Raw genomic sequence first — 108792 nt, forward strand, 5'->3', positions numbered from 1 at the left:
GTCCGCGCCCCAGCCGCGGTACTCCGCGACGTCGCCCGGACCGGCCACGCCCGACTCCGCCACGCGCACACGGTCGGCCGGGATCTGTGGGCCGAGCTCCTTGAACACGGTCCGGTCGACCTCCAACGTCGTGAGGTCACGAGCGTTGATCCCCAGCACCTGCGCGCCACAAGCGACCGCGCGCTCCAGCTCACCGGCCGTGTGCGATTCCACGAGCGGCGTCAGGCCCAGCTCCACCGCGAGGCCGTACAGGTCGTCGAGCAGCGAACCCTCCAGCGAGACGACCATCAGCAACGCCAGATCCGCCCCGAACGCCCGCGCCTCCCACAGCTGGTACGGCTCCACGATGAAGTCCTTGCGCAGCACCGAAACGTCCACCCGCGCCCGCACGGCTTCGAGGTCCGCCAGCGACCCGCCGAACCGGCGACGCTCCGTCAGCACACTGATGGCCGCCGCCCCGCCCTGCTCGTACTGGCCCGCGAGCGCGGCCGGGTCGGTGATGTCGGCGAGCGCGCCCTTGCTCGGGCTCTTGCGCTTCACCTCGGCGATGATCGACACGCCGGGCGAGCGGAACGCCGGCAGCGGATCCCGCGTCGGCGGCAGATCTCGGACGCGCGCCTGCAGGTCGGCCAGCGACGTCGATCGCTTGCGGTCCTCCAGATCCTCGCGGACACCCTCGAGAATCCCGTCCAGCACGCTCATACCCAACTCCTCCACCGACGACCGGCCAACCACCATCGTCGGTCCACCCGGGACAGAAGGCACGCGGGAGTGCGCGCGATCACTGCGTGACGTACCGCCCAGGGCACACAGCGTGGCCGAACAGGCGCCTACCGCACCACCGTGTCACCCAAAAGAAGCCCGAAATGCCCGTTACGGCCAGAACTTGCGCCAGCCGTCCGCTTCCAACGTCGACGGTTCCACGCCCGCGTCCCGCGCCGCTTCCTCAGCCGCCCGGATGTCACTCGCGAACTGCTTCGCGACGGCCCGCAGCTCACCCTCCGGGTCAGTGCCCGCCCGGCGCGCCGTGGCGGCCGTTCGGAACAGCTGCGAGGCCGGGTCCGAGCCGGCCGGGAACAGGTCCAGCGGAATCCCCGCCCGCCCGCTGCGTTGCCCGAGCTTGGCGGCCAACGCGATGGCGGGCTGGCCGAGCGCGATACCGTCCACAATGGAGCGACGCTGCTTCTCCGCCTGCTTGAGCTCTTCCCATTTCAGGTTCTGCTGGTCGACCGTGGCCACCGTCGCCGCGTCGGTGAACACGTGCGGGTGCCGCCCGACGAGCTTCGCCGTCAACGCCCGCGCAACGTCGTCGATCGTGAACGGATCCTCGGCGTCCTCCGCGGCCACGCGGGCGTGGAAGAGCACCTGCAGGAGGACGTCGCCGAGCTCTTCGCGCAGGGCCTCGCGGTCGTTCTCCTCGATGGCGTCGAGCAGCTCGTAGGTCTCCTCGACCAGGTACTGGCGGAGCGTTTCGTGCGTCTGCACCGCGTCCCACGGGCAGCCGCCGGGCGAGCGCAGGCGGTCCATGACCTCGGCGGCTTCCACCAGCGGCGCCACCGGGGCCTCGATCACGCGCGCACCCGCGGCCACCAGCGCGGCAGCTTCCGGCGATGACGACGAAGCCGTGATCAACACGAGGTCACCCGTTATTCCCGCCGGAACCGGTGTCACGCCGAACTGCACAGCGTCAACGTCCGAAGCCGCGTACACAGCGGCGCCACGCACCAAACCGACCGCTTCGGCCGGCACCGTCGCCCCGTGCGCGACGACGACAACCGACCCGCTCACTGCTGAGTTCACTGCTGAGCCGGAGCACTACCCCGGACCGGCAGCACGATGCCCTGGAAGCTGTTCGCGTTGGCCGCGAGGTCCATGCCGACCGGGTCCCACACGCCGTAGCGCGGGTTGATCTTGTAGTCCACGTCGTTCACGTACGGCTGCAGCAACCGCACCCCGATCGCCCCGATCTGGTCGGGCGTCGGCTGCTGGACCTGGTCAGTGGCCACCGGCTTGTCGGTAGCGCGCTGCCGCACGATGGCCGTGACCCACCACGTCGGCGCCGACGTCGGGTTCGGCTGGAATGCGATGGCCGTGTTCGCCGGAACGCCGAACAGCACCGTCGCGGCGTCCTCCGGCGACGAAAGCGCCGGCGCCTGCTGCCCGACGTTGCCCTGCGCGCCGCCCTGGATCTCGGTCTGGATGGCGTTGGGGTTGGCCGCGTACTCCTGGGCCTTCGCGATGGCCTGGCTCCGCGCGGTCGCCGCGTCGATGGCCGGCGCTTCGCTGTCGGACGTCGGCGCACCGATGCTCGTGTAGTCGAAGTTCACCGACAGCGTCGGCAGGTACTTCGCCGCGAGCTTCTGCTCCAAGTACTGGTCGGTGATCGCCTCGCGGTGGTCACGCACGCGCCAGACGAGCTGCGTCACGGCCGCGGGCTGGTCCTGCGCGAGGTTCTCCGGCAGCACTCCGGCCAGCGGATCGCCCTGCGACATCGCGGCGGAGATGGCGGCGTCGTCGGTAGACAGGCCTTCCTTCTGGGCGGCCTTGCGCACCACGGCGTGGAGCAGTTGCTGGCGCACGATCTCCCGGCCCACGAGGTCGAGTTTGTGCTGCGCGGCGAGCTGCTGCGCGTATGGCTGCTCCTGGACGGCCTTGTCCAGCAGGCCCTGCACCTGATCGATCGTGGTGACCTGGCCGTCGATGACGGCCGCGGCGCCCACCTGGCTGGGCCCGGCGCCGCACCCGGCGAGCAGCAGGCCACTGGCAACAACACCCACCAGCGCGCTTGACCGTTTTTTCGAGCCGAGGCGCCCCATGATCCGCATCACAAGCCATACCCTCTCACACCGCCGCCCCCGAAACGCAACACCATCGGGGTGCGCGAAGCGTTATTGTCGACAAATGGACTCGTGGTTGTCGATCGAGGTTCTCGACGGGGAGTTCGCAGCGCACAGCTGGCAACGCGCGCACGGCGACAACCTCACCGAAGCCGCCCTGACCCATGGCGCCGAACAGTGGACGTGGCACGTCCACCGCTGGGGCGTCACGCTCGAGATCGAGTTCGCCACGGAGGCACAACGCGACCGGTTCCGCGGCCTCCCCGCGGTGACGGCCGCCCTCGACGCCGTCCCCGACCCCGAACACGGGTTGTTGGTGTACTCCGGCCGCGGCGGCGGCTCGGGCTCACGCGTGCCGCGACATCCCCGGCCCTTGCCGATGGCCGACGCGGGCGCGGTGCCTACGCCGAAAGAGGAAGTCCGTTTACAGCTGGCAACAGGTGAGCCGCCGATGTTCCAGCTCAGTTCAAGCGGCTGAGAAGCTCCTGCCAGGCGACCGCGGGGACGGTGATGTGGCCGGCCTCGCGGTCCTTGGTGTCGCGAACGAGCACCTCGTGACCGGTCGCCACTTCTACGCAACCATCGCCGTTGCTGCTGTAGGTGCTCTTACGCCAGACGACGGCCATTCTGGTCTGCTCCCGGTGAGTAGAGCTGCGTCGCCAGGCTGGCGACCAGCTCCCTCGATTGTGCCTCACCGAGTGCAACTCTACGAAGGCGCTTCAGAACATCGCGGTAGGCGTTCGTTTCTTCGGGCTTCTCCAGGAAGAGCGAGGAAACCTCGCTGTCGAGGTAGGCGACCGGGCGATAGACATCCGAGTCCATCAGCTTGAAGTGACCGGCCAATGCGGGATGACCCCCGAGTTCGGACGGCACGATCCGGATAGAGAGGTTCGGTCGTACCGAGAGCTGGAGCAACTGGTGCAGCTGACCTGACATCACACTTCGATCCGCCCCGCCTACCGGCAACCGCAGAGCGAACTCATGGATAAAGAACTCGAATGCCGCAAGCGGTTGCTTCGACAAGGTGACTTGCCGAGACATTCGGGCGAAGACCCGCTCATCGACATCGTCCGGCCGCGGAACGTTTCCGGTCTCATTGATCAGCGCCCGTGCATAGGCAGCTGTCTGCAACAACCCCGGCACGATCACCGACTGGAACTCCGCGACCGCTGTGGCGCGCTCTTCGTGCCACACCAACGTTTTCACCTGCGCCGGCAGATTTGGGTAGGTCTCCAGGAACCCGGGCTCGTCGAGGTCGTCGCAGAGGGCGTAGACCTCGGCGGCCTCGTCACCGATCACGCCCATGAGCGTGAGCATCTTGACCACGTCGATGTACTTGCTGCCACGCCGCGCGTTGAACATGTTGGAGATGCGGGTGGGCGGCCAGTCCAACCGGCGCGCCATTTCCCGCACTCCCCAGTGGTGCTCTTCCATCAGCTCTCGCAGGCGGACACCGAGCTGGCGGCTGCGCACAGTCGAATAGCGGTCGTCCATGCGAGGAAGCGTACGGTCGAAACCGGTTCCACTCCAACGTTTCCGCTGGTAGTTCGCCCGAAGAGGCGTGGTGTCCCGAGCCCGGCACAGCGTCACACGGGCGCGGGGGTTTTCGTGAGCTGCGCCAGGAGCTTCGTGCACCACTCGAGCAGTTCGACATCGCGCAGTGTCGGCGCGCCCATGCGGCCGCCGGCCGGGCCTTCGGTGGGTTTGGGCACGGAGACGGTGTTGGTCACCGCCTTGTACAGCGCCTTGGGGTACAAGCGTTTCAGCCGCACCATTTGCGAATCGGCGAGTGGTAATGGCGCGAAGCGGATGGTGTTGCCCTGCACGGCAACCTCCGTGACGCCCGCCGCGCGGCAGGTGTGGCGGAAGGCAGCCACCGCAAGCAGACGGTTGACGGGGGCGGGCGGCAGGCCGTAACGGTCGATGAGTTCTTCGCGCACGGCGTCGAGGCCCGCGGTGTCGGGCGCGGCCGCGATTTTGCGGTAGGCCTCCAACCGCAACCGTTCGCCTTCGACGTAGTCGTGGGGGATGTGGGCGTCGATGGGGAGGTCGACGCGGACTTCGGCGAGTTCCTCCTCTTCGCTGGGCTCGGCGCCGGCGTGGCGGCGGAAGGCTTCGACAGCTTCGCCGACCAGGCGCACGTACAGGTCGAAGCCGACGCCCGCGATGTGGCCGGACTGTTCGGCGCCGAGGATGTTGCCCGCGCCGCGGATCTCCAAGTCCTTCATCGCGACGGCCATGCCCGCGCCGAGCTCGGTGTTCTGCGCGATGGTCGCGAGCCTGTCGTGCGCGGTCTCCGTCAACGGCGCTTCCGGCGGGTACAGGAAGTAGGCGTAGCCGCGTTCGCGGCCGCGGCCGACGCGTCCGCGCAGCTGGTGGAGCTGGGCCAATCCCAGTAGGTCGCCGCGTTCGACGATGAGGGTGTTGGCGTTGGAGATGTCCAGGCCGGTTTCGACGATCGTGGTGCAGACGAGCACGTCGTACTCGTTTTCCCAGAAGCCCTGGATGATCTTTTCGAGCTTGTCCTCGTTCATCTGGCCGTGGGCGGTCACGACGCGCGCTTCGGGCACCATCTCGCGGATGCGTTTGGCGGCCTTCTCGATGGAGGAGACGCGGTTGTGGACGTAGAAGACCTGGCCGTCGCGCAGGAGCTCGCGGCGGACGGCGGCGCCGACCTGCTTGTCGTCGTAGCCGCCGACATACGTCAGGATCGGGTGCCGGTCTTCCGGCGGGGTGAGGATGGTGGACATCTCGCGGATGCCGGCGAGCGACATCTCCAGCGTGCGCGGGATGGGGGTGGCCGACATCGTGAGCACGTCCACGTGGGTGCGCAGGGCCTTGATGTGTTCCTTGTGCTCCACGCCGAAGCGCTGCTCCTCGTCGACGATCACGAGGCCGAGATCCTTGTACCGGATGCCGGTCTGCAGCAGGCGGTGCGTGCCGATGACGATGTCGACCTCACCCTCGGCGAGCTGCTCCAGGACCTGGTCGGACTCGGCCTTGTGCGTGAACCGCGAAAGGCCCTTGATGGTGACCGGGAACGACTGCATGCGCTCGGTGAAGGTGTTCAGGTGCTGCTGTGCAAGCAGCGTGGTCGGCACGAGCACGGCGACCTGCTTGCCGTCCTGCACCGCCTTGAACGCGGCGCGCACGGCGATCTCGGTTTTGCCGTAGCCGACGTCGCCGCAGATCACGCGGTCCATGGGGACGCCGCGTTCCATGTCGGCCTTGACCTCGTCGATGGCGGCGAGCTGGTCGTTGGTCTCGGTGAACGGGAACGCGTCTTCGAGCTCGCCCTGCCACGGCGTGTCGGGGCCGAAGGGGTGGCCGGGCGCGGCCTGGCGGGCGGCGTAGAGCTGCACGAGCTCGGCCGCGATCTCCTTGACGGCCTTTTTGGCGCGCGCCTTGGTGTTCTTCCAGTCGGAGCCGCCGAGCTTGTTGAGCGTGGGCAGCTCGCCGCCGACGTAGCGGGAGACCTCGTCGAGCTGGTCGGTCGGCACGAACAGGCGGTCGCCCGGGTGGCCACGCTTGGAGCTCGCGTACTCCAGCAGCAGGTACTCGCGCGTGGCGCCGGCGACGGTGCGCTGCACCATCTCGACGAAGCGGCCGATGCCGTGCTGGTTGTGCACCACGTAGTCGCCGGCCTTCAGGGCCAGCGGGTCGACGGCGTTGCGCCGCCGCGACGGCATCTTGGCGTTGAGGTCCTTTGTGGACGTTCCGGCGTTGGCGCCGCGGCCCGTGAGGTCGGCTTCCGAGAGCACCACGAGGGCGCGCTCGGGTGAGACGAAGCCGTCGACAAGGGCTCCGCAGGTGACGGTGACGACGCCGGCTCGCGGGGCCTCGGTGATGCCTTCGCCGGCCAGCGCGGCCGGGACCTCGGCCGCGGTGAGCTGCTCGACGGCGCGGCTGGCCGTGCCGTGGCCCGCGACCACGAGCACGCCGGTGCCGCCGGCGGCCACGTGGGCGCGCAGGTCGGTCATCGCGCGGTCGAACTCGCCGCGGTAGGCGGGCGCGGCCTCGACGCCGACTCGGTAGACGTCGGGGTCTTCGCTGCTCAGCTGGGTGATCGTCCACCAGGCGCGCTTGGTGTCCTGCGCGTGCTCGGCGATCTCGGCCAGATCGCGGTAGGCCGAAGCGCCGAGGTCGATGGGTGCCTGCCCGCCCGCCGCGGCCGTGGTCCACGAGGCTTCGAGGAACTCCTGGCCGGTGCGCACGAGATCGTGGGCGCGGGCGCGGATCTTCTCCGGGTCGGCGAGCAGCACGTGACTGCCGCGCGGCAGGGCGTCGGTGAGCAGGGTGAGCTCGCCGGCGCACAGCACCGGAATGAGGGCTTCCATGCCTTCGACGGGGATGCCGTCGGCGAGCTTCGTGAGCATCTCGGCCAGCTGCGCGTCTGCCTCATACGTGACGGCGAGCTCGGCGGCCTTGGCCTTGACGTCGGCGGTGAGCAGCAACTCGCGGCACGGCGGCGCGGTGACGTGCTGGATCTCGCCCGGCAGGGAGCGCTGGTCGGAAACCGCGAACGCGCGGATCTCGCTGACCTCGTCGCCCCAGAACTCCACGCGCACGGGGTGCTGCGCGGTGGGCCCGAACAGGTCGAGGATGCCGCCGCGCACGGCGAACTCGCCGCGCTTCTCGACCATGTCCACGCGGGTGTAGGCGAGCTCGACCAGGCGCTCCAGCAGGCCTTCGAAGCTCTGCTCCTCGCCGACGACCAGGTCGACGGGGTCGAGCGAGCCGAGGCCGGGGGCCATGGGCTGGATCAGGCTGCGGACGGTGGAGACGACGACCTTGAGCTCGTCGTCGCCCGTGTGCAGGCGGTGCAGCACCTCGAGGCGGCGCCCGACGGTGTCGGCGCGCGGCGAGAGGCGCTCGTGGGGCAGCGTCTCCCACGAGGGGAAGTCGACGACCTTCTCGCGCCCGAGCAGGGCTTCGAGGGCGGCGGTGAGCTCGTCGGCCTCCCGGCCGGTGGCGGTCACGGCCAGCACGTGGCGGCCCGCGCCGCCTCTGGATTCGTCTTCGGCGAGCGCGGCGGCGACCAGCTGACGTGCGGTCACGGCGCCCTGCAGCTCGAGCAGCGGGGCGCCGGCGCGTTCGACGACCCCGCGCAGGGCGGGGTCGGGGAGGATGGCTTGGAGGAGTCCGGACAGTGGAGCGTCGGTCACGTCTTCCAGACTACGTCGGGGCACCGACAGTCCGGGGGCGACCTAGCGACGAGGGCGAGTTTCCAGCCGAGGTTGGTGGCGTCGCCGAGGCCGACGTTGAGGCCTTGGCCGCCGTGCCCAGCGCGATGGAGGCCTTCTCGTCAGCTCAGCCGGTGGATGATCGCCGCGGCGAAGTTCTTGCCGACCGTGAGCGGGTCGGGTCCCGGTGCGCCGGGACCGAAGCCGACCGCGGAGAGTCGGATCGACTGGCCCGGGCCGGTCATGACGAAGATCATGTAGCCGGTGTCCGGGCCGTGCGTGATCTGGCCCAGCAGCGCGCGGTGCCCCGCGATCGTGCTGACGGTGAGCTGCTGGACGCCCGGGTCCCGGGTCTTGTCGGTTGTCGGGTAGGCGGTCAAGGTGACCAGTGCGCCTGGTGCACCCCACTGGCAGGCATTGCCGCTCGGGTCGGGGACTTCCGCGCCGTCGATGACCACGTTCAACCGGACGGCGTCTTCGTGAGCCAGAGCCTGGCAGGGATGATCGGCCAGGCCGGCGATCGTCGGCTTCGCCGCGGCGGTCGAGGGGGTGGTCGGTGGTGCGGTCGGCTTTGGGGTCGGGTTTGCGGTCGGCTTTGTCGCCGATGACGCTGTTGGGCTCGTCTGCCGATCGGGCACGCCGCAGGCGACGACACCCATCAACACCAGCACGAGAGCCACCGTGAGCCGCTGCATGCGTCGCACCGTACGTCCGGCACTCGGGACCGGTCCCGGCAAAGGCGCCGCGCTGCTTACTGCTTGATGCAGCGTCGCGACGTTGGCTGATTCCGAGGATCACACTTTCGGGGCGGGGTGTTGCGTACTAGCCCGCACTCGTCGGGCGCCTTTCGTGTGCCGCTCGGTATCTGCCCCAGAACCCCTACAACCCCCACGACGCAGAGCCCACCCTCCCAAAGGCCACCCTGGATCCATTCTACCGGCGCACACCGACAAAACCGGCGGCCTGCGGGACCTTGTCCACAGCCGAGCGCAGTTGTGGACAACCGCGGACAACCACCGGGCAACGAGGGGACAGCCGCGGCGCAACGGGTTCGGCAGGGCGTCACAGGCCCGCGTGAAAAGCGTTGCGCCGCAGGGGGTTCGTCGCGGAGGGGCGGATAGTCAAGGCCGGCTGGGGTGGCCGGCCGCCGCGCGGCGAACCCCGAGGAGAGGGTGCGGCTTAGCCTGCGGTGACGGCGCGGCGGTTGATGTTACGGGTGGTGTCGCGGTTCCAGTCGGGGTCTCCGGTGATCTTCATGGCTTTCCTTTCGTGTCAACGGATCCCCCGGGTGGGGATCCATTCACGACACGGATGGAAGGCGCTCGGGGGTTCAGTGTTGCGGAAAATTGGTCGGCAAGAGTCCGGACAGCAGGTGCAGCTGGTCGGCCACTACATCGGCGTCCAGGGCGGCGATGCGGATCAGAATGTGGTCTGCACCAGCGAGTTCGTACTCGCGCAAGCCGGCCGCGACGGTCTCGACCGGGCCCGTGAGCATCGTCTGGATGGTGCCGATCACGGACAGCGGGCGGCCGTACGTGGCTTGGCAGTAGGTGTCCAGCGACTGGCGGCCGCGGGCGGGGTCGTCGGCGATGAAGGCCGTCGCGAAGAGCGCCGGGGTGATGGGGCGGTCGGAGAGGGAGCGGATGGTGGTGAGGCCGCGGGCGTAGTCGGCGGGGTCGGGCGGGTAGGGCAGCCAGCCGTCGTAGAGGTCGGCCGTGCGGCGGAGGGCGGACGGCGTCGCGCCGGCGAGCCACAGCGGGGGGCCGCCGGGGCGGGAGGGCGCGGGGACGTCGGGGAGCCAGTCGTGGTGGAGGACCTTGCCGTGGAACGAGCGGGGCGTGCCGGTCCAAAGGTCGCGCCAGAGGCGGGCGACGTCGTCGAGGTGGGAGAAGCGCGTCTTGAACCGCACACCGACCAGGTCGAACTCCGGCTCGCTGAAGCCGGGGAACCCCGCGCCGAGGCCGAGCACGAGGCGGCCGCCGGAGAGCTGGTCGAGGGTCGAGATCGTCAGGGCCGCTTGCACGGGCTGACGGAACGCGGGCAACAGCGCGGCGGTCCCCACCGTCACGCGCTCGGTGGCCTGCGCGACAGCGGTCAGCAAGGTGAGCGGCTCGGCCCGCGCGCGGACGAGCGAGTCGCCCGCCCAGACGGAGTCGAAGCCGAGGCGCTCGGCCTCGCGCGCGAGCTCGACGACGGCGGTGACGGGAAGCTGGGCCTGCCCGGCGGGCAGGAGAAGTCCGTAGTGCATGCGGTCGAGATTGTTCCGCCGCGCGTCCGGCGGCAATTCCCTTGAAGGAATGGCGCGGGTTCTGCTTGCCTGGCCCCATGGACCCGGCCTTCGCCACCGCGCTGCGCGACGCCCGCACCCGCCGCCGCCTCAGCCAGCTCGACCTGGCCCTGGCCGCCGGCACCACGCAGCGGCACGTGAGCTTCCTGGAACGTGGCCGTTCGGCTCCCGGCCGCGGCATGGTCGTCCGCGTGGCCGAAGCCCTCGGCCTGCCCCTGCGCGAACGCAACGCCCTGCTCCTGGCGGCCGGCTTCGCCCCGCGCTACGCCGAGACGCCACTGGACGACCCCCGGCTGGCCCCCGTCCTCGATTCCTTGACGGCCCTGCTCGACGGCCACCGCCCGTACCCGGCGCTGATCATCGACCGCTACGGCACCCTGGTCTCCGCGAACGACGCCTTTACTCTCCTGACGGAGGGCGTCTCGCCGGACCTGCTGGCGCCACCCGTGAACGTCCTGCGCCTCGCCCTCCACCCCGACGGCATGGCCCCGCGCATCCACAACTTCGCCGACTGGGCGCAACACGTGCTCGAACGCCCCCGCCAGGGTCTGCCGGATCCGAGTCAGGCCGAGTTGCTGGCGGAGCTGACGTCGTACCTACCCGCGCCTTCGCCGCCTTCGCCGGACCACCTCGGCTTCGCGGTCCCCCTGCAGCTGTCCACCTCCCTGGGCGACCTCCACCTGATCACCGCCATCACCCGCCTCACGACGGCCGTCGACGTGACGATCGCGGAGCTGAGCCTGGAGACGTTCCTGCCGGCGGACGCGAAAACGGCGGCTTTGCTTACGGCGCAACCCACCCCGCCAACTGCCCCGCCAGCAACTCCACCCCCGCCCACATGACCGCGGCACAAACACTCCCCACCACAAACCGCCGATAAGGCAGCCCAGCCGACCCGGCGACGCGGGGCACCAACGTCCGCACCCCCGCCAAACACCGGCCCAAAACCACCGCCGGCACGCCGAACCGCACGATCACCGACTCAGCCCGGTCCCAGCGCGCCGCGCCAACCCGGCGCCCCAGCCGCGAAGAGCGCAGCCGCGGGCCCAACATCCGCCCCTCCCAGTACGCGACCTGGTCGCCGAGAACAGCGGCACAAACGCACACCACCAATGCCATCCACCAGGACAAAGTCCCCCGCTGCACCAGGAAACCCATCAGCAGCAAAGTGGACAGTGTCGGCAGCACGATTCCCGGCAGCAGAGCCGTTTCCGCCGTGATCACCAAGGCACACACGACGTAGACGACCACCGCGGGTGCGTCAAGAAGCGGGTGCAGCAGAGCGTTCACGGGAAACCCCAGCGGAAACCGGCAAAGCGGCCCGATACACGTACGCCGGCGGCAAGTTCCGCCACACCACTGGAGTCCGCTCGACCACGAAGAAGCGGCTGCGCAGCAGGCGGGCGAAGCGGCGGGCCGGCGGTGTCCAGGCGGTGTGCGCGTAGGCGAACGTCGTGAAGCAGCCGCGCGGGGACAGGATCGAGCAGGTCGAGTCCAAAATCTCCTGCTGTCGCGAAGACGGCATGGCGGTCCAGGGCAGGCCGGAGATCACGACGTCCGGTGGGGCCAGCCCCAGGGAACCCACCGAGGAAGCCGTGCCGGACACCACCGAGACCGAGGGGAACCGCGAACGCAGCGAAGAGGCCAGCCGGGGATTGATCTCCACAGCCGTGAAGGACGCAGACGCCGGCAGCAACGCCAGCACCGCCGACGTGAACACCCCCGTCCCCGGCCCCAGCTCGACGACCGAAGACGCGCCCTCGAGACCCAGGCCTCGGGTCATGGCCGTGGCCAAGAACCCCGAACTCGCCGCGACAGCACCCGTCAGCATGGGGTGCCGGAAGAACTCCGTGGTGATCGACATGTTCCCGAAACTAGGGACGCCGGGTGTGGCCGCGGATCGGCCGATCGGGCCGCGTGGGTCGTCCCATCGGAGGAGGCGAGGCATACCGCGGAAGGACGCGGCGAGCGGCCGACGAGCGTTACGTTCGGAGACGTGCGAGCACTGGTGATGTGGGTACGCAGGCAGCGCTGGACGCTGGACCTGCCGCTATACGCCGTCTTCGTGCTGCTCGGGCCGAACATCGCGGCCGGCGACTGGTCCCTGCGCCTGGTGCCGCTGGCGTTCCTGCTGCCGTTGCTCGTGCGACGGCGGTGGCCGCGGACGACGGCGGTGCTGATCATCGCCGGGGTGGTGGCCGTCTACACGAACGAGGTGTGGGCGTTCGACCGCGGACGCAGTGAGCTGGCGATGGCGGTGGTGCTGTTCACGCTGGTCAAGAAGGGTGACCGCCGGTTCGCGGCGGTCATCGCGGCGGCCGTGCTGGGCCTCGACTGGATGTGGGGGGCCACGTGGGGCGTCGCCACGCAGTACCCCACGTTGACGATCGTCGGGGTGCTGCCGCTGCATATCGCGGCGTGGGCGCTCGGCGAGTTCTTCCGCGCGAAGGAGCAGCTGACCGACGAAGAACGGCTGCGCGCTGACCTCGCGGTGTCGGAGCGGCAGGCGCAGGCACGCGCGGCCGACGCGGAAGAGCGCACGCGCATCGCGCGCGAGCTGCACGACGTGCTCGCCCACAGCATGAGCGTGATCGTGCTCAACGCGGAGGGCGCGAAGCTCGCGCGGCACCAGGACCCGGACGCCGTGGACCGCACGCTCGACACCATCAGCCGCACCGGGCGCGGGGCGCTCGCGGAGCTGCGGCGGCTGCTCGAGGTGATGCACGCCGGCGAGCCCGCGCGCACGCCGCAGCCGACACTCGACGAGCTGCGCACTCTCGTGGAACAGTCCGGGCGCGACGTCGAGCTCGAGGTGACCGGTGATGCCACCGACCTGCCCACGGGCGCCGCGCTGCAGGCGTACCGGATCGTCCAGGAGGCGCTGACCAACATGCTCAAACACGCTCCCGTCGACGCGTCCGCCCGGGTGCGCGTGGAGTTCACGCGCACCGAAGTGCTGGTCGAGGTGACGAACACCGGGGGCCGCGAGCCCGTGGCGGCCGGGCTGCCGTCGTCGGGGCGCGGGCTGGCCGGGATGGCGCAGCGCGTGGAGCTCTACCGCGGCAAGCTCGAGACGGGCCCGCTGCCCGACGGCGGGTTCCGCGTGCTCGCGACGCTGCGGACAGGCGCGGCGCGATGACGTCCGTGCTGATCTGCGACGACCAGGAGCTGGTGCGCGTCGGGTTGCGGATGATCGTGGACAGCCAGCCGGACCTCGACGTCGTCGCGGAGGCGGGCGACGGCGAGGAGGCCGTGCGGATCGCCCGCGAACGACGACCTGACCTGGTGCTGATGGACGTGCGCATGCCGGTGCTCGACGGCGTCGCCGCGACCGAGCGCATCTGCGCCGCTCTGCCGGACGTGCGGGTGCTGGTGATCACGACGTTCGACCTCGACGAATACGCCTACTCGGCCCTGCGCGCCGGCGCGAGCGGGTTCCTGGTGAAGGACGCGCCGTCGGACGAGATGCTGGTGGCCATCCGCGGCGTGCTGCGCGGCGACGCGATGGTGTCGCCGTCGGTCACGCGGCGGCTGCTCGACCGCTACCTGGCCGGGCGGCCCGTCGAGTCGGCGGAGCTGGATTCGCTCACCGAGCGGGAGAAGGACGTGCTCGGACTGATCGCGCGCGGGCTGTCGAACGGCGAGATCGCGGGCAAGCTGTTCATCGGCGAGACGACGGTGAAGACCCACGTCGGGCGCGTCCTCGCCAAGCTGGGCCTGCGCGACCGGGTGCACGCGGTGGTGTTCGCGTACGAGTCGGGGCTGGTCCGGCCCGGCGATTGAGACGCGAACGTCGCATTTGTCGGGCATGCTGGGCGGTATGCGCCTGCCCGGAGTCGTGCTGCTCGCGTCAGTCGCGGTGCTTACTGCCGCCTGTTCGGGGGCGGCGAGTGCGCCGCCGCCGTTGACGAGCGCGCCTTCGGCGGCGTCCGCCACCGGGTTTCGCGTCGAGGAGGTGGCGGGCGGGCTCGAGCACGGGTGGGACGTCGGGTTCCTGCCGGACGGTTCACTGCTGGTGCCGCAGCGGCCGGGCAAGCTGGCGTTGATCCGGGGTGGGCGGACCACTGAGGTGCGCGCCGATTTCTCCGACGTCCTCGTGCAGGGTGAGGGCGGGCTGATGGGGATGGTGCTCGCGGCGGATTTCGCTTCGTCGCGGGAGTTCACGACGTGCCAGACGCATCAGGAGGGCGGCCGGGCAGTCGACGTCCGGCTGGTCACGTGGCGGCTCGCGCCCGATGGGGCCAGTGCGTCGAAGGTGCGGGACCTGCTGACGGGACTGCCGGTGAACCCCAGCGGCCGGCATTCCGGCTGCCGGCCGACGCTGGCTCCGGACGGCGCGCTGCTCGTCGGGACCGGGGACACGGCGCGGTCGACGATCGCGCAGGACCGGCACAGCCTGGGCGGGAAAGTGCTGCGGATCAACGCGAAGACCGGGGAAGCGTTGCCGGACAACCCTTTCTATGCTTCGACGGATCCGCGTGAGCGGCGGATTTACACCTACGGGCACCGCAACATCCAGGGCGTCGCGATCCGGCCCGGGACCGGGCAGGTGCTGACTTCCGAGCACGGGCCGACGTTCGACGACGAGGTGAACTTGATCCGGCGCGGCGCCAACTACGGATGGGATCCGTCGAAGGGCGGGACGGATTCTTCGTACGACGAGAGCGTGCCGATGACGGACCTCACGCGGTTCCCCGACGCGGTCCGTCCACTCTGGACTTCCGGGGAGATCACCGAGGCGACCTCCGGTGACGCGTTCCTGACCGGACCTCAGTGGGGTGCCAATGAAGGCGCGTTGGCCGTGGTGGCGTTGAAGGGGCAGAAACTGTTGCTACTGCACCTGGATGCCGCGGCGAATGTCACTTCGGTGACGCTGCCGCCGGAATTCGACGACCGGTTCGGGCGGTTGCGCGCCGTCCGTTCGTCGCCGGACGGTGCGCTTTACGTGACCACCTCGAACGGATCGGATGACAAATTGCTCCGCGTCACCCCGGGCACTTAAGAGCCCTGGTAGGCGCCGCCGTTGACGTGGACGACCTGACCCGTCACGTGGCCCGCGCCGGGACCGGCGAGGAACTCCACGACTTCCGCGATGTCTTCCGGACGGCCCTCTCGTTTGTTCATCGTGGTGGCGACCAGCCGGCCGCGGCGTTCGTCGGTGAGCTTGCCGTGGAAGAATTCCGTGTCCACGATCAGGCCGGGCGCGACCACGTTCGCGGTGATTCGCCGCGGCCCCAGAACCCTGGCGACATCCGAGTTCCACGCCTCGACGGCGGCCTTGGCCCAGCCGTACGAACCGGCGCCAGTGTGTGCGGAGATGGACCCGATGGTGATGATTCGGCCGTTGTCGGCGATACGGTCGCGCAAACCCGCCGTGACCAACGCGGCGGTGAAGACATTGGCGCGGAAATTGGCCGTCCAGGCGGTGTTCAGGGTGGCGAGGTCGATGTTGTCGTCGCGGAGGAAATCGGTGTTACCGCCGGCGTTGTTCACCAATACCTCAACGCGTTCCGGCAAGGCCGGCAAGGCCGCCTCGACGGCCTCGTGATCGCCGGCGTCGAACGCGACCGCCTTCGCACCGAGCAGCGCCGCGGCCTCGGCGAGCACGCTCTCGCGGCGGCCGGTGATCGTCACGCGGTCGCCGGCGCGCGCGAACGCCGCCGCGATGGCGTAGCCGATTCCCGTGCCACCGCCGGTGACCACTACTTCCCGGTTCATCACGAACATCCTTTCCCCAGTGGACGAACACAGACCGTACCGGGATCGGCCTAGGATCTGCCGTATGACTGAGATCGACCCCGCGTCGACGGCGCTCGTGCTCGTCGACTTCCAGGAGCGCATCGTCGCGATGCCGACGACGCCGTTCGCCGGGCCCGAGGCCGCCGCCAACGCCGTGCGCCTGCGCGACGCGTTTTCCGAAGCCGGCGCGCAGATCGTGATCATCCAGGCGATGCGCCCGGGCTCCGAGGGCGCGCCGGGCAGCGACGTGATCCCGGAGCTGAAGCCGCGCAACGGCGAAAAGCTCGTGGTCAAGGCCACGATCGGCGGCTTCTACAACACCGATCTCCACGCGCACCTGCGCGACGCGGGCGTGCGCACCGTCGTGTTCGGCGGCATCGCGACGGAGTTCGGCGTGGAGTCGACGCTACGCGCCGCCGCGGACCACGGGTACGCCGTGATCGCCGTGTCCGACGCGATGACGGGCCTTTCGGACGTGTCACACGAATCGTCCACCACGAAGATCTTCCCGCGGCTCGGCACGGTGCTCACCACGACCGAAACCCTAGCGGCGCTGGGATGATCGACAAACTCGCGTGGCTGCACGTGGTGGACGGCCGCGTGCTCGCGGCGGTGTCTTCGGGCAAGGACACGTGGTACCTGCCGGGCGGCAAGCGCGAGCCGGGCGAGTCGGACGCCGAGGCGCTGGTGCGGGAGATCGCGGAGGAGCTGACGGTCGCGCTGGACCCGTCGTCGCTCGCGCCCGCCGGCGTGTGGGAGGCGCAGGCGGACGGGCGCTCGGCGGGCACGGTGGTGCGGATGACCTGTTACACCGGCACGTTTTCCGGCACCTTGGCGGCTTCGAGCGAGATCGCCGCCTTCGATTGGCTGGGTTTCGAGGACCGTCCCCGGGTGTCCGCGGTGGTACAGCTCATCTTCGACGACCTGCACGCGCGCGGCGTGCTCTAGCTGTCGCCGAGCTGCTTCTGCATCGCCGCGGCCAGCGCGTTGAGCCCCGACAGCGGGCGCACCATGACGACGAGCTCGTCGATCTCGCCGGCTCCGTTGGTGCGCAAGAAGTCGCAGCCCTCCACTTCACGGTCGCCGACGCGCGCGGTGAAGACGAGGGCGTGGCCGTGGTCGTCTTTCAGTTCCCGCTGGTAGCCGAAGTCCTCGAACACCGCGAACGCCGCGCGCAGGATCGCCGCGACCTGCTCGCGCCCCTGGTAGGGCCGGTGCACGGCGGGACTGCGGAACACGGCGTCCTCGGCGAACAACGCGATGGCGGCGTCGAGGTCTTTGGTCTCGACGGCTTCCCGGAAAGTCTTCATCGGATGATCGTCAAGCACCGGCGCCGTTCGGACAAGTCCCCAGCTCAGCCCAGCAACCTCGGCTTGTGCTCCAAATGCGACAACCCGTTCCAAGCCAAGTTCACCAGATGCGCCGCCACCTCATCCCGCTTCGGCTTGCGCGCGTCCAGCCACCACTGGCCCGTCAACGCCACCATCCCCACCAAAGCCTGCGCGTACAGCGCCGACAGTTTCTCCTCGTACCCGCGCGCCGCGAATTGCTGGGCGAGGATGTGTTCGACCTGGCCCGCGATGTCGTTCAGCACGGTGGAGAAGGTGCCCGTGGAGCTGGCCACCGGGGAGTCGCGGACGAGGATGCGGAAGCCGTCGTGGGAGTCCTCGACGTAGCTGAGCAGGGCGATCGCCGCTTGTTCGAGCATGACGCGCGGGTGGCCGCCGTGGAGGGTGTTGACCATGCGGTCGAGCAGGAGCTGCGTTTCGCGGTCCACGACGACCGCGTAGATGCCTTCCTTGCCGCCGAAGTGTTCGTAGACGACGGGTTTCGAGACGTTCGCGCGGGAGGCGATCTCTTCCACCGAGGTGCCGTCGAAGCCCTTCTCCGCGAACAACGCGCGCGCGACGAGGAGCAGCTGTTGCCGGCGCTCGCTGCCCGTCATGCGGACGCGCGTCACCGGCGCCGCCGGTCGCGCACCGGTGACCGCTGCTTCGCGCTTCGCCCTTCGTCTCCCCGCCATGCGCAGCAGGGTAGCCGCAGCGTGTCACGCCATCGGAGTGAGCACCGTTCGTGAGAAGGCGCCGCCCGAAGCGGCGGAGTGCGCGACAGCCTTGTCGACCTCGGCCAATCCGAACCGCGTCACCCGCTCCGGTGCCAGGTCGAGCGCACCCGACGCGACAAGGCGGATGATCCCGACGTTGGCCGCGCGCGGGTACATCCATTGGCCCCGCACCGTCACCGAGTTCCGCATCAGCCACGGGTACGGCAGGGACAGATCCGCGCCACCGAGCATGCCGACACCGCCCATCAGCACCACGCGGCCGTGTTCGCGCACGGTTATCGCGGCGGCGCGGGCGACGGACGCCGGGGCCCGCGGCGGGAGCAGGTCGAGCACGAGGTCGACGGGACCGTTCGCGCCCATCGCGGCACGGTCCGTGTCGGCGTCGCCGCAGAGCTCGACCGGCCGCACGCGCGTGCCGAACCGGTCGGCCAGCAGGTCGAGCACCGCCCGGTTGCGGCCCGGCGCCACGACGCGGCCGGCACCCATCGCCAGGGCCACGGCCACCGCGCAGCTGCCCAGATTGCCGGTCGCGCCGCTGACCAGCACCGTCTCTCCGGCCGCGAGCCCGCCCGCGAGCAGGCCGCCATACGGGATCACGTGCACGCCCAGCGCCGCCCACCGCACGGGATCCACGTCGGCGGGCAGCGGATGGACGTTTTCAGTGGGCACGCGCATGAGCTCGGCGAACGCGCCGTCGTGGAAGTACCGCGACAGGCGCGCGCCGCCCTCTCCGCGGGAGCTCCAGCCCTGCAGCGTGATGTCGGGGGTGAGGGCATCGTCGCGGGCGCGAACGGTCGAATCGCACCACACGAGGTCACCCGGAGTCAGTTTGGTCGCGTCCGTCCCGACGCGTCGCACCCGCCCGATCCCCCCGATGCCGGGCACCACGGGCGGTTCGAGCGGATACCGCCGTTCACCGCTGAACACTTCGGCGGCGTACGGGGGCACGATCGTCGCGAGGACCTCGACGAGCACTTCGCCGTCCGGCGGATCGGGCACCTCGCCGACGACGAGCGGGGAACCGAAAGCGGTCAGGGTGGCTGCGCGCACGGGAAAGCCTTTCTGCTCAAGCACTTTCCCGAACGGTAGGACCACGCGAAGCCATGCCGGAAGCGAAGATCAGTCAACCCGGGTGTGCGTGATCCGCATGGTCCGGGCACGACACGAGCCGCCGGCGAAGACGCGGCGCGCTCAGGCGAACGCGGTGTTGCGTGCGTGGCCCTCCCAGGCCGTCAGATCGGCGCGCACCTGGTCGAGGTGGCCGCCGATGGCGTCGACGGCGTCCGCGCCGAGGGCCAAGCGCAGCGGGGTGTCCGGGGCGTCGAGCGCGGTGAGGATGGCGGCGGCGGCCTTGGCGGGGTCGCCGGCCTGCGTGCCGTCGGCGTCGACGACGAGGCGGCGCGTGGGGCCGACCGAATCGGCGTAGTCGTCGATCTCGCCGCTGCGGCTCGTGCTGCCCCACAGACCGGTGCGGAATGCGCCCGGCTCCACGATCAGCACCTTGATCCCCAGGCGGCCCACCTCGTCGGCGAGCCCCTCCGACAGCCCCTCCAACGCGAACTTCGTGCCGCTGTAGGCCGAGAAACCCGCGAACGACAGCTGCCCGCCCATGCTGCTCAGCTGCACGATCGCGCCGGAACGCCGCTCGCGCATGTGCGGCAGCGCGGCGCGCACGAGGGCCGCGGGGCCGAAGACGTGCACGTCGAACAGCGACCGCAGCTCCTCGTCGGTGGTCTCCTCGAACGCGCCGACGTGGCTGCGGCCGGCGTTGTTCACCAGCACGTCGAGCCGGCCGTGCCGAGCGATCACCGACGAGACAATGGCGTCGACCGCCGCGAGGTCCGTGACGTCGAGCGCCACCGCCTCCACCTGGTCCGGGTGCGCGGCGACGACGTCGGCCAGCGTTTCGGTGCGCCGCGCCGCCGCGACCACCACGTCGCCGGCCGCCACCGCGGCCTCGGTAAGCGCGCGGCCGAAGCCGCTGTTCGCGCCGGTGATCAGCCAAACCTTGTTCATGTCCTGAGCCCCTTTCGCTTCCACCGACTCTGGGCGAAATTCGCTCGCGGGTCCAAGACCTGCTGTGATAACCATTGGATATGGACGTGCACGGCCGCGATCTGCGGTACTTCGTCACGGCCGCCGAGGAGCTCCACTTCACGCGCGCGGCCGAGCGGCTCTACGTCTCCCAGCCCGCACTGAGCAAGCAGATCCGCATGCTCGAACGCCAGCTCGGGGCGCCATTGTTCGATCGCGACCGCCGCGAGGTCCGGTTGACGCCGGTGGGCGAGGCCTTGCTGCCGCACGCCCGCCGGGTGCTCGCGGAGTGGGACGCGGCGCACGACGCCGTCACGCAGGCGAAGGCCGAGCAACGCGGCACGCTCGTCGTCGGCATGAGCACGAGCCCCGGCCGCGGCGGCATGCTGCCCGCGATCCGGTCGAGGTTCACCGACGAGCACCCGAACGCCCGGCTCACGCTCCGCCAGGTCGGCTGGCACGACTCCACGGCGGGGCTCGCCGACGGCTCGACCGACGTCGCGTTCGTGTGGCTCCCGGTGCCGGGCGCCGAACGCTACAGCTGGGTCGTGGTCGCCGAGGAACCTCGTCTGGTCGCGATGTCCGCCGCCCACCCGCTCGCCGGGCAGTCCACAGTGGACTTCACCGACCTGCTCGACGAACCGTTCCTCGCCCTGCCCGCCGACGCCGGCCCGCTGCGCGACTACTGGCTCGCCCCGGAAGCCCGCGGCGGCCACGCCCCCGTGATCGGCGCCGAGATCAGCAGCGCGGACGAAACCTACGAGGCCCTCGTCGACGGCCGCGGCGTCTGCCTCATCGCCGCCGGCAACGCACCCCTGCTCACCCGCGGCGACGTCGTCGCCCTCCCGGTGCGCGGCGTGTCCCCCAGCCGCCTCGCGCTGGCGTGGCGCAAGGACGACACCCGGCCGCTGGTCCACGGGTACGCGCGCGCCGCCCGGCTGGCCACCCAACGCGATCCGGAGCGGTGAAACCCGGCCCGGTCGAACCAGCCCTCAAATAAAAGCGGACCACCGAAAACCGGTGGTCCGCTAAGAAAACAGAAAGACTCAGCCCTCGGAAGCGATCCTCGCCAGCCGCTGCGGAGTCGGCCAGCGCACGTCGTGCACCCAGCCGAACTTCTCGAACATCCAGATCAGGCGGGCCGACATGTCGATCTGGCCGCGCTTCACGCCGTGGCGGGCCGAGGTCGGGTCGGCGTGGTGCAGGTTGTGCCAGGACTCACCGAAGGAGAAGATCGCCAGCGGCCAGAAGTTGGCCGAGCGGTCACGCGCCGCGAAGGGGCGTTCGCCGATCATGTGGCAGATGGAGTTCACGGACCAGGTCACGTGGTGCAGCACGCAGATGCGCACGAGGCCGGCCCAGAAGAACGCGGTGAGCGCACCCCAGAACGACCACGAGATGAGGCCGCCCAGCAGCGCCGGCAGCGTCAGCGACAGGAGCGCCCAGAGCCAGAACAGGTCGTCGACCTTCCGGATGGCCGAGTCCTTCACCAGGTCGGGCGCGAAGCGGGCCTGGTTGCTCGTGTCACGCTCGAACAGCCAGCCCATGTGCGCGTGCCAGAAACCGCGGGCGATGGCGGCCGGCGAGGTGCCGAACATCCACGGCGAGTGCGGGTCGCCGTCGCGGTCGGAGAACGCGTGGTGACGACGGTGGTCGGCCACCCAGGTGATCACCGGGCCCTGCAAGGCGATGCTGCCGGCGATGGCCATCACCACACGCAGCCACGGCTTGGCCTTGAACGACCCGTGCGTGAAGTACCGGTGGTACGCGACGGTGATGCCCAGGCCGCTGACGCCGTAGAACACCACGAACAGCGCGACGTCGACCCAGGTCAGTCCCCAGCCCCACGCGAACGGGACGGCGACCAGCAGGGCCACCAGCGGCGCGAGCACGCCGAAGTACACGGACAGCTGCACGCCGATGCCGCGCTGACCTTCGATGATCGGCTTGGGGCCCTTCGGGGCCGGCGGCTCTCCAGCGGGCTGGGAACGGTCGAGGGTGGCCGTCATACAGTTCACTTCTTCCTACGAGCCCCTGCGAAGGGTGACCTAACCTACGATGCCGTAAGTTACGGTACAGGAGGTTTCGAGCCCTGGGGAGGCCCGAAATGTCTGTTCCGGTCCGGCGCGGTTCAACCCGTGAAGTACCCCGGGGGCGGGCGCTTCACCCTCCCGCCACCACTGTCGCCGATCATCGCTATCCTGACCAGGATCGATCCGCCGTAGTGTAATCGGCAGCACTTCAGATTTTGGTTCTGACAGTTCAGGTTCGAATCCTGGCGGCGGAGCAGGCGTGTGACCAACCCGAGGCGAGACAGCGAAGCGATGGGGGTGTGGGGCGGCTGAGCGATGGAGCGATCGACCCCGGAACCGCCCGGCGTCCGACTCTCGTCGAGATGTCCGACGCGTGGCTGGTCGGCCGCGCGCGTGAGCTGATCGCCGCCGTCCAGCGGCAGGAGTACGACAAGCAGCTCGAGATCGTCGAGATCATGGACGGGCTGCTCGAGGAAACCCTGCGCCGCGGCGAACCGACTCTGGTCGCGCAGCTGCTGCGCGCGTCGGCGTTCGCCCGCCTGGTCACGCGCGGGCTGGCCGCCGAAGCGGAGCCGCGGCTCGACGAGATGCTCGCCCACACCCGCCGCCACGGCCTGTCACTGCTGCGCGCCGACGCGCACGCGTTGCGCGGGCGCCGGCTGGTGCTGGCCGCGCAGGAAGATGCCGCGCTCACTGAGATCGCCCGCGCGCTCGCGATCCTCGACGACTCCACGATCCCCGACCGCCAGGTCGGCGTGCGCAACTGGAACCGCATGCAGTCGATGGCGCTCATCGACTGCTGGATCGTGCTCAACCAGCTGGGCGTGTACGAGGCGGCCGAAGAGGTCATCAGCCGCGCCCACCAGGCGATCCGCGAGAGCGCGAGCCCCCACGAGATCACGCTGCAACTGATGAACCGCGTGAAAATGCTGGTGGGCTGGGGCCTGCGCCTGGAGCGCATCGAGCAGTACGACGAGGCGGCGGAGAAGTTCCGCACCGCCGCGTCGATGGCGGTGGCGGCCGAGGGTCCGTTCGCCGAATCGCTGTTCCCGCGCAAGGCCGGCGTCTCGGCCGTGGACCAGGTGGGCGTGCTCGCTTCGGCGCTGGCGCTGCACAACCCGGCCGCGGAACACGTCGACCGCCTCAACCAGATGCGCCACGGCCACCACTTCCCGCACGAGCAGGAGATCGTCGCCATCGCGCTCGCGCGTTGCCTCGACCGAGCCGGGCGCCGCGAAGAAGCGCTCGACGTGCTGCGCGAGACGCGCAAGGCGATGTCCGAGGACATCTCCCAGCCGTCGATGCGCCTCAACATCGCCCGCGAGCTCGCGCGGCTCGACACCACGCCGGACTACGCGTCGGGCGCCAGCAAGTCGCTGATCGACTACGCGACCACACTCGAGGCCGAGATGTGGACGCTGCGCGAGTCGCAGATCGCCACGCTCAACGCGCGCCGCGAACACGAACGGCTGTCGGCCGAACACGGTGCGATCACGCAGCAAGCGCTGCAGGACCCGCTCACCGGCCTGCCCAACCGCCGCGCGCTCGACGAACGCCTGCGCGCGCTGGCGTCGTCGGCCGACGCGCAGCCGCTCGCCGTCGGGCTCGTGGACCTCGACGGGTTCAAGGGCGTCAACGACAAGCAGTCGCACGCCGAGGGAGACAACGTGCTCCGCGTCGTCGCGAGCACGCTGCGTGACGCCCTGCGCGGCGACGACGTTGTCGCGCGCTACGGCGGGGACGAGTTCATCGTCCTGCTGCCGGGCGCGCCCGCGTCGGCCGCGAAGATGGCGCTGGGGCGCGCGGTGAAGTCGGTGGCGGAGCTGCCGCACCACCTTTCGCACGGCGTCACCCTGTCCATCGGGCTGGTGTCGCTGCGGCCGCAGGAGCGGGCCGAGCAGGTGCTCGCGCGCGCGGACGCGGCGATGTACGAAGCAAAACGCGGTGGGGGCAACCAGGTCACCTCCGCGAATTCGATGGCGGGCGACGCCGGCGCGAGCTGGCCCGCGGAGAGCATCCCGGCCGACCCCTCGTGGGGCGCCGAGGAGCCCACGTAGGATCGTTGCCCGTCGGAACGAGCCGGTAAATCGTTGTTGGGAGTCTCGTTGAGCGGCCCGCTGAGCACGCTGATCCTCGCCGCGGGTGAGGGCACCCGCATGCGTTCGTCCACCCCGAAGGTGCTGCACCCGATCGCCGGGCGCCCCTTGGTGGAACACGCCGTCCGCGCCGCGGCCGGACTGAACCCCGAACACCTGGTGGTGGTGATCGGCCACGGCCGCGAAGCCGTCGGTGCCGAGCTGGCGCGCGTCGGCGAAGTGCTCGGCCGCGAGGTCACCACGGCCGTGCAGGCCGAGCAGAAAGGCACCGGCCACGCCGTGTCGTGCGCGCTGCACGAGCTGCCCGCCGGCCTCACCGGCACCGTGCTCGTGAGCTACGGCGACGTGCCGCTGCTCGACACCGAGACCCTCGCCGCGCTGCTGGCCGAGCACACCGGCTCGGGCAACGCGGTCACCGTGCTCACCGCCGTGGTCGAGAATCCGGCCGGCTACGGGCGGATCGTGCGCGACGACGCGGGCGTGGTCCAGTCGATCGTCGAGCACAAGGACGCGACGCCGGCGCAGCACGAGATCACGGAGATCAACTCGGGCGTCTACGCGTTCGACGCCGCGGTGCTCACCGACGGTCTCTCGCGGCTGTCGACGGACAACGCGCAGGGCGAGCTGTACCTCACCGACGTGCTGGGCATCGCCCACCACGACGGCAAGGGCGTCGGCGCGCTGGTGGTCGACGACCCGTGGGTCACCGAGGGCGTGAACGACCGCGTGCAGCTGGCGACGCTGGGCGCCGAGTACAACCGCCGGATCGTGCGCCGCTGGCAGCGCGAGGGCGTGACCGTGACCGACCCGAACACCACGTGGATCGAAGCGGACGTAACGCTCTCGCGCGATGTGCTGCTGGAGCCGAACACGCAGCTCAAGGGCACCACGTCGATCGGCGAAGGCTCCGTGGTCGGCCCGGACACGACGCTGACCTCGGTGACGGTCGGGGCCGGCGCGTCCGTGGTCCGCGTACACGCCGACCAGTCCGAGCTGGGCGACGGCGTGAACGTCGGCCCCTACACCTACCTGCGGCCCGGCACCAAGCTGGGCGCGAAGGGCAAGCTGGGCGCGTTCGTGGAGACGAAGAACGCGCAGATCGGCACCGGCACGAAGGTGCCGCACCTCACTTACGTGGGCGACGCGACCGTCGGCGACCACAGCAACATCGGCTGCTCCAGCGTCTTCGTGAACTACGACGGCGTGAACAAGCACCAGACCGTCGTGGGCTCCCACGTGCGACTCGGTGCGGACAACACACTCGTGGCGCCGGTGCGGATCGGTGACGGCGCTTACAGTGGAGCGGGTGCGGTGATCCGGGAGGACGTGCCGCCTGGTGCACTTGCGCTCTCGGCGGGGCCCCAGCGCAACGTCGAGGGCTGGGCGGTCCGGCGCAGGCCGGGCACGCCCGCGGCGGAGGCGGCGGAAGCCGCGCTCGCCGCGAGTGAGGACACCGCCGTGTCCGTGTCGGAAGCAGGAAACGACGGGGAGTCGCCAGCATGAGTCCGAAGCAAGGTACGCCGAAGAAGAATCTGATGCTCTTCTCCGGCCGGGCGCACCAGGAGCTCGCGGAAGAGGTCGCCAAGCACCTCAACGTGACCATCACCCCGCAGACCGCGCACACGTTCGCCAACGGTGAGCTGTTCGTGCGGTTCGAGGAGTCGGTGCGCGGTACGGACGCCTTCGTGATCCAGGCGCACACCACGCCCATCAACGAGTACGTGATGGAGCAGCTGATCATGGTGGACGCGCTCAAGCGCGCCTCCGCCAAGCGGATCACCGTGGTCATGCCGTTCTACCCGTACGCGCGGCAGGACAAGAAGCACAAGGGCCGCGAGCCGATCTCGGCCCGGCTCATCGCCGACCTGTTCAAGACCGCGGGCGCCGACCGGATCATGACGGTCGACCTGCACACCGCCCAGATCCAGGGCTTCTTCGACGGCCCGGTCGACCACCTGATGGCGCAGTCCGTCCTCGCGGACCACATCAAGGCGACTTACGGCGACGCCGACATCACGGTCGTTTCGCCCGACTCGGGCCGCGTGCGGCTGGCGGAGAAGTGGGCGCAGCAGCTGGGCGACCGGCCGATCGCGTTCATCCACAAGACGCGCGACCCGGACAAGCCGAACCAGGCCGTGGCCAACCGCGTGGTCGGCAAGGTGCAGGGCAAGCTCTGCGTGCTGATCGACGACATGATCGACACCGGTGGCACGATCGTGAAGGCCACGGAGGCTTTGATCGAGGAAGGTGCCGCCGACGTCGTCATCGCCACGACGCACGGGATCTTGTCGGACCCCGCGACCGAGCGGCTTTCGCAGTGCAAGGCGCGCGAGGTCATCGTGACGAACTCCCTGCCGATCCCCGACGAGAAGCGGTTCCCGGGGCTGACGGTGCTGTCGATCGCGCCGATGCTGGCGGAGGCGATTCAGCAGGTGTTCGAGGATGGCTCGGTGACTTCGTTGTTCGACGGGGCTGCCTGACAGTTTTGGGTTTTCCTTTTCGCCGTCGGTGGATTTCGATCCGCCGGCGGCGAAACTGTGTGTGCCGCGTGGCGTGGCGCGGCTAGGTTCGTGCGTCATGGGGAACTTCAAGTTCGGTGTCAGTCTGCGGACTGTCGATTCGTCGTTCGTCGGCTTGTGCCGGCGGGCCGAGGAGCTCGGGTACGACGCGATCAGCGTGCCCGACCACCTGGGCGCCGGCCGCCCCGCGCCGTTTCCCGCGCTGGTGGCCGCGGCGGCTGCCACTTCTCGACCGCGCGTGGGGACGTTGGTGTCGAACCTGCCGTTCTACAACGTGGCTTTGTTCGCGCGAGATGTGGCGAACACCTGGGTCCTGACCGGTGGGCGGTTGGAGCTGGGGCTGGGTTCGGGCCACATGAAGTCGGAGTTCGACGAGGCCGGGTTGCCGTGGCTGAAAGCTGCCGATCGGATCGCTTACCTGCGTGACGGCTTGGCCGAGCTGCGTTCTCGGCTCGGCGCGGATCTCCCGCCGCTGCTGATCGCGGGCAACAGCGACGGGGTGCTGTCGCTGGCGGCGTCTGATGCGGACATCGTGGGGTTCGCCGGTCTGCGCCAAGCCCCGGGTAAGCCGCCGGGGACGTTCGTGCTGGATCCGGCTTCGGCGATGGATGCGCGGGTGGCGTACTTCCGGTCACTCGCGGGAGGTCGGGAAATCGAGTACAACATGCTGGTCCAGCGGGTGGTCGTGACCGACGATCGCCGCGCCGCCGCCGCGGAATGGCAGGCGTTGACAGACCCGGAACCCGGCGTCGACGAGCTCCTCGAAGCTCCGCAGCTGTTGCTCGGGACGGTCGACGAAATCGTCACTCAGCTCGTCGAGCGCCGGGAACGGTACGGGTTTTCGTACATCACGGTTTTCGACTCGATGATGGAGACGCTGGCACCGGTGGTCGCTCGGTTGCGCGGCCGTTGACCACCGAGTGATCCACAACTCGATCATCCCCGTGCGCGGTTCTCCGTCACCCGGTCGACCAAGCCGTACACGAGGGCCTCGGCCGCGGTGAATCGCCGCTGCCGCTCGGCATCCGCGCGAACTCGCTCGACGGGTTGACCGCTGCCGGCCGCGATCAACCCCACGACTTCGCTGGTCCACTTGTCGAGCAGAGCGAGCCGCACCGGCGACGGATCCGGCTGGAGCTGAGGAAGGCTCAACGCGACCACGGCCTGCGGGATGGCGGACCGCTTGCCGGGCGTGCCACTCGACACGAGCAGCTGTGCCATGCCGGCGGCCAGCCCCATGGCGCAGGTGGCGACGTCCGGTTTGACGAGGTCCATCGTGTCGAGGATGGCCATGCCGGCCGTGACGGAGCCACCGGGCGAGTTGATGAAGAAGGTGATGTCGGCACTCGCGTCCGCATCCTCGAGGAGCAGCAGCTGCGCGGTAATCGTGTTGGCGATCGCGTCGTCGATCTCGGCGCTCAGGACGACGATGCGCTTTCGCAGCAGCTGTTCGGCGTGCGCACTGAGGTCAAGGCTGCGAGAGCCGGCCGGCTCTCGCTCGCTGTGGCCGGCGTGGTCTGCCGACGCCGGGTGCCGGCCGGAACCGGGGTGCCGAACCTCGGAGGGGCCCGAAACGTAGTGGGAGACAATGCCTCCCCCGGTCTCGTCGATGTCGCGGCGGCCGGGCTCTTCGCCGGTTCCGCCCGCCCTCTCGGCGGCGGCCGCTGATTCGGAAGCCAGCTCGTCACCCAGGTCCCGCTGCGCCCGCACGGCTCCGGTCGAGGGGCGGAGAATCCCGCGCAGCCGCCGTGCCACGTCATCGCGGCGCGTCACAGCCGGACCTCGCGCCGTCCAGAGCACGGCGGTTCGCGATCAGTGGCGTGACTTCCGAGTGGCTCAGTCATACGCGCGACGGTAACCATGCGCTTCGGGAGCGGTCCCGGGCAACGCAGCGGACGCGGTTTTCAGTCCCCGGCCACGCTTTCCGCCGCGGAACGCACGGCAGCCACCGCGTCGCCGGCGATCAACGTCAGGACGCGACCCAGCAGGCCCTCGGGGACGGCTTCGTCGTCGATGTCCCCTTCCACGGCCAGGCCGTTGCTCAGCGCCAGCAGGATCACCGCGAACTCTTCGGCCGGCAACGGCAAGGAGAAGCCGAACCCCGAAGCCAAGCGCTCCAACGCCGCCGCGATCGTCCGCCGGACAGCGCGGCGACGGTCGCGCAAGGCAAGTCTGCGGTCAGCGTCGTGGTGCGCCAGGGCGAAGAACTCCGCCAACAGCCGGTGCCACACCGCATCCGTGCGCATTTCGTGCATCAACACCGCCGCGACGTCCGCGAGGCCGGCCGCGCCGGTGCCGGCGGAGGCGAAGCTCTCGAGGCTGGCGGAAAGCCGGTGCGCCGCGTGCTCCTCCATCAACGCCAGCACCAGTTCGTCCTTCGACGCGAAGCTGGAGTAGACCGCCCCCTTCGTCAGACCGGCGGCGGCCGCGACCTCGGTCAGTTTCGAGGCCGCGATGCCCCGGTCGCCGAAGACCTGGAACGCCGCGTCGAGGATTCGGCGGCGCGTTTCAGCGCGCGTCGGCCGCGTGCGGCCCGGTGCGGGCATCGGGGTGAATCCTCCTGATCAAGGGCTTGACTTTCACGAAGCCAACTCAATACCTTCAGGTATCCAATACCGGGAGGTATTCGATGTCAAGCGCACAGCGGTACCTCGAGAACGGCACCTGGCACGAGCGCACGTTCGCCCAGCTCCACGAAGACGTCGCCCGCTCCCACGAGTCCAAAGTGGACGATCCTCTGGTCATCACCCTGCCGGAAGAACCTCTCCCCGCCGCCATCGAGAACGAACTGCCGCGTTCGCCCTCGAAACCGGGATCAATCCGGACAAACACACCTGGCACGCCGGCGAACGACTGCGCTCGGTCATCGCCCGTGACGTGGAGTCGGTGAACGCACGTTATTCTCCGCCCGAGCGAGTCCGGGACTTCGCGCTCGTACGCAAGCCGTTCTCCGTCGAGTCCGGTGAGCCGACCCCGGCCCTCGAGATCCGCAGGAACGTCGTCGCCGCGCTCTACCCCACCCCCTGAACCACCGGCAACGCCGCCGGTGACCGTGAGGAAGGACCCTTCTCCATGAGGAAACTGCGGACCAAAGCGGCCGTGCTGGCCGCCGTGGCGCTCGTGGCGGCCGCGTTCACCGCCGCGCCCGCGCAGGCGGCCGGCGGCAACAACGACCCGTCGTGCCGCCCGAGCGCGGCGCACCCCCGGCCCGTGGTCTTCCTCCACGGCCTGGGCGCCACCTACTACGAGGACCTCAACTTCCTGCAGTCGGCCGTCGCGGCCAAGGGCTACTGCGCCTTCAGCCAGACCTACGGCGCCTACCCGGGCTTCCCCGTGGTCGGCGGCCTGCGCCCGATCGCCGACTCGGCGGGCGAGATCAAGCAGTTCATCGGCCAGGTGCTCGCCGAGACCGGGGCGTCGCAAGTGGACATCGTGGGTCACTCCGAGGGCGGCTTCCAGTCCCTCTACGTCACGAAGACTCAGGGCATCGCGGACAAGATCGGCTCGGTCGTGTCCATCGCGCCGCCCACGCACGGGACCACGTTCGCCGGCCTCACCAAGCTCGCGTACCTGCTCGGGCAGGGCGAGCGCGACGCCGTCGGCAAGGCCCTGTCCACGCTCGGCTGCCCCGCCTGCGACGACCTGATCACCGACGGCGCCGCCGTGAAGAAGCTGACCACCGGTCCCATCGCACAGGCCGGCGTGAAGTACACCGTGATCACCTCGCGCTACGACGAGCTCGTGACCCCCACCGACACGTCGTTCGTGCGCGAGCCGGGTGTGGTGAACGAATACGTGCAGGACACGTGTCCGTTCGACCCGGTGGGCCACATCGGCGAGGCGTATGACCTCAACGTCTGGAACCTCGTCACGAACGCCCTCGACCCGGCCCACGCCACGAAGTTCTTCTGCACCGTCGGCTCCCCGGGCTGACCCGAGCCGGGGCCCCTCGGCTTCGAGGGTCCCCGTCCGCCGTCAGTACGCGACGGTGAACCGCGCCCGGCTGTGGCGCGGCTCGTCGATCTCGTCCACGAACGCGATCGCGAAGTCGTCACCGCCGATCTGCGAACGGCCCTCCTCGTCGGACAGCAGCACGTCGCCACCCACACGGAACGACCCCGTGCGCTCGCCGGCGTTCCACGCGCCGAACTCCGCGGCCGGGCTCACGTAGAACCACTCGACGTCGCCGGGCAGCTCGCGCAGGGCGGCCAGAACCTCGGCGTGGCTGCTCGCCTCGGGCTTGTACGCGTCCGGGAAGTCCGGCGTGTCCAGCAACCGCGGGCCACCCTCGGCCACGAGCAGCGAGGCCGCGCCGCCCACGAACGACAGCCGCGCACCGGCCGCGCGGGCCGCGTCGGCGAGCGTCGGCAACGCGTCGAGCAGCTTCTGCCCCTCGTCGTTCACCCGGCCCGGGGTCGCGATCACGATCACGTCGGCCCCCTTCGTCACGTCGGCGACGAACCCGGCGTCGTGCATCGAGCCCGTGCGGGCCTCGACCTCGGCGGGCAGGCCCTCGGCCTTGCGCGCCACCCCGACGACCGCATGCCCGCGCCGCAGCGCCTCGTCCGTGATCCGGCCACCGGCGTACCCCGTCGCGCCGAACACCACCAGCTTGCTCATCTTCCGCTCCTCCTGAGGACACCTCGACGACGTCGAGGGTACGAACGGAAGATCCACTACTTCAACGAAACCAACGCACCCCGCGGTAGGCGTGCAGGTCAGGCGCCGAGAAGGGCGAACGACTTCGCGAGCTCGGCCTTCACCGCGTTCGCGTCGAAGGGCACGTGCACCTCGCCGACGGCCGTCGGCTTCGCGAGCACCTGGTAGCTGGCGGTGCGGTTGGGCAGCGAGAACTTGACCGAGCACGACATCGTGATGGTCGCGTCGGCCGCCGCGTCACCCTGCGTGGTGCAGGTCTTCGAGCCGAGCGAATCGGCGCTGACGTCGATCGTGAGCGTCACGTGCACCACGGGCTTCGAGCCCGAGCTGTTGCCGACGACGCTGTTGGTCACGTCGACTGTGGCGGTGCACGAGCCGACGAAGTCCTTGCAGTCGAGGCGGTCGTTGGTGACCACCACGCTCGACTGCGCGAGCCCGTCGAACGGCTGTCCGAGCCCGCCGACCGTGTTGTCGAAGTCGGTGTGGAACTTCTTGAGCGCGTCGCCGGTCAGCGACTTCACCTGGAACCCGGTGCCGAGCTTCGGGCCGCCCAGCGGGTCGAGCAGCGCCGGCGCGAACGAGACCACGCGGAAGGGCTGCGCGGTGGTCACCTGCAGCGCGCCGAGGCCGCCGCCGAGCTGGTAGACCTCCGTGCCGTCCTCGAGCTTGCGCTTCACCGGGTCGGCCGTCTGGTTGAGACTCGACAACGATTTGACCAGCCCGGTCACGAGCTGGTCCGGGGCGAACCGCGCGCCGGGGTCCATCGGCAGCTCCGTACCGACGGTGTGCACCCAACCGGCACCGAACTGCGTGCTGTTTTCCTCGAGGCCGTGCGACTTCCAGTAGTCGGCGTCGGCGGAGAGGTAGAGATCGTCCGCGAGCTCGGTGACCTGCACCACGTGACCTTCGAACGGCAGCGCGCCGAACCCGTCACCATTGCGAGTGATGCGGAAACCGAGACCGATCGGCTTGCCCGACGCGTCCTTCACCGTGGTGTCGAGCTCCAGCGCGGGCGCCTTGCCCAGCGCGTCCAACGCGGCGTCCACGGCATCTCGCTGCTGCGCCAGCCGGTCGGCTATCTGCTGGTCAGCGGCGGAAACCCCCGCCGAACCCGTCACCGCGACCTGACAACCCGCCAGCACCCCACCCAGTAGTACGACCGCCGCGGCGATCCATCGAGCCCGCATTCTCGCCCCTCTTTTCCGCGGGGATCATCCCATGCCCGCGGCACGCGCCTGCACCACCGGAATCGAGTCGTCGCCCGCCGGCCGACCCAAGGTTTAGTCGTGCGGGGCCACCCACCGCAACCTCCTTGTCGAACGAGGGTTTACACTTCTCGAGTTGTCTCGGCGAGGCGGGAGCACCCTGTGGTGCCCAGCGTGATCGACGCGGCGGCTCGAGAAGCCCCGTGGAATGTGCACGCTTGGAAACTCGCCGCCGTATGCAGCCGATTTTGAACGCTGATTTGTGAACACCGCCCCGAGCAGAGATCGACGATCCCCGCCGCCACCTGCTGCACCGAATTGTGATTTGAAGGAGTGCTACACCGTGTCCGAGGTACGTCTTTCCGTCGAGCCGCGCACCGAGTTCGGCAAGGGCGCCGCGCGGCGCACCCGTCGCGCCGGCAAGATCCCCGCGGTCCTCTACGGGCACGGCTCGGACCCGCGGCACTTCGCGCTGCCGGCCCTCGAGTTCGCCCGCGTCGTCCGTGAGAACGGCAGCAACGCCGTGCTCACCCTCGACCTCGAGGGCTCCAGCGAGCTGGCGCTGACCAAGACCATCGTCGTGCACCCGCTGAAGAACTACATCGAGCACGTCGACCTGCTCGTGGTTCGCCGCGGCGAGAAGGTCACCGTCGACGTGCCGGTGGTCGTCACCGGCACCGCCGGCCCGGGTGGCCTGGTGAACCAGGACCTCGGCGTCGTGCAGATCGAGGTCGAGGCCCTGCACATCCCGGACCAGATCGAGGTCTCGGTCGAGGGTCTCGAGATCGGCACCCAGATCACCGCCGCGCAGCTCACGCTGCCGCAGGGCGCGAACCTGGTGACCGACGGCGAAGCGCTGGTCGTGGCCGTGAACGAGCCGCAGCGTGAAGAGACCGCCGGCGAAGAGGCCGCCACCGAAGGCGGCGAGGCTCCCGCCGGGGACGCCGAATAAACTCACTTCCGTGAGTGAAGACCTGCCTGGGGCCGGCGAGCTGATCGTGCTCGCCGGCCTCGGTAATCCCGGGCCCCAGTACGCCGGCAACCGCCACAACGTCGGCTTCATGGTGCTCGACGAGCTGGCCACCCGCATCGGGGGCAAGTTCAAGGCACACAAGAGCGGCGCCGAGGTGCTGGAGGGGCGGCTTTCGGGCCGTCGCGTGGTGCTGGTGAAGCCGCGTTCGTTCATGAACCTCTCCGGCGGGCCCGTGGTCGGCGCCGCGCGGTTCTTCAAGGTCGAGCCCTCGGGCGTCGTCGTGGTGCACGACGAGCTCGATGTGCCGTTCGGCGCGCTGAAGCTCAAGCTCGGCGGCGGCGACAACGGGCACAACGGCCTTCGTTCCATCACCAAGTCGCTCGGCACGCGTGAGTACTACCGCGTGCGCTTCGGCATCGGCCGCCCGCCGGGCCGCCAGGATCCCGCCGATTTCGTGCTGAAGGACTTCTCGACGGTCGAGCGCAAGGAGCTCCCGTTCGAGGTCTCCGTGGCCGCCGACGCCGCCGAGGCGCTCGTGGCCAAGGGGCTCACCACGGCCCAGAACGAGTTCCACGCAGGCTGATCAGCCGGTTGCTCTCTGTTAGTGATCATGAGTGGCGCTGCGTAGTTTTTCCTCACTCGATGGGCGGCTTATAGGGCCCTGATCGAGTCGTCCCGACGCGCTCGGGGTTCCCGGTGCCTCGGTGACCGGTTAGGACGGAATGCGGGAGTCCGCACACCGACCCTGAATCGGAGAATGTTTCATGTCGTTCACCGCCGAGGACCTCACCGAGGTCACCTTCGGTAACGCCCCGATCGGCCGCCGTGGCTATGCCAAACAGGAGGTCGACGAGTTCGTGCGGCGCATCGCGAAAACGATCGCCGAAGAGGACGACCTGACCGCGGCCGAAGTCCACCACGTCATGTTCAACAAGCCGCTCATCGGCAAGCGCGGCTACGACGAACGCGAAGTCGACCAGTTCCTGGACACCGTGGAGGAACAGCTGGCCGACCTGTCCGGCCGGCGCGCTCCCGCCGTGCCCGGCGCACGCGACGAACACGAGGCGACCGCCTCCCGGGCCCCGCGTCCGGAGGTGACGGAGAACGCCGAGTCCTTCCAGGACCGGTAGGTCTTTCCGGCCTTGACGACGTCGTTCCCCCGCGGCGCTTTCCCGGCCTGCGTTTGTCCTTCTTCCTGAAACAACCCCGCCCTCCGGACTTCCCAAGCCCCGAGAACACGGAACCGGCCCGCTCACTGTGGTGAGTGGGCCGGTTCCGTGTTCTGCCTACGTTGCCGGTCGAACCCGAGGTCAGTGGTCCGCGTTGTGCGCGATCTTGTCCGCGTACTGCACCGCAGTCGCCGCGCGCTTGACCTTGCCCGAGGGCGTCTTGGACAGGCTGCCGGCCGGCAGGACCACCACGGCGAACGGGCGCATGTCCACGGCATCACGGACGCGGGCGGCGACCTGCTTCGACAACGCGCGTTCGGCGTCCGCGTCGCCGGCCAGCTTGGACTCCACGACGACGGCGAAGCGTTCGCGGCGGCTGCCCGCGTCGAGGCGGACGGCGACGGCGTTGCCGGCGCGCACGCCCTCGACCGACGTGGCCGCGCGTTCGATGTCGGTGGGGTACAGGTTGCGGCCGCCCATGATGATGACGTCCTTGCGGCGGCCGCAGATCACGATCTGGCCGTCGATGAGGTAACCGAGGTCGCCCGTCTTCATCCAGCCGTCGGCGTCCTGGGTGTCGAGGGGGCCGTCGACGGTGAGGTAGCCCGGGGTGACGGCCGGGCCGCGGAGGCGGATTTCGCCGACTTCGCGGTCGCCCAGCAGCGAACCGTCCGCGGAGACGATGCTCGCCTCCAGGCCGTCCAGCGGACGGCCCAGCACGGCGAAGGAGCGCACCGCGTCCGTGCCGCGCCGCGAGTCGCCCTCAGGGACCGGGACGGCGCGGTCGTCCGCCTCCAGGGCGTCGGCCTCGACGACGTCCAGGGTGAGACCCGTGAACAGCGGCGCGAAAGACACCGCCAGAGTCGCCTCGGCCATGCCGTACGCCGGGAACACGCACTCGGCCGGCATCTTGAAGCGTGCGCCCGCGTCGACGAAGGTCTGGACGGCCGTCTCGTCGATCGGCTCGGCGCCGTTGAGTGCGATGCGGAGCTTGGACAGGTCGTAGGCGTTGTCGTCCTCGACGCGGGCCATGCGGCGGCCCACGATGGCGTACGCGAAGTTCGGCGCGGCCGTGGTGGTGCCGTTGTACTTGGAGATCAGCTCGGGCCAGATCAGCGGGCCGGTCAGGAACTCGACGGGCGTGATCTTCACCAGCTCCACGCCGAAGGTCATCGGCACGGTCAGGAAGCCGACCATGCCCATGTCGTGGAACGTCGGGAGCCACGACACCATCACGTCGACGTCGAAGTCGAACTCCGCGCGGTCGACCATGGCCTTGACGTTGGTGTAGAGGTTGCCGTAGGTGATGCGCACGGCCTTGGGGTCGGCCGTCGAACCGCTGGTGAGCTGCAGCAACGCGGTGGCGCCCTCGTCGGTGGGCACGACCTCGGCCAGCGGCTCGGCCTCGGCCAGCTCCGTGATCAGGCGGTGCTGGATACCCTTCTCGGCCAGCACGGGCGCGAGCTGGTCGAACGGCTCGCCCAGCACCACCAGCCCGGCGCCGATCATCCCCAGCACCTTGACCGTGTCCTCGGCCCACTCGGCGAGGTCCGTGCGCGCCGTCGGCTGGTGCAGCATCGTCACGCTGCCGCCGGCCAGCCACACGGCCTGCACGGTGGGCGCGATGAGCACCGGCGCCGCGGCCAGCACGGCCACCGCGCTCCCGGGCTTCAACCCGCCCGCGACCAACCCACCGGCAATCTTCTTGGCCTGGTCGTGGACCTCGGCCCACGTCCGGCGAACCGGCTCCTTGGGCTCGCCCGTGACCATGCCGCGCTGCTGACCCCGCCCCGTCGCCGTCTCGACGAGCGTGTCCACGAACCGACTCATGCGCGACAGATTACTGTCTTGTTGTCAACGCTCGCCTGCGGCGGCGTGAACAGCGTCGATCAAGCCGTCATTCGAGCGCTTCGGACGTCTCCAGCCACGTCGCCTCGACGTCTTCCTTCTCCGCGTGCACGCTCTTCAGCTCCGTGTTCAACGCGATGAGCTTGTCCGGGTCCGTGGCCGCCTCGAGCAGTGCCGCGTGCAGCTTCTCCTCGCGTTTGGCCAGCTGGTCGAGCTTGCGCTCCAGCCGGCCGAGCTCCTTCTGCGCGGCCCGGATCTCCGCGTTGCTGCGCTTGGCCTCGGCCTTCTCCGGAGCTGCCGACGCGCCGCGCCCCGGCGTCGCCGCCTGCAGCTTCGTGCGGCGGTTGAGGTACTCCTCGATGCCGCCGGGCAGGTTCGTCACGTGGCCGTCGCCGAACAGGGCCACGGTCGTGTCGCAGACGCGCTCGACGAGGTAGCGGTCGTGCGAGACCACGACCATCGTGCCGGGCCAGCCGTCGAGCAGGTCTTCGAGCTGCTGCAGGGTGTCGATGTCCAGGTCGTTGGTGGGCTCGTCGAGCAGCAGCACGTTGGGCTCGGCCATCAGCAGCCGGCACAGCTGCAGCCGGCGCCGCTCGCCACCCGACAGGTCACCGACGGGCGTCCACTGCCGTTCGGCCGGGAAGCCGAGCTTCTCGCCCAGCTGCGACGCCGTCATCTCCTGCTTGCCGAATACCACGCGCCCCGCCACCTGCTCGATCGCCTGCAGCACGCGCAGGTCGGCCGGCAGGTCGTCGAGCTCCTGGCGCAGGTGCGCGAGCGCGACCGTCTTGCCCTTGACCCGCCGCCCCGTCTCGGGAGTGACGTCGCCGCCCAGCAGCTTGAGCAGCGACGTCTTGCCGGACCCGTTCACGCCGACGAGACCCACGCGGTCACCCGGCCCGATCCGCCACGTCACGTGGTCCAGCAGCGTCCGGTCGCCGACGCTGAACGACACGTCTTCCAGCTCCAGCACCGTCTTGCCGAGGCGGCGCTTGGCGAACGCCATCAGCTCCACGGAGTCGCGCAGCGGCGGCACGTCGGCGATCAGCGCCTCGGCGGCTTCCACGCGGTAGCGCGGCTTCGACGAGCGCGCCTGCGGGCCGCGGCGCAGCCACGCCAGCTCCTTGCGCGCCAGGTTCTGCCGCTTCTCCTCGGCCGTCGCGGCCAGGCGCGCCCGCTCGGCGCGCGCGAAGATCCAGTCGGCGTAACCACCTTCGTACTGCTCGACGCGCCCTCCTGTGACCTCCCACGTGAGGCTCGCGATGGTGTCGAGGAACCACCGGTCGTGGGTCACGACCACCACGGCGATCCTGCGCGCCAGCAGGTGGTCGGCCAGCCAGCGGACACCTTCGACGTCCAGGTGGTTGGTGGGCTCGTCGAGCACCACGAGGTCGAGCTCGCCGGTCAGCGCCGCGGCCAGCGCGACGCGACGGCGTTCGCCACCGGAGAGGTTCGCGGTCGGGGTTTCGAGACCGATCGCCGTGATGCCGAGTCCGTCCACAATGGACCGGACGCGCGCGTCGGCGGCCCATTCGTGTTCCGCGCCATAGCGTTCGAGTACGACGTCGCCGACCGTGCTGCCCGAAGGCAGCTCGGTTCGCTGGGTGACGACGGCCATGCGCAGGTCACGAACATGGCTCACCCGGCCGGAATCCGGCTCGCTCAGACCCGCGAGCACCTCCAGCAGCGTGGTCTTGCCACCACCGTTGAGACCGACTACGCCGATGCGCTGTCCGGCGGCGACGCCGAGAGAAACGCTGTCCAGCAGCGGTTTCACCCCGTACGACTTGCTCACCGACTCCAGGTTGACCAGGTTGGCCATCCGATTCAGCCGATCCTTTCCACAATGGACAGATGTTCAGGCGTGCACACGCGGTGGCGTGCCACGGGGTGCGTCGTCGCCGCCGACCAGCCGGGCGCCAGGCACCGGGCCATGGGCGACGCGCACGGTTCGGCACACGCCGGCGCCGGACAGCTCGGCCGCCACCTCGACGGCGGCCTGCGCGTCGGCGCAGAGGAACGCGCACGTGGGCCCCGAGCCGGACACACACCCGGCCAGCGCACCCGCGTTCACGCCCGCGCGCAGCGTGCGGCGCAAGCCGGGACGCAGCGACACGGCGGCCGCCTGCAGGTCGTTGCCCAGCAGCAGCGCGAGCTGACGGGGGTCGCCCGACGCGAGGGCCTCGACGACCGGGGTGTGCGAGCCGATGCGCGGCGGGTTGCCTTCGGCGCGCAGGCGGTCGAGCTCGCCGAACACCTTCGGCGTCGACAGGCCTTCGGTGTCGAACGCGAGCACCCAGTGGAACGTGTGGCGCGACAGCACGGGCACGAGCTGCTCACCGCGGCCGGTGCCGAGCGCGGTGCCGCCGTAGAGTGCGAAAGGCACGTCGCTGCCGAGCTTGCCCGCGATGGCGGCCAGCTCGTCGCGCGTCACGTCGAGCTTCCACAGCGAGGCCAGGCCGACGAGCGTCGCCGCCGCGTCGGCGCTCCCGCCCGCCATACCGCCGGCGACGGGGATGCCCTTGCGCAGCACGATCCGCACCTTCAGGTCGTCTCCCTCGGCGCGGCCGGCGTAGGCGGAGAGCTCCTGGGCCGCGCGCCAGGCGAGGTTGGTGGCGTCGGTGGGCACCGACCCCTCCCCCTCGCCGAAGACCTCGAGCCCCGGGTCGTCGGTGGCCGCGACGGTCACCTCGTCCGTGAGCGACAACGCCTGGAAGACGGTGACCAAGTCGTGGTAGCCGTCCTCGCGCAGGTCACCGATGGCCAGGTGCAGGTTGACCTTGGCCGGGACCCGGACGGTGACTGGTGGTGGAACTACGGCGAGCACCCGTCAAGCCTACGTGGCCGGGCGCCTGGGCTCCCCACCAGGAGAAAACAGGCATCCTCAGGACGGCTGTCCCAACCTCTCGGACACGTCGACGCCAACCTTGGACCCCGGGACCCGCGCACCGCGCGAGGAAGGGCCCGTTGAAGGAATCGGAGTCCTTCAACGGGCCCTTCACGGCACCGACGGGGTCAGCTGGAATCAGGCGGCGACGCTCTGCGCGGCCCGCACGGCCGGCGTCACGTGAGCGCCGCGGTCGGCAATCCACGCCAGCGCCGCGTCGGCTCGCTCGCCGCGGACACCGATGCGGAAACGAGCGATCGGGGTGTCACCGATGCGCGTGAGTCCGCCGCCGATGGTGGCGACCTCCACGTCGAAGCGGCCGGCCGCCTCGGGCAGCAGGGCGCCGACGGACGCGAAGCCGATCAGCACGACGTCGGCGGACCGGTCGTACTTCGCGGCCTGCGCGCGGGCGGTCTCGATCGCCGGCAGCACCGCCTGCGCGGTCCAGCTGCCCGGCGAGGCGATGAGGTCGAGCACGTGACCGCGTTCGACGACCGCGCCGTCTTCGAGCACCGCGACGTCGTCGCAGACGCGGCGGACGACGCCGGCGTCCGGAGTGGTCAGCAGCACGGTGGTGCCCAGCTCGGCGCGCGCCCGGTCGAGCACGGCCAGCACGGCGCCGGCCTCCTCGGGGGCGATGCCGGCGGTGGGGTCGTCGGCGAGCAGCACGGCCGGGCCGGCGGCGAGTGCCCTGGCCACGGCGACGCGGCGCAGCTGGCCGGGCGTGAGGTCGGCCGGCTTCTGCGCGGCACGGGCGGTGAGGCCCACGAGGTCGAGCAGGTTGCCGACGCGGGTCTTGCGCTGCGGCCCGTCGATGCCGAGCTGCTCCAGCGGGGTGGCGATGTTGCCGGCGACGGTGCGCTCGGCGAGCAGCTCCGGCTTGGTGCCGACGACACCCAGCTGGCGGCGGACCTCACGCAGCCGGCGGCCGTCGAGCGCACCGGTGTTGAGGCCGTCGAGCCGCACGACACCGCGGTCCGGGCGCTCCTGCAGCGCGATGCAGCGGGCGAGCGTGGACTTGCCGGAGCCGGCGGGGCCCACCACGCCGAAGAGGGAACCGGCCTGCACGTCGACGCTCACATCACGCAGCGCGGCGACCGGATTTCCGTTGAGGGGAAAGGACTTGGACACGTTTTCGACAGTGATCACGAAGAGAGCTCCAGGCATGAGGCGCAGCACCGTTTCCGGGCGCGCCGGGCGTCACCGAATTACCGTCCTTTTCGGACGGTGCGCAGAATTGCGGAAGAAAGGATCAGGCGATGACTGTGGAGCGTCGACACGCACATACCGTGCGGCGACCTTCATCGACGACGCGCCGCCGGGTCAACAGGAGCGGGCGGGCTACCCTCTGCATCGGAAACAGCCTCCATCGGTCCTGGCTGTAGCACCTGCCCCATGGGGGGTGGTTGCTGCGACTTCGGCGAGCCAGGTCTCTCAGTCGCTCGGGATGGACGTTTCTGAGTAAAGCCGATCCCATTGGGTGAACGCAAGCGCGTTGGTGCAGATCACACGAGTGGTGGTGCCCGGATACCGGGACACCCGCAGCCACATCGTGGACCCCGAAAGCTCCGGCACCGAATTTCTTCCGCGCGGCGAATCCGGCGCCTATTCCACTGTGGACGCTGCCGATCCCTGGTGGAGCCGCGATTCCGGCACGGGAATCGCGGGGCAGCTCGCGCGTGGGTAAATGACGGTTCGGCGAGGTAGTTCGCCACGGCGAGACACTTCGTCTTCCCGGCCGGACGTCCACTCCCGTCCACGAGTCGAATCCGGACGTCCGTCACGCCCGTTTGTGATACGTGCGTATCGGATACAGTCGTACCACTACAGCGGAGGAGGACCGTGGCGCACCGGGTCGACCACGAGCAGCGCCGGCGCGAGATCGCCGGGGCGGTGTGGCGCATCGCGGCCGAACGCGGGCTCGACTCCGTGAGCATGCGCGAGGTGGCCGCCGAGGCAGGCGTGTCACTGCGGCTGGTGCAGTACTACTTCGAAACGAAGCACAACCTGCTCGTGTTGTCCCTGCGTTACCTCCATGAACGCGGCGAGCAGCGCACGCAGGCCCGCATCGCGGCACAGCTCGACCAGAGCGTGCGCGGCGTGGTCCGGACTCTGCTCACGGAGCTGCTCCCGCTGGACGCCGAGCGCGAACTGTCGCTACGCGTCCACCGCGCCTACTTCAGCCGCACCCACAGCGACCCGGCGCTGGCGAAGGTGTTCCTGCACGCCGAGACGCCGATCGAAGACCTGCTCACCAGCCTGTTGCGCCGCGTGGCGCTCCCGCCTGGCGTCCAGCCGCGGCACGAGGCCAACCTGCTGGTCGCGGGCTTCACCGGCCTGGGCCTCGACGTCCTGCACGGCCGCTTCACCCCGCCCGAAGTCCTCGCGACGCTGGACTACCACCTGCGCCGGATCTTTCAGGCTTGAGCCGCGAGCCGGACGAAGTCGTGCACGTCGAGCTGCTCGCCGCGCGTCTTCGGGTCGATTCCGGCCGCCACGAGGAGCTCGCCGGCGCGATCGGCCGAACCGGCCCAGCCGGCGAGGGCCGCGCGCAGCGTCTTGCGGCGTTGGGAGAACGCGGCGTCCACGACCGCGAACAGGCGTTGCCGCTCGACGCCCTCCATCGGAGTGCCGCGTTCGAAAGCCACGAGGGACGAGTCGACGTTCGGCACCGGCCAGAACACCGACCGCGGCACGGCGCCGACCTTGCGCGCCGGCCCGTACCAAGCGAGCTTCACGCTGGGCACGCCGTAGATGCGGCTGCCGGGACCGGCGGCCATGCGGTCGGCGACCTCCGTCTGCACCATCACCATCCCGCGCTGCAGCGAGGGAAGCTCGGCCAGCAGGTGCAGCACGACGGGGACCGCGACGTTGTACGGGAGGTTCGCGACCAGCGACACGGGTTCGGCCGGCAGATCAGCCGCGCTGATCCGCAACGCGTCGGCGCCGACCACGCTCAGCTGATCCGCGACGGAAGAAGCGCGTTCGGCGGCAGTGCGCGGAAGCCGCGCCGCCAGCTTCGGATCGATCTCGACGGCCACCACGCGGGCCCCGGCGTCGAGCAGGCCCAGCGTCAGCGACCCCAGCCCGGGTCCGACCTCGAGGACGACGTCGCCCGGCTGAACTCCGGCCAACTCGACGATGCGGCGAACCGTGTTGGGGTCGTGCACGAAGTTCTGGCCGAGCTTCTTCGTCGGCCGGACGTCGAGCTCGTCCGCCAGCCCGCGGATCTCGGCAGGCCCCAGCAGTTCAACCACCGGGGAAGCCTACCGAGCCTCGGGAACCGCCGAACTCAGGCCCGCTTGCCGCAGACCGGCCAGGCGCTGTAGCCACCGCGGGCGTCGCGGACCTTCTCGGCGATCGAGATCTGCTGGGCGCGCGAAGCCTGGTTCGGGTAGGACGCGTACGCGTCGCCGCCGTAGGCGTCCCAGGTGCGCTTGTCGAACTGGAGGCCGCCGTAGTAGCCGTTGCCGGTGTTGATGGACCAGTTGCCGCCGGCCTCGCACGCCGCGATGCGATCCCAGGCGGAACCGTCGCCGATCGCCGGGTCGGCGGGCTTCATCGAACCGACCTTGAGGATCTTCGGCTTGGCCTCGAGGAGGACCTTGACCGAGACCTGCTCGCGGGAGATCTCTTCGCCGTTCTTCTTGGTGACCTTGTAGGTCACCATCTTCTGGCCCGCGGTGCCCGGGTCCTCAACGGTGGTCTTGCCCAGCTCGAGCGTCGGGTCGTCGACCTTCTGCACGTCGGGGTCGATGGTCTCCTGCTGGTTGACCATCGAGACGCCCATGCGGCTGACGTGGACCTCGGCGCCGTCCTTGAGCGAGACGTTCAGGCCACCCTCGACCGCGTCATCCGGGCCGAGGCTCATCTTGAAGTCAGAGAGGAGCTCCTTGGTGGTCACCGCGTTGGTGGTGACCTGGCGCGGCGCGTTGGTGCCGTCGAAGAGCGTGACGTGCTTGAGGGTCTTGACCTGCACGGTCGAGCCCTCGAGCGGCAGCTCGCCGGTGCCCGGCATCGACGTCCAGGCGCCCTTGCCCATCATGTCGGCCATGCCGAGCTGGGTCATGGCCTCGCCGAGCGTGGTCGCGCGCACCCAGGACGGGCGGGACACACCGTCGACGACGAGGTTCAGCTGACGACCGCGCTCGAGCTTGATGACGCCGCCGTCACCGACCTCGGCCTGCGGCGAGGGCGAAAGCGAGTCGTGGGCGCCGACCGAAAGGCCGGCGTCTTCCAGGACCTCGCCGACGGTGTCGCCGTAGCTGTGGACGGTGACCTCGTGGCCGTCGACGTCGACGGTCACGCTCTTGTTCATCGCCAGCGCCGCGGCACCGCCGCCGCCGACGGCGATCAGGACCGACAGCACCGCACCCTTGAGGAAGCGGCGCTTCCAGACGCGGGTGGCCTCACGCAGGCCGTCCTCGACGGCGGCCTTCTTGGCCTCCGGAGAAGCGGTGCGGTCCTCGGCGAGCTCGTCCGGGAGGGCGAGCGGCGGGAGCATCGTGGTCTCGGCGTTGATCAGGCGGATCAGCTCGTCGACGTCGACGTCGATCTCGGCCATCATCGCGTCGGCGTCGGGCCCGAGGGCCGCGAGCACGTCCTGTTGGGTCACGTACAGCTCGTCGGAGAATCCAAGCTCTCCATAGGCGGTGTCGTCGAGCTCTCGCTCGAGCACGGCCACCGAACCGGCGGAAGAGAATAGGGTCTGCGCAGCACCACGGTTCTCGGTGCTATGGCGCGAGGCACCCTGCCTGCTACCAGTCACTGGGTCGTTCCCTTTCCCAGGACAGGACGTGTCACCACGACCTGTTCCTTCGTCGCGACGCGCCATTCGGCGCGCCTCTCAAGTCCGACACCCCCAGTCAGCGCCATCGTCACGGTCCCGAGTCGTACCAACCTCGGTGCCGCTTCCCCGACGTGCACTGACGTGACTGTGGGCGTATCAGCCAGATCCGCGTCTGCGGTTCCGACCGGCACGATCACGGGACAGTAACGGAGGTCGCCGGGTTGCGCAAACACCCCCCGGAGTGTCGTGACCTGTGTCACTCGTCAGTGTGGGCTAGTGCGTTCCCCGAACGTCGCAATCCGTTCAACCCGTTGTGACACTGGGCAATTGGTAGACGCGCTCGGCAGTGGTCCGGACCGCTTGGGCCACTTCGTGGACCGCTTCGCCCCTCAGCGCCGCGAGGTGCCGGATGGTATATGCGGTGCAGTAGGGCTCGTTCGGGCGCCCACGGAACGGGTGGGGGGTCAGGAACGGCGCGTCGGTCTCGGCGAGGTACTGCCCCGTCGGCGCGAGCCGGGCGGCCTCGTGGAGCCCGCGGGCGTTCTTGAAGGTGACGGTGCCGGCGAACGAGAGCACGTAGCCCTTGTCGAGGCAGCGACGCGCGATGTGCTCGTCGCCGGAGAAGCAGTGGAAGACGACGGTGTCCGGTGCGCCCTCTTCGTCCAGGATGCGCAGCACGTCCTCGTGGGCGTCGCGGTCGTGGATCATCAGCGTCTTGCCGAGGCGCTTGGCGAGGTCGATGTGCCAGCGGAACGCGTCCTGCTGGGCGTCGTGCGGCGAGTAGTCCCAGTAGTAGTCGAGGCCGGTCTCGCCGACGGCGACCACGCGCCCGGCCGACGCCAGACGCTCCACTTCGGACTTGTCGGCGTCGGAGAACTCCTTGGTACGCGTGGGATGGATCGCCACGGCGGCGAACACGCGCTCGTCCCACGTGGACGCGTCGACGGCCCAGCGCGCCGAGGCGAGGTCGTCGGCGACCGTGACGACGCGGGCCACGCCGGCACGTTCGGCGCGGTCGACCATGGCCGTCACGTCGGCGGCGGTCACCGCTCCGCAGGCGTCGAGGTGGGTGTGGGCATCCACGACCGCGGCGGGCAGGCGGTCGGGAATCGGCGGCAGTTCGCGCTTGTCTTCACCCATGCCGTGAATCTACTGCGCGGCGAAGCCGCTCCGTTGAGGGCGGTGGAGGGGAGGAAGGCGGAGTAGACGGCATGACGAAGGGCGCCCCGCGTGAGTCCTCGAGGCGCCCTTCACAGCGTCGACAGTGCTACTTGACGATCGGGGCCCAGTCGGGGCCGTCTTCGCCGAGCTTCGGGTCGAGCTTGGTGAACAGCGGCGTCGGCTTCTGCAGGGGACGGCCGACCTCGATCGGCCGGGACTCCCACTTGGCCTGCTCGCCCGCGTAGTCACCGGTGAGGATCGGGTTGATCCGGCCCGGGATGTCGAGGTCCTCGACCTCCTGCAGCTGCGGCTGCGCGGCCCACACGCCCGTGCCGCCGAGCGCCTCGTGGACCTTCTGCGCCGAGTGGGGCAGGAACGGCGTGAGCAGCGTGTTCGCATCGCTGACCACCTGCAGCGCGGTGTGCAGCACGCTGTCGCGGCGCGCGGGATCGTCCTTGAGCTTCCACGGCTCCTGGTCCGACAGGTACCGGTTGGCGGCCGTGACCACGCGCATCGCCTCCGACGCCGCCGCCTTGAAGCGCGAGCGGCCCAGGTGGGCGCCGGCGACGTCGAACGCCTTGCGCGACAGCGCCTTCAGCTCCTCGTCGGCGGCCGTGGGGGCGTCCGGACGCGGGATGGCGCCGACGTTCTTGTGCGCCATCGAGATCGAGCGGTTCACGAGGTTGCCCCACTCGTTGGCCAGCTCGAAGTTGGTGCGGCGGACGAACTCGTCCCACGTGAAGTCGGTGTCCTGCGTCTCCGGGCCCGCCACGGAGATGAAGTAGCGCAGCGCGTCGGGGCCGAACTCGCGCAGGAAGTCGTGCACGTAGATGACCGTGCCGCGCGAGGTGGAGAACTTCGAGCCGCTCATGGTGAGGAACTCGCTGGACACGATCTCGTCCGGCAGGTGCAGCTTGCCGTACTTGCCCGCCTGGCCGCCGTGGTCGCCCTCGCCGTTGTGGCCGAGCAGCAGCGCCGGCCAGATCTGGGCGTGGAAGGTGATGTTGTCCTTGCCCATGAAGTAATAGGAGCGCGCGTCGGCGTTGTTCCACCACTCCTGCCACGCGTCGGGGTTGCCGGTGCGCCGCGCCCACTCGACGCTGGCGGAGAAGTAGCCGATCACGGCGTCGAACCACACGTAGAAGCGCTTCATCGGCTGGTCGCGCCAGCCGTCGAGCGGGATCTTCACGCCCCAGTCGAGGTCGCGCGTGATCGGGCGCGGCCGCATGTCGTCGATGAGGTTCTTGGTGAAGTTGAGGACGTTCGGACGCCAGTCGTTCTTCGTCGACAGCCAGTCGCCGAGTGTCTTGGTGAACGCCGGCAGGTCGAGGAAGTAGTGCTCGGTCTCGACGAACTTCGGCGTCTCGCCGTTGATGCGCGAGTGCGGGTTGATGAGCTCGGCGGCGTCGAGCTGGTTGCCGCAGTTGTCGCACTGGTCGCCGCGCGCGAACTCGTAGCCGCAGATCGGGCAGGTGCCCTCGACGTAGCGGTCGGGCAGCGTGCGCCCGGTCGACGGGCTGATCGCGCCGCGAGTGGTCTTGGGGACCACGTACCCGTTGCGGTTGAGCGCGAGGAAGATCTGCTGCGTGACCTCGGCGTGGTTGCCGGTGGAGGTGCGCGTGAACAGGTCGTAGGAAAGCCCGAGGCCGCGCAGGTCCTCGTCGATCTGACGGGTGTACTTGTCGGCGGTCTGCTGCGGGGTGAGGCCCTCGTTGTCGGCCTGGACGGTGATCGGAGTGCCGTGTTCGTCGGTCCCGGACACCATGAGCACCCGGTTGCCGGCCATTCGCTGGTAGCGGGAGAAGACGTCGGACGGGACGCCGAATCCGGATACGTGGCCGATGTGGCGGGGGCCGTTGGCGTAGGGCCAGGCCACCGCTGTCAACACAGAGGTGCTCATACCTGTTTAGCCTACGGAAACCGTCCAAGGCGTTTGTGGGCGGTACGCGAAGGGAGAAGCGGTGTCGGCGACGCGTCTGCTCGTGCTCGGGGTCGTGCGCATGTTCGGCCGGGCGCACGGCTACCAGGTGCGCCGGGAGCTGCTCACGTGGTCGGCGGAGAAATGGGCGAACGTCCAGCCGGGTTCGATCTACCACGCGCTGAAGAAGATGGCGGCCGAGAACCTGCTGGAGAAAGTGGACGTCGAGCCGGGCGACTCGGGGCCCGACCGCGTCGCCTACCGGCTCACCGACGACGGCGAGCAGGAGTTCCAGCTGCTGCTGACCCGGGCGTTGTCCGATCCCGAGGTGGGTCATCCGGAGATGTCGGCGGGCATCGGGCTCATGCCCGCGCTGCCCCGCCAGCACGCGATCAGCCTGCTGCGGCAGCGGCTCGTGCACCTCGAAGGTGAGGAACGACGGGCGCGGCTGATGCTCGACGACCAGGCCGACTGGGGCCAGCCGGCGCACGTCGTGGAGCTGTTCCGGCTGTGGGCGGGCATCTCGGGGGCGAGCCACACGTGGCTGGAGAACCTGATCGAGCGCCTGGAGAAGGGCGAGTACGTGATGGCCGACGACGACGAACCGTTGTTCCGCAAGCCGTCGGAGTAATCAAGTTTGACTAGCGTTCGCGACTCCGGCACTGTGTGCTCGTCGATTAGTCAACTTTGACTAGTTGATCTCTGGGAGGAGAGGGGTTCTTCATGATCACGGCACGCGGCCTCGAGCGGCGGTTCCGCCGCAAGGGCCGGGGCGGGGGTGAAGTCCACGCCGTCAAGGGGGTCGACCTCGACGTGGAGGCCGGCGAGCTGGTGGGGTTCCTCGGCCCGAACGGGGCGGGCAAGACGACGACCCTGCGCATGCTCACCACGCTGCTGAAACCGTCGGCCGGGACGGCGACCGTCGGCGGGCACGACCTGCTCGCAGATCCGCTGGGGGTCAGGCGCAACATCGGCTACGTCGCGCAGGGCGGGGGCGCGTCGCCGGAGGTGCGCGTCGCCGAGGAGATCGAGCTGCAGGGCCGGCTCTACGGCATGTCGAAGGCCGACGCGATCGCGCGCGGCGCGGTGCTGAGCGAGCAGCTCGACCTCGCGGGGCTGGACCAGCGGCTCACGAAGACGCTGTCCGGGGGTCAGCGGCGCCGGCTCGACATCGTGCTCGGGCTCGTACACAACCCTGGCCTCGTGTTCCTCGACGAGCCCTCGACCGGGCTCGACCCGCAGAGCCGCGCGAACCTGTGGGACCACATCCGCCGGCTCCGCGCGGAGCACGGCGTGACGATCTTCCTGACCACGCACTACCTCGACGAGGCCGACGCTTTGGCCGACCGGCTGATCGTGATCGACGACGGCCGGATCGTCGCCGAGGGCACGCCCGATTCGCTGAAGTCCCGGGTTTCGGGCGACGGCGTGGTCATCGGCGTCGACCCTGCCGTGACGACGGAGGCCGCCGACGTCGCCCGGCAGCTGGCGGGCGCGCACGAGTTCGACGTGGCGGACGGGCTGATCCGCTTCCGCGTGCCGCGCGGCGACACGGCCATGCCGGAGCTGCTGCGCGCGCTCGACGCGAAGGGCATCGTGATGGAGTCCATGCAGGTCACGCGCCCGACACTCGACGACGTATTCCTCACGCTGACCGGCCGCACCCTGCGCGACGCCGAGCAGCCGAGTTCCCCGGAGGTGTCCGGTGTTGCTTGACACGTGGCTGATCTTCCGCCGCGACATGACCGCGGCGCTGCGCAATCCCGCGTGGCTGCTGATCGGGATCATGCAGCCGCTGCTGTACCTGTTCTTCTTCGGGCCGTTGCTCGTGAAGACGCTCAACGCGCAGGGGATATCCGACGTCGACGGCTGGATGGTGCTCACGCCCGCGCTCATCGCGCAGCTGGCGCTGTTCGGCAGCTCGTTCGTCGGGTTCTCACTGCTGGCCGACTACCGCTCCGGCGTGGTCGAGCGGCTGCGCGTCACCCCGGTGAGCCGCGCGGCGCTGCTGCTCGGGAAGGTGCTGGCCAACGCGTTGCAGGCGGTGGTGCAGTCGGTGCTGATCATCGTGCTCGCGTACCTGGTGTTCGACCTCGACGCGCCGGCGGGCGGGGTGCTGCTGAGCCTGCTGATCGTGTTCCTGCTGGCGCTGACGCTGGCTTCGTGCTCATACGCGCTGGCGCTCACGTTGAAGAGCGAGGAGTCGTTCCCCGCGCTGCTCAACGCGGTGCTCATGCCGCTGCTCCTGCTGTCCGGGATCCTCATCCCGATCACGGCGGGGCTGGCGCCGAAGTGGCTGTACACGATTTCGCAGATCAACCCGTTCCGGCATGTGGTGGACGTGGAGCGCAACAGCTTCCGCGGCGACTACTCCATGGACGCGCTGTTCACCGGCAGCGTGGTGGTGCTCGTGATGGCCGTGCTCGCGATCTGGTGGGGCACGCGCACGTTCCAGCGGGAAAACGCCTGATCAAAGCCGGGACACGCCGGGTCTTCGGCCGCGCCGCTTTCGGGCCGGGGACGTAAGGTGGCCTCTCACCCGTCGTGGGGCTGGCAGGGGCGCAGAGTGACCGAACCGGAGAGCGAGCGTGGGCTCACCCTCACCCATCGAGAGCAGGTGCTCGACTGGGCGTCGGTGCGTGCCGCCGACGTCCGCTTCGCGTCGGTGACGATCAGCGAGAACGTGAACTGGAGCGACCCCGGCGCCGAGCGCATGCTCGCGTCGGCCCAGTACGCGGGCATCCACACGGGCGCGCGGCACTACGCGCGGCCCGGCGCCGTGCACGACCAGGCCGACCACTTCGTGCGGACGGCCAGCAAGCTGGGGGCGTTCGCGCCGGGGTCTCTCGCGCCCGCCCTTGAGGTGGACGCTGTCAGCGTCGACGACCGGTTCGTGAAGTCGTGGATCAAGCACGTGCGGCACGCCGCCCGGATCCGGCGCGTGCTCGTGTACGCCGGCCACGACTGCTGGGCCCGCCGCCTGCACCCCGACCGCTGGGCCGACCCCGACGTGGTGCTGTGGCTGGTGCGGCACAACGGCATTCCCGGCCGGCCCGGCTGGTTCCACGCGCGGCTGGGGCTGCACCAGCACGCGTTCTCGGCGCTGCCGGGCGTGGCGGGACCGGTGGCGCAGGACGCTGTGGTCTATCCGTTCACGATGTCTGACGTGCTGCTCTGATCACGGTTTCGGCTTTTTGTCGGTGTTCGTTGGCAAGATGTGCGAGTGCGCTTCTTCCGGCAGCGGTTGACCACGGACGTGACACCTTCACGGGCCGTCGCGTTGTTGTCCGCTTCTGCCGCTTCCACCGGGCGCCCGCAGCCGGCGGCGTTGTGCGGGTCGTGGTTCGGGTCCTCGGCGGTGGTGGCGCCCTTTGTTTCGGTTTCCGCTCGGGCGTTTCCTGCCGGCTCTTTGGAGGTTGCCGCGCCCCCGGGGTGCGTCGGGGGCGGGTGGTTCGGGTACCTGTCGTACGACTCGGCTGACCCGTCGGGGCGGTCTTCGGGGGTGCCTGCTTCGGCGTGGGGGTGGGCGGATCACGTGCTGCGGTGGGATTCCTCGGGTGCGTGCTGGTTCGAGTCGCTGGCCGATGAGCCCGGGCCGTTGTTGTCCACTGTGGAGTCTGCGCTTTCCGGCGCTGGCTCTTTGTCGTGGACTGCTTCGCCGCTGGAGCGGCCTTCTGCCGCAACGCACGAGCAGGCCGTGAAATCGTGCGTCGCCTCTATCGAGGCTGGGGAGCTTTTTCAGGCGAACGTCTGCACGCGGTTCACGGGGACGTTCTCGGGATCTCCCGCCGCGTTGTTCTCGGAGGGAGTTTCTCGCCTGTCCCCTCGGCGCGCTGCTTTTGTCGCCGGCTCTTGGGGTTCGGTGGTGTCGCTGTCACCGGAGCTGTTCCTGTCGCGGCACGGCCGGCGGGTGCGTTCGACGCCGATCAAGGGCACGTTGCCGCGCCGTGGTTCCTTTGACGATGGAAACGCGGAGCTCCTGCGGCAGTCGGTGAAGGACATCGCCGAGAACGTGATGATCACCGACTTGGTGCGCAACGACCTCGGCCGGGTGTGCGCGGTCGGGAGCGTGGTGGTGCCTTCGCTGCTCAGGGTGGAGCCGGCGCCGGGGGTGTGGCATCTGGCGTCCACGGTGGAGGGTGTACTGGCCGAGGGCGTCTCGGATCCGGCTTTGCTGGACGCGACTTTCCCGCCGGGTTCGGTGACTGGTGCCCCGAAGATCCGTGCTCTGGATGAGATCGCTTCGCTGGAACCAGTTGCGCGCGGGGTTTACACGGGCGCGGTCGGGATGTTGTCCCCGGTGGCCGGCCTGGAGCTGAACGTCGCCATCCGCACTTTCGAGATCTCCGGCTCCCGGATTTCTTTGGGCGTCGGCGGCGGTATCACGGCGGATTCGGACAGCGCGGCGGAGTGGCAGGAGTGCCTCCACAAGGCTGCGCCTCTGGAAGTTCTCCTGGCCACTCCACCTGCGGTTTAGCCCAGCGGCCGCCTTTCGCTCTGCCCACTGGGCGGCGGCCCGGTCGTTCGTGCCGGCCTACCCGGCCGAGCGTCGTGTCGTTACTTGCGGGGATCCAGCAGGAGCTTGCCGACCGTGCCGCGGGAGCGGAGGGCTTCGTGGGCCGCGCGGGCGTCGGCGAGGGCGTACTCGCCGCCGGCGATGGCGCGGAGCTTGCCGTCCTGGATGAGGGTGAAGAGCTCGGTCAGGGCGGTGCCGAAGACGTTGCCGGGCAGGCGGAAGACGTGCGGCAGCCACATGCCGGTGACCGTGGTGCTGTGGCCGAGCACGTTGCGCAGCTCCACGGGCTTGGGCTGCTGGCGGCCGGCCATGCCGTAGAACGCGAGGCGGCCGAACGGGGCCAGCGCCGCGATGCTCTGGTCCGTCGTGGTGCCACCGACCATGTCGAGCACGATGTCGACGCGCTTGCCATTGTTGGCCTGCATGAGCGTCTCGGTCATGTTCTCGGCTCGGGAGTCGACCGCGACGTCGGCGCCGAGCTGTTTCGCGAGCTCGCGCTTCTCTTCGCTGCTGGCCGTCGCGATGACCCGCCCCGCACCCCACACCTTCGCGAGCTGCACCGCAATCGACCCGACCCCACCGGCCGCCGCGTGGACGACCACTGACTCGCCGGGCTGCAGGTGGGCGTTCTTGCGCAGCAGGATCCACGCGGTCGCGCCCTGGACCAGCATGGACAACGCGTTGAGATCGTCGACGCCCTCGGGCACCGCGAACGCCATCGCCTCCTCGGCGACGGCCTTCTCCGCGTACCCACCCCCACCGTTGAGCAGCGCGACGACCCGCTTCCCGTCCTGCGTCCGCCCGACCACCTCGCCCCCCGGCACGAGCGGCAGCTTGCTCGGCGCCAGGTACGAGTTCTCCGCCTGATGCGTATCCGCGTAGTTCACCCCGACGCGATCCACGTCGATCAGCACCTGCCCGGCTTGGGGCGTCGGCTCCGGCAGCTCGACCGGGGTCAGGACCTCGGGACCGCCGAACTCGGTCACCTGCACAGCACGCATGACTTCTTCTTTCGTCGTCGGGTGGTGAGACATTCTGCCAGATGTCTCACCCGTGCGACACTCCGTGGTAACGTCTCGCCCCATCGACACACCCTTCCCCTCCCGCCCGGACGCGGCTTCCGCGTTCGCCCTGGCGCGCTCGTGGTTCGCCGCGGGCCGCCGCGTCGACATGCGCGAACTGGCCGTGTCTTTGGGCGTCTCCCGCGCCACCCTCCACCGCTGGGTCGGCAGCCGCGACCACCTGCTGGCGGAGATCCTGTGGGCCGAGACTTCCCTGGTGTTCAACACCGTCACCTTCACCGGCCGCGGCGGGGCTGGAGTGGCGGACGCGATCGGTTCGTTCGTCTCGACGGTCAACTTGTCGCTGGCCTTCCGCACCTTCTTGCAGCGGGAACCGGAGCGAGCGTTGCGGTTACTCACAACGAAGGCGAGCGTGGTCCAGTCACGAACCATCGCTCAGCTCCTCGACCTCCTGACAACGGAAACCTCAGCGGGCCGGCTGGCTCCCCCGTTGCCCCTACCGGACCTCGCCTACGTCCTCGTCCGCCTGGGCGAATCCTTCATCTACACGGACGTCATCACCGGCGAAGAACCCGACGCAGAGAAGGCGCGGGCCGCGGTGTCCGCCCTACTCAGCTGACCGGCGGTCGACTTCGTCCTGCAGCAACGCCGTGAACGACGGCCACCCATAGGACGGCGCCTCTTCACCTTTGATGTACAGGACAACTTCCGAGCCGGCCGCGTGCGGGCCTCCGATGACGTAGAACTCGCGCTCCGAGTGCGTCCCGACCACAACGAGGTCATCGGCACGCGCGACCCGACTGCGAAGCGACGGGAACTCGTCAAGCGCTTCTCTCTTGATGCCGAGGATGTGCGGATAGAACAGATCGGTGTCCTCAAACAACAATCCGCCGGCTCGACGCCCCATGAGGGACAGGAACCTCCGCCACTCCCGCGGAAGCTCGGCGACGCTCTGATCGCACCTGACCTCTTCGACCTCGGCATCCGACAGGCCGACGACGCCCGCCTTCCCATACCGATCACGCAAGACGCGCGCCATCGCATCGACGCCGGTCAACGACCCCGCCCGCGGGTAACTCGGAACGAAGCGATCGCCCGCTCGACCGACCTCACTTCCGAGAAGCGACCACAGCGTCATAAAGGTCCTTTTTAGACACCCCGGCCCCCTCAGCCACCTCCGAAGCCACCGCCTTCAACCTCTCCCCAGCGGCGACCCGGGCGGACACCTCGGAAATCAGGTCCGAAACCGACACCTCGGGCGCCACAGCCCCCTCAAGCACCACCGTGATCTCACCCCGGACCCCATCAGCAGCCCACTCAGCCAACTCACCCAGAGTGCCCCGTTTGACCTCTTCGTACGTCTTGGTCAGCTCACGACAAACAGCAGCCCGCCGCGAAGCACCCAAAGCCGCGGCAGCGTCCGCCAACAAAGACCCCACCCGGTGCGGCGACTCGAAGAACACCACCGTCCGAGGCTCCGATGCCAAAGAGGCGAACCACCGGGAACGCTCCCCCGGCTTCCGCGGCGCGAAGCCCTCGAAGCAGAACCGGTCACAAGGCAACCCGGACAAAGCCAACGCCGTCGTCACCGCGGACGGGCCCGGCAGGCAGGTCACCGGGATGTCCGCATCGACGCAAGCCGCAACCAGGCGGAAGCCCGGGTCCGACACCGAGGGCATGCCGGCGTCCGTCACGAGCAGCACCGTCTCGCCGGAGTGCAAGGCCTCCAGCAAGCGAGGCAGCCGGGCGACCTCCACGTCCTCGTAGAAGGACACCACGCGCCCGGAAGGGGCGACGCCCAAGGCGGCAGCCAGTGAGCGCAGGCGGCGGGTGTCCTCGGCGGCGATGACGTCCGCCGAGGCCAGGGCGGAGACCAGGCGCGGCGAAGCGTCACCCGGGTCGCCAAGGGGGGTGGCGGCGAGCACGAGACGTCCCATGCCCGCCAGCCTAACGACACGACCATCACACCCGGGGTCGTAGTATCAGGCCCCGTGACCGCGCTGCTGACCCGTCCCGACGACGAGAGCGTGCGGCCGGACCCGGTCGACGCGCTGCGACCGCCGACCGACCGCGAGGCCACCCTGCTGGGCCGCGGCATGCCGACCGACCGCCTGCGCGGCTGGCTCGTCACGCTGATCCTCACGGTGATCGGCGGCGTCGTGCGCCTGCAGAACCTCGGGGTGCCCACCGATCACGGCACGCCGGTGTTCGACGAGAAGCACTACGTGCCCCAGGCGGCGCAGATGCTGCGCAACGGCGGGTACGAGGACAACGCCGGCTACGAGCTCATCGTGCACCCGCCGCTGGCGAAGGACTTCATCGCGATCGGCGAGTGGCTGTTCGGCTACAACGGCTGGGGCTGGCGCATCATGCCGGCGCTCGCGGGCACGCTGATCATCCTGCTCACCATCCGCATCGCGCGGCGGCTCACGCGCTCGACGCTGCTCGGCGGCATCGCGGGCGTCCTCGTGATCAGCGACGGCGTGCTGCACCTGCAGTCGCGCATGGGGATGCTCGACATCTTCATCGCGTTGTTCGTGGTGGCGGCGTTCGCGTGTGTGCTGTGCGACCGCGACCAGGTGCGGCAACGGCTGGCTGTCGCGGTGCGTGAGGGCTGGGTCAACGAGTCGGTGTGGGGGCCGAAGCTCGGGTTCCGCTGGTGGCGCTTCGCCGCGGGCCTGATGATCGGGCTGACGTTCGGCGTGAAGTGGTCGGCGCTGTACTACATCGCGGCGTTCGGCCTGCTCACGGTGTTCTTCGACGTCGCGGCGCGGCGCGCGGCGGGCGTCGAGCGGCCGTGGATGGGAACGATCCGGCGGGACGTCGCGCCGGCGTTGTGGGCGATCGTCGCGATCCCGCTGCTGATGTACTTGGCCGCGTTCTGGGCGTGGTTCGCCAGCGAGACGGCCACCGACCGGCACTACACCGAGATCAAGGACATCGCCCCCGGCCTGTTCGCCTGGGTGCCGCCCGCGTTGCGCTCGCTCGGCGACTACACGCTCAACGTCCTGCACTTCCACGAGACGCTGCTGACCCCCAAGGACAACCCGCACCCGTGGGAGTCGAAGCCGTGGACGTGGCCCATGGGCCTGCGGCCGATGCTCTACTACTACGACGGCGCCGTCACCGGCTGCGGCGAGTCGCGCTGCGTCGGCGCGACGATGCTGATCGGCACGCCCGCGATGTGGTGGCTCGCGCTGCCGATGCTCGGCTGGGGCCTGTGGCGCTGGATCTTCCGCGCCGACTGGCGCTACGCCGCCGTGCTCACCGCCTACTTCGCCGGCCTGCTGCCGTGGTTCACGAACATCGACCGGCAGATGTACTTCTTCTACGCCACGCCGATGGCGCCGTTCCTGGTGCTCGGCCTCGTGCTGGTGCTGGGCCAGATCCTCGGCGGCGCCCGGCGCGGGTTCGAGCGGCGGGGCACCGGTCTGCTCGTCGTGGCGCTTTACACGGGACTCGTGGTGGCGAACTTCGTGTGGCTGTGGCCGATCCTGAACGGGGTGCCGATCACGACCGCGCAATGGAACGCGGAGATGTGGTTGCCCTCCTGGCGATAACGGTTGTGGCGGTGAAGTAGGCGCCTGGCGGCACCCCGACGGCCCGCCGGAACGCCGCGACGAACGCACTCGCCGTCGCGTACCCCACCCGGTGTGCGACGGTCGTCATCGGCAGGCCTTCGGCGAGCAACGGCAGCGACGCCCGCAGCCGCGCCTGCGTGCGCCAGGTCCCGAACGTCATGCGGCAGTCGCGCACGAACGCGCGCGCCAGCGTCCGCTCGCTCGCCCCGACGGCGCGGCCCAGCTCGGCCAGCCCGCGGCGGTCGGCGGGGTCGGCGAGCACCATCGCCTCGACGTCACGCGCCCGCGGATCCTCCGGCGACGGCACCACGATCGGCGCGACGTCCACCGGCTCCAGCACGTCGAACACCACGGCCTCGGCGCGTTCGCGGGCCTCCGGCGCGGGGTTGCTCGTGAGGTACTCCAGCAGCTCACGCAGCAGCGGTCCCACCGCGACGATCCGCGGCTGCGCCCACGTGACGGGGCAGCGCTGTGGGTCCGCGTAGACGCCGCGCAGCTCCGCGTTGGCCACGGCCCCCGTCCGGTGCGGGACGCCGGCGGGCACCCACAGCGCCCGCGTGGGCGGCAGGACCCAATGCGCCTCGCCGATGCCGACCGCGACCACACCCTCGGCCGCCCAGACGAGCTGGTGCACCGGGTGCTCGTGCCACGGGTACCACGCGCCCGCGGGCAACCGCAGCTCGCCAAGAAGCATCGCCCCGGCGTGACCGTCCCACGACATGACTTGGCAGCCTATCGCCTATCGGTCACGCGTGGCGGTTTCTACCGTTTGAGGCATGCCCATGAACCTCATCCACCGCCGCCTCTGCTCCTCCGACAAGTGGGCGTCGATGATCGCCCAGGTGCTCCCACCGTGGCTCGCGCAGTACGACCTGGGCGACGACGTCCTCGAAATCGGCCCCGGCTTCGGCGCCACCACGCGCGTCCTGCTCGACGCGGTGCCTCGGCTGACTCTGCTGGAGATCGACCCGGCTTCTGCCGGGTTGCTGCGCGCCGAGTTCGGGTCGCGCGCTTCCGTGGTCGAAGGCAGCGGCGCGGACATGCCCTTCGACGCGGGGCGCTTTTCGGCCGTCGTGTGCTTCACGATGCTGCACCACGTGCCGACGTCGGCTTTGCAGGACTCGATCTTCGCGGAGTCGTTCCGGGTGTTGCGGGGCGGAGGTGTCTATTGCGGCACGGACAGCCAGCTGAGCTTCCGGTTCCGGCTGCTGCACCTGGGCGACACGATGAACGTCGTCGACGCTTCGACGCTGCCGGCGCGGCTGTCGTCAGCGGGGTTTGGGGCGGTGGACGTGCGGCACCGGCCAAGGGAACTGCTGGAGTTCTCGGGCGTGAAGCCTGGTCAGTAGCTGACGCGCCGCTGCCACCACGGCCATTCCGGCGGGGCCGTGGGATCGAGCACTGTCTTGCGGCGGAGCTCGTCGTCGGCCGGCTTGATGAGCGCACGCACGGCGGCCCTGCTTCGCCCCGGCAGGGCTCCTAGCGCCGCTTCCAACGTCCAGCGGATCAGGTTCTCACCGCAGGGACAGTCGTCCACTCGGTGGGCTTCGAGCCGCCGAGGGTTACGGGCGTGCCGTTGCAGGTTTCGGAGCGCTTCGCCGACATCGCCAGGCCCCAGCACCGTCGCCTCGACTCGGTGGACGTCAGCCAACGCCCATCGAGGCAGACCCGGGATACGCGAGAACTGGCGATGCGGACGAGGTCTGACAGGCAGCGTCGCGCGCACAGCGGCCGGCGATCTACGCGCCATGGCCCTTTCGGCAGGTTGTCATGCCTCGATCATCCCGCACGGCGCCAGCGAATTTCAGTGGTGCAGCCGCCGCGGGACAATCTGCGTGACCGGGCCGTCAGGAGACTTCCCGGCACGAGACAGCCACCCCTCGACCTCGCGGCGCACAGCGCTCAACGTCGGACGGCGGCGAGGTTCCGGATCGAGCGACGCACCCAAGATCCGCGCGTGCGCGGAGCGCACCGGCAGGCGCGAGACGGGGTCCGCGCGGGCGGCGGCCATCAGCGCGGCCATCGGCGTCTCGCGAGTGCCGCGCGGGGGCTGGCCGGTGAGGGCGTAGCTGATGGTGGCGGCGAGCTGCCACGCGTCGGACGCGGGGCTGGCCTGGGCGCCCATCGCCTGTTCCGGGGCGACGAAGTCGGGCGTGCCGATCATCATGCCGGTGGCCGTCATCTTGGAGTCGCCCTGGCTGCGGGCGATGCCGAAGTCGATGAGGTGCGCCAGGCCGGCCGGGTCGAGGACGATGTTGGACGGCTTGATGTCGCGGTGCAGCACGCCCTTCTCGTGCGCCGCGACGAGGGCGCCCGCCATCGTGGACCAGAGGCGGCCGGCGGCGACGTCGTCGAGCGGACCCTGCCCGTCGACGACTTCTGCGAGCGGGCGGCCTTCCAGGTACTCCATCACGAGTGCGAGGCCGTCGGGCTCCTCGACCAGGTCGTACACCTTCACGCAGTTCGGGTGGTTCACCACAGCCAGCGCCCGAGCCTCGCGCTGCATGCGCTCCTCGGTGTCGCGGTCCGGCGCGTGCGCGATCTTCAGCGCGACAGTGCGGTTGAGCTGTGTGTCGACGGCCTCCCAGACCGTGCCGAATCCACCGTGACCCAGGCGGCGGACACGGCGGTAACGACTACCGCCGGCACCGCGCGAGCCGGGCGGCAGCGGAACCGGGCCGGGTGCGGCGGCCAGTAACCCAGGCTCTGGCGCCGAAGCGAGCGCCGTGGCCGGATACGGCTTGTTGACGGGCGGAGGCGGGGGCGGCGGCAGCTGCGGACGAGGCGCGACCTGCGACACAGGCTGACGCTCCGGCGAAGGCAACGGCGCACGGTCCGGCTCCCGACGCGGCTCCGGCCGGTTGATCACCGACCACGGCGGCGGCCCGACCAGGCCGACGGGGATCAGGCCCAGCACGCTGAACGGCAGGAACCCGAGCCAGAAGTGCACAGCCACGTTGGCCGTCATCCCGACGCTCGCCACCGCCATCACCACGAACGGGATCCAGAAGAACCGCGACGGCCACTTCGGCCCGCGCCGGAACGCCGTGCGCGCCTGCAGCATCACGAACAGCAGCGAGCCCGCGGGCAGCACCGTGAACGCGAGCAGGTAGATCCCGAACGACAGCTTCAGGCCCTGGTTGTAGAACAGCGCCTCGTAGACGTTGCTGCCCCCGCCCAGGTACGTCTTCTGCACGCCGGCGAAGCAGTAGTCGGTGCTCAGCGACGCGGCTTCGGCGTGCGACAGGCCGCCGCTCCCGCCCCCGTTGATCGCGCGGAACGTCTCGGAGATGCCGTTGGACAGCAGCCACGGCAGCACCAACACGCTGACCACGCCGATCAACCCGAAGACGGTGAGCGTCGTCGCGTCGTAGCGGTTGCCCGTGCCCTTGCGGACGATGGCCACCACCAGCGCCCCCAGGGCGGGGAACAGCGCGACGAGCGCACCGGCTGTGGTCGTCGCCCAGACCCAGTCGCCCGGGCAGAACCCCGGCCCGAACAGGGTGTGGGCGAACGAGAGCAGCGCGCTCGCGAATCCGTTCACCGCCTGGTTCCCCTCACTCTCGGTGGTCATGTGGTACCGCCACGCGGCCGAACTCCGTGGTCCAGCTTAAGACGCACACCGCCTTCGCGGGGTTGCCGGGTCTATGGGTCGTGACCGTCGTGAAACCTGCGCGACACCCTCGCCGGGGCCATCATGAGTGACGGGTCCGGCCGACCGGATCGAGTGACGCTGTCGAGGGAGACACCGTGGGCGCTTATTCCGAGACCTACCGGCGCAGCCTGGACGATCCCGAGGGGTTCTGGCTGGACGCGGCGAGAGCGATCGACTGGACGAAGCCACCGACGAAAGCCCTGGACGCCTCACGGGAACCCTTCTACCGCTGGTTCCCCGACGGCGAGCTGAACACGGCGTACAACGCGCTCGACCGCCACGCCGACGGCGGCCGCGGCGGGCAGCCCGCGTTGATCTGGGACTCGCCGGTCACCGGGCAGAAGCGGCGCTACACCTATGCCGAGCTGCGCGACGAGGTGGCAGTGTTCGCGGGCGCGCTCAAGGCGCTCGGTGTGACGCGGGGCGACCGCGTGATCCTGTATCTGCCGATGATCCCCGAGGCGGTCGTCGCGATGCTGGCGTGCGCGCGGATCGGGGCGGTGCACTCGGTGGTGTTCGGCGGCTTCGCGCCGAAGGAGCTCGCGGCGCGCATCGAGGACGCGAAGCCCAAGCTCGTGCTCGCCGCGTCGTGCGGGATCGAGCCGACGCGGCTGGTCGAGTACAAGCCGATCATCGACGCGGCGCTGGAGCTGACCGAGCACCAGCCGGACCACGTCGTGGTGTTCCAGCGCGAGCAGGCGCCCGCGGAGCTGTCTGGAACGGACCTGGACTGGGTGGACCTCGTCGAGACCGCGCAGCCGGCCGATCCCGTGCCGGTGAAAGCCACGGACCCGCTCTACATCCTCTACACGTCCGGCACCACCGGGAAGCCGAAGGGTGTGGTGCGCGACGCGGGCGGCCACGCCGTCGCGCTGGCCTGGTCGATGGGCGCGGTCTATGACGTCCACGCGGGCGACACGTGGTGGACGGCGTCCGACGTCGGGTGGGTCGTCGGGCACTCCTACATCGTCTACGCGCCGCTGCTGATCGGGGCGACAACCGTCCTGTACGAGGGCAAACCCGTCGGAACTCCTGACGCCGGCGCGTTCTGGCGCGTGATCGCCGAGCACGGCGTGGAGGCGCTGTTCACAGCGCCGACGGCGTTGCGCGCGGTGAAGAAGATCGACCCGGGCGCGGCGGAGCTCAAGAAGTACGACCTGGCCAAGTTCCGCACGCTCTTCATGGCCGGCGAGCGCCTCGACCCCGAGACCTACCACTGGGCGAGCGACATCCTCGGCACGCCGGTGATCGACCACTGGTGGCAGACGGAAACGGGCTGGCCGATCGCCGCCAACCCGCGCGGCCTCGAGCCGATGCCCGTGAAGCCCGGGTCGGCGACGAAGCCCGTGCCAGGCTGGGACGTGCGCGTGCTCGACCAGGGCGGCGACGAGCTGCCCGCGGGCCGCGAAGGCGCGATCGTGATCAAGCTGCCGCTGCCGCCCGGCTCGCTGCCCACGCTGTGGGGCGACGACGAGCGTTACCGCGAGGCCTACCTGTCGCGCTTCCCCGGCTACTACCTCACCGGCGACTCCGGTTACCTCGACGAAGACGGCTACCTGTTCGTGATGGGCCGCACCGACGACGTGATCAACGTGGCCGGCCACCGCCTGTCGACAGGATCGATGGAGGCCGCGCTCGCGTCGCACCCGGCCGTGGCGGAGTGCGCGGTGATCGGGGTGGCCGACGAGCTCAAGGGGCAGGTGCCGCGCGGGTTCGTGGTGCTGAAGGCGGGCGTGGACGTCGACGAGGGCCAGCTGCACGACGAGCTCGTGGCCGTGGTGCGCCGCGATGTCGGGCCGGTGGCGGCGTTCCGTGACGTCGCCGTGGTCGAGGCGCTGCCGAAGACGCGTTCGGGGAAGATCCTGCGCAAGACCATGCGCGGGATCGCCAACGGACGCGAGGAGCCGGTGCCCTCGACGATCGAGGACCCGGCGGTGCTCGACGCCCTGCGGGCCGTGCTGCAGCGCTGACATTTCTCCAAGACGGGCGGCGGTGCGCGGGCGCATCGTCGTCGGTATGAACGACTACCTCCACGTGGTCCACAACGGCCCGGCCGACGCGCCGCCGCTGCTGCTCATCCACGGCTCGGGAGCCACGAGCGGCTCATGGAGCGAGGTGGTGCCGGCGTTGGCCGAGCGCCACCACGTCATCCGCGTCGACCTGCCCGGCTGCGGGCGGTCGACGCCACCACCGTCGTTCGCCGTGTCGCGGCAGGCGAGCCGGGTGGCGGCGGTGCTCGACGAGCTGGGGCTCGCCCGCGTCGTCGTCGCCGGGCATTCGAGCGGCGGCTACGTCGCCACCTCGCTCGCGGAACAGCGGCCTGACCTGGTGGGCTCACTCGCGTTGGTCAGCACCGGCCCGCGGCTCGACGCGCTCCTGCCGCAGCCGCTGATCCTGCGGCTGCTGCTGGCGCCGCCGTTCGGCCCGGTGCTGTGGCGAAGGCGTTCGGACGCGGTCATCCGACGTGGAATCGGGGCGACGATGGCCCGGCCCGTGGCCATCCCGGACGACATGGTCACCGAGCTTCGCGGGACCACCTATCGCGCGTTCCGGCAGGTGCTGCACCACAACGGCGCGTACCTCGCCGAGCGCGGCCTGCCCGAGCGGCTGGCGGCGCTCGACGTGCCGGCGCTGGTGGTGTTCGGCGCGGCGGACCCGCGGTGGGACCCGTCGTCGGCGCACGACTACGACGCCGTGGCGCGCGTCGAGTACCTGCCGGACGTCGGGCACGTGCCGCTTGTCGAGGAGCCCGCGAAGACCGGCGAGCTGCTGCTGGCCTTCGCGGCAACCCGCCTGTGACCCACGCCGTCTAGCGTGGTCACGTGCAGGCCTTCGACTGGACGGGCGTGGACATCGCGGTCCCGCCGCGACGGCTGCCGGGCATCCGCATGGCCGGGTTCCGGCAGGCGGTGCCGGCGCCCGTCGACATCACGATGGTGGCGCACCCGGCCGTCACGGTGCTCGTGGACCTGAGCGACGGCCTCGGCTACGAGGCTTTCGGACGGCGTGGGCGCGGCAGCGTCGTCGTCGGGCTGTGTCCCGGCGAGCTGCGGGCCGCCGGCCGGATCGGCGAGTGCTTGCAGATCCGGCTCGAACCGGCCGTGTCCGCGGCGGTGCTCGGGGACACGCTGAACGGGGCAGTCTCACTCGAGGACGTCTTGGGCCTCGACGCCGCGCGCTGGGAGGATCGGCTGCGCGCGGCGGCGTCGTGGGACGACCGGTTCGCACTCGCGGCCGAGCTGCTGAGGCGGCGGCTGGGGTCCCGCCGCGTCGATCCGGAGGTGGCCCAGAGCTGGCGGCAGACGTTGGCGGCCCGGGGGCTCGCGCGTGTCGAGGGGCTGGCGGACGAGGTCGGGTGGAGCCGCAAACGGCTGTGGGCGCGGTTCCGGACGCAGCTCGGCATCACGCCGAAACGCGCCGCGCGTCTGGTGCGGTTCGATCACGCGGCGCATCTGCTGGCGTCGGGGCGGGCACCTGCTGAGGTTGCCGCGGAGAGTGGGTTCGCCGACCAGTCGCACCTGCACCACGAGGTGAGGGCGTTTTCGGGACTGACGCCCGCGGCCGTCGCGGTGGCGCCGTGGCTGGCGATCGACGACGTCGCGTGGCCCGCCGCACCGAACCGTTCGCGATGGGCGTGACGGGGCAGGCAACCGGGTGCGGGAGGTCCGGGCGATCCTTTCGGCTGTTGTCCACGGCCTGCCTAGTGGTCTATACCTCTTAGGGTCTGTCTTCTCCCCGACCGGAGGTAGTCCGTGAGGAAGAGCTTGTCCAGAGCCGTGCTGGGGGCGACCGTGCTGAGCCTCGCGGCGCTCGGCCTGCCGGCGTCGGCGACGGCCGCGACCGCCGCGCCCGAACGCAGCGTCACCGACATCGTCCCGCTGCCCGTGCAGGCCAAGGCCGACCCGAAGGCGAACTTCACACTGTCCCCGCTGACCGTGATCCGCGCGGGCAAGGGCACGAACCAGGTGGCCGACTACCTACGCGGCCTGCTGCGCCCCGCCACCGGCTACCCGCTGCCGGTCGTGCCGGTGAACGCCGGCCTGCCCGCCATCTCGCTCGACCTGGGTCACGCCGACAGTCGCGTGGGCACCGAGGGTTACCAGCTGTCGGTGGCGAAATCGGGCGTGACACTGCAGGCCAACACCGCCGACGGCCTGTTCGAGGGTGTGCAGTCGCTGCGGCAGTTGCTGCCGTCGGCGATCGAGGCGAAGAGCGTGCAGTTCCGCAAGTGGACGATCGCGGGCGGCACCGTGCTCGACTACCCGCGCTTCGGCACGCGCGGCGCGATGCTCGACGTCGCGCGGCACTTCTTCAACCCGGCGCAGGTGAAGACGTACATCGACCAGCTGGCGCAGTACAAGATCAACACGCTGCACCTGCACCTGGCTGACGACCAGGGCTGGCGCATCGAGATCAAGAGCTGGCCACGCCTGGCGACCGAGGGCGGCAAGGGCGCCGCGGACGGCGACCCCGGCGGCTACTACACGCAGGCGCAGTACAAGGACATCGTCGCCTACGCGGCGTCGCGGCACATCTCGATCGTGCCGGAGATCGACATGCCCGGTCACACGAACGCGGCCCAGTCGGTGTACGCGGAGCTCAACTGCGACGGCGTCGCGGTCCCGCCGCGCACCGACACCGAGGTCGGCTACAGCTCGCTGTGCATCGACTCGCCGACGACGTACAAGTTCGTCGAGGACGTGATCCGCGAACTGGCGGCCATCACGCCCGGCAAGTACCTCGGCATCGGCGGCGACGAGGCGCACTCGACGTCCGACCCGGACTACAAAGCCTTCTACGCCAAGGTGAACCCGCTCGTCGCGAAGTACGGCAAGCTCATCACGGGCTGGCACGAGATCGCGAAGTCGGACCTGCCCGCCACGGCCATGCCGGAGTACTGGGACCAGGGCGGCGCGAACCCCGACCTCGCCGCGTTCGCCGCGCGCGGCGGCAAGGTGCTGATGGCGCCGTCGAACCACGCGTACCTCGACATGAAGTACACCGAGGACACGCCGCTGGGCCAGGACTGGGCCGGCCTCGTGGAGGTCAAGGACTCCTACGACTGGGATCCCGCGACGTTGGTGCCGGGCGTCGGCGAGAGCTCCGTTTCCGGCGTCGAGGCTCCACTGTGGACGGAGACCATCCGCACGAACGACAACATCGAGTACATGGCGTTCCCGCGCCTGCCGGGCCTGGCCGAGATCGGCTGGTCACAGCAGTCCGGACGCGACTGGGACACCTACCGCGTGCGGCTGGCGAAGCAGTCGCCGCGCTGGGTGGCGCAGGGGATCGACTTCTACCGCTCCCCGCAGGTGGACTGGAAGTAGTTGCATTACCGAAGGCCCCTTTCCTGGGTTTCTCAGGGAAGGGGCCCTTTCAGCCCGCGTTGCGCATCCGCCAGCGCTCCACCGACGAGCGGATACCGCCGGAGTACGACGGCGAAAGCGCAGGCGTCGCCAGGATCTTCTCCGCGCGCTGGACTCCCGCTTCCGCGATGCGCGGCTCGAGCTGCGCGAAATTGGCGAACGCGATCAGGTGCACCTCGGCCACGGTCGGCGCTTGGACGTCGGACTCGACCACGCGCACAGCCCCGGACGTCGGCACGCGGCCCGGCCGCAGCACGCGCAGGTACCAGCCGCACCGTCCGGAGTCGATCATTGCCGGCACGACATCCTTGCGTCCCGTCCGCATGGCCAGCTTGAAACACGGCTGCCGCGGCTGCGACACCTGCAGCCGCGCGTCGCCCCACTCCCAGACGTCGCCGATCCGCACGCGCGTCTCGTCCGCGCCGCTCACCGCGAGATTCTCCCCGAACGCCCCGAGCTCGACGTCGAACCCGTCAGCCGTCCACGCCGCGTAGTGCTGCGCGGGGTAGACGTAAACGGCTTTGTCGACCCCGCCGTGCACCCTCAGGTCGGCCTGCTCGTCGCCGTCGAGGTTCAGCCGCGTGAGCTCCAGCTCGGGCGCGGCCACGCGGTCCTTGACGATCGCGCTGAGCACCGGCCGCTCCCGCCGCCGCCCGAGCACGGCAGGCCGTCCGACGAAAACACCGGCGAGTTCGAGTGTGGTCACGTTCGCGAAGCTAGCACGCGGCCCGCCGCAGGTCAGGTGCTTTTGGCCGCCACTGAAGCCGGCCCGCGAGGCGTGCCGAGGCAGTGGTCGCAAACGCTTGCGCCGAGCGTCGCAGAACCTACCCGGCACGGTCGGCACACGACCTGGCGCGACTGGTGCGATCGGCAGAATTCGGTCGTTTTGGTGGCGACACGAGCCGATTGATCTTGATTCAGGGAGTTCTGCGGTGTGGTCTGGAGCACTACTGCACGCAGGCAGGAGGGTTCCGACGATGAGACTGTGGCCCCGGCGCCGCGCCTCCCGAGCTTCGCGGCGCGCCCGCGACGACATCGCAGCGCTGATGCCCTACGGTCCGTATTCCTCCGTGCGCGTCCGCGACGACGCCCTCGAGCCTGGCGCCGAAGGGCGGAACGTCGCGTATTGCTGCTTCACCGACCCCGACGAGGCAACGCGGTGCCACGCCGCGTGGCAGCAGCACGCTCCCGCTCTGACGAGCATGCTCCTCCACGACCGTCGCAGCGCTTTCGAGCCGGATGTCGAGGGCTCTTACCTCCACGCGGACGGAACACGGCACGTCGGGCTGCCGCCCGAGATCACCGCACTGATGACCGAGCTGGCCCCGCCGAGCGCCAAGGATCTGGCTGACCGCCACGCCCTCGAGGCCGAGCAGGTCCTCGAAGCGGTGCGAGCGGAGAAAGCCGCGTGGGAAGCGCGGCAGCCGAAGGAGGTCGTGCTGGCCGAAGCAGGCGACGACTCCCCGATCGCGCACCACGACAAGTTCATCAAGGCCACCCGGATGACCGCCGGCGGGCAGCCCGTCGATCGGGTGAAGTTCCACTTCGCCGAGTTCACCGGCGACGAGCCGGAACCAGCCATGCCCGAGCGCGGCGACACCGATGACGATCGGCGGCGCCTGGTCTGCGACGAGTTCGACGTGGCTCGCGCGCTGTGGGCGAAGGCGGTCTACCGGCGTGAGGCCACGCCGGTGCTGCGCGCCGCCGCGTCCGCCTGGCCCGAGGTCGCCGAGTCCTTCGCCCGGATCGGCCAGGCCTGGTCGGACCTCGACGACCCGCCACACGGCTGGGAAGTCGCGGTCAAGCGGCTGCTCGACGCCCATGACCACGCGCGGCCCATCGTGGAGAACTGGGAGCACCTCCACGCCCGAAAACTGGTCACCGTCGGCGCCGAGCTGACCTACAGCTGCGGTGAGCTGACCGAGCTTCGCAAACAGCTGAGCGTCGAGCTGGGTATCGACAACATCGAGGAGTGGCACATCGGCCGCGTCGAGGACGACACCGCTGATCCGCTCAACGCCGACATCCGGGACGGGGCGAGCGTGCAGCTCGAAAACCTCATCCAGCCCCAGCGCGACCGGCTCGCCCTGATCGCCGACGTCGCGGGTCGCCTGACGGCGTGAGCACAGCGGCATCCGCGGCCGCACCGGTCTGAACCGGTGGATTCAGGGGATCGGCGGTGGCCGTCTCACCGAAACCGTTTCCTCCCACGGGAAAGGACACCGGTTGTGGCCCGGACCCCGGCTTCTTCGCCGGATCCGGGCCACACCTGACCGCTCGGGCTCAGCCGTTCAGCGCCGCCGACTCCGCGTCGCTGAAAAGGCGCGACCTGATGAGGAAACGCACGCCCTCCGGCGCCTCCAGGGAGAACCCGCTGCCGCGGCCCGGGACTACGTCGATGGTGAGGTGCGTGTGCTTCCAGTACTCGAACTGCGGGCCCGACATCCAGACCGGCACGGCGTCGATGCCGTCGACGGCGATCGTGGAGGAACGCGAGTCCCTCACGGCGCAGATCCGGCAGGTCTCCCTCAACAGCACCGACCCGGACACGCTCTGGTCGTTCTGGGAAACCTCCTGTGGCGCGGACGACCTCGAGGTGCTCGACACCCTGTGCGCGGCCTTGGATCCGGCGGATCCCCGGCTGGCGGTGGCCCGGACGCACCGTTCGCGGCTGAGCTGAGCCTCGGCCTTGTTCCGGCGTTGCGTCAGGCTTTCGCCGTCTCCCGGATGGCCTCGTCGACGGAGCGGTGGACGGGCGGGTCGACGAACAGCTCACGCAGGAACAGCCCGTCGAGGTGCTCGATGGTGAGACCGGGCTGCTTGCCGGTGAGGCCGTTCACGCGACCGCCGAGGCGGAACATCGCCCGGACGACGCCGGCGGGCAACGTGCGGACCGAGCGAGGCTTTCCGGCGGCGCCGGCCATGCGGGTGAGCATGTCCGTCCAACGCAGGTTTTCCTCGACCACGGGGAGGTCCGCGCCCGAGCCGTCCTCGAGAGCGTCGACGGTCACGATGCCGACGCCCCGCGCACTCGTCGCCGCGCTGCCGCCCCGGGGCGCGAACAGCGGCGCCGACGACCGCACCCACTTCACCACCGGCACCGACCACTCCGGCACCCGCCCGGGCGCGACGCCGAACACGTACGGCACCTCGATGATCGCCACCGGCAGGTCCGGCCCGGCCGTCTCGCGGGCGAGCTTCGCCTGCTCGATCCGGCTGCGCACGTACGGGTGCTTCGCCGCCAGGCCCCACTCGGGGTGCACGCGGTCGAAGTACGTGTAGTACGACGCGAGCACCGCCGCCCTCGTGCACCCGACCTCGCGCGCCGCCTTCAGCAGCGCGACCACCGGCGCGACGTTGCCCGCGTGCAGCCGCGGCGCGACCGGTCCCTTGTCGACCCTCCGGTCGTCGCTGCCGCCGGCGAACACCACGCCGTCATGGCCGGCGAGGAGCTCGCGAAGGTCGTCCTCCGAGGCCGTCGTGACGTCGAGGACTCGGTCGACGCCTTCGCGGGGCGTGCGGGCCACCGTGGTCGCCTCGTGCCCGCGCAGCCTCAGCTGCTCCAGCACGTGGTGTCCCAGCAATCCGCTTCCACCCACCACCATGATTTTCATGGCGAAGATCATCGCGGACTGGCCCGCCATGGTCCAGCGGCCTTCACCCCACCCTCACGCCGGGCCGCGGCGGCAACGCCCGCAGCGCCCACACGGACACCAGCACCGCCACGACGAGCACCACCACGCCCTCGATCAACGCCGCGGCCGCCACCCCACCGGAACCGGGGAACGACGACAGGTCCAGCGCCGTCGCGAGCCGCACCATCGAGACCGCCGCCCCCAGTAACGCCAGCGCCAACGTCACCGGCCTGCCGTGCACCGGCGGCCAGAACAGCGGCACCAGCGCGAGCCCGTACCAAGCCACGCAGGACACCGCGGGCCAATCGAGCACCGAGGCTTGGTCCGGCCGCGTGGCACCCACCAGCATCACCAGCACCGCCGCCCCGAGCGCGACGGCCAACGCCACCAGCCACGACCGCGTGTCCCGCGCCGGCTCGTCCTCGTGGAACGCCGAGATCCCCAGCACCAGCCCGACCCCGAGCAACACGGCCACCCACTGGCTCACCACGAACGACGGCGCCCCGCCCACCGCCTCGACCGTCGTCCGCACCGCCGAGACAGCCGCGCTCGCGACCCCGACGAGCGCCGCCGCCCGCCCGGCCTGGAACCGTCCGAAGAGGACGAACAAAAACGCGACCAGCCACGGCCCCGCGAAGAAGTCGAACGCCGACGGCGCGGCCAGCACGAGCAGCCCACCCAGCACCGCCACCCGCACCCCGGCCCCGACGGCCAGCGACCGCTCGGGCGCACCGCCGCCCCCGAGCCTGAGCCGCAACGCCAGAGCCGCGACGCTCGCCACCTCGGCCAGCGCGGGCCGCCCGAACTCGGCGGCGTACTCGGCTTGGTCGAGGGTCGCGGGATCGCCTACTTCGCTTGCCGCGGACTGGTTTCCGCTCTCTAACCCAGCAGAAGCCCCGACATCTCCGGTACCCGACGTCGGCCCTGTGGCGCCCGCCAGCGTCACGTCTCCACCGGCTGTCTCTCGTGCCTCAGCAAGATCGTCCAGCGCGCTGCCCAGCCCAGCGTGATCGAAATCGACAGCGCCGTCGTTGACGATTTCTCCTGTCACAAAAGGGTTTCCAACCTCGACCCGCCCCAGCTCCCCCGCCAGGAAGGTCGCGACCATGTCCTCCTCCCAGCGCTCCCGGTACCACTGCGGCAACAGCCGCAGGACGGCTCGGTACCGTCTCTCCAGCTCCGTCACTTTCCCTCCCCAGCTACGAAGTTCACGCGTGTCTTGCCTGCCAGCCGCGCAGGCGGGCCGTTGCTGCCTCGGCGTTGGCGTGTTGGCGGGCGGCCTCGGTTGCGACCGCGTCGGCGCCTGAGCGGGTCAGGCGGTAGTAGCGGCGCAGCCTGCCCTGAAGGACCTCTTCGCGGTCGCGCTCCACGAGGCCCTCCGCGGTGAGGCGGTCGAGGGCGCCGTAGAGCGTGCCGACCTTGAGCTTCACACGCCCCTCCGACAGTTCCGCGACTTCGCCGACGATGCCGTAGCCGTGCCGCGGCTCGCCGACCAGCGCGGTGAGGATGAAGAAGACCTGCTCGGACATCGCCATGAACCCAATGTATCGCCGAGCGATATATTTCGGCAAAACCCATCCGGGTGAAACCCCGGAACCCCGAGAGGAAGTGAACCTCACGTAGACACCGTCTACTAGAGTTTGATAGACAGTGTCTACAAAGTGAACCACGGGTTACGGAGATCGACATGGGCTTTCAGAAATTCGTCGCCGTCGGCGACAGCTGCGCCGAGGGGCTCGACGATCCGTACCCGGACCACAGCCAGTACCGCGGCTGGGCGGACTTCGTCGCGGGCCGCCTCGCGCAGGACGAGCCCGATTTCCGCTACGCCAACCTCGCGGTGCGCGGCAGGCGCCTCGACCAGATCATCGTCGAGCAGTTGCCTGCCGCCGAGCGCCACGAGCCCGACCTGATCGCCCTGTTCGGCGGCGGCAACGACGTGATGAGCGGCGGCTGGAGCGCCCGCACCGTCGCGCGGCGCGTCGATGCCGCGATCCGCCGGTGCACGCACATCGCGCCCACGGTGGTCACCTTCACCTTGAGCGACATCGCCCACCGCATGCCCTTCGGCGCCCGTATGCACCCGCGCGTGACCGCCCTCAACGACGCCATCCGCGAAGCGTCCGTGAGCTACGGCGCCAAGCTCGTGGACTTGTGGCCCGACCACGCCGCCCACGACTCGCGCTACTTCGGCCCCGACCGCCTGCACCTGTCCGAAGCGGGCCACCTGCGGGTGGCCGGCCACGTCCTGAACCGCCTCCACGTCGGCCACGACGACGGCTGGCTCCAGCCGCTCCCCGGCTTCCCCGCGCGCCCGAGCCTGCGCGCGGACCTGCAGTGGTTCTGGCAGGAAGTCATGCCGGTCGCCATCACCCGCCTGCACAACCGCCTGATCGGCCGCTCGCCCGGCGACGGCTTTTTCCCCAAGCGCCCCGACCTGCTGCCCGTCGCGTTCTCCGAAGCGCAGATATGAGCGCCCGCCAGCGGCTGATCACCACCGCGGAGACCCTGCTCGCCGACGAAGGCGTGGATGCCGTGACGTTGCGGGGCATCGCGAAGGCAGCCGGCGTCTCCCACGGCGCGCCCCTGCGGCACTTCTCCGGCCGCGCCGAACTGCTGTCGGCCGTCGCGACGCTCGGCTTCGCGCAGCTGCTCGAACGCGGCGCGAAGCTGCCCGAAGGCAACCCGCGTGAACGTGTGACGGCCGCGTGCCACGCGTACGTGGCCTTCGCCCTGGCCAACCCCGCGATGTTCGAGCTGATGTTCCGCCGCGACCTCATCGACCCGGCCGAACCCGGGCTCGTGGCCGCGAGCAGCGCCGTCTTCGACTACTTCGCCGACCTCGTGCGCCTCGACCGCGAAGCCGCGCACGACGACCGGCTCAAGCCCGGCACCGACCCGCGGCTCGTCGCGGCTTCGCTGTGGGCCGCCCTGCACGGGCTCGCGCAGCTGTGGCTGTGGGGCGGCCTGGCCGGCGCCAGCTTCGCGCCGTCTCCGGAATCGGCCCTCGCGGTGACGCTCGACGCGTACCTGGGCTGACGCTCGGCGGGGAGCAGCTCCGTGGTCTCCCCGGCCCCGGGCGCTCCCCGCCGAGCAACGCCGAATGGGTGACCATTCGCGCCAGACGCTATCCGGACGAACCGCCCACGCGAATCCCTCTTCCGCCGCAGCCGGCGGTAAACCTTGGCGGTACGCGCCTCGCCGGCGTACCGCGCCGGTCGTAGCCGGCTGGGTTTCCACCGGTCAGGCCGGTAGCTTCGCCTCCGTGCCGGTGTACGGGGTGGGGGTGGTGCGCGGACTTCGCATGCACCCGCTACTGGCGGACAGCCTGCTCGCGGCCGCTGTCGCCGTGTTCCTGCTGGCGGGCGCGGCCGTGCGCGGCGGCGAGCTGGGCGACCGGCCGGGCGCGTTCGGATTGGTCCTCGCGGCCGTCGGTGCCGCGCCGCTGCTGGTCCGCCGCCGGTTCCCGATCGGCTCGCTGCTGGCCGTGACGGCGCTGATGGGCGCGTTCTACCTTTGCGGTTTCCGCGCGACACTCGGCCAGCCCGGCATCCTGATCGCCGCGTACACGGTGTGGGCGCGCTACCCGGCGAGCAAGGCGTGGCCGTCTTCGGCGCTCGCGATGGCCGCGTACGAGGCGACGATGATCGCCGGCGGCGCGTCGCACCCCGTCGGCGATTCGGTGATCGCCCTGCTGCAGGCGTCCGCGACCATCCTGATCGGACACTCCGTCCACGTCCGCGCCAACCGCCTGCGCGCCACCGCCGAACGCGCCGATCGGGCCGAACGCGAGATCGAACTGGAGGCGCAGCAGGCCGTCGCCGAGGAACGCATCCGCATCGCGCGCGAGCTGCACGACGTCGTCTCGCACCACCTTTCGGTGATTTCCGTCCAGGCCAATCTTGCGAAGTACGTCTTCGAAACCGCGCCGGACATGGCTCGTGGCGCGCTCGACACGATCACCGGCACCACCACCGAAGCCCTCGACGAGCTACGCCGCCTGCTCAGCGTGCTCCGGCCGCCGCGGTACGAACCCGGCGAGTACCGCCCGCAACCGGGGCTCGCGGACCTGCCGTCGCTCGTTGGGAGGCTGAGCGACGCCGGCCTCACGCTCGGACTGCGCGTCACCGGCACGCCGCGGCCGCTGCCGCCCGGCCAGCAGCTGTGCGCGTACCGCGTGGCGCAGGAGGCCCTCACCAACGTGCTCAAGCACGCCGCCGACGCCACCGCCGAGCTCACGCTGGACTACGGCGACGAGGGCCTGCGCCTGCTCGTCGTCGACTCCGGCGGCGGGCCGCCGCCGCGCGTAAACCACGCTGGTCACGGGCTGGTGGAAATGCGGGAACGCGCGCGTATGTACGGTGGCGTGATCGAGATCGGACCGCGCGAACCCGCGGGGTTCGCCATCGAGCTGACCCTGCCCTACCCGACCGCCGGGCGGACCACCGGAGAACCGTCGTGACCAGTGTGCTCGTGGTGGACGACCAGGATCTCGTCCGCGCGGGCTTCGTCGCGCTGCTCGGTGCGGTGCCCGGCATCGACGTGCTCGGCGAAGCGCGCGACGGGCTCGAAGCCGTGGACAAGGCGTTGCGGCTGAAGCCCGAAGTGATCCTGATGGACATCCGCCTGCCCGGGCTCGACGGCGTCACCGCCACGGGACGCATCCTCGCCGCGGCCGGGCCGGAGAAGCCGCGTGTGCTGATCCTGACCGTGTTCGACCTCGACGAGTACGTTTACGCGGCCCTGCGCGCGGGCGCGGCCGGGTTCCTGCTCAAGGACAGCCCGCCGGAGACGCTGATCGCCGGCATCGAGGCCGTCGCGCGCGGCGACATGCTGTTCGGGCCGACGATCACGCGTCGACTCGTGGAGGCGTTCACGCGCACGCCGCCGCCCGGCCGCCCGGAACCCAAGCTGAGGTGCCTGACCGAGCGCGAGCTGGAGGTGCTCCGGTTCGTCGGCACCGGCGCGACCAACGCGGACATCGCGACCGAGCTGCTGGTGAGCGAGGCGACCGTGAAGACGCACCTCAACCGGCTGATGACGAAGCTCGGCGTTTCGAGCCGCGCGCAGGCCGTGGTCGTGGCGTACGAGACGGGCATGGTGCGGCCGCGCGGCTGATCACCAGCCGGCGGGCAGCGCGAGTCCGAACTCCTTACGCAGCGCGGTTTTCGCGGCGTGCAGGCCGGCCATGCCGTGCACACCGGGGCCCGGCGGGGTCGCGCTGGAGCAGAGGTAGACGCCGCTCAACGGGGTCGTGTGGGGGTTCCAGCGGATGACCGGGCGGGCGAGCAGCTGCCGCAGCGTCACGGCGGCGCCGGAGATGTCGCCGCCGACGTAGTTCGCGTTGTAGTTCTCCAACTCGACCGCGGGAACCCCGCGTGCGGCCAGGATCGTGTCGCTGAACCCCGGGGCGAAGCGCTCGATGCGGCGGCGGACGACGACGGTGGCGTCGAGCGGATCGCCGTTGGGCACGTGCGCGTAGGCCCAGATCGGCTGCTTGTGCGGAAGTCCGCGCGAGGGATCGGCGGCCATCGGCTGGGCGAGCAGCACGTACGGCTCCTCGGCGCGCTGCCCGCCGGCCACGGTGTTCTCGCCGGCGCGGACCTGCGCGGCCGTCCCTCCGATGTGGACGGTCGCGGCCTTGGCCAGCTCCGGCTCGCGCCACGGGATCGGCTCCGACACGAGGAAGTCGACCTTCGCCGCACCCGGTCCGTAGCGCACGTTCTCGAGCGCACGACGGTAGCCGGGTGGCACGAAGGGACCCGCGAGTTCGAGCAGGCCACGCGGGCTGACGTCGAGCAGCACCGCGCGGGTTTTCGCGAACTCCCGCAGGTCCGTTACGCGGCTGGAGGTGTGGACGCGGCCGCCGTGCACCATGAAATCGGCGGCGAGCACATCGGTGAGCACCTGCGTGCCCCCGCGCGGGACCGGCCAGCCGCCCGCGTGCGCGAGGTGCCCGAGCAGCACGGCGGTGCCCCCGCCGGCCAACGACGGCAGCCGGCCCATCGGGTGCGCGGCGACGCCGGCGAGCAGCGCGGGGGCTTCGGGACCGCGGAACAGGACCTCGTCGATGCCGGTGCCGAGCGCGAGGATCCGCGGCGCGAGCAGGGCGGCGACGGAAGGCCGCGGTGGCCGTCTCAGGTCGCCGAGCAGCAGGTCGGTGATCTCGGCGGTGTGCTCGACGAGCGGTCCCATCAGGCGGCGCCAGCGCTCGCTGTCGGCGCCGAGGCGTGCGCAGGTGCGGTCGAGGTCCGCGTAGGCGAGGCCGGTGCGGCGCTCGTCGACGGGATGTCCGTACGCGACTTCAGGCCGGCACAGCTCGACGCCGTGCGCGGCGAGGTCGAAGCCCTGGAAGAACGGCGACGCGACGGCCATCGGGTGCACGGCCGAGCAGACGTCGTGGACCACGTCGGCGTCGAACAGCCGCGCCGACCGCGCGCCCCCGCCGAGCTCCGGCGCGGTTTCGTGCAGGTCGACCGCGAGACCGGCGCGGGCCAGCAGCACGGCGGCGGCCAGGCCGTTGGGGCCGGAGCCGACGACCACGGCGTCAGCGGGCGAATCCACTCACTGATCGTATCGACACGCGGGCACCCTGCCACGTGTCCGAACACCTGATCGAATATTGTCGTACCCCGCGCCTACCTTGGACCCCACGCCGGCCCGCCCGGGCCCGGCCCAGCAGGAGAGGGGGATCATGCCCGCCCACGACACGCAGCTGGAGCGCATCCGCAAGCTGCTCGCCAAGGCCGAAGACCCGGCGGTGACCGCGGAAGAAGCCGAGCTGTACAACACGAAGGCGGCCGAGCTGATCGCCCGGTACGGCATCGACAACGCGATGCTCGCCGCCGCCGGGCAGGGCTCGGACGACATCGCCGTGCTGAAGATCCCCATCGAAAACCCGTACAGCCGTGACAAGGCGAGCCTGCTCACGAACATCGCGTACCCGATGCGCTGCCGCACGTTGCTGCACCGCGTGGGCCAGGGTGTGGACGCGGTCACGGTGTTCGGCTTCAAGTCCGACCTCGGGCGCGTGGAGCTGCTGTTCACGAGCTTGTTGCTGCAGGCGAGCACCCAGCTCACGCGCGTGCGGCCCGACGACCGGGTGTTCCGCGAATCGCTCGCCGCGTACCGCCGCACCTGGCTGCACGGCTTCGCGCGCGCCGTCCACGATCGGCTGGTGCGGGCGGAGGACACGGCGGCGCGCGAGCATCCGGGTTCGGGCGGGCAGTCGGCCGAGCTGGTGGTGCGCGACCGGAACACGCTCGTGCAAAGTGCGTTCGACCGCGAGTACGGCGACTTGCGCGCGGCCGCGCCGCGCCGGCTCTCCGGTTCGGGGTACCGCGAAGGCCATCAGGCCGGCACGCGCGCGACGCTCGACCCGTCCGCGCTCGCCCGGCGCAGGCAGGCCCTGCCGGTGCGCTGATCAAATTCTGGGGCTGTCCCGAGGATTCGCGGTTTACCCTGCGAGCCATGAACGTTGCCGGTCACCTCGTCCCTCGTCCGGAGCCGCCCTCGGCTTCCGGCGGGAGAAGCGGTGCCTGGTCGTGAGCGGCGAGCCGGCCGTGCGCGTCGAGGACCTCGCGACGCGTCCGGATCTGCGCCGGCCCGCGCTGGAGCTGGGCGTGGTTGGCGGGGAGTTCCTGGCGCACGACGTGATCGGCGACCTCGCGGCGTCCGCAAGGCTGGCAGCGCGCTGGCCGGAGTTCTTCCTGGTGCTACTGGAAGACGACGTGCCGGTGGCCCGGGCGGCGGCGATCCCCGTGGCGTATCCGACGGATGAGCGCACCGAGTTGCCCGACCACGGGTGGGACGGTGCGCTGTTGTGGGCCGCGCAGGACGTGATGGACGACCGCGAGCCGACCACGCTGGTGGCGTTGGAGGTCAACGTCGCCGAGCGCGCGCGGGGCCAGGGCGTCGCGGCACTGGCGCTCACGGAGCTGAAGAACCGGGCCCGGCGCGCGGGGCTGTCGCGGCTTGTGGTGCCGGTGCGCCCGACAGGAAAAGCCGATCACGCCGTCGAGTCCATTGTGGACTACGTCGCCCGGCGAGACGAGCAGGGCCGGCCGGCGGACCCGTGGCTGCGCAACCACCAACGGCTGGGCGCGCGGCTGGTGAAGATCGCGCCGTTCGCGATGACCGTGATCGGCACGCTGGACCAGTGGGCGAAGTGGACCGGCGTGCGGCCCGGCGACGGCCTCACGACAGTGCCCGGTGGGATCGCGCCCGTGCTGGGGTCGGTGGCGCAAGACCTCGGTGTGTACGTGGAGCCGAACGTGTGGCTGGAGCACCCGCTCTGACCTGGGTTATCGTGGTGGCGTGTGCACTCGTCGGCAGGAGCTCGTGACGCCGATCTACGGCGACCACTCCTACCGGTGTGACTTCTACGGCTGACGACGTCTTCCGTCCCCGTTGGAACGTCACCACAACCGAAGAGGAACACAGTCATGCCCGAAACCCATCCCGCCACGGCCTGGGCTCTCAAGCACATGCCTCTCACCGCGCAGGCGGTCGCCGAACTGACCCCGGTGCTCGCCGGGAAGCGGCTGGCGATGTGCCTGCACGTCGAGCCGAAGACAGCCGCACTCGTCACGCTGCTCGTGCGCGCCGGTGTCGACGTGCGGCTCACCGGCTCGCCCGGCACCACCCACGACGACGTCGCCGACGCGCTCGGCGAGCTGGGCGTCGCCGTGTTCACCCGCCGCGGCGACGGCGAGGCCGAGCACGTCCGCAACATCGAGCGCGTGCTCGAGGTCGAGCCCGACCTCACACTGGACAACGGCGGTGACCTCACCGTTTCGCTTCTCGGCTCCGGCACGCCGGCGGGTTACCTCGGCGGCACCGAGGAGACCACGACCGGCGGAATCCGGCTGCGCGAAACAAAAGCACGGCTCGGCAAGCCCGTGGTCGTGATCAACGACTCGCGGCTGAAGCTCCTGGTGGAGAACGAGTTCGGCGTCGGGCAGAGCGTGGTGCAGGGCTTCCTCAACGCCACCAACCTCATGGTGCCGGGGACGCGGGCCGCGGTGCTCGGGTACGGCCCGTGTGGCAAGGGCGTCGCCGACACGTTGAGCCGGCTCGGCGCACGCGTTTCGGTCTGCGACACCGACCCGATGCGGGCGCTGGAGGCGATCCTCAACGGCCACCGCGTCGGCACCGCCACCGAGGTCGTGGCCGACGCGCAGCTGGTGTTCACCGCCACCGGCCACCCCGGTGTGCTGGGCGCGGCCGAGCTCGCGGCGTTGCGCGACGGCGCGGTGCTCGCCGGCGTCGGGCACTTCGCGTGGGAGATCGACCGGGCGGAGCTCGACGCGCGGACCGTCCGCACCGTCGAGTACGGCGCGCCTTCGCGACGCACGGGCCACGTCCTCGACGACGGCCGCGAGATCGTGCTGCTCGACCAGGGCCGGATGCTCAACCTCACGGCCGCCAACGGGAACTCCATCCAGGCCATGGACCTCGGCCTCACGCTGCAGGCCCGCAGCCTCGCCGCCGTCGCCGCGGGCGGGCTGGCCGACGAGGTGCAGCCCGTGCCCACGGACGTGGAGCACCGCATCGCAACCGACCTCGTGGCCGCATTGCGCTAGCTACTTCTCCAGGCCCGACGGCAGGAAACCGTGCTCGGACAGGTCGAACCAGTTGCCTTCCGGGTCGATCGCGCGGTACTCGGCGAACGGGCGGTCCCCGCCGCGCAGCACCGGTCGGGGCACGCCCGCTTCGGCGAGCTTCTCCGCGATCGGCGGGATTTCCGGGACCTGGAAACCGAAGTGGTTGAAGCCGGTGGCGACGTCGCCGTCGAGCTGCTGCTGGATCAGCGCCAGGTTGAGGTAGCCGTCGGTCACGAAGTGACTGCCGTCGGGGTCGGTGTGGAACAGCTCCATGCCGAACTGCTCGCAGTAGAACGCGGCCATGCGCTTCGCGTCCTGCACGACGAAGGCGAGGTGACGCAGGCGAGGGCGGGTCATGCGGTGGGTCCCTTCGGGATCATGTTGTGAAAGGCGGCGATCGTCGGTTCGCCGTCGTGGCGGACCACGGCTTGCGCGTGCGTCACGACGCCGGCGGGCCCGATCTCCGACGTCGCGTGGACGAGCGAAAGCTCTGGCGACAGCCGGCGGATCAACGTGACCTCGGCGGACAACGTGGTGCCGCGGTACGCCGTGGCGAACAGCTGCGCGTGGCCTGTCTCCACGGCTTCGCGACCGACGAGCGCTTCGCCGCGCACGTTGACGAAGTCGACGTCGGACGCGAAGACGGAAGCGAACTGCGTTGCGTCGCCGCGGGCCCAGCCGTCGGCCATGGTGCGCCAGAGCGCGCGAATCGACTCGTTCACGCCGTCACCATCCCTACGCGCAGCGGGAGCGATTCGCAGTCGCCGTTCCACGCGGCCAGCGAGTAGTAGAACTCGCCGTGCTGCCGTTCGAGGTAACACACGACGTTGAGCGGCCAGCCAGTGCCGCGGAAGACGTACGCGTCCATCGGCGTCGGGCGTTCGCTGAGCGGGCGGCCGCGTTCGCATTCAGGCCCGAGGCGATGCCAGTCCGGGTGCAGGTGGACGGACCCGAGCACGTCCAGACCACGCGCGTCGGCCTCGCGGGTGATGCGCAGCAGATCGACGGGATCCAGCCACCACGCGCGCACCGAATTCTCATACGCGGAGCCGAATTTCGGCACGATCGTGGTCGCGAACTCTTCACGTGCGCTCGGGTCGGTGACCCGCGCGTTGCGGCCGAACGCGAGGTCCGAGACGATCAGCGCGTCTTCTGCGAAGGCGCCGAGCAGCACGGCGAAACACGGTCTCGGTTCCTCGGGCGTGATGAACGCGTATTCGATGGCCGCGGCGTGGAGGAACCGCTGCAGCACTTCGTCGGAGAACAGCACGGGAAGCGTTGTTTTCCCGATGAGCGGAACGGGGACCAAAGATGTCACGCCGGGCACCGTAACCAGGCGCGATGCGGTGTGGCCATGATCATCACGGGATCGGCCCTATTGCATCCGGCGATAATGTTTTCCCCATGCGCCTGGAAATCCGGCACCTCGAACTCGTGGTCGCAATCGCCGAAGCCGGCAGCCTGCGCAGAGCCGCGGCCCGCCTGCACCTCACGCAGCCGGCGGTGACCACGCAGCTCAAACGGATCGAGCAGTTCCTCGGCGGGCCACTGTTCGTCCGTTCGGCCGAAGGCGTGCTGCCCACCCACACCGGCACCGAGCTGGTGCGCGACGCGCAAAAGGTGCTGCACAGCTTCGACGCCCTGCAACGCTCGGCGCGCCTCAACGCGCGACACGAAGCGGGCGCGCCCGTGCGCGTCGGCGGAATTCCGGCGCAGCAGTTCAGCCTGCTGGTGAACGCGTTGACGACCATGCTGCCCCGGCGCGACGTCACCAGCCGCACGATCCGCGAAACCACCGCGCTGACGGCATTACTGCGCTCGGGTGAGCTCGACGTCGCCGTGATGCGCGCGTTCCCCGGCTTCCCGCTGATCCCGCCCGACGGCGTCGAGTACCGCGTGCTGCTGCGGGAACCGTTTTTCATCGGCGTCGCGGACCACCACGCCTTGGCCGCGCGCGGCGAGGTCGCGCTGGCCGACCTGGCGGGCGAGAAGTGGGTGATGCCCGACCGTGACGACAGCGGGATGAACGAGTTCTTCGCCCGCACCTGCACGTCGGCCGGCTTCGACCAGCGCATCACGCACTTGACGAACGAGGCGCACGTCGCGTTCGCCCTCACCGCCGAGGGCCGCGCGATCTGCCTGCTCTACCCCATCGGCACCGACCGCACGGGCGTCTCGACGGTGTCGCTGACCGGCACCCCGCTCTACCGCGAGCTCGTCCTCGCGTGGCGCACCGACTCCCCGATCGCTTCACTGGTGGACGAGATGTGTGCCAAGATCGACGCCGGGTACCTCGCCCTGGTCGAGGACTCGCGGTTCTACCGGAAGTGGTGGCACGACGGCGGTTCCGCGTTCGCGCTGCCGCTGTGAAAATTGCCGCAGTGAAGTTGCCGCTGTGAAGTCGTCGCTGTGAAGGAGTCGCCATGCCGATCCGCGGTCTGAACCACGCCGTCCTCTGGGTCCGCGACGCCGCCCGCAGCAGCGCCTTCTACGTCGACGTCCTGGGTTTCCGCGCGGTGCACACCTCGGACCGCGCCGTCTTCCTCCAGGCCCCCGACTCCCACAACGACCACGACCTGGGCGTCTTCACCCTCCCGGACGCCACCGCGGCCCCTTCGGGTTCAGTCGGCCTCTACCACCTGGCGTGGGAAGTCCCCACCCTCGCGGACCTCCAGACCTACCTCGCCGCCCTCGCCACCGCGGGCGCCCTCGTCGGCTCCACCGACCACGGCACCACGAAAGCCCTCTACGCCAAGGACCCCGACGGCCTGGAGTTCGAGATCTGCTGGCTCGTGCCGCAGTCGCAGATCACCGACGCCGACCGCGCCCACAACGGCCCCCTGGACCTGGCCACGGACATCACTCGTTTCGGCGCTGACACGCCTGGCGAATCGGCCCGCATTCCTGCTTGAGGCTTGCCCAACTGTCCACTCAGGAAAGGCCCTGTCGCCGCCTCATCCGTGGATCCTCCGACGGATCCGCATACATTGGCGGACAACCACCCCAACGGCTTCCAGCCGCAGCTCGTAATGCCACGGCTCATCCCGATAGAACTGGCACAACCCATACCCCGCACCGTGCTCCGACAGCCACACCCGCGCCCCTGACGGACCGACGTCCACCGCACGCCCCGACACGTGGGCAGAAGTATCCGGAGTAGCCACCCATCGTGCCGCTTCCGCCGCCGAGCCATACCGCACCACGGCCTCCGCGAGCAGCCATTCCTGATACTCCGGCGACCGCCACCCACCGTTGACGAAGATCTCCCCACCCTCCGCAGCGGCATCGGTGGCGGCCCGACGCAACGCGGCGAGGATCGCCGGATCGAGATTAGGTTTGTCGGTTTCACAAAGGCCTCGACTGCGCCCCCTTTCACTCGGGGCGGGTCGCCCCACGCCACCGCCCCGTCACGACAAGGACCCCTGCGACGATGCAACCACGACCGCTGCACTCTGGAGCGTCCACAGACAGCCAGCCTCGTGCGGGCAACCTCCGCCACGACTTGGCAGCTTGGTCGATGTCAGCAATCGTCGGTACTGTCGCGGCGAAGTACGGATCCACAGCCCAGCCACAACGCATGCACGACGCCCCGGCTCGCACGACGCCTTCTTCCACAACCAGACCGACGCCGGCTCCATCCAGTTCGGCAGCGACAAACAAACCCTCATCGGGATCACAATCGGCTGCCACCTCATCGCCGCGACCAAGAACCTCGGCCACATCCCGCCAACGCCCACCTAACGCAACCACGCTGGGGGGTCCGGGGGGCGAAGCCCTCCCGGGCGGGGCCTGGGGGTTGCACCCCCAGAAAACACGCGGAACACAAAACGGCCCGCGCCCTCCGCGGGCGCGGGCCATCTATTGGGTGGAGCTGAGGGGAATCGAACCCCTGACCTTCTCGATGCGAACTATCAGCACGAAAGCCGTTGCTGGTCTTTGCCGAGGTCAGAGGGTCCTTGCTGGTCGATCGCGGACGCTGAGCGTCGGTGCGGTTGCTGTACTTCGTTGCTGTACAGCAGCCAACCAGCCGGGGGGAAGCAACGCGGGATCGGAAGCAGGCAGATGGGCGATCCGCACTGGTGACGACGGGTGCCCGGGGCAGGGATCGAGCCTGCGACACCCGCTTTTGTGGATCATGGTGGGCGATGTTCGGTGTTGGTGATCGATATGGGTCGCTGCCTGTACTGTTCGCAAAGGTAACCGAGCATCGCGGAGCAACTTTGGTGGTCGTCGGCCGTCGTTTGGCGAGGGTAAAGCGTGGGCAGGTGCGCGGCCCAGCGCACCGGGCTACAACCTGATCCCGCCTGTATGGGTCGTCGCACACTGATCGTTATCCTGCAACGGTGACATCTGGGGATGGAGTCGTGCCGTTCGAACAGCTCGCTGACGCTGACCTGATCGTCGATCAGGTGTACGACGGTGGGCAGAGCGGGACTATGGCCGATGACCCGCTTGCCCGCCTGCTGCCAGTGGGCAACCAGGGCGGGTTCCGTTACGCGGGTTCCCCGGCCAAGGGCACAGTGCGGCTTGGCGTCCTGTACACGACAGGCGGCGAGCCGGACTGGCCCGACACATTGGATCCTCAGACGGGACTCTTCACCTACTACGGTGACAACCGCAGCCCTGGTCACGAGCTTCACGACACGCGTCGCCGCGGCAACGTCCTGCTGCGGGATTCGTTCGACTGGAGCCACGAGTCAGCGGAGGCCCGCCGTCGCGTTCCGCCGTTCCTCCTGTTCGAGAAGTCTGCCCCTGGCCGACGGATCATGTTCCGCGGCTTGCTCGCGCCTGGCGGACCAGGCCTGTCTTCCGACGATGAGCTGCAGGCAATCTGGCGCAGCACCCGTGGGCAGCGGTTCCAGAACTATCGCGCTCGGTTCACCGTCCTCGACGTCTCCCGGATCGAGCGGCAGTGGATCATCGACGTGCTTGACGGACGCGCCACCGAGAGTCCCCACGTTCCTGCAGCTTGGGCAGCCTGGATCGACGGGCGGAAGTACTCGCCGATGCTTGCACCGTCGACGACGGTCGTCCGGACGCGGGCAGAGCAGACGCCGGCAGACCCGGCCGGGCTTGCAATCCTCGCTGAAATCCGCGAGGCGTTCCGCGGTCACGAACACGACTTCGAGTACTGCGCAGTCGAACTGTGGCGACTCATCGCACCTGCGACCGGCAGTTGCGAAGTCACACAGCGCAGCCGGGACGGAGGACGCGACGCCATTGGCGAGTACGTGATCGGCCCGTCTTCCGACCCAATCGCGATCGAGTTCGCGCTGGAAGCGAAGTGCTACAGCGACACCAACTCGGTCGGCGTCCGCGAGGTGTCGCGCCTGATCTCCAGGCTGCGGCACCGCCAGTTCGGCGTCTTCGTGACGACCTCGTACTTCCACTACCAGGCATACGGCGAGGTCCGCTCCGACGGACACCCGATCGCGCTGATCAGCGGACGAGACATCGTGGAGGCCCTTCGCGCGGCGGGCTACGCCGATCTGGCGTCGGTTCGGCGATGGCTCAAGCAATTTGGCCCAACGACGACAAGCGCACCTTGAACCGGCGTCCCCTTGAATCCTTCGCTCGCGCTGAGGTCAGGCCCGCTCGGCCGCGCGACGGGCCTGAACTGCAGAAACTTGGCCACCGTTGGTAGACCGGTCACCCACCTCGACGGTGCGATGTTGGACGAATGTCGCCCGCTCGAGTGAGGCGGCCAGTGCGCCGTACGTAACGCGATTGCGGCAGGCAGCGACTTTGATGAGCAGGTCTCACGCAATCTGAGACACCCCTGGCGCGAAAGGTTGGAGCTATGTCCGATGTTGAACCATCCGGCGAGCTGTCAGTTCCGGAGCCGTCGTGGGTCGACCGCGTACGAAAGCTGACGCTGGGAGCACTTGGCGCCATCCCCGTCGCTGGTTCCGCAGCGAGCGCAATTGTCGATATTGTTTGGCGGCCAGAAATTGAAAAGAGAACCGAAGAGTTTCTAAAGGCCCTCGTCGCAGAAATTGGCCTTCATGACAGCAGAATAGATGGCATTGAGAAATTGATAGTCCGCGATACGGCAATCTCTGCCGGAATTTCTGGAGCTCGCGCCGCCTCTCGCACGAGTGACCCCCAGAAGCTCCGCTACTTGGCGTCTGCCGTTACACGCGTGACGATCGACTCCTCGTGGGATGCCCAGGCCGACTTCGCAATGCTGCTGCTGCAGATAGCGGATGACCTGACTGTGACACACGTCCGCGTGCTAAGTTGGTTCAACTCAGCTGAGTGGCCAGGGATTCTTAAGGCAGTTCAGAATAAAGAAAAATCGATGGAGGATGCACTCCAAGAAGCATTTCCCGAAGATGACCCTCTGGCAATAAAGGGAATGATCGCTGACCTAGCGGCGAGAAGCCTGATCGTCATCCGTGGATCGTTCTTTGGATTGAGTACATTTAACCCGGAGTCGATAAGCGAGCTCGGGATCAAGTTCCTGGATTTCGTATCGGAACTGGACTCCTGACAAGTGGGTGGCCCCTTCGCCATCTCGTCGACCTGGCGCAGCCCGATCACGTCGTGTCAAGGGGGCACCTTCCTGCGGTCCGCAGCGTGCCGGCCGAGCTGCCCCTTGACGCGGCGTGATAGCCCTCCGGGAGGCCGGGGTGGCTTGACCCACTGCGACGTGGCCCGCCAACTACGGAGCCCCGTACTGACGCCTGACTCCGAAGAGCTGGGCAGCGTCGCCGCGCGGTGTCGCGCCGAGGCGAGCGGAGATGGCCGACCGCAGCACACGGGCAGACCGCAGCTGCACTGCCACATGTGAGCAGCTCGTGCGCCGGACCGTGCGGTTGCGGTGGCGGCAACGGTTGGGCCGTGCGCAAATCGGTGGCCTGCTCGGCACCCGCTTCCACCGTGCACTCGATACTGGTGTTTTGCCAGATCAACCGGCTTGCCCTATCGACCGCATCACCGGCGAGCCGCCGCGGCCACTACGAGCACGACCATCCCCGCTCACTGATCCATGTCGACTTCACCAAGTTCGGCAACATCCCCGACAGCGGCTGGCGCTAACGTCGGCAAGCAGCACGGCAAGCGCAACCGCACGCAGACCGCGCACCGCACCGGGCAACGCGACAGACATCGCGGCCCCAGAATGGGCACCGCCTACTCGTGGCTAGCGCAGTCATATGTTCAGCCCATTGAGCTCGATTTAAGATGAGCGTACGGTTAGTTCCCAAGATCGATTTACGAAACTATGCAGTTTTATGTGATCAAATTTCGGGCCGCCCACGTGCGCCACATGGATCAGTGTCGCGGTAGCCTTAGTGGCCGCTAACGAGAGGGGACCTGGGGTGAGCTACCGGAACAAGACTTACGTTGCGTTCGCAAGCGAGGACATCAAATACTACCGTCTCATGACTGCGTGGGAGGCTAACGAAAATATCGAATTCGACTTTTTTAATGCGCACGACCTCGCTCAGGCGCGCGACACTAGTCTGCCCGAAACAATTCGGCGCAGCCTACGACTTCGCCTTGCCAACACTAAACAGGTTGTCTTTCTTGGTAGCAGCAAAGGCAAGTCCAAAGCAGGTGACGGTGCGTCGTTCTTATTCTATGAAACTGAGGTAATCGCAAAGCTAGGTCTTCCAGTTGTCGTCGCAAATCTCGATGGAGACCGAACCATTGACCGCAACTTCATCCCGAATCGATTCTTGGACAGTGACTACTACACTGTTTCCGTATCGTTTTCGCCAAAAATTATTCAGCATGCTTTAGATCACTACGCGCCCAACTTCGCGGGTGCTAACAAGTCTGGTCCCCACTACTACAAGTCTGAAGTGTACGCGAAGCTTGGAATTTGACTAACGTGAGCATTGCTAGAGACTTCACCAAGCGACGCTTCTGGTCGCGGTTCTCAATTCAAACTCTTGCCTCAGTGGGCTTTTTTGCGATCTTTACCGGCGTAACGGATGCACTGTTCCCGGACGCACTTCCGCCTGTCGGAAAATTCCTCGCCGCCGCTGTTTCCGTGCTATCAATCGGCTATGGACTATTTCAATCGTGGCCACGCCCGGTTCAGCAGAGTTACAGTTCACCCAATACGGAAATCCACATTGTCGAAGGTGACCTCTTCGAGCAAGAAGGTAATGTCGTAGTCGGCATGACTAATACTTTCGACACCGAAATACCACATATTATTGACGAACGCGGCGTACAAGCCCAACTTCTAACACGAGTTTACCGCAATGACAGAGCTGCACTTGATCGCGCACTCGAAGCAGAACTAGATGCACATCCTGTAGTCCATCGATTCACCCCGGACGACCGCAAGCCCGGAAAACAGGATTCCTACTCCTTAGGCACGACGGTCACCGTCGCGCCGGCCATTCGAAAGCTGTACTTCTGCGTGGCTTACACTGAGATGAACAAGCGAAACGAAGCCCGAGGCAGCGTCGATGGCATTTGGCGAAGCCTCAATAACGTATGGGACGAGGTTCGCGCAAAAGGCAACGGCGACCCCCTTTCAATAGCCGTTATAGGTGGCGGCCAGGCGCGTATCTCCCAGTACTTCCCAGCCCAGGATTCCATACGATTTATCGCACTCTCATATATGTTCGCATCTCGAAAAGAGAAGGTCGCCAGTCGCTTGAACATCGTCGTTGAAAAGCGTGCGGTTCGCAATCTAGACATGCTCGAATTGCAAGCCTTCCTCAAGTCGCTAAGGCCGTCATGAGTACATCCATCCAAGTTCCCGAACTCAAACCATGCCCGTTCTGCGACTACTTGCGTGGAGCACGACCTTTCACCATCCTCACTAGGACGGCGCTAACAGCTACCCTGGTGACGAGAGAACAACGCGGCTTAGGTCATCTGCTAGTTATCCCTATTGAACATCGACAGACTCTTCTCGACATCAGATCGGACGAGGCTTCAGCCATAATGGCATCAGTTATCACTGCCGCACGAGCGATAACCGGCGCCTACCAGGCCGAAGGCATCGCCATATGGCAGAACAACGGAGTTCCCGCCCATCAGGCGATCCCACATGTCCACTTTCACATCGCAGGCACACTTCCCGATGGCGGCACGGAATGGGATGACGTCGAAGAGGCATCTCTTGCCGAGACAGAGGTAATCGCAGAAAAACTGCGACACTTCATGCAATAGTTCGTCATTCATTTGCCAATGATCAATTTCGATCGCTTCGCAGCTTTGACGAAACTAATCCGCCGCCGGGAATCTTGAATCAAAAAGGCAGCATCTCCGCCGCCCTGTCCGCGCGGCTCGTGGTGCTCGACCTCGCGCCGATGCACCTCGACGTACCCGAGCACCTCCCCCTTTATGGCCAGCTCGATCCGCCCGACTCGACCGGTGCCGTCGGCCGCCGCAGCGTCAGCTGCACCGGGAACGTGCGTGTATTTCCGCCGCCGCGCCCGTGAGGTTCCGGGCAGGCCCTCCCGCTCCGCCACATCAACAATATCGAACATATGATCGAATATAAGCACTGGCCGGGCGGGTTAAACACCCGCTGAGCAGCCTTCAGGCCACCCGCCCGTGCTTGGTGTTCGTTGACGCCGACGAGCCCTCCCCGCAAGTTACAGGGGAAGTGGCACAGTAAGTACAAGGCGAACCACGGAGCGGATGCGAGGAGACAGCGTGACCGACACTGCGCGAATTGGAGGATGGCTTCACGTGGCACAGTCTGTCGCGACTCCGCCTGATGGCTCCGATGCCGGCGAGGTGATCCGCTGGTACCGGCAGCAACACAACCTCACTCAGCAGGAAGCCGCTGACCTGCTGAGTACTACGCAGTCGTGGGTGTCCAAGGTCGAGAAGAGCAAGCTCGTTCCTGGCGTCGCCGAGCTGCGGTTGATCGCCAGCAAGCTGCACATTCCGCCGGAGCGCTTGGGTGTCCTACCCGACCGCTCGGCTGACGCCATCCCCAAGCCCGGACAGGTCAGCGAGGCCGGCGCGCCGCACGAGAGCCAAGAGCAATGGAAGTTCGTGCGACAAGAGTTGAATGCCAACCGTGCTGTGCTCGGTGACCTCGCCTCCGAGCTGTACCCCAAATCGCACGTCATCGCCGGCACGACCGTCCTCACACAGCCCGCTTGGCTGCCCTCCAGCCCGGTTGAGCTGACGGACGTGAAGTTGAACTGGCTCGCCGACTCGCCACCCAAGCCATCCATCACAGGCGGCATGGAGCAGACCAAGGGCGTTCGGCCGCTCGCCGCGGACGGTGAGCAGTTCAGGCTCTACTCTCGAGCCCTTCGAGACCTCGCACGGCCCAAGCTGTTGGACAACCGGGTCAGCTATCGCCTTCTCGACGTCGACTGGACGGGCGATCGAGGTCGATTCGGCTTCAACTACACGACCTATTTTGACGTGCTCGACGTGTGTGAACCGGCGGCGCACGAGTTTGCCGACGCCTGGCTTCGTGCGGGACGGAAGCGGCCCAGCCTTGCCCACCTACCGTTGCGCCGGCATATCGAGGACCCGTTCGACCTGCTGGCACGCCCGATGCTGCCCAGCATCAACACTCTGACCATCCGGCGCGACCCGATCGACGGGCACCGGATGTTCCTTCACCGCCGTGACGCCAAGGCCACGGCGGTCGCAGGTGGCATGTTTCACGTCATCCCCGCCGGCGTGTTCCAGCCGGCCGCCTTGGCGCCTGCGCACCAGTCGAACGACTTCTCGATGTGGCGCAACATCCAGCGCGAGTACTCCGAGGAATTCCTCGGCAACCCCGAGCACGATGGCAACTCTCTTGACCCGATCGACTACGACCAGGACGAACCGTTCCGCTCGTTCGCCGCTGCTCGCGCAGCCGGCGACTTCCGGGTCTTCGCCTGCGCAGTGGTGCTTGAACCGCTGACCCTTTGGGTGGAATTGCTGACCGTCGCCGTCATCGACGGCCCGGTGTTTGACCGGCTCTTCGCCAACATGGTCGCGGTCAACGAGGAAGGCGCTGTCGTCAGCACCGACGCGGCTCAGCCGACGGTCGGCATTCCCTTCAACACCGAAGCCCGGGAGCGGCTGAAGTCCGAACCGCTTTCGCCGATCTCGCGCGCTTGTATCGAGCTGGCCTGGCAGCACCGAAACACGTTGCTGGCAAGCTGAACACGTGCGCGTTCTCGTCACCGGCGCGGCCGGGTTCCTCGGACACGCCGTCGTCGCTGCCCTCGCCTACCGGGGGCACGAACCGGTGGCCTTCGTGCGCGACGCATCCACGGCGCCACGACAGGCAGCGGCGACGGCAGTCGGGAGCCTTGAGGACCCGGCAAGCCTCAGAGCCGCGGTCCACGGCGTCGACGGCGTGTGCCACCTCGCGGCCCGCGCGCGAGTGCGCGAGTCCCTAACCGATCCCGTGAGCTACTGGCGCACGAACGTCGGCGGCACGCTCAATTTGCTGGACGCTCTCACGGACCGAGAAACGCCGGCAAGTCTCGTCCTGGCGTCCACGGCGGCCGTCTACGGCACTCCAGAGACTCAGCCCATCAACGAGGATGCACCGATCGCTCCGACGAACCCGTACGGAGCGACCAAGGCGGCGGCCGACCTCGCAGCGGCAAACGTCGCGGCGACGGGACAGCTTGGAGCGATCAGCCTTCGCGCCTTCAACATCGCTGGCGCCGTTGACGGCTGCCACGATCGTGACCTCACCCGCTTGATCCCCAAGGTGCTCGCGGTCCAGGCCGGCCTCGCTGGTGAGTTGGGCCTCAACGGCGACGGGACGGCAGTCCGCGACTTCGTGCACGTGGCGGACATGGCCCACGCGTTCGTTCTCGCCGTCGAGGCATGCACCGCCGGCGAGTGGCGCGCCTACAACGTCGGCAGCGGCCGGGAGACGTCGATCAACGACGTTCTCACCGCGGCCGAGCAGGTCACCGGACGCCCCGTCCGGACCAAGCGGAATCCGCCAGCGAACGAACCGCGGGTGCTGCTCGCGGACAGTCGGCGCATCCGCGACGAGTTGGGTTGGCAAGCCTTGAACTCAGATTTGTTGCGGATTCTTTCGGATGGCTGGAACGCTCTGACCAGCACGTATGCCGCCCCGGAATAGTCCTTTACGGAATAGCGTGGACGCGACTGTAGATCGCCTACCAACGCAGCCATCTTTGCGGTGTTCTTAATGCATCACAGCGAACAAGAACACCGAGGAGAGATAGAGATGGCTAAGAACCCCTTCAGCCTCAAGACCGGCGGCGGGATCCTCAAGAAGGTGGCCGGGGTGGTGATCGTCCTCGCCGCACTCGCCCTGGTGATCAACCACCCGCACGACGCGGCAGGCATGGTCACCTCCGCCACCGACAAGGGCGGCGGCATCATCGACAGCGTCGCGAAGTTCTTCCGAGACTTGAGCAATGGCTAGCTGCGCGCCGCCCTGAGGTCATCGACGGACTTTCGGAGCGAGGCTACCTCGGCCTGTAGGTCTTTGACCTGCGCGGACAGCTCGGGCAAAGACGGCGCTGGCTCCACGGTGTCCGGGATGGAAGCAGCCACGAACGTGCCGACCGGCGCACGCGAGTTGACCCAGCCGCGCTCGCGCAGCAGTCCTAGAGCCTTTTGTAGCGTTGCGATCGCGACCTCGTACCGCTCGGCCAGGTCTCGCTGATTCGGCAGCTTCGCCCCCAACGCGTAGGTGCCGGATCGGATCTCCTCGGCGATCTTCTCGGCTACCTGCTCGAACGGCGCCTGAAGTCGGGGTTCTGCCTCCATAGCCGCCCATATTAGCGAGACAAACCACCATGGCCTAGTTCACTCGAACGGCCGATAGTAAGTACAGACTAGTACGTACTAGTTTGTAATGACTGACGATGAACGGAGACGAACAATGAGGAACGCACACCAGACCCGCCGCCAGGCCGAGATGGCCGCGGCTGACCTGGACTTCGACTACTTCGAGGACACGATCGGAGTGGCCGGCGACAGGCTCGCGGTGGACACCCTCGACGGCGTGACCGAGCTGGCCGACCTGTTCGCGGAGATCGCGGAAATCGACGCGGCGCTGGCCGAGCTGGATGGCCCGGTGGCGCCGGTAGTGCCGCTGTTCGAGCAGAACGTGATCGTCGGCGGCAAGGTCGCCCAGGGCAAGACCGCCGCGATGCTCGCCCTGCTCTTCGGTGAGGTGGCGTGATGGCTGACCGCCTGTTCCTCCCGGCCCAGTTCTCCCCGCTGGCAGCCACGATGCCGCCCGCGTCGGCAGCTCCGGCCACCCGGTGGGAATGGCTGGACCGCACACACAACGACTTGCGCCGGCTGTTCAGTGGCCCGCACGGGCTGGTGGCGATGCGGCTCGCCAAGGTGATCGGCCAGGCCCGCGGCGCCGCGCTCGACGAGATCAAGACCAGCACCAGCGCTTCGGCCGCCTGAGGCCTTCCGCGCACCTCGTTTGCGCACTTTTCCGCAATTTCCGAATTCCCGCACGGGGGCCGCCATGCCTTCTGCCGGTTCGGCCCGCTCGAAAGGACCGCTCATGACCAGCACCCTGACCGCCGCGATCTCGGGCCGCTTCCGCGACCTGGCGGACACCCTGACCCGCAACGCCACGATCCTGGCCACCGCCGGGCTGCCGGACACCGTCGTGTCGGTCCGGGCGGAGGTCTACCGCGACGTCGCGGCCCAGCTGCACCTGCTGGCCGAGGCCGAGAGCGGCGAGGGCAATCCGCTCGTCGTGGTGCAGACCGACACCGACGCCGCGATCGCGGTGGCCCGCCGCCTGGAGCAGCTGGCCGGCCAGCTGACCCGCAACGCCCGCCTGCTCACGACCCGCACCACCGACCCGGTGATGCACCGCCGCGCCCGGGTCTACCGCGACGTGGCCGCCACGGCCCGCCTGTGGGCCGAGGACGAAGCCGCCCACGCTGCGGCCCGCACGCGGCACACCAGCCGGCCGCCGCTCTCGACCGTGCTGGCGGGACCAAATCCGCTCACCGAGCAGGCCGCCACCCGGGCGCCGCGAGTGCGGCCGGCCTTCCTGGACGCCCTGGTCGACGCGATCGCCACGCGGCGGCGCCAGGGCTGGTCGGTGGCGCGGCTGACGCTGTGGCTGCGCACCACTCTGCGGGACCCGCAGACCGACGCGATCCACCCCTGTGCCGAGCGCAGTTTCGTCTCCTACGTCGCTGAGCTGCTCACCCAGACCCCCGCGGGCCGTGACCTGCGGGCTGCCTGAACCACCCCTGAAAACCCCTCCCGAAAGGATTTTCGATGTCGCTGATCGGTTCGATGACCGCGAAGCTCGCCGCCCGTCTCGACGACCGGGCCCCGGTGTTCTACGCCGCCGACATGGCCGCCTTCACCCAGCGGGACGGGGTCTGGCACGTGCTGGTGATCCAGCGCGGCTGGAACCCGAACAAGGGCAAGCTCGCCCTGCCCGGCGGGCACGTCGACCGCGACGAAACGTCCCGTGACGCGGCGGCGCGGGAGCTGGCCGAGGAAACCGGGATCCAGGTGCCGGAGGGTTCGTTCGTCGCCCAGGTCGGGGTGTTCGACGAACCGGGCCGCGACGCTCGCGGCCGGTACGTGTCGGTGGCCTACGGCGTGATCCTGAACGACGCCCCGGACCCCGTCGCCGCCGACGATGCCGCCGCGGCCGAGTGGATGCCGCTCCACATGGCCACCCGCGTCGCCGACAAGGGCGGCTTCGCGTTCGACCACCACCGCATCCTCGCCCGGGCGGTCCGCCTTTACCGCGAGCTGGAGCCGTCTTGGCCGCACGCCGACGAAGACGCCCGCTGAACCCCGATCCCCAGCACCCACACCGAAAGGACCACCACCCGATGAACGCGACCCTGATCACCCAGGCCAGCCGCAAGCTCGGATGCCGCGAGCTGCTCGCCGAAGCCGTCGTGCTGGCCGTGATCGACAAGAGCGACGCCGGCGAGACCGTCCCGGCCATCGTCGACTGGCTCGACTACACGCTCGGCGCGACCAACCCGGCCGCGAACCCCGAGTTCGTCGAGTGGGTGATCACGAACAAGTAGCCCGCCACCCCGACCCCGCAGGTACGTCCCCACCGTCCACACAGGAGAGAGGAACCCGCATGGCCAAGAAGGACCACAAGGTCACGATCTCGCGAGTCGGCCGTCCGAAGGAAACCCGGATGGTCACCGAGCAGGAAGCGAACACCCTGGAGACGCTGCCGTTCCGCGACCCGAAGGTCATCTCCGTCACGGTCACTCCCCCACGCTGAGCTCGCCCCGCCCGGCGGCCTATTCCGCCAAGAACACTCCGCCGGGCCGGGGTGACCCCCCTGCCATCACACGAATGCAGAACAGGAGAACCGTCTTGGTACGCAAGATCGTCCAAACCAAAATCGCCCAGCTGAAAGACGAGTGGGCCGCCTCCGGCGCCGAGGCCGACGCGCTGGTGCGCGACATGAAGAACTGGACCGGTACCGGTGTGTGGGTCTGGGGCGAGGACGCCCTGCCGTGCATGGTCAAGGGCTGCATCCGCGCCCCGAAACGCGACGGTCACTGCCGCAAGCACGTCAGGGAGGCGGCGGGATGCTGAACGTGTTCATGACCGCCCACCTGCTCGACCCCGTCAACCGGTGCGTGGTCGGGCCTGAGCTGCGGGTGTGTTTCCGCTACGACCCGGCCGACCCGTACGCGGTGCAGCTGAACGTCACCGACTCCGGCGGCCGGCGGATCCGGTGGCTGTTCAGCCGCGGCCTGCTCGCCGACGGCCTCGCCGGCGGCGCCGGTCACGGCGACGTCCGGATCACCGCCTTCGCCGACACCGTCGAGATCGTCCTGTCCTCCCCGGACGGCATGGCACGGCTGGAGTTCTCCCGTGCTGACCTCGAACGCGGCCTCGACGAGACCGAAACCCTCGTGCCCACCGGCACCGAAGCCGCCGCGTTCGACTGGGACCACGAGATCGCTCTGCTCGGCCGGGACGCCGCCTGACCCATCCCCACCCCAGGACTGCCGGGGCGATCCCGCCGACCTCGACGTCCGGGGTCGTCCCGGTGCACCGCCAGCAAGCCCGTCAACCACAACGAAGGGACATGCACCGATGAGCTACGGAGACTGGCAGAAGCGCGAGCTTCAGCGCTGGATCAAGGACGGCGACGACCTCGCCGCCAAGGCCCGCAAGCTCGGTTCTCACGGCAAGACGCTCGCGGCCCTGCGGAAGACCGCCGTGGCCGCCTTCGACCAGGAGGTCCTCCAGGGCAAGGACGGCGACTTCCGTTACGTCAAGGACCTCATCGTCACCTACCACAGCGCCGCCATCGACGAATGGAACGCCCTGCGCTGACGATCGACCCGCCTGAGCCGCAACCGGAAAACCCGACCACAGAAGGAGAACACATCATGCGACGCTCCCGCGAGGCTGACAACCGCAAGCGCATCGACCCCGCCCTGAACGGGATCACGACGATGGGGCGATGCATCGCGTGCCGACGCCGCACCAGCATGAACACCAACCTCTGCAACCGGCCCGCGTGCGCCAAGGCGGTCGCGGCGGTGATGGACTAATGAGCGCCTGCAAGCACACCGCGTTCATCGCGAAGCTGCGCCACGGCTGGGTCCACAAGACCTGCCGCGACTGCACGCACTCCTGGTCCGAGGCCATGCCACGGCGCGAATCGCGCAAGCCGCTCACCGCGGCCAAGCGCTGAGGACCCCGGCCCGGTGGCCCACGCCTCGCGAGCACGTCCCACCGGGCCGGGGTCTGACCCCGCTCTCCCAGCACTCACGTACCCGGAAAGGGGAAACCTCATGGTACCGGCCCCACCCGCACCGAGCCCGGCGGCGACCGGCCGCCCGGACCGCCAGCCGGCCGAGCCCGTCGGCGCCTTCCACACCGACGCCACCACACCACCGCGCAAGCCCGGCGCCTGCCGCTGCATCACCCACTGCCGCAAGCCCGCCGCCGCCAACTGCCACCTGCGCAGCACGGCCGCCTCATAAGCCGCGAGGAGGCCGCGTCGATCGACGCGGCCCGCGCCCACTGAACCCCACGAACCGTCCGGAAAGGACACCCACGATGAAGCTGCCCAAGGTCAAGCCCGGCGACCAGGTCGCCATCGGCACCCTCAACCCCGACGGCACCCGCGGCCCGCTCTCCTGCACCGTCACCATCGGGCCCAGCCGACGCATCCCCGCCGCCCACGGCATCGGCGAGACCACCTACGTGATCTCCGTCAACGGCAAGGCGGTCCGCTGATGACCGAGCCCACCAAACCCCCGGAAAAGGTCACGCTGCGCTGGGAGGACTACGTCCAGCGCGTGGACGAGGCCAACGCGCGTGGCTACGCCTACGGCCGCCAGGACCAGCGGTGGGCCGCCCGCGGCGTCCTGATCCACTCCTCCGATTTCGCCAATCGAGCTATCGCGGATGGCATCGCCGTCGGCGACTTCGACCGGCTGTGGGCGCAGATGCAGCGCGAGGCCAGCGCCCACCTGACTGACCCGACCAGCGAGGAGTGCTGACCATGTCCAAGACGACGCGCCGCCACCCCGGCGGCGAGGCGGGCACCCCGGCCGAGGTCGTGCTGAGCATCGACGCCGACTGCCCCGAGTGCGGTTGGCCGGAGCGCACGTTCACGTTGCCTCAGGCCGTGTTCGGCTGTCCGCAGTGCGCGTACACGAGCACCGAGCGAGGTGCGTGATGAACGTGTTCGAAGTCCTGGAGCGCAAGGGAACGCTCGTGCTGCTCGGGTTTCTGGCCGCGCTGCTCGGGTTCGTGGTGCTGCACCTGATCCGAATTCCGCTGGTGCTGCTCGCGGCGATCCTGGCCGGCGTGATGGCCCGGCTCAACACCAGCCTGCAGCGCCTGGCGACCGAGCCGGCGCGCGGCCCGGTGAACCAGTTCTTCCCCCCGAACTTCCCCGTGACCCGAAAGGAGCCCGCCCATGCCTGAGCTCACCATGCCCGGCCCGGCCACCCGTGAGGACGCCGTCGGCGCGCTGCAGCTGGCCCGCGCCGACGCACACCGCACGGCGCTGACGATGCTGGCGGGCAACCTGCTCGTGATCGCCGTCATCGTCGTGGTCTGCGTGCTGGTCAGCCGTTCCTGGATGCCGCCCTGGTGGGGCTGGGGCCTGATCGGCCTCTACGGCGCCGGCGCCCTGGAAGGCGGGCACGACCTCGCCGCGATCGTGACCGGGCGGATGACGTTCGACACCCGCCTCGACGACGGCACCACGGTGCACCTCTGCGGTCGCCGCCACTGCCCGCACTACCCGGAGGTGACGCCATGACCGAGCAGCACCCGTGCCGCACCCGGACCGAGAAGGCTCTGGTGTGGACGGTCGGACGCTTCGGCGAGCTCGCCGCGGTGGGCGCGCCGGTCGTGATCGGCGCGTTCACCACCAGCTGGCTCGACCTGCTCTCCGCCGCGATCGCCGCAGTCTGGGCCGCGCACGAGATCCGCCTGCACCGCGCGACCCGGCAGGCGCGCACCACGCTCGCCACGGCACCCGAGCCGCGGCAGCTGCACACCATCCCCGCCACCTCGGCCGAGCAGGCCGGGCCTGGCGGAACCGAGTCGAGTGGCCGAAGGGAGGCCAAGGCATGAGCTACTTCACCGAGCGCCGCGACGCGGCGCGCGAGGACAAGCGCCTGCAGCTGGAACACCAGCGGGAGCTGACCCGGCTGCAGGCCGAGGAGAATCGGGTCTCGGCTGCAGAGGCCCGCCGCGACGCCGCGCAGGCACGCGGCCGCCGCACCGAGGCGCTGGCGCGGGCGGCCCGTTGGTGCGGGGCGCACGTGGTGGATCTGCTGATCTACCCGCTGATGCTGGTATCGGCCGCGATCACCATCCCGGGCGTGGCCGAGTACGGCCGGGCGCACCTGGGCGGGGAGGTCGGTGGCCTGCTGCCGATCCTCTCGGAATGGGGCATGATCGCGTTCTCCGTGGCCCTGCACGTCTCCCGGATCAAGTACCCCGACCGCCCGGTGTGGGCGCTGCAGCTGGGGCTGTGGGTGTTCGCGGGCTACGGGTTCACCATCAGCGTCCTGCGCGGTGTCGGCGCGCCCGGCGGCGGGCTCGACATCGGGGTCGTGATGGGCCTGGTGTCGGTGGCCGGGGTGATCGCGCACCAGATGGTGTCGGCCGCCCCGCGCCGCTCAGGGGCCGAACGCGCCGCCCGCCGCACTGCGCGGGCCGAGCAGAAAGCCGGCCGGGCAGCCGAGCGGACCCGCCGCGCGGCGACCGAGCGGGTCGAGACGGCCCGGCGGGCGGCGATCAAGTCCGCGGTCGCCGAAGTCGACCAGGACGGCACCGCGCGGCTGGTGTTCGCCCCGGGCCGCTACGCGCTGCGCGGCGGCAAGCTGCACCCGGCCGCCGTGGCGGGGCTGCCGGTCCCCGACCCGACGCCGCTCGGGGACTCGGTCGCCGACGAGGCAACCGCCTACCTGGCCGGCCTGCACTACCGCCGCCTGGACTCGACCACAGCGACCGGACCCGCTCCGGACGCGGACGGGGCCGGGGTCGGCACGCTGGACCCGCCGCCACCCGCTGACGCGCCGCGCGCCGACGACGCCGGCGACCCGCCCGCGAACCCCAAGCGCCCGTCCCCGGCCCGCCGCGTGGGCGGACGCAAGACGGTCCGCTCGACCATCCCCGAGCCGAAACGACGCGGGCTCGACGAGCTGCGCGAGGAGTTCAAGGCGCTGCTCCAGAACCCGCCCCAGGGCTTCCGCCCGGCCGTGATCGGGGACATCCGCAAGACGCTGCGCTGCGGCCAGAAGTACGCCGTGGCGCTGTGCAACGAGTACAGGGCTGCGCCCCACGAGTTCATCGACTAAACCCACCCGGGTCCGGGCAGGGTCGTTCACCCTGCCCACCGGGCAGACGGTGCCGACCCTGCCCGGACCTGCACGAGTACACCGCAGGAGGACCCCATGGCACCCATCGACCACGACGACGAAACCACCACCGACACCACCCCCACAGCGACCGTCGAGTCCACCGGTGAGCTGGCCACCGTCCACCCCCTGCGCACGGTCGAGTCCACCGGCCCGGCCATCGTGGGCAAGCTCGTCTCCGACGAGGAGTGGGCGTTGCTCACCTCCCCGCGGGCGCAGGCCGCGTGGCGCTACCGGCAGTACCGCGACAACGCGGTCACCGTCGCCCGGGTCACCCGCACTGCGGTCACCCACGACGCGACGAAGACGTCGCTGCGGTTCGTCGGCCGGCACGCCTCCTACACGATCGGCGGCGGCCTGATCGTGGCGAAGCGGGTGTGGGAGGCGAAGACGAACTCCCGCTACGAGCGGCTGATGCGCTCGGCCGAAACCACAGGCAACACCGACGAGCTGCACTACTGGGAAGAGCGCGCGGAGCTGGCCAAGGAGAAGCGCCACCAGCGGGCGATGGACTGGCTGGAGGCGCCGAAGCGGGTCGCGAAGGGCATGGGGATCGTGCTGCTGGTCGCGATCGTGATCCTGTTCGGGATCGGCTGCATGCTGGGCATCGCGTTCAAGGACTGGGGAATGGTTGTCTCCCCGTTCACCGCGGTCACCGACGTGGTCCGTTGGATCGCGATCGCGATTTCCGTGGCGTGGGGTCCATTCCTGCTCGGTGCGCCGTGGCTCGCCGCGGTCGTGCTGCACCACATCGGGCGCAAGGCCGAGGCCCACCCGTCGTGGCTGGCCCCGGCCGGCGGGACCGGGTCGGACGCAAACGTGCTGGTCACGGCCGATGGGATCGTGACCGCGTTGCGGCACTTGAACATTCCCGCGCTCAAGGCCGCACTGAAGGAGGGCTGGGTACCGCGCTTCGAGCTCACCCCGACCCGCGAGGGTTCAGGGGCGTTCAAGGGCTACCGGGCGATCGTGGACTTGCCGATGGGCGTGACCCCGACGATGGTCGCCGACAAGCGCGACGTGCTGGCGAAGAACCTCAACCGCAACGCGGTCGAGGTGTGGGCCTCGGACTACGGCCAGGAGAAGGGCGGCAAGGCCGGCTACCTCAACCTCTACGTCGCCGACTCCGGCGTCATGGACAAGCCGACCCCGCCGTATCCGCTGCTCAGCGAGGGTATGGCCGACGTGTTCGAGGGTGTCCCGATCGGCATCACCCAGCGCGGCGACATCGTGTTCATGCCGATCAACGGGTCGAACGCGGTGTTCGGTGGCCGGCCGGGACAGGGCAAGTCCAACGCCCTGCGGGTGATGGTGCTCGGGGTCTCGCTGGACCCATTGGCCGAGATCCGGGTGCACGTGTTCGCGCTCAACGGTGACTTCGACGCGTACGCACCGCGGCTGTCGATGTATCAGAAGGGAGCCAACCCCGAGCACGCCGCACTGGCCGTCGAGCACCTGGAGCAGCTGTATGCCGAGGTCGAACGGCGTGAGGGGCGCCTGGCCGAGCTGGGCGCTAAGAAGCTCACCCGCCAGATCTCGGAGCAGCACGAGGACATGCGCCCGCTGCTCGTGGCGTTCTCCGAGTGCCATGAGCTCTTCGGCAACGCTGAGCACGGCAAAACTGCCGCTGACCTGGCAGTTCAGGTGGTGAAGCGGGGTCGTAAGACGGGCGTGAGCACCGTGTTCGACACGCAGTCGTCGCGGGCGGACGCGATCCCGTCGCAGCTGGTGGAGAACGTCGGCGCGAACGGCTGTTTCTCGGTGAAGACCTGGCGTTCCAACGACGGTTTCCTCGGTGACGGCAGCTTCGCGGCCGGGATCCGGGCCACGGAGCTGCGGTTCAACGTCGACCGCGGCACCATGGTCGCCACCGGTATGACCGAGGAGCTGTTCGAGATCGTGCGGACGTTCTTCGTCGAGGTCGACGACGACCGCGGCTGGGATCAGGCCACCGAGGTTATCGAACGGGCAATGGCCCAGCTCAAGCCCGGTACCGCCGTGGCCGACGCCCGCCCGGCCGCCCAGATCGAAGCGCCGCGCGACCTGCTCGACGACGTGCTCGACGTGCTGGGCGACGAGGACAAGGTGGCTGCCACCGACGTGGCCGCCCGCCTGCGGGAACTCGCCCCCGGCCACCGGCCCTACCAGGGCCTCACCGCCGAGAAACTCGCCGACGCACTCAAGGGTGAGGGCGTGAAGGTCACCAAGGTCAGCGTCCTCACGGTGTTCACGGAGCGTGTTCGCGCCGCGATCGCCAAGCGGGACGCCGACGCGTAGGGAGGGAACCCGCCCGCGATCCCCGAACCCCGCCCACAGCGGGCCGGGGACCACGGCGCTCCCTCGCTTCCCTCGTTCCCTTCCCGATCATCGTCGCTGATCAGACATAGGGAGCCCTCTGAGGCGGCCGGGAAGGGGATTTTCCCTTCCCGACCCCGGATTCCCTCGCCCGCTCCCTGCCGATTCCCTGCCTCGCCCACGCCTCACCATGCCCAAAATTGATTACACACAGTGATGGTTGGAGGTTGGCATGTCCGCCAGTTCGTACGACGAAGAGAGCTTCGCCATGGCCGCGCACCAGGTCGCGCACGCCATGGCCCGCCGAGCCACCGCCACCCCCGGCGGCCGGATCGCGATCAAGCGCGTGATCCTCACCCCGACCGGCGGGTTCATCGAGCACGCCCGCCCCACCCACGCCGACGGCTTCGACACGCTGCTGATCATGAGCCTCGCCGGCCGCGAGGCTGCCGCGCGCTGGGCACGGCTGCACAAGTTCGCCAAGCCCGAGCCGCTCGCGCGCTGGACCGACGAGCGCTGCGCCTACGACCACGACTGGTTCCGCCACGCCCACACCGACTCCCGCCTGTCGGTGCCCCAGCTGCGCTCGCGTGCCGGGCGCGTCGTCATCGACAACTGGCGGCGCATCGAGCGCCTCACCCACCAGCTCGTGAAGGCCCGGCGCTTGTCCGCCAACGACTTCTGACCCACGCCAGTCCGATTCCCGACCCGTCAACGAGAAGGAGCACAGCCATGGCACTGAGCGACAAGGACCTCGACCTGACCGTCACCAGCCGGGGCGCGTTCGTCACCGTCGCCTGGAACTCGCGACGTGAGCGCTTGATGTTCCGCGTCGACCGCCGCACCGGCGAAGCCCGCGACGCCCGAGGCGACCAGGTCGACGCCGGCGACGCGCGGGTGATCCAGCAAGCGCTCAACGCGGCCGGCGAAGTACCGCTGGGCAAAGCCGTCTGGCGCCTGCACCGCTGGTGACCCACCATCCCGCCCGCCCAAAACCCCATGCGCACCAAGGAGGCAATCCCCGTGACCACCGAGCCTGACCCCGCCGCGATCGCGGCGAAGCTGCGCCGGACCGACACCGAGGAGCAGGGCGCCGCGTACCTGAAGACGCTGCGCCTGGACCGCGAGCAGCTGCTGGCCGTCGCCGCCGCACTCATGATCACCCGCATCCCGGCCGGGCTGAGCATGAAGAAGCTCACCGAGCGCGTGCTGAAGCAGGCCATCGGCGCCCGCCGCAAGTTCGAAGGCCTGCGGAGCTGGTGATGGCCCACTACACCGACGATGAGGCGTCGCTGCTCGCGGTGGCCGCGCACGAAGTCGGGCACGCGATCGCGTGTGCCGCCGCCGGGATCACCGTCCATTCCGTGCGGTTGTGGGACGACCGCGGACAGGTCCACGGCGACTCCGTCGACACGCGTGATCAGGCCAAGGTGGACGGCTACCTGGTCATGCTGCTGGCCGGATGGGCCGCCGGGGCCGAATGGCTGCACCGCAACCACGGCTACTCCCGCTCCGCCGCACTCTCCTGCGAGCGGCGCGGCTCCCGCTCCGACTGGGCCGACTTCCGCCGCAAGAAACGCCAGGGCTCCCACAGCGGCAGCTGGTACGAGCACCAGGCCCAGAAGCTCGTGCGCGCCAACTGGAACCGCATCGACCGCCTCGCCCACCGCCTGGCTGACACCGGGCGCCTGTCCGGCAGCACCTTCCGCTGACACCCGCCGGGCACCCCACAACACAGAGCAAGGAGATCCGAGTTGAACCTGAAGACCGCGATCACGCTCGTGCACGACTACGTGCGCACCGAGCTGCCCGAACACGGGCGCACCGCGGCCGACTCCATCGCCTACACGCGCGACACCCTCACCCGAGCCGAGGTGAACGAGCCCGCCGTGCCCGACACCGACCCGCAAGAAGAGCGCATCTGGCAGGCACACGTCGCCGTCGTCAAAGCCAGCCACACCGAGATCACCAAGGCGCTCAAGACCTTCCTGCGCTGACACACCACTCGCCCGTCAGTCAGGCCGACTGCCAGGCAACTGCACTACGCCGAAAGGACACCTGATCATGGGTAAGTCGAGTCCCGCGAAGTGCGCGTACATCGCCAAGTACGGACGCCACAACTACAACAGCGGGATCCAGCGGAAGCTCTCGCGCAAGACCCTCTGGGAATGCGCCGGCTGCACCGAGACCATCTTCGTGCGCGACAAGGACGCGCCCGAGGTCCTCCCGTACATCTGACCAACCGCCGCTCTGCCGCGACCCCGGCAGACAGCACAACCACACCCGCGCTCATGACTCACCCCGGCCGCGACACCGCGGCCGGGGTGAGTCACATCCGCGACCCCACAGCCCGACTCGCGCCCGCTGCCTTCGCTGCGGACGCAACTCATCCGCCCCAGGAAGGACCGACCACGATGGACACTCCCGCACCGATCCGGATCGACTTCGACGCTGCCATCACCGAGCAGCTCGACGCCCTCATCACCACCTACGCGCCGAAACTGCCCGGGCTGCTCACCGTCGCTCCCGACGAGCAGATCCAGCAGCGGATCCGCGACCTCGCGGCGCTCATCACCAAGCTGCGCAACGAGCCGTACCGCTCCTACATCAGCGTCGTCGCGGCGGAGGCGACACAGCTGGTCGAGCTGTGCGAGCGGCACGACGACGCCGACCCAGCCTTGCTGGAGACGCTGCGAGCACTCGGCACCGAAGCACGCGCGCTCGCCCACGCCAACTGGCGAGCCCGGACCGACGCCGCCCACGTCAACCGCGCCCTGCGGATCCTCGTCGCGCGCAACCCTGCCGCGCACGACGCCGCCGCGGCCGTCCTCGCCCCGTACCCGGCAAGCGCCTGACCCGGAAGGAACCCGATCACCATGACCACTCTCACCGTCGACAACGGCGACGAGCTCACCGAGATGTTCAACCAGCACGGCTTCGGCCCGGTCACCCGCACCTGGCTGGCCCGGCTCGGCCAAGACAACATCCCGGTGTACAACATCGCGCCCGACTCACCCACCAAAGCCCGCACCCTGCTGCGGTGGCTGGACATCGTCGACGTGATCGACGCGATCGCGGGCAAGCGCAACGCCACGGACCCGCTGGTGCAGCTGAACATCCGCGGCCGGCTTCCGCACGGGGATCGGGTGATCGTCACGGCGACGTTCGACGAACGCACCGAAACCGCCCAGACCGACCACATCCACGCCGTCATCGAATGCCAGCAGATTCGGCAGCTGGTGGCCAACCTCGCGGACATGGAACAGGACTGAGCCCGAACACGACCGTCCCCGGCGACAGCTGAACACCGACACCCCGCTCACCCCGGCCGGCGCTTCGCTGGCCGGGGTGAGCCGTGTCCACAGTGGAGAAAGGAGGCCCCGATGGCTGAGCGTCTGGTGATGTCGCTGCGGCGGTGGGCGCTGGAGTTCGCTGGCAGGGGGTGGCCGGTCTACCCGCTGCGGCCCGGCGCGAAGCGCCCGGACTGGCACCGCAAAGACCGCTGCCCGCAGGCCGGCCGCTGCGCCAACGGGCACGTCACCCCGGAACAGATGGCCTCGACCGACCCCGAACTGATCGAGCGAGCGTGGGCGGCGACGCCGTGGAACATCGCGATCTTCCCCGGCCCGGCCGGGATGCTCGGGATCGACTGCGACCAGCCCAAGCCCGGGCAAACCGGCGGCGGCGACCCCGACGGCTGGACCCAGCTGCACCACCTGGCGGCCGAGCGGGGCGGGCCGCTGCCCGACACGTTCACCGTCACCACCCCCGGCGGTGGCCGGCACCTGCTCTACACCGTCCCGCCCGGGTGCGTGCTGCGCTCCACCGTCAAGCACATCGCCAGCAACGTCGACACCCGCGGCTGGGGCGGCTACCTCGTCGGCGCCGGATCACTCCGCCCGGACGGCGCCTACGAACTGCTCGACGACACCATCCCGGTGCCGCTGCCGGGGTGGTTGGTCCAAGCCAACGTCGAACACGCCTCCACGGCGATCTCAGAGCCACGCGAGAAGGCCATAGTCGCGCCGAGTTCCTACGCGGCGAAGGCACTGCAGGACGAGACCGATCGCGTCCGCAGAGAGCCACCAGGGCGGCGGAACAAGGTGCTCTCCACCGCCGCCTACGCCCTCGGGCAGCTCGTCGGCGCCGGGCTGCTCGACGAGCACCTCGCCCGCACCGAGCTGCAGGCCGCCGTGGCCGCGTGGGGCGACACGGCCTCGCTGGGCAAGGACCACGGCGTCATCGAGACCAGCCTGCGCGCCGGCGCCGCGAACAAGCGCCGGATCAAGCCCCGCGGCCACCGGGCCGCATGACCGTGATGGAGGTGACACACGATGGCACGTCAACACCCGTGGGTCCTCGCGGCCGTGTGCTGGTCGCCCGACCGAGAGTTCACCCGCGGCACCTGGCACGGCAAACCCCTGATGTCCCACGGCATCGCACCACGAGACAAGCTCGCGACCCGCCGCCAGCTACGCGCGCTCGGCCTGCGCCCGGGCGGGCAGGACCCGGCCGCGTTCCTGTACTTCCGCTGCCGCAAAGCCGCGAAGATCGTGCACGCCGACCTGTACCTCATCGAGCACGCGAAACCGGTCCGGGCAATGACCCCCGGCCGCCAGGCCGCGCTCGACAAGGCCATGGCCGCACGCCGAACCTGCCGCGCATGCGGCGAAACCGGCTGGGCCGAGCTCCCCCGCGCGCACCGCACCTGCGACCCCTGCCTCGCCGAGGACGGCCTCCCGCCCGACAGCCACCTGCACGACTTCCTCGCCGGCGAACCCACCCTCACCGCCGACGAGCACGCCGCACTCGACCACGCCCGCCCCGGGCAGAACGAGAACCCCGGATGGACACAGGAGATCGCCGCATGAGCACACGACTGAACGAGCACGCCCGCGAGCAGCTGCGCGCCGCCGGAGTCAGCCCGACCGAATGGGCCCGCCGCAACTACTTCATGGACGGCCAGTGGCACGGCGACGCCTGTGGCTGCCCCGACGATCGCTGCATCGGCTACCACCACGACGCCGAAGACGACTGCGGTTGCCTGCCCGCGTTGCTGGACTAGAGAGGAGTTGAGCATGGGATGGTTCAGCCCCCGCCGTGACCCCACCGACCCGCACCAGCTGCGCATCGCGATCCACGAACTTGGCCACGCCGCCGTCTGGTCCGACGCCGGACTCCAGATCCGGGAGGTCGTGCACACCGGGGATTCCGGGCACTGCGCCGTCGTGTGGGACCCGAACAACCTCACCGGCTACGCCGTCGGCTGTTGGGGCGGATTCGAGGCCGAAGACCGCTGGCTGCGTGCCCACCGCGCCGGACACGCCAGCCGGGGCAACGCCTCCCACGACATCGGCAACTTCCGCCACGTGAACAGGGGCCTCGACAAGCGCCTGTCCGAGGGCAGGGCCCGGTCCCTGGCTCGGGACGCGGTCGGCCGCCACTGGCGCCGGATCGAAACCCTCGCACCGCAACTCATCCGCGCCGGGCGACTGACCGGCATCCGCCTCTGAACCCTGTCTCGTGGAAGGACATCCCGCCATGGCTGCCTCGCTCGAACGCACCACCGCCCACGCGGCCTGACCGGACACCGTCCGAACACTGCTGGTCCGGGCCCGCTCCAGGTAGAGCCGGACTGGCCAGTCGTGTTCGACCAGCACGACCAGCACTTAGGGAGATCTCCATGTCCAGCCAGCCGAATCCGTCCCGCCCGTTGTGGGCGGTGAATGCCGAAGGGCGTCCGCGCGTGCGGGTCGGGGAAGACCCCGAGGCGATCCGCGTGCTCACCGACGCGGTGAACCGCCGGATCATCCCCGAGACCTACGTCTCGGACGGGGCACCCGTGGTGGTCGAGGAGATCTCCGGGGCCGCCGACCCCGCCACCGCCGAAGACGATGTCGCGCTCCCGATCGTCGCCTCGGTGCTCAAGCCGCCGCTGCTGGCCGGGTTGCTGGCCGAGCACGCCGAGGTGTTCCGCCCGAAGAAGATCGGCGAGAACTGGGTGGACACCGAAGTGACCCCGCCCGGGCCGGTGCTGGGCGCGGTGCTGGCGCGCCAGTCCTGGCCCGGGCTGCCGGTGTTGCGGCGGATCATTTCCACCCCGGTGCTGCGCCCGGACGGCACCCTGTTGCAGGAACCCGGCTATGACCCGGCGACCGGGTTCTACCTCGCCGGCAACCACCACCTCGCCCCGGTTCCCGACAACCCGACCCCGCAGGAGGTGGCGCAGGCACGGGAGTTCCTGTTTGAGCGGTTCCTGCGTGACTTCCCGTGGCGCTCGGACGCCGACCGGGCGAACTACCTCGCGTTGCTGGTGACGCCGCTGATACGGCCGTTCACTCGCGCGCTGTCCCCGTTCGGGATGATCGAGGCCTCCATGCCCGGCTCGGGCAAGACGATCCTCGCCGGCTGTGTCGGGCTGTTGGTCGGGCAGCGGGTGCTGACCTGGACCGACTCCGAAGACGAACTCCGAAAATCGATCACGACCGTGCTGTCGGACGCGGTCGGGGTGATCGTGTTCGACAACCTCGCCGAAGGCGCCGTCGTCGATTCCGCCGTGCTCGCCCGCCTCGTCACCGAGCGGACCTGGTCCGACCGCAAGCTCGGCACCAACGCCGCCGCGACGTTCCCGAACGACCGGCTGTGGCTGGCGACCGGGAACAACCTGCGCACCGGCGGCGACATGGCCTCCCGCTCGGTGTGGGTGCGGCTCGACCCGAACTGCCCCCGCCCGGAAACCCGCACCGGGTTCACCATCCCCAACCTCGACACCTGGATCCTCGACCCCGCCAACCGCGCCACCGTGCTGCGCCACGTCCTGATCCTGATCCTCGACTGGACCGCCCACGGCGCATCACCGGCCACCGCGGTCCCGCAAATGCGCCAGTTCACCCCCTGGGCCCGGCACCTCGGGGGGTTCCTCGAACACCACGGCGTGCGCGGGTTCCTCGCCAACGCCGACGCCACCCGCGACCTCGACGACGAAGACGCCGAATGGCGCTCGTTCTTCCTCACTTGGGAGGAGCTCCACGGCGACCGGCACATGACCGCGCAGGAACTGCGGGTCAGCGGCGAACCCACCATCGGCACCGATCCGTGGGCCGGCACGTTCCCTGTCACCGCCTCCGGGAAGCCGCTCACCACCAAGAGCCTCGGCAGGAAGCTGGCAGGGCAGGTGGACCGCTGGCACACCGACATCGTGTTACGCAGCGAAGTCGACAGCCACCGCAACTGCAAAACCTACTGGGTGGTACGCAACGGCTCCTAGAGCAACCGCCAAAAGAAACCCGCAAACCCGCAAACCCGCAAAAGATCTCGTTCTAACTCTCTCACCAGGGAAAACAAGGTCTCTCACGGTTGCGGGTTTGTTTGATCATGAACCCCTCCAAACCCGCAAACCCGCGGGTTTGCGGGTTTCTCCCGCCACCCCACGACGAGAAACCCGCAAGCAAAACCCCAGGTCAAAGGGAACTTTGCGGGTTTGCGGGTTTGCGGGTTTCTCCACGGCCCCACGCCACCAGACCCGCCAAACCCGCACCCCCCACCTGCCAGCACTCATCCCCCACCGACTACGGAACGTAAGCAATCTTGTTCGACCACTCCACCTGCGCCCGGGAACCACACACAACGTGCGCCGCCAGCCACACGGCACCCCGGCACGCCCACAACCGCCCTTGAAACCGGAGGTGCGCTTTGAGCCAGACGATTCAGCCCAAGTGGCACACAGTGTCCGAGGTAGCCCAGATGCTTGGCTACGGACTTTCGAAGACCAAGCAGCTCGTTGCCACCGGCCAGATCAGGTCCATTAAGGACGGCGGGAATCGTCGGGTCCTGCCTGTCTGGGTTGACGAATACATCAATCGACTCGTGGAGGAGGCGGCCTGATATGGCGAGCAAAGGACGCGCCAACGGCGAGGGAT

The 108792-nt window shown here is 69.4% G+C and carries 130 protein-coding genes, 1 tRNA gene, 2 pseudogenes and 1 riboswitch (2 of these 134 cut by a window edge); of the genes and pseudogenes, 87 read left to right on the plus strand and 46 right to left on the minus strand.

What is annotated here, in order from left to right; all coding sequences use genetic code 11:
- From trpC to K1T34_RS11675, 3 genes are all read right to left on the minus strand, one after another.
- Positions 1–702, minus strand: the 5' portion of a protein-coding gene (gene trpC, locus K1T34_RS11665; protein ID WP_220244289.1) for an indole-3-glycerol phosphate synthase TrpC. The gene continues 75 nt to the left of window position 1, outside the view; the window shows 702 of its 777 coding nt (coding positions 1–702); the start codon lies at positions 700–702; its stop codon lies off the left edge, out of view.
- Positions 703–873: 171 nt separating this feature from the next.
- Entirely contained in the window at positions 874–1788 is a 915-nt protein-coding gene (locus K1T34_RS11670; RefSeq protein ID WP_220244290.1) for a MazG family protein, read from the minus strand.
- Between the two features lie 8 nt (positions 1789–1796).
- Complete coding sequence (locus tag K1T34_RS11675) at positions 1797–2825, minus strand: hypothetical protein (RefSeq protein ID WP_220244291.1); 1029 nt, start codon at positions 2823–2825, stop codon at positions 1797–1799.
- 76 nt (positions 2826–2901) lie between these two features.
- On the opposite strand from K1T34_RS11675, the gene K1T34_RS11680 reads away from it, so the two are divergent.
- Positions 2902–3315 carry a hypothetical protein gene (locus K1T34_RS11680; RefSeq protein WP_220244292.1) on the plus strand — a complete coding sequence of 138 codons (414 nt, stop codon included), beginning with the start codon at positions 2902–2904 and terminating at the stop codon, positions 3313–3315.
- On the opposite strand, the gene K1T34_RS11685 is transcribed toward K1T34_RS11680, so the two are convergent.
- The 6 genes and pseudogenes from K1T34_RS11685 to K1T34_RS11710 form a co-directional block, all read right to left on the minus strand.
- Positions 3299–3463 carry a DUF397 domain-containing protein gene (locus K1T34_RS11685; RefSeq protein WP_220244293.1) on the minus strand — a complete coding sequence of 55 codons (165 nt, stop codon included), beginning with the start codon at positions 3461–3463 and terminating at the stop codon, positions 3299–3301. The genes K1T34_RS11680 and K1T34_RS11685 overlap by 17 nt on opposite strands.
- Positions 3444–4331 (minus strand): helix-turn-helix transcriptional regulator, encoded by an 888-nt coding sequence (locus K1T34_RS11690; RefSeq protein ID WP_255638459.1) that lies wholly within the window; start codon positions 4329–4331, stop codon positions 3444–3446. The genes K1T34_RS11685 and K1T34_RS11690 overlap by 20 nt, the downstream gene beginning before the upstream one ends.
- Before the next feature lie 92 nt (positions 4332–4423).
- Positions 4424–7987 carry a transcription-repair coupling factor gene (gene mfd / locus K1T34_RS11695; RefSeq protein ID WP_220247128.1) on the minus strand — a complete coding sequence of 1188 codons (3564 nt, stop codon included), beginning with the start codon at positions 7985–7987 and terminating at the stop codon, positions 4424–4426.
- An 11-nt stretch (positions 7988–7998) separates the two neighbouring features.
- Positions 7999–8109: pseudogene (locus tag K1T34_RS54670) on the minus strand (FAD-dependent monooxygenase); the annotation flags it as partial.
- A gap of 33 nt (positions 8110–8142) precedes the next feature.
- Complete coding sequence (locus K1T34_RS11705) at positions 8143–8715, minus strand: DUF3558 family protein (RefSeq protein WP_220244294.1); 573 nt, start codon at positions 8713–8715, stop codon at positions 8143–8145.
- A 635-nt stretch (positions 8716–9350) separates the two neighbouring features.
- Positions 9351–10268 (minus strand): LLM class flavin-dependent oxidoreductase, encoded by a 918-nt coding sequence (locus tag K1T34_RS11710; protein WP_220244295.1) that lies wholly within the window; start codon positions 10266–10268, stop codon positions 9351–9353.
- A 77-nt stretch (positions 10269–10345) separates the two neighbouring features.
- Here K1T34_RS11710 and K1T34_RS11715 point away from each other — a divergent pair, with 77 nt between their 5' ends.
- The gene (locus K1T34_RS11715) at positions 10346–11149 is read left to right on the plus strand and encodes a helix-turn-helix transcriptional regulator (RefSeq protein ID WP_220244296.1); all 804 of its coding nucleotides are present in this window, start codon (positions 10346–10348) and stop codon (positions 11147–11149) included.
- Here the strand turns inward: K1T34_RS11715 and K1T34_RS11720 are convergent.
- Together K1T34_RS11720 and K1T34_RS11725 are read right to left on the minus strand one after the other, a co-directional pair.
- Positions 11091–11597: a DedA family protein gene (locus K1T34_RS11720; RefSeq protein WP_220244297.1), complete on the minus strand. Its 507-nt coding sequence runs from the start codon at positions 11595–11597 to the stop codon at positions 11091–11093. The two genes, K1T34_RS11715 and K1T34_RS11720, sit on opposite strands and share 59 nt — an antisense overlap.
- A complete protein-coding gene (locus K1T34_RS11725) occupies positions 11569–12171 on the minus strand; it encodes a class I SAM-dependent methyltransferase (RefSeq protein WP_220244298.1) in 603 nt (200 codons plus the stop codon). The genes K1T34_RS11720 and K1T34_RS11725 overlap by 29 nt, the downstream gene beginning before the upstream one ends.
- 147 nt (positions 12172–12318) lie before the next feature.
- Here K1T34_RS11725 and K1T34_RS11730 point away from each other — a divergent pair, with 147 nt between their 5' ends.
- The 3 genes from K1T34_RS11730 to K1T34_RS11740 are packed head-to-tail and all read left to right on the plus strand — an operon-like array spanning position 12319 to position 15309.
- Positions 12319–13446 carry a sensor histidine kinase gene (locus tag K1T34_RS11730; RefSeq protein WP_220247129.1) on the plus strand — a complete coding sequence of 376 codons (1128 nt, stop codon included), beginning with the start codon at positions 12319–12321 and terminating at the stop codon, positions 13444–13446.
- Positions 13443–14090 carry a response regulator transcription factor gene (locus K1T34_RS11735; RefSeq protein ID WP_220244299.1) on the plus strand — a complete coding sequence of 216 codons (648 nt, stop codon included), beginning with the start codon at positions 13443–13445 and terminating at the stop codon, positions 14088–14090. The genes K1T34_RS11730 and K1T34_RS11735 overlap by 4 nt, the downstream gene beginning before the upstream one ends.
- Before the next feature lie 37 nt (positions 14091–14127).
- Positions 14128–15309 (plus strand): sorbosone dehydrogenase family protein, encoded by a 1182-nt coding sequence (locus K1T34_RS11740; RefSeq protein ID WP_220244300.1) that lies wholly within the window; start codon positions 14128–14130, stop codon positions 15307–15309.
- Here the strand turns inward: K1T34_RS11740 and K1T34_RS11745 are convergent.
- On the minus strand, positions 15306–16025 hold the full coding sequence (locus K1T34_RS11745; RefSeq protein WP_220244301.1) for an SDR family oxidoreductase: 720 nt from the start codon (positions 16023–16025) through the stop codon (positions 15306–15308). The two genes, K1T34_RS11740 and K1T34_RS11745, sit on opposite strands and share 4 nt — an antisense overlap.
- Positions 16026–16089: 64 nt before the next feature.
- On the opposite strand from K1T34_RS11745, the gene K1T34_RS11750 reads away from it, so the two are divergent.
- Together K1T34_RS11750 and K1T34_RS11755 are read left to right on the plus strand one after the other, a co-directional pair.
- Positions 16090–16608 (plus strand): isochorismatase family protein, encoded by a 519-nt coding sequence (locus tag K1T34_RS11750; protein WP_220244302.1) that lies wholly within the window; start codon positions 16090–16092, stop codon positions 16606–16608.
- A complete protein-coding gene (locus K1T34_RS11755; protein ID WP_220244303.1) occupies positions 16605–16994 on the plus strand; it encodes an NUDIX domain-containing protein in 390 nt (129 codons plus the stop codon). The genes K1T34_RS11750 and K1T34_RS11755 overlap by 4 nt, the downstream gene beginning before the upstream one ends.
- Here the strand turns inward: K1T34_RS11755 and K1T34_RS11760 are convergent.
- The 4 genes from K1T34_RS11760 to K1T34_RS11775 form a co-directional block, all read right to left on the minus strand.
- The gene (locus K1T34_RS11760; protein WP_220244304.1) at positions 16991–17356 is read right to left on the minus strand and encodes a nuclear transport factor 2 family protein; all 366 of its coding nucleotides are present in this window, start codon (positions 17354–17356) and stop codon (positions 16991–16993) included. The genes K1T34_RS11755 and K1T34_RS11760 overlap by 4 nt on opposite strands.
- A 44-nt stretch (positions 17357–17400) precedes the next feature.
- Positions 17401–17991 carry a TetR/AcrR family transcriptional regulator gene (locus K1T34_RS11765; RefSeq protein ID WP_220247130.1) on the minus strand — a complete coding sequence of 197 codons (591 nt, stop codon included), beginning with the start codon at positions 17989–17991 and terminating at the stop codon, positions 17401–17403.
- Between the two features lie 102 nt (positions 17992–18093).
- Positions 18094–19161 (minus strand): zinc-binding alcohol dehydrogenase family protein, encoded by a 1068-nt coding sequence (locus tag K1T34_RS11770; RefSeq protein ID WP_220247131.1) that lies wholly within the window; start codon positions 19159–19161, stop codon positions 18094–18096.
- Positions 19162–19302: 141 nt separating this feature from the next.
- Positions 19303–20127: an oxidoreductase gene (locus tag K1T34_RS11775; protein WP_220244305.1), complete on the minus strand. Its 825-nt coding sequence runs from the start codon at positions 20125–20127 to the stop codon at positions 19303–19305.
- A gap of 80 nt (positions 20128–20207) precedes the next feature.
- Here K1T34_RS11775 and K1T34_RS11780 point away from each other — a divergent pair, with 80 nt between their 5' ends.
- A complete protein-coding gene (locus K1T34_RS11780) occupies positions 20208–21113 on the plus strand; it encodes a LysR family transcriptional regulator (protein ID WP_220244306.1) in 906 nt (301 codons plus the stop codon).
- A 78-nt stretch (positions 21114–21191) separates the two neighbouring features.
- Here K1T34_RS11780 and K1T34_RS11785 read toward each other — a convergent pair whose 3' ends face one another.
- Positions 21192–22154 (minus strand): acyl-CoA desaturase, encoded by a 963-nt coding sequence (locus K1T34_RS11785; RefSeq protein ID WP_220244307.1) that lies wholly within the window; start codon positions 22152–22154, stop codon positions 21192–21194.
- Positions 22155–22360: 206 nt separating this feature from the next.
- Here K1T34_RS11785 and K1T34_RS11790 point away from each other — a divergent pair.
- The 5 genes from K1T34_RS11790 (at position 22361) to K1T34_RS11810 (ending at position 27706) form a co-directional block, all read left to right on the plus strand.
- Positions 22361–22432, plus strand: a tRNA-Gln gene (locus tag K1T34_RS11790).
- Positions 22433–22540: 108 nt separating this feature from the next.
- Positions 22541–24235 (plus strand): diguanylate cyclase, encoded by a 1695-nt coding sequence (locus K1T34_RS11795; protein ID WP_220244308.1) that lies wholly within the window; start codon positions 22541–22543, stop codon positions 24233–24235.
- Positions 24236–24283: 48 nt separating this feature from the next.
- A complete protein-coding gene (gene glmU, locus K1T34_RS11800; protein ID WP_220244309.1) occupies positions 24284–25777 on the plus strand; it encodes a bifunctional UDP-N-acetylglucosamine diphosphorylase/glucosamine-1-phosphate N-acetyltransferase GlmU in 1494 nt (497 codons plus the stop codon).
- Complete coding sequence (locus tag K1T34_RS11805) at positions 25774–26754, plus strand: ribose-phosphate diphosphokinase (protein WP_220244310.1); 981 nt, start codon at positions 25774–25776, stop codon at positions 26752–26754. The genes glmU and K1T34_RS11805 overlap by 4 nt, the downstream gene beginning before the upstream one ends.
- Positions 26755–26851: 97 nt before the next feature.
- A complete protein-coding gene (locus K1T34_RS11810) occupies positions 26852–27706 on the plus strand; it encodes a TIGR03621 family F420-dependent LLM class oxidoreductase (RefSeq protein ID WP_220244311.1) in 855 nt (284 codons plus the stop codon).
- Positions 27707–27729: 23 nt separating this feature from the next.
- On the opposite strand, the gene K1T34_RS11815 is transcribed toward K1T34_RS11810, so the two are convergent.
- A complete protein-coding gene (locus tag K1T34_RS11815) occupies positions 27730–28239 on the minus strand; it encodes an ATP-dependent Clp protease proteolytic subunit (protein ID WP_255638753.1) in 510 nt (169 codons plus the stop codon).
- Positions 28240–28697: 458 nt separating this feature from the next.
- Positions 28698–29339, minus strand: a complete 642-nt coding sequence (locus K1T34_RS11820; RefSeq protein ID WP_220244312.1) for a TetR/AcrR family transcriptional regulator — start codon at positions 29337–29339, stop codon at positions 28698–28700.
- Positions 29340–29679: 340 nt separating this feature from the next.
- Between K1T34_RS11820 and K1T34_RS11825 the strand changes: the two genes are divergently transcribed.
- On the plus strand, positions 29680–29820 hold the full coding sequence (locus K1T34_RS11825) for a hypothetical protein (protein WP_220244313.1): 141 nt from the start codon (positions 29680–29682) through the stop codon (positions 29818–29820).
- A gap of 45 nt (positions 29821–29865) precedes the next feature.
- The gene (locus tag K1T34_RS11830; RefSeq protein ID WP_255638460.1) at positions 29866–30726 is read left to right on the plus strand and encodes a triacylglycerol lipase; all 861 of its coding nucleotides are present in this window, start codon (positions 29866–29868) and stop codon (positions 30724–30726) included.
- A gap of 42 nt (positions 30727–30768) precedes the next feature.
- Here K1T34_RS11830 and K1T34_RS11835 read toward each other — a convergent pair whose 3' ends face one another.
- Together K1T34_RS11835 and K1T34_RS11840 are read right to left on the minus strand one after the other, a co-directional pair.
- Positions 30769–31413 carry an NAD(P)-dependent oxidoreductase gene (locus K1T34_RS11835; RefSeq protein ID WP_220244314.1) on the minus strand — a complete coding sequence of 215 codons (645 nt, stop codon included), beginning with the start codon at positions 31411–31413 and terminating at the stop codon, positions 30769–30771.
- A 98-nt stretch (positions 31414–31511) separates the two neighbouring features.
- Complete coding sequence (locus K1T34_RS11840) at positions 31512–32639, minus strand: hypothetical protein (protein WP_220244315.1); 1128 nt, start codon at positions 32637–32639, stop codon at positions 31512–31514.
- A 361-nt stretch (positions 32640–33000) separates the two neighbouring features.
- Here K1T34_RS11840 and K1T34_RS11845 point away from each other — a divergent pair, with 361 nt between their 5' ends.
- From K1T34_RS11845 to K1T34_RS11855, 3 genes are all read left to right on the plus strand, one after another.
- Positions 33001–33609: a 50S ribosomal protein L25/general stress protein Ctc gene (locus K1T34_RS11845; protein WP_220244316.1), complete on the plus strand. Its 609-nt coding sequence runs from the start codon at positions 33001–33003 to the stop codon at positions 33607–33609.
- 10 nt (positions 33610–33619) lie between these two features.
- Positions 33620–34213, plus strand: coding sequence for an aminoacyl-tRNA hydrolase (pth, locus tag K1T34_RS11850; RefSeq protein WP_220244317.1), 594 nt, complete (start codon positions 33620–33622; stop codon positions 34211–34213).
- Positions 34214–34394: 181 nt separating this feature from the next.
- Positions 34395–34760 carry a DivIVA domain-containing protein gene (locus K1T34_RS11855; RefSeq protein WP_220244318.1) on the plus strand — a complete coding sequence of 122 codons (366 nt, stop codon included), beginning with the start codon at positions 34395–34397 and terminating at the stop codon, positions 34758–34760.
- A 180-nt stretch (positions 34761–34940) separates the two neighbouring features.
- On the opposite strand, the gene K1T34_RS11860 is transcribed toward K1T34_RS11855, so the two are convergent.
- The 4 genes from K1T34_RS11860 to K1T34_RS11875 all read right to left on the minus strand — a co-directional run bounded on the left by K1T34_RS11860 (position 34941) and on the right by K1T34_RS11875 (position 40683).
- Entirely contained in the window at positions 34941–36629 is a 1689-nt protein-coding gene (locus K1T34_RS11860; RefSeq protein WP_220244319.1) for a fatty acyl-AMP ligase, read from the minus strand.
- A 67-nt stretch (positions 36630–36696) separates the two neighbouring features.
- A complete protein-coding gene (locus tag K1T34_RS11865; RefSeq protein ID WP_220244320.1) occupies positions 36697–38469 on the minus strand; it encodes an ABC-F family ATP-binding cassette domain-containing protein in 1773 nt (590 codons plus the stop codon).
- Between the two features lie 36 nt (positions 38470–38505).
- Positions 38506–39474, minus strand: coding sequence for a 4-(cytidine 5'-diphospho)-2-C-methyl-D-erythritol kinase (locus K1T34_RS11870; protein ID WP_220244321.1), 969 nt, complete (start codon positions 39472–39474; stop codon positions 38506–38508).
- A gap of 198 nt (positions 39475–39672) precedes the next feature.
- A complete protein-coding gene (locus K1T34_RS11875) occupies positions 39673–40683 on the minus strand; it encodes a methionine ABC transporter ATP-binding protein (protein WP_220244322.1) in 1011 nt (336 codons plus the stop codon).
- Between the two features lie 214 nt (positions 40684–40897).
- Positions 40898–40988: riboswitch (SAM riboswitch) on the minus strand.
- A 388-nt stretch (positions 40989–41376) separates the two neighbouring features.
- Between K1T34_RS11875 and K1T34_RS11880 the strand changes: the two genes are divergently transcribed.
- Positions 41377–41961: a TetR/AcrR family transcriptional regulator gene (locus K1T34_RS11880; RefSeq protein WP_220244323.1), complete on the plus strand. Its 585-nt coding sequence runs from the start codon at positions 41377–41379 to the stop codon at positions 41959–41961.
- On the opposite strand, the gene rsmA is transcribed toward K1T34_RS11880, so the two are convergent.
- The 4 genes from rsmA to metG all read right to left on the minus strand — a co-directional run bounded on the left by rsmA (position 41952) and on the right by metG (position 47384).
- Complete coding sequence (rsmA, locus tag K1T34_RS11885; protein ID WP_220244324.1) at positions 41952–42791, minus strand: 16S rRNA (adenine(1518)-N(6)/adenine(1519)-N(6))-dimethyltransferase RsmA; 840 nt, start codon at positions 42789–42791, stop codon at positions 41952–41954. The genes K1T34_RS11880 and rsmA overlap by 10 nt on opposite strands.
- A 35-nt stretch (positions 42792–42826) precedes the next feature.
- A complete protein-coding gene (locus tag K1T34_RS11890) occupies positions 42827–44212 on the minus strand; it encodes a resuscitation-promoting factor (protein ID WP_220247135.1) in 1386 nt (461 codons plus the stop codon).
- Between the two features lie 414 nt (positions 44213–44626).
- Positions 44627–45463: a TatD family hydrolase gene (locus tag K1T34_RS11895; RefSeq protein WP_220244325.1), complete on the minus strand. Its 837-nt coding sequence runs from the start codon at positions 45461–45463 to the stop codon at positions 44627–44629.
- Positions 45464–45590: 127 nt separating this feature from the next.
- The gene (gene metG / locus K1T34_RS11900; RefSeq protein ID WP_220244326.1) at positions 45591–47384 is read right to left on the minus strand and encodes a methionine--tRNA ligase; all 1794 of its coding nucleotides are present in this window, start codon (positions 47382–47384) and stop codon (positions 45591–45593) included.
- Between the two features lie 61 nt (positions 47385–47445).
- Here metG and K1T34_RS11905 point away from each other — a divergent pair, with 61 nt between their 5' ends.
- The 5 genes from K1T34_RS11905 to K1T34_RS11925 all read left to right on the plus strand — a co-directional run bounded on the left by K1T34_RS11905 (position 47446) and on the right by K1T34_RS11925 (position 51879).
- Positions 47446–48033 carry a PadR family transcriptional regulator gene (locus tag K1T34_RS11905; RefSeq protein ID WP_220244327.1) on the plus strand — a complete coding sequence of 196 codons (588 nt, stop codon included), beginning with the start codon at positions 47446–47448 and terminating at the stop codon, positions 48031–48033.
- A 92-nt stretch (positions 48034–48125) separates the two neighbouring features.
- Positions 48126–49118: an ATP-binding cassette domain-containing protein gene (locus K1T34_RS11910; protein WP_220244328.1), complete on the plus strand. Its 993-nt coding sequence runs from the start codon at positions 48126–48128 to the stop codon at positions 49116–49118.
- Complete coding sequence (locus K1T34_RS11915) at positions 49108–49872, plus strand: ABC transporter permease (RefSeq protein ID WP_220244329.1); 765 nt, start codon at positions 49108–49110, stop codon at positions 49870–49872. Before K1T34_RS11910 ends, K1T34_RS11915 begins: the two co-directional genes overlap by 11 nt.
- 96 nt (positions 49873–49968) lie before the next feature.
- Positions 49969–50580, plus strand: coding sequence for a GH25 family lysozyme (locus tag K1T34_RS11920; protein WP_220244330.1), 612 nt, complete (start codon positions 49969–49971; stop codon positions 50578–50580).
- Positions 50581–50625: 45 nt separating this feature from the next.
- Positions 50626–51879 (plus strand): aminodeoxychorismate synthase component I, encoded by a 1254-nt coding sequence (locus K1T34_RS11925; RefSeq protein WP_220244331.1) that lies wholly within the window; start codon positions 50626–50628, stop codon positions 51877–51879.
- A gap of 80 nt (positions 51880–51959) precedes the next feature.
- On the opposite strand, the gene K1T34_RS11930 is transcribed toward K1T34_RS11925, so the two are convergent.
- Entirely contained in the window at positions 51960–52919 is a 960-nt protein-coding gene (locus tag K1T34_RS11930; RefSeq protein WP_220244332.1) for an NADPH:quinone oxidoreductase family protein, read from the minus strand.
- A 52-nt stretch (positions 52920–52971) separates the two neighbouring features.
- On the opposite strand from K1T34_RS11930, the gene K1T34_RS11935 reads away from it, so the two are divergent.
- Positions 52972–53559, plus strand: coding sequence for a QsdR family transcriptional regulator (locus tag K1T34_RS11935; protein WP_255638461.1), 588 nt, complete (start codon positions 52972–52974; stop codon positions 53557–53559).
- Here the strand turns inward: K1T34_RS11935 and K1T34_RS11940 are convergent.
- Positions 53548–54078 carry a hypothetical protein gene (locus K1T34_RS11940; RefSeq protein WP_220244333.1) on the minus strand — a complete coding sequence of 177 codons (531 nt, stop codon included), beginning with the start codon at positions 54076–54078 and terminating at the stop codon, positions 53548–53550. The two genes, K1T34_RS11935 and K1T34_RS11940, sit on opposite strands and share 12 nt — an antisense overlap.
- Complete coding sequence (rsmI, locus tag K1T34_RS11945) at positions 54050–54877, minus strand: 16S rRNA (cytidine(1402)-2'-O)-methyltransferase (protein WP_220244334.1); 828 nt, start codon at positions 54875–54877, stop codon at positions 54050–54052. The genes K1T34_RS11940 and rsmI overlap by 29 nt, the downstream gene beginning before the upstream one ends.
- Before the next feature lie 54 nt (positions 54878–54931).
- Between rsmI and K1T34_RS11950 the strand changes: the two genes are divergently transcribed.
- On the plus strand, positions 54932–56500 hold the full coding sequence (locus K1T34_RS11950; RefSeq protein ID WP_220244335.1) for a dolichyl-phosphate-mannose--protein mannosyltransferase: 1569 nt from the start codon (positions 54932–54934) through the stop codon (positions 56498–56500).
- Here K1T34_RS11950 and K1T34_RS11955 read toward each other — a convergent pair.
- Positions 56451–57215, minus strand: a complete 765-nt coding sequence (locus K1T34_RS11955) for a helix-turn-helix domain-containing protein (protein WP_220247137.1) — start codon at positions 57213–57215, stop codon at positions 56451–56453. The two genes, K1T34_RS11950 and K1T34_RS11955, sit on opposite strands and share 50 nt — an antisense overlap.
- Positions 57216–57297: 82 nt before the next feature.
- On the opposite strand from K1T34_RS11955, the gene K1T34_RS11960 reads away from it, so the two are divergent.
- On the plus strand, positions 57298–57870 hold the full coding sequence (locus tag K1T34_RS11960; protein ID WP_220244336.1) for a class I SAM-dependent methyltransferase: 573 nt from the start codon (positions 57298–57300) through the stop codon (positions 57868–57870).
- 455 nt (positions 57871–58325) lie between these two features.
- Here the strand turns inward: K1T34_RS11960 and K1T34_RS11965 are convergent, their stop codons facing one another.
- The gene (locus tag K1T34_RS11965) at positions 58326–60095 is read right to left on the minus strand and encodes a serine/threonine-protein kinase (protein ID WP_220244337.1); all 1770 of its coding nucleotides are present in this window, start codon (positions 60093–60095) and stop codon (positions 58326–58328) included.
- A 176-nt stretch (positions 60096–60271) separates the two neighbouring features.
- On the opposite strand from K1T34_RS11965, the gene K1T34_RS11970 reads away from it, so the two are divergent.
- The 4 genes from K1T34_RS11970 (at position 60272) to K1T34_RS11985 (ending at position 65503) form a co-directional block, all read left to right on the plus strand.
- Entirely contained in the window at positions 60272–62146 is a 1875-nt protein-coding gene (locus K1T34_RS11970) for a propionyl-CoA synthetase (RefSeq protein WP_220244338.1), read from the plus strand.
- 46 nt (positions 62147–62192) lie between these two features.
- The gene (locus K1T34_RS11975; RefSeq protein WP_220244339.1) at positions 62193–62975 is read left to right on the plus strand and encodes an alpha/beta fold hydrolase; all 783 of its coding nucleotides are present in this window, start codon (positions 62193–62195) and stop codon (positions 62973–62975) included.
- Between the two features lie 23 nt (positions 62976–62998).
- Positions 62999–63814: an AraC family transcriptional regulator gene (locus tag K1T34_RS11980; protein ID WP_255638463.1), complete on the plus strand. Its 816-nt coding sequence runs from the start codon at positions 62999–63001 to the stop codon at positions 63812–63814.
- A gap of 114 nt (positions 63815–63928) precedes the next feature.
- A complete protein-coding gene (locus K1T34_RS11985) occupies positions 63929–65503 on the plus strand; it encodes a beta-N-acetylhexosaminidase (protein ID WP_220244340.1) in 1575 nt (524 codons plus the stop codon).
- Positions 65504–65552: 49 nt separating this feature from the next.
- Here K1T34_RS11985 and K1T34_RS11990 read toward each other — a convergent pair whose 3' ends face one another.
- On the minus strand, positions 65553–66248 hold the full coding sequence (locus K1T34_RS11990) for an MOSC domain-containing protein (RefSeq protein ID WP_255638464.1): 696 nt from the start codon (positions 66246–66248) through the stop codon (positions 65553–65555).
- A 271-nt stretch (positions 66249–66519) separates the two neighbouring features.
- Between K1T34_RS11990 and K1T34_RS11995 the strand changes: the two genes are divergently transcribed.
- Positions 66520–67665, plus strand: a complete 1146-nt coding sequence (locus K1T34_RS11995) for a hypothetical protein (protein ID WP_220247897.1) — start codon at positions 66520–66522, stop codon at positions 67663–67665.
- A gap of 160 nt (positions 67666–67825) precedes the next feature.
- Here the strand turns inward: K1T34_RS11995 and K1T34_RS12000 are convergent.
- Positions 67826–68020: pseudogene (locus K1T34_RS12000) on the minus strand (DUF779 domain-containing protein); the annotation flags it as partial.
- A gap of 4 nt (positions 68021–68024) precedes the next feature.
- Here K1T34_RS12000 and K1T34_RS12005 point away from each other — a divergent pair.
- Positions 68025–68222, plus strand: a complete 198-nt coding sequence (locus K1T34_RS12005) for a hypothetical protein (protein WP_220244342.1) — start codon at positions 68025–68027, stop codon at positions 68220–68222.
- 25 nt (positions 68223–68247) lie between these two features.
- Here the strand turns inward: K1T34_RS12005 and K1T34_RS12010 are convergent, their stop codons facing one another.
- From K1T34_RS12010 to K1T34_RS12020, 3 genes are read right to left on the minus strand one after another with little or no spacing between them, the layout of a single operon-like run.
- Complete coding sequence (locus K1T34_RS12010; RefSeq protein ID WP_220244343.1) at positions 68248–69156, minus strand: NAD(P)-dependent oxidoreductase; 909 nt, start codon at positions 69154–69156, stop codon at positions 68248–68250.
- A 43-nt stretch (positions 69157–69199) separates the two neighbouring features.
- Entirely contained in the window at positions 69200–70363 is a 1164-nt protein-coding gene (locus K1T34_RS12015; protein WP_220244344.1) for a hypothetical protein, read from the minus strand.
- A 22-nt stretch (positions 70364–70385) separates the two neighbouring features.
- Positions 70386–70712 (minus strand): PadR family transcriptional regulator, encoded by a 327-nt coding sequence (locus K1T34_RS12020; protein ID WP_370643684.1) that lies wholly within the window; start codon positions 70710–70712, stop codon positions 70386–70388.
- 152 nt (positions 70713–70864) lie between these two features.
- On the opposite strand from K1T34_RS12020, the gene K1T34_RS12025 reads away from it, so the two are divergent.
- From K1T34_RS12025 to K1T34_RS12040, 4 genes are all read left to right on the plus strand, one after another.
- Positions 70865–71650: an SGNH/GDSL hydrolase family protein gene (locus K1T34_RS12025; protein ID WP_220244345.1), complete on the plus strand. Its 786-nt coding sequence runs from the start codon at positions 70865–70867 to the stop codon at positions 71648–71650.
- Entirely contained in the window at positions 71647–72216 is a 570-nt protein-coding gene (locus K1T34_RS12030; protein WP_220244346.1) for a TetR/AcrR family transcriptional regulator, read from the plus strand. The genes K1T34_RS12025 and K1T34_RS12030 overlap by 4 nt, the downstream gene beginning before the upstream one ends.
- A 226-nt stretch (positions 72217–72442) precedes the next feature.
- Positions 72443–73639, plus strand: a complete 1197-nt coding sequence (locus K1T34_RS12035; RefSeq protein ID WP_255638465.1) for a sensor histidine kinase — start codon at positions 72443–72445, stop codon at positions 73637–73639.
- The gene (locus K1T34_RS12040; RefSeq protein ID WP_220244347.1) at positions 73636–74295 is read left to right on the plus strand and encodes a response regulator transcription factor; all 660 of its coding nucleotides are present in this window, start codon (positions 73636–73638) and stop codon (positions 74293–74295) included. Before K1T34_RS12035 ends, K1T34_RS12040 begins: the two co-directional genes overlap by 4 nt.
- On the opposite strand, the gene K1T34_RS12045 is transcribed toward K1T34_RS12040, so the two are convergent.
- Positions 74296–75741 carry an NAD(P)/FAD-dependent oxidoreductase gene (locus K1T34_RS12045; RefSeq protein WP_220244348.1) on the minus strand — a complete coding sequence of 482 codons (1446 nt, stop codon included), beginning with the start codon at positions 75739–75741 and terminating at the stop codon, positions 74296–74298. It abuts the gene before it with no gap.
- A 130-nt stretch (positions 75742–75871) separates the two neighbouring features.
- On the opposite strand from K1T34_RS12045, the gene K1T34_RS12050 reads away from it, so the two are divergent.
- The 3 genes from K1T34_RS12050 to K1T34_RS12060 all read left to right on the plus strand — a co-directional run bounded on the left by K1T34_RS12050 (position 75872) and on the right by K1T34_RS12060 (position 78761).
- Positions 75872–76600, plus strand: a complete 729-nt coding sequence (locus tag K1T34_RS12050; protein ID WP_220244349.1) for a DUF2786 domain-containing protein — start codon at positions 75872–75874, stop codon at positions 76598–76600.
- Between the two features lie 139 nt (positions 76601–76739).
- The gene (locus K1T34_RS12055; protein WP_220247141.1) at positions 76740–77474 is read left to right on the plus strand and encodes a GNAT family N-acetyltransferase; all 735 of its coding nucleotides are present in this window, start codon (positions 76740–76742) and stop codon (positions 77472–77474) included.
- A 147-nt stretch (positions 77475–77621) separates the two neighbouring features.
- A complete protein-coding gene (locus tag K1T34_RS12060; RefSeq protein ID WP_220244350.1) occupies positions 77622–78761 on the plus strand; it encodes an adenosylhomocysteinase in 1140 nt (379 codons plus the stop codon).
- Here K1T34_RS12060 and K1T34_RS12065 read toward each other — a convergent pair whose 3' ends face one another.
- Genes K1T34_RS12065 through K1T34_RS12075 form a run of 3 tightly spaced genes read right to left on the minus strand, consistent with a single transcriptional unit; the run spans position 78762 to position 80100 of the window.
- Positions 78762–79139, minus strand: a complete 378-nt coding sequence (locus K1T34_RS12065) for a VOC family protein (RefSeq protein WP_220244351.1) — start codon at positions 79137–79139, stop codon at positions 78762–78764.
- Positions 79136–79504 carry an SgcJ/EcaC family oxidoreductase gene (locus K1T34_RS12070; RefSeq protein ID WP_220244352.1) on the minus strand — a complete coding sequence of 123 codons (369 nt, stop codon included), beginning with the start codon at positions 79502–79504 and terminating at the stop codon, positions 79136–79138. Before K1T34_RS12070 ends, K1T34_RS12065 begins: the two co-directional genes overlap by 4 nt.
- Positions 79501–80100 (minus strand): hypothetical protein, encoded by a 600-nt coding sequence (locus tag K1T34_RS12075; RefSeq protein ID WP_220244353.1) that lies wholly within the window; start codon positions 80098–80100, stop codon positions 79501–79503. The genes K1T34_RS12070 and K1T34_RS12075 overlap by 4 nt, the downstream gene beginning before the upstream one ends.
- Before the next feature lie 86 nt (positions 80101–80186).
- On the opposite strand from K1T34_RS12075, the gene K1T34_RS12080 reads away from it, so the two are divergent.
- Together K1T34_RS12080 and K1T34_RS12085 are read left to right on the plus strand one after the other, a co-directional pair.
- On the plus strand, positions 80187–81152 hold the full coding sequence (locus tag K1T34_RS12080) for a LysR family transcriptional regulator (protein ID WP_220244354.1): 966 nt from the start codon (positions 80187–80189) through the stop codon (positions 81150–81152).
- A gap of 53 nt (positions 81153–81205) precedes the next feature.
- Positions 81206–81694, plus strand: coding sequence for a VOC family protein (locus tag K1T34_RS12085; protein ID WP_220244355.1), 489 nt, complete (start codon positions 81206–81208; stop codon positions 81692–81694).
- Between the two features lie 42 nt (positions 81695–81736).
- Here K1T34_RS12085 and K1T34_RS12090 read toward each other — a convergent pair whose 3' ends face one another.
- The gene (locus tag K1T34_RS12090) at positions 81737–82177 is read right to left on the minus strand and encodes a M15 family metallopeptidase (protein ID WP_370643685.1); all 441 of its coding nucleotides are present in this window, start codon (positions 82175–82177) and stop codon (positions 81737–81739) included.
- Between the two features lie 115 nt (positions 82178–82292).
- On the opposite strand from K1T34_RS12090, the gene K1T34_RS12095 reads away from it, so the two are divergent.
- The 7 genes from K1T34_RS12095 (at position 82293) to K1T34_RS54680 (ending at position 87920) form a co-directional block, all read left to right on the plus strand.
- A complete protein-coding gene (locus K1T34_RS12095) occupies positions 82293–82523 on the plus strand; it encodes a hypothetical protein (RefSeq protein WP_220244356.1) in 231 nt (76 codons plus the stop codon).
- Positions 82524–83146: 623 nt separating this feature from the next.
- Positions 83147–84331 carry a restriction endonuclease gene (locus K1T34_RS12100; protein WP_220244357.1) on the plus strand — a complete coding sequence of 395 codons (1185 nt, stop codon included), beginning with the start codon at positions 83147–83149 and terminating at the stop codon, positions 84329–84331.
- A 251-nt stretch (positions 84332–84582) separates the two neighbouring features.
- Positions 84583–85275: a hypothetical protein gene (locus tag K1T34_RS12105; protein WP_220244358.1), complete on the plus strand. Its 693-nt coding sequence runs from the start codon at positions 84583–84585 to the stop codon at positions 85273–85275.
- A 350-nt stretch (positions 85276–85625) separates the two neighbouring features.
- Positions 85626–85823, plus strand: coding sequence for a hypothetical protein (locus tag K1T34_RS54675; RefSeq protein ID WP_220244359.1), 198 nt, complete (start codon positions 85626–85628; stop codon positions 85821–85823).
- A 281-nt stretch (positions 85824–86104) separates the two neighbouring features.
- On the plus strand, positions 86105–86614 hold the full coding sequence (locus tag K1T34_RS12115; RefSeq protein WP_220244360.1) for a TIR domain-containing protein: 510 nt from the start codon (positions 86105–86107) through the stop codon (positions 86612–86614).
- Positions 86615–86619: 5 nt separating this feature from the next.
- Entirely contained in the window at positions 86620–87486 is an 867-nt protein-coding gene (locus K1T34_RS12120; protein ID WP_220244361.1) for a macro domain-containing protein, read from the plus strand.
- Positions 87483–87920, plus strand: a complete 438-nt coding sequence (locus K1T34_RS54680; protein WP_370643686.1) for an HIT family protein — start codon at positions 87483–87485, stop codon at positions 87918–87920. The genes K1T34_RS12120 and K1T34_RS54680 overlap by 4 nt, the downstream gene beginning before the upstream one ends.
- Positions 87921–87928: 8 nt before the next feature.
- On the opposite strand, the gene K1T34_RS12130 is transcribed toward K1T34_RS54680, so the two are convergent.
- Positions 87929–88240 (minus strand): hypothetical protein, encoded by a 312-nt coding sequence (locus K1T34_RS12130; RefSeq protein ID WP_220244363.1) that lies wholly within the window; start codon positions 88238–88240, stop codon positions 87929–87931.
- 169 nt (positions 88241–88409) lie between these two features.
- Between K1T34_RS12130 and K1T34_RS12135 the strand changes: the two genes are divergently transcribed.
- From K1T34_RS12135 to K1T34_RS12145, 3 genes are all read left to right on the plus strand, one after another.
- The gene (locus K1T34_RS12135; protein WP_220244364.1) at positions 88410–89876 is read left to right on the plus strand and encodes a helix-turn-helix transcriptional regulator; all 1467 of its coding nucleotides are present in this window, start codon (positions 88410–88412) and stop codon (positions 89874–89876) included.
- Positions 89877–89880: 4 nt separating this feature from the next.
- A complete protein-coding gene (locus K1T34_RS12140) occupies positions 89881–90819 on the plus strand; it encodes an NAD-dependent epimerase/dehydratase family protein (protein WP_220244365.1) in 939 nt (312 codons plus the stop codon).
- 108 nt (positions 90820–90927) lie between these two features.
- Entirely contained in the window at positions 90928–91128 is a 201-nt protein-coding gene (locus K1T34_RS12145) for a hypothetical protein (protein WP_220244366.1), read from the plus strand.
- On the opposite strand, the gene K1T34_RS12150 is transcribed toward K1T34_RS12145, so the two are convergent.
- Positions 91125–91475, minus strand: a complete 351-nt coding sequence (locus K1T34_RS12150; RefSeq protein WP_220244367.1) for a GntR family transcriptional regulator — start codon at positions 91473–91475, stop codon at positions 91125–91127. The genes K1T34_RS12145 and K1T34_RS12150 overlap by 4 nt on opposite strands.
- Before the next feature lie 115 nt (positions 91476–91590).
- Between K1T34_RS12150 and K1T34_RS12155 the strand changes: the two genes are divergently transcribed.
- The 35 genes from K1T34_RS12155 to xerC all read left to right on the plus strand — a co-directional run.
- Positions 91591–91893 (plus strand): hypothetical protein, encoded by a 303-nt coding sequence (locus K1T34_RS12155; RefSeq protein ID WP_255638467.1) that lies wholly within the window; start codon positions 91591–91593, stop codon positions 91891–91893.
- A complete protein-coding gene (locus K1T34_RS12160; RefSeq protein WP_220244368.1) occupies positions 91893–92129 on the plus strand; it encodes a hypothetical protein in 237 nt (78 codons plus the stop codon). Before K1T34_RS12155 ends, K1T34_RS12160 begins: the two co-directional genes overlap by 1 nt.
- Before the next feature lie 103 nt (positions 92130–92232).
- A complete protein-coding gene (locus tag K1T34_RS12165; RefSeq protein ID WP_220244369.1) occupies positions 92233–92931 on the plus strand; it encodes a hypothetical protein in 699 nt (232 codons plus the stop codon).
- 35 nt (positions 92932–92966) lie between these two features.
- Complete coding sequence (locus K1T34_RS12170; protein ID WP_220244370.1) at positions 92967–93497, plus strand: NUDIX domain-containing protein; 531 nt, start codon at positions 92967–92969, stop codon at positions 93495–93497.
- Between the two features lie 41 nt (positions 93498–93538).
- Positions 93539–93742 carry a hypothetical protein gene (locus K1T34_RS12175; protein ID WP_220244371.1) on the plus strand — a complete coding sequence of 68 codons (204 nt, stop codon included), beginning with the start codon at positions 93539–93541 and terminating at the stop codon, positions 93740–93742.
- A 59-nt stretch (positions 93743–93801) separates the two neighbouring features.
- Positions 93802–93951: a hypothetical protein gene (locus K1T34_RS12180; protein WP_220244372.1), complete on the plus strand. Its 150-nt coding sequence runs from the start codon at positions 93802–93804 to the stop codon at positions 93949–93951.
- A 95-nt stretch (positions 93952–94046) separates the two neighbouring features.
- Positions 94047–94271 (plus strand): hypothetical protein, encoded by a 225-nt coding sequence (locus tag K1T34_RS12185; RefSeq protein ID WP_220244373.1) that lies wholly within the window; start codon positions 94047–94049, stop codon positions 94269–94271.
- Complete coding sequence (locus tag K1T34_RS12190; protein ID WP_220244374.1) at positions 94265–94669, plus strand: SsgA family sporulation/cell division regulator; 405 nt, start codon at positions 94265–94267, stop codon at positions 94667–94669. The genes K1T34_RS12185 and K1T34_RS12190 overlap by 7 nt, the downstream gene beginning before the upstream one ends.
- A 109-nt stretch (positions 94670–94778) precedes the next feature.
- Positions 94779–95021, plus strand: coding sequence for a hypothetical protein (locus tag K1T34_RS12195; protein ID WP_220244375.1), 243 nt, complete (start codon positions 94779–94781; stop codon positions 95019–95021).
- Between the two features lie 56 nt (positions 95022–95077).
- Positions 95078–95242, plus strand: coding sequence for a hypothetical protein (locus K1T34_RS12200; RefSeq protein ID WP_220244376.1), 165 nt, complete (start codon positions 95078–95080; stop codon positions 95240–95242).
- On the plus strand, positions 95242–95385 hold the full coding sequence (locus K1T34_RS12205; protein WP_220244377.1) for a hypothetical protein: 144 nt from the start codon (positions 95242–95244) through the stop codon (positions 95383–95385). The genes K1T34_RS12200 and K1T34_RS12205 overlap by 1 nt, the downstream gene beginning before the upstream one ends.
- 100 nt (positions 95386–95485) lie before the next feature.
- Positions 95486–95677, plus strand: a complete 192-nt coding sequence (locus tag K1T34_RS12210; RefSeq protein WP_220244378.1) for a hypothetical protein — start codon at positions 95486–95488, stop codon at positions 95675–95677.
- Positions 95678–95753: 76 nt separating this feature from the next.
- Positions 95754–95933, plus strand: coding sequence for a hypothetical protein (locus K1T34_RS12215; RefSeq protein WP_220244379.1), 180 nt, complete (start codon positions 95754–95756; stop codon positions 95931–95933).
- On the plus strand, positions 95933–96199 hold the full coding sequence (locus K1T34_RS12220) for a hypothetical protein (protein ID WP_220244380.1): 267 nt from the start codon (positions 95933–95935) through the stop codon (positions 96197–96199). The genes K1T34_RS12215 and K1T34_RS12220 overlap by 1 nt, the downstream gene beginning before the upstream one ends.
- Positions 96200–96201: 2 nt before the next feature.
- Positions 96202–96378 carry a hypothetical protein gene (locus tag K1T34_RS12225; RefSeq protein WP_220244381.1) on the plus strand — a complete coding sequence of 59 codons (177 nt, stop codon included), beginning with the start codon at positions 96202–96204 and terminating at the stop codon, positions 96376–96378.
- On the plus strand, positions 96378–96629 hold the full coding sequence (locus tag K1T34_RS12230) for a hypothetical protein (protein WP_220244382.1): 252 nt from the start codon (positions 96378–96380) through the stop codon (positions 96627–96629). The genes K1T34_RS12225 and K1T34_RS12230 overlap by 1 nt, the downstream gene beginning before the upstream one ends.
- The gene (locus K1T34_RS12235; RefSeq protein WP_220244383.1) at positions 96622–96969 is read left to right on the plus strand and encodes a hypothetical protein; all 348 of its coding nucleotides are present in this window, start codon (positions 96622–96624) and stop codon (positions 96967–96969) included. Before K1T34_RS12230 ends, K1T34_RS12235 begins: the two co-directional genes overlap by 8 nt.
- Positions 96966–97286, plus strand: coding sequence for a conjugal transfer protein TraH (locus K1T34_RS12240; RefSeq protein ID WP_220244384.1), 321 nt, complete (start codon positions 96966–96968; stop codon positions 97284–97286). The genes K1T34_RS12235 and K1T34_RS12240 overlap by 4 nt, the downstream gene beginning before the upstream one ends.
- The gene (locus K1T34_RS12245) at positions 97283–98518 is read left to right on the plus strand and encodes a hypothetical protein (protein ID WP_220244385.1); all 1236 of its coding nucleotides are present in this window, start codon (positions 97283–97285) and stop codon (positions 98516–98518) included. The genes K1T34_RS12240 and K1T34_RS12245 overlap by 4 nt, the downstream gene beginning before the upstream one ends.
- Positions 98519–98614: 96 nt before the next feature.
- Positions 98615–100855 carry an FtsK/SpoIIIE domain-containing protein gene (locus K1T34_RS54450; RefSeq protein WP_220244386.1) on the plus strand — a complete coding sequence of 747 codons (2241 nt, stop codon included), beginning with the start codon at positions 98615–98617 and terminating at the stop codon, positions 100853–100855.
- 250 nt (positions 100856–101105) lie between these two features.
- Positions 101106–101558, plus strand: a complete 453-nt coding sequence (locus tag K1T34_RS12255) for a hypothetical protein (protein WP_220244387.1) — start codon at positions 101106–101108, stop codon at positions 101556–101558.
- A 47-nt stretch (positions 101559–101605) separates the two neighbouring features.
- Complete coding sequence (locus K1T34_RS12260; RefSeq protein WP_220244388.1) at positions 101606–101845, plus strand: hypothetical protein; 240 nt, start codon at positions 101606–101608, stop codon at positions 101843–101845.
- Positions 101846–101896: 51 nt separating this feature from the next.
- Positions 101897–102136: a hypothetical protein gene (locus K1T34_RS12265; RefSeq protein WP_220244389.1), complete on the plus strand. Its 240-nt coding sequence runs from the start codon at positions 101897–101899 to the stop codon at positions 102134–102136.
- Positions 102136–102585 (plus strand): hypothetical protein, encoded by a 450-nt coding sequence (locus K1T34_RS12270; protein WP_220244390.1) that lies wholly within the window; start codon positions 102136–102138, stop codon positions 102583–102585. The genes K1T34_RS12265 and K1T34_RS12270 overlap by 1 nt, the downstream gene beginning before the upstream one ends.
- Before the next feature lie 42 nt (positions 102586–102627).
- Positions 102628–102870, plus strand: coding sequence for a hypothetical protein (locus K1T34_RS12275; RefSeq protein ID WP_220244391.1), 243 nt, complete (start codon positions 102628–102630; stop codon positions 102868–102870).
- Between the two features lie 67 nt (positions 102871–102937).
- On the plus strand, positions 102938–103111 hold the full coding sequence (locus K1T34_RS12280; protein WP_220244392.1) for a hypothetical protein: 174 nt from the start codon (positions 102938–102940) through the stop codon (positions 103109–103111).
- A gap of 176 nt (positions 103112–103287) precedes the next feature.
- Positions 103288–103728, plus strand: a complete 441-nt coding sequence (locus K1T34_RS12285) for a hypothetical protein (RefSeq protein ID WP_220244393.1) — start codon at positions 103288–103290, stop codon at positions 103726–103728.
- A gap of 21 nt (positions 103729–103749) precedes the next feature.
- Positions 103750–104145, plus strand: coding sequence for a hypothetical protein (locus tag K1T34_RS12290; protein ID WP_220244394.1), 396 nt, complete (start codon positions 103750–103752; stop codon positions 104143–104145).
- A gap of 111 nt (positions 104146–104256) precedes the next feature.
- Positions 104257–105186 carry a bifunctional DNA primase/polymerase gene (locus K1T34_RS12295; protein WP_220244395.1) on the plus strand — a complete coding sequence of 310 codons (930 nt, stop codon included), beginning with the start codon at positions 104257–104259 and terminating at the stop codon, positions 105184–105186.
- Between the two features lie 21 nt (positions 105187–105207).
- Positions 105208–105744: an RRQRL motif-containing zinc-binding protein gene (locus tag K1T34_RS12300; protein WP_220244396.1), complete on the plus strand. Its 537-nt coding sequence runs from the start codon at positions 105208–105210 to the stop codon at positions 105742–105744.
- Positions 105741–105938 (plus strand): hypothetical protein, encoded by a 198-nt coding sequence (locus K1T34_RS12305; RefSeq protein WP_220244397.1) that lies wholly within the window; start codon positions 105741–105743, stop codon positions 105936–105938. Before K1T34_RS12300 ends, K1T34_RS12305 begins: the two co-directional genes overlap by 4 nt.
- Positions 105939–105951: 13 nt before the next feature.
- Complete coding sequence (locus tag K1T34_RS12310) at positions 105952–106386, plus strand: hypothetical protein (RefSeq protein ID WP_220244398.1); 435 nt, start codon at positions 105952–105954, stop codon at positions 106384–106386.
- A 170-nt stretch (positions 106387–106556) separates the two neighbouring features.
- On the plus strand, positions 106557–108140 hold the full coding sequence (locus K1T34_RS12315) for a hypothetical protein (RefSeq protein WP_220244399.1): 1584 nt from the start codon (positions 106557–106559) through the stop codon (positions 108138–108140).
- Between the two features lie 458 nt (positions 108141–108598).
- Positions 108599–108757: a helix-turn-helix domain-containing protein gene (locus K1T34_RS12320; RefSeq protein ID WP_255638755.1), complete on the plus strand. Its 159-nt coding sequence runs from the start codon at positions 108599–108601 to the stop codon at positions 108755–108757.
- A gap of 1 nt (position 108758) precedes the next feature.
- Positions 108759–108792, plus strand: the 5' end (the start) of a protein-coding gene (gene xerC, locus K1T34_RS12325) for a tyrosine recombinase XerC (RefSeq protein WP_220244400.1). It continues 1193 nt past the right edge of the window; only the first 34 of its 1227 coding nucleotides appear in the window; the start codon lies at positions 108759–108761; its stop codon lies beyond the right edge, outside the window.

The organism is Amycolatopsis sp. DSM 110486 (assembly GCF_019468465.1).
Lineage (GTDB): Bacteria > Actinomycetota > Actinomycetes > Mycobacteriales > Pseudonocardiaceae > Amycolatopsis.

Excerpts from the sequence above, each read along its gene's own strand:
- K1T34_RS11715 (WP_220244296.1), top strand. The coding sequence starts at position 10,346 with ATGGACCCGGCCTTCGCCACCGCGCTGCGCGACGCCCGCACCCGCCGC.
- K1T34_RS11855 (WP_220244318.1), top strand. The coding sequence starts at position 34,395 with ATGTCGTTCACCGCCGAGGACCTCACCGAGGTCACCTTCGGTAACGCC.
- rsmI (WP_220244334.1), bottom strand. The coding sequence starts at position 54,877 with ATGGGACGTCTCGTGCTCGCCGCCACCCCCCTTGGCGACCCGGGTGAC.
- K1T34_RS12280 (WP_220244392.1), top strand. The coding sequence starts at position 102,938 with ATGGGTAAGTCGAGTCCCGCGAAGTGCGCGTACATCGCCAAGTACGGA.
- K1T34_RS12240 (WP_220244384.1), top strand. The coding sequence starts at position 96,966 with ATGACCGAGCAGCACCCGTGCCGCACCCGGACCGAGAAGGCTCTGGTG.
- K1T34_RS11710 (WP_220244295.1), bottom strand. The coding sequence starts at position 10,268 with ATGCACTACGGACTTCTCCTGCCCGCCGGGCAGGCCCAGCTTCCCGTC.
- K1T34_RS12230 (WP_220244382.1), top strand. The coding sequence starts at position 96,378 with ATGAACGTGTTCGAAGTCCTGGAGCGCAAGGGAACGCTCGTGCTGCTC.
- K1T34_RS11775 (WP_220244305.1), bottom strand. The coding sequence starts at position 20,127 with ATGAACAAGGTTTGGCTGATCACCGGCGCGAACAGCGGCTTCGGCCGC.
- K1T34_RS11865 (WP_220244320.1), bottom strand. The coding sequence starts at position 38,469 with ATGGCCAACCTGGTCAACCTGGAGTCGGTGAGCAAGTCGTACGGGGTG.
- K1T34_RS12030 (WP_220244346.1), top strand. The coding sequence starts at position 71,647 with ATGAGCGCCCGCCAGCGGCTGATCACCACCGCGGAGACCCTGCTCGCC.
- K1T34_RS12050 (WP_220244349.1), top strand. The coding sequence starts at position 75,872 with ATGCCCGCCCACGACACGCAGCTGGAGCGCATCCGCAAGCTGCTCGCC.
- K1T34_RS11795 (WP_220244308.1), top strand. The coding sequence starts at position 22,541 with ATGTCCGACGCGTGGCTGGTCGGCCGCGCGCGTGAGCTGATCGCCGCC.
- K1T34_RS11965 (WP_220244337.1), bottom strand. The coding sequence starts at position 60,095 with ATGACCACCGAGAGTGAGGGGAACCAGGCGGTGAACGGATTCGCGAGC.
- K1T34_RS11760 (WP_220244304.1), bottom strand. The coding sequence starts at position 17,356 with ATGAAGACTTTCCGGGAAGCCGTCGAGACCAAAGACCTCGACGCCGCC.
- K1T34_RS12215 (WP_220244379.1), top strand. The coding sequence starts at position 95,754 with ATGAAGCTGCCCAAGGTCAAGCCCGGCGACCAGGTCGCCATCGGCACC.
- K1T34_RS12105 (WP_220244358.1), top strand. The coding sequence starts at position 84,583 with ATGTCCGATGTTGAACCATCCGGCGAGCTGTCAGTTCCGGAGCCGTCG.
- K1T34_RS11830 (WP_255638460.1), top strand. The coding sequence starts at position 29,866 with ATGAGGAAACTGCGGACCAAAGCGGCCGTGCTGGCCGCCGTGGCGCTC.
- K1T34_RS12245 (WP_220244385.1), top strand. The coding sequence starts at position 97,283 with ATGAGCTACTTCACCGAGCGCCGCGACGCGGCGCGCGAGGACAAGCGC.
- K1T34_RS11680 (WP_220244292.1), top strand. The coding sequence starts at position 2,902 with ATGGACTCGTGGTTGTCGATCGAGGTTCTCGACGGGGAGTTCGCAGCG.
- K1T34_RS11910 (WP_220244328.1), top strand. The coding sequence starts at position 48,126 with ATGATCACGGCACGCGGCCTCGAGCGGCGGTTCCGCCGCAAGGGCCGG.
- K1T34_RS11835 (WP_220244314.1), bottom strand. The coding sequence starts at position 31,413 with ATGAGCAAGCTGGTGGTGTTCGGCGCGACGGGGTACGCCGGTGGCCGG.
- K1T34_RS11745 (WP_220244301.1), bottom strand. The coding sequence starts at position 16,025 with ATGAACCGGGAAGTAGTGGTCACCGGCGGTGGCACGGGAATCGGCTAC.
- K1T34_RS12160 (WP_220244368.1), top strand. The coding sequence starts at position 91,893 with ATGGCTGACCGCCTGTTCCTCCCGGCCCAGTTCTCCCCGCTGGCAGCC.
- K1T34_RS12025 (WP_220244345.1), top strand. The coding sequence starts at position 70,865 with ATGGGCTTTCAGAAATTCGTCGCCGTCGGCGACAGCTGCGCCGAGGGG.
- K1T34_RS12205 (WP_220244377.1), top strand. The coding sequence starts at position 95,242 with ATGAGCGCCTGCAAGCACACCGCGTTCATCGCGAAGCTGCGCCACGGC.
- K1T34_RS11730 (WP_220247129.1), top strand. The coding sequence starts at position 12,319 with ATGTGGGTACGCAGGCAGCGCTGGACGCTGGACCTGCCGCTATACGCC.
- K1T34_RS12080 (WP_220244354.1), top strand. The coding sequence starts at position 80,187 with ATGCGCCTGGAAATCCGGCACCTCGAACTCGTGGTCGCAATCGCCGAA.
- K1T34_RS12305 (WP_220244397.1), top strand. The coding sequence starts at position 105,741 with ATGAGCACACGACTGAACGAGCACGCCCGCGAGCAGCTGCGCGCCGCC.
- K1T34_RS12300 (WP_220244396.1), top strand. The coding sequence starts at position 105,208 with ATGGCACGTCAACACCCGTGGGTCCTCGCGGCCGTGTGCTGGTCGCCC.
- K1T34_RS11895 (WP_220244325.1), bottom strand. The coding sequence starts at position 45,463 with ATGGGTGAAGACAAGCGCGAACTGCCGCCGATTCCCGACCGCCTGCCC.
- K1T34_RS54450 (WP_220244386.1), top strand. The coding sequence starts at position 98,615 with ATGGCACCCATCGACCACGACGACGAAACCACCACCGACACCACCCCC.
- K1T34_RS12060 (WP_220244350.1), top strand. The coding sequence starts at position 77,622 with ATGCCCGAAACCCATCCCGCCACGGCCTGGGCTCTCAAGCACATGCCT.
- K1T34_RS12225 (WP_220244381.1), top strand. The coding sequence starts at position 96,202 with ATGTCCAAGACGACGCGCCGCCACCCCGGCGGCGAGGCGGGCACCCCG.
- K1T34_RS54680 (WP_370643686.1), top strand. The coding sequence starts at position 87,483 with ATGAGTACATCCATCCAAGTTCCCGAACTCAAACCATGCCCGTTCTGC.
- K1T34_RS11805 (WP_220244310.1), top strand. The coding sequence starts at position 25,774 with ATGAGTCCGAAGCAAGGTACGCCGAAGAAGAATCTGATGCTCTTCTCC.
- K1T34_RS11725 (WP_220244298.1), bottom strand. The coding sequence starts at position 12,171 with ATGTCGATCACCACGGAGTTCTTCCGGCACCCCATGCTGACGGGTGCT.
- K1T34_RS11735 (WP_220244299.1), top strand. The coding sequence starts at position 13,443 with ATGACGTCCGTGCTGATCTGCGACGACCAGGAGCTGGTGCGCGTCGGG.
- K1T34_RS12295 (WP_220244395.1), top strand. The coding sequence starts at position 104,257 with ATGGCTGAGCGTCTGGTGATGTCGCTGCGGCGGTGGGCGCTGGAGTTC.
- K1T34_RS11930 (WP_220244332.1), bottom strand. The coding sequence starts at position 52,919 with ATGCGTGCTGTGCAGGTGACCGAGTTCGGCGGTCCCGAGGTCCTGACC.
- K1T34_RS12235 (WP_220244383.1), top strand. The coding sequence starts at position 96,622 with ATGCCTGAGCTCACCATGCCCGGCCCGGCCACCCGTGAGGACGCCGTC.
- K1T34_RS11840 (WP_220244315.1), bottom strand. The coding sequence starts at position 32,639 with ATGCGGGCTCGATGGATCGCCGCGGCGGTCGTACTACTGGGTGGGGTG.
- K1T34_RS12155 (WP_255638467.1), top strand. The coding sequence starts at position 91,591 with ATGAGGAACGCACACCAGACCCGCCGCCAGGCCGAGATGGCCGCGGCT.
- K1T34_RS12260 (WP_220244388.1), top strand. The coding sequence starts at position 101,606 with ATGGCACTGAGCGACAAGGACCTCGACCTGACCGTCACCAGCCGGGGC.
- K1T34_RS12210 (WP_220244378.1), top strand. The coding sequence starts at position 95,486 with ATGGTACCGGCCCCACCCGCACCGAGCCCGGCGGCGACCGGCCGCCCG.
- K1T34_RS11675 (WP_220244291.1), bottom strand. The coding sequence starts at position 2,825 with ATGCGGATCATGGGGCGCCTCGGCTCGAAAAAACGGTCAAGCGCGCTG.
- K1T34_RS11940 (WP_220244333.1), bottom strand. The coding sequence starts at position 54,078 with ATGACGCTGTGGTCGCTTCTCGGAAGTGAGGTCGGTCGAGCGGGCGAT.
- K1T34_RS12150 (WP_220244367.1), bottom strand. The coding sequence starts at position 91,475 with ATGGAGGCAGAACCCCGACTTCAGGCGCCGTTCGAGCAGGTAGCCGAG.
- K1T34_RS11785 (WP_220244307.1), bottom strand. The coding sequence starts at position 22,154 with ATGACGGCCACCCTCGACCGTTCCCAGCCCGCTGGAGAGCCGCCGGCC.
- K1T34_RS11780 (WP_220244306.1), top strand. The coding sequence starts at position 20,208 with ATGGACGTGCACGGCCGCGATCTGCGGTACTTCGTCACGGCCGCCGAG.
- K1T34_RS11860 (WP_220244319.1), bottom strand. The coding sequence starts at position 36,629 with ATGAGTCGGTTCGTGGACACGCTCGTCGAGACGGCGACGGGGCGGGGT.
- metG (WP_220244326.1), bottom strand. The coding sequence starts at position 47,384 with ATGAGCACCTCTGTGTTGACAGCGGTGGCCTGGCCCTACGCCAACGGC.
- K1T34_RS12020 (WP_370643684.1), bottom strand. The coding sequence starts at position 70,712 with ATGGCGATGTCCGAGCAGGTCTTCTTCATCCTCACCGCGCTGGTCGGC.
- K1T34_RS12180 (WP_220244372.1), top strand. The coding sequence starts at position 93,802 with ATGGCCAAGAAGGACCACAAGGTCACGATCTCGCGAGTCGGCCGTCCG.
- K1T34_RS11755 (WP_220244303.1), top strand. The coding sequence starts at position 16,605 with ATGATCGACAAACTCGCGTGGCTGCACGTGGTGGACGGCCGCGTGCTC.
- K1T34_RS12010 (WP_220244343.1), bottom strand. The coding sequence starts at position 69,156 with ATGAAAATCATGGTGGTGGGTGGAAGCGGATTGCTGGGACACCACGTG.
- K1T34_RS12315 (WP_220244399.1), top strand. The coding sequence starts at position 106,557 with ATGTCCAGCCAGCCGAATCCGTCCCGCCCGTTGTGGGCGGTGAATGCC.
- K1T34_RS12195 (WP_220244375.1), top strand. The coding sequence starts at position 94,779 with ATGAGCTACGGAGACTGGCAGAAGCGCGAGCTTCAGCGCTGGATCAAG.
- K1T34_RS11740 (WP_220244300.1), top strand. The coding sequence starts at position 14,128 with ATGCGCCTGCCCGGAGTCGTGCTGCTCGCGTCAGTCGCGGTGCTTACT.
- K1T34_RS12270 (WP_220244390.1), top strand. The coding sequence starts at position 102,136 with ATGGCCCACTACACCGACGATGAGGCGTCGCTGCTCGCGGTGGCCGCG.
- K1T34_RS11690 (WP_255638459.1), bottom strand. The coding sequence starts at position 4,331 with ATGGACGACCGCTATTCGACTGTGCGCAGCCGCCAGCTCGGTGTCCGC.
- K1T34_RS12200 (WP_220244376.1), top strand. The coding sequence starts at position 95,078 with ATGCGACGCTCCCGCGAGGCTGACAACCGCAAGCGCATCGACCCCGCC.
- K1T34_RS11705 (WP_220244294.1), bottom strand. The coding sequence starts at position 8,715 with ATGCAGCGGCTCACGGTGGCTCTCGTGCTGGTGTTGATGGGTGTCGTC.
- K1T34_RS11810 (WP_220244311.1), top strand. The coding sequence starts at position 26,852 with ATGGGGAACTTCAAGTTCGGTGTCAGTCTGCGGACTGTCGATTCGTCG.
- K1T34_RS11995 (WP_220247897.1), top strand. The coding sequence starts at position 66,520 with ATGAGACTGTGGCCCCGGCGCCGCGCCTCCCGAGCTTCGCGGCGCGCC.
- K1T34_RS11750 (WP_220244302.1), top strand. The coding sequence starts at position 16,090 with ATGACTGAGATCGACCCCGCGTCGACGGCGCTCGTGCTCGTCGACTTC.
- K1T34_RS12175 (WP_220244371.1), top strand. The coding sequence starts at position 93,539 with ATGAACGCGACCCTGATCACCCAGGCCAGCCGCAAGCTCGGATGCCGC.
- K1T34_RS11765 (WP_220247130.1), bottom strand. The coding sequence starts at position 17,991 with ATGACGGGCAGCGAGCGCCGGCAACAGCTGCTCCTCGTCGCGCGCGCG.
- K1T34_RS12085 (WP_220244355.1), top strand. The coding sequence starts at position 81,206 with ATGCCGATCCGCGGTCTGAACCACGCCGTCCTCTGGGTCCGCGACGCC.
- K1T34_RS11975 (WP_220244339.1), top strand. The coding sequence starts at position 62,193 with ATGAACGACTACCTCCACGTGGTCCACAACGGCCCGGCCGACGCGCCG.
- K1T34_RS12145 (WP_220244366.1), top strand. The coding sequence starts at position 90,928 with ATGGCTAAGAACCCCTTCAGCCTCAAGACCGGCGGCGGGATCCTCAAG.
- K1T34_RS12130 (WP_220244363.1), bottom strand. The coding sequence starts at position 88,240 with ATGTTCGATATTGTTGATGTGGCGGAGCGGGAGGGCCTGCCCGGAACC.
- K1T34_RS12285 (WP_220244393.1), top strand. The coding sequence starts at position 103,288 with ATGGACACTCCCGCACCGATCCGGATCGACTTCGACGCTGCCATCACC.
- K1T34_RS12190 (WP_220244374.1), top strand. The coding sequence starts at position 94,265 with ATGCTGAACGTGTTCATGACCGCCCACCTGCTCGACCCCGTCAACCGG.
- K1T34_RS11960 (WP_220244336.1), top strand. The coding sequence starts at position 57,298 with ATGCCCATGAACCTCATCCACCGCCGCCTCTGCTCCTCCGACAAGTGG.
- K1T34_RS12310 (WP_220244398.1), top strand. The coding sequence starts at position 105,952 with ATGGGATGGTTCAGCCCCCGCCGTGACCCCACCGACCCGCACCAGCTG.
- K1T34_RS11820 (WP_220244312.1), bottom strand. The coding sequence starts at position 29,339 with ATGCCCGCACCGGGCCGCACGCGGCCGACGCGCGCTGAAACGCGCCGC.
- K1T34_RS11955 (WP_220247137.1), bottom strand. The coding sequence starts at position 57,215 with ATGCTTCTTGGCGAGCTGCGGTTGCCCGCGGGCGCGTGGTACCCGTGG.
- K1T34_RS11685 (WP_220244293.1), bottom strand. The coding sequence starts at position 3,463 with ATGGCCGTCGTCTGGCGTAAGAGCACCTACAGCAGCAACGGCGATGGT.
- K1T34_RS12290 (WP_220244394.1), top strand. The coding sequence starts at position 103,750 with ATGACCACTCTCACCGTCGACAACGGCGACGAGCTCACCGAGATGTTC.
- K1T34_RS12255 (WP_220244387.1), top strand. The coding sequence starts at position 101,106 with ATGTCCGCCAGTTCGTACGACGAAGAGAGCTTCGCCATGGCCGCGCAC.
- K1T34_RS12170 (WP_220244370.1), top strand. The coding sequence starts at position 92,967 with ATGTCGCTGATCGGTTCGATGACCGCGAAGCTCGCCGCCCGTCTCGAC.
- K1T34_RS12165 (WP_220244369.1), top strand. The coding sequence starts at position 92,233 with ATGACCAGCACCCTGACCGCCGCGATCTCGGGCCGCTTCCGCGACCTG.
- K1T34_RS12220 (WP_220244380.1), top strand. The coding sequence starts at position 95,933 with ATGACCGAGCCCACCAAACCCCCGGAAAAGGTCACGCTGCGCTGGGAG.
- K1T34_RS12065 (WP_220244351.1), bottom strand. The coding sequence starts at position 79,139 with ATGACCCGCCCTCGCCTGCGTCACCTCGCCTTCGTCGTGCAGGACGCG.